The following is a 111444-nucleotide window of genomic DNA, read 5'->3' on the forward strand; positions in this document are numbered from 1 at the left end:
ACTACATCGAGATGTTCTACAACCCGGTTCGTCGGCATGGTTCCGCTGGCGATGTCTCACCGGTAGAGTTCGAAAGGCGCTACGCGCAAAGCGGCCGATGAGTGTCTATGAAAATCTGGGCGGTCCAGTCTGACAGCGGCATGGGTCGCTCTTTCGTCTTAGCCACCGGCTGGTGACGGCGGGAGTCGTGCTTGTCGTCGTGATTGCGACGGATCCAGACTAACGGCTCATGCCCCAAGTCGAATTGATCAAGGCGGAGGCTCAACAACTCCCCGCGTCGCATCCCGGTGTGTCGAAACAGCCCAAAAATGATGGCATTTCGGAGCTGGATGTCCGGGTTCCGGAATGGATTTCGCGGATCGCACTCGGCACCGATCGCCATGAAACGCTCGACTAACTCAGAGGGCGGCGAACTCGGGTCCGAATCCTCGTCCCTCTGCCTTATCACTCCACGTGGTCGGTGCTTGCGGATGGTTTTGCCCATCCGGCCAATTTCCTGCTCCGTCGTGCGTGAGCTCTGGTGCTGGGTGACGACCGACGCCGTGAATTCCAGATAGTCCGCAAAGGTACTCAATCGGTTGAAGTGCTGCTGGGCGCCAACGGCGGCCTGGGCCGAACTTGAGGCAACGTGTGACTCAAGGAAGCCCACTCCGACACGCTTCCTTTGCTTTGCCCCGTCTTTAACGGACTGCACATGTCGCATGTTGAGCTTCGCGAAATCTCGCAGCGAAACTACATCGGCGATAGTGAGAAACCGCCCGCGGCCAAACTCCGCAATCAAGTCCCGGCCATGGATTTGCTCCCAGCGCAGGAGAACGATCAGATCGGCAAGCTTGTTTCGGATGGTGTTGACAGCCGCCCCTGCATTACGTAGCTGCGAGGTGGTAAACAGAGTTGGATAGAACAGCGGTACGCCTTGCTCATCGTGGAGCAATGGAACTCGCTCACCACCTTCGAGCACATGGAGCGACAGGGTGGCCATTGCCTTTCTCAACTTTTTCTAAGTACGCATGACTATATCCGTATTTCTCAACCACGCAAGCACCCTCTAGAAACGGAAAAGCCCCGATCCACGGGGCTTTTCTGCTCTCTTTTCTCAACTGTTTCAACTAAGTGTTGTCTAGAACGGAATTCCATCGTCTCGCTCCAATGCATGCTCGTAGTTCTCGCGGCTCCTGTGCCCGCGGTTGCCATCCTCCGAACGGCTGGAACGCTGGGTGGTGTTCTGCCTGCTGTTGCTGCTACGGCCACCGCCGCTGTTGTTCGAACGGGTGTCGCGACGCTCGTCGTACTGTCGGTCGTCGTCGCTCCGCTCACGGCGTTCGCCGCCAGCCGCGTTGAACATGATCAATTCGTCGGCAACGATGTCCGTGTAGTAGCGATCGCCATCGTCGGTCGAGACCTTCTCGTAACGCAGCTTGCCCTCGATGAACACCTGGGAGCCTTTCTTGAGGTACTCGGCCGCGATCTCAGCGAGCTTCCCGAAGAACACCACACGGTGCCATTCAGTCCTCTCACGGGGATTGCCGTCGTTGTCCTTCCATTGCTCGGACGTCGCGACGCTGATACGGGTAACGGGCTTGTTCGCCTGGGTGTATTTGACGTCGGGATCGTTGCCGAGGTTGCCGATCAATTCGACGAAGTTGCGTGAGCGTGCCATCTGTTTCTCTCTAGTCAGTAAGGGTCTGCATCGGCTCCTGTGCGTCCGACGCGTTGTGTCGCTCAGGTCTGTAGGTGGTCGCTCTCCGGTGTGACTTGCTATCCGTTATAGGCAGGTGCGACGACGTCGAAAGTTACTCCGAAGCCTGCCTTAGCAACTTGGCAACGACCTCAGCCGATTTGTCCTTGGGCACGATGGCGAGGAGCGGAATCCGCCCCCTGGCATGCCGCATGACCGGCATTGCATCGACGTGCTCCCAGTCCTCGCCAACGACCATCCGGTTCGAGGATTCGAGCAGTTTGGACATGACGGTCCAGGCGTCCTCGACCTCGCGCTGCAAGGTGTCGAAATGGTCATCGCGCTGGCCCGCGACCGTATTGGCCGCATCGAGCCACATCGCGCACGCCTCCAGCGCCAACGCCTGCTGGGCACGGGCGGTCGCTGCACTGTCGGCCACGAGCTTCGGGATGCCGAACGGATCACCCGGCTGCACGCGGGTATTCGACCAGCCATGGAACTCGTCGGGCGGCAGGCTCGCCGTGGCGTAACGACCGGCCTGCAGCTGTACCAGGACAATGTCCCAAATGCGTGCAGACGCCTCATCCGGCCCGGTTGCGACACGAGCAAAGGACAGTGCACTGCGGAAGCACGTCAGTACGTCGACCACGGACGCCAGCGCAGCATGACGCGGATCGGTGATGGCCACCAGGCGCGTGCCTTCCGGCAGGCTGTCCACGTCCACGAAGCGATAGGGGGTGATCAGGCTGATCGGCTTGCCGGACTGCCCTGGATCGAACTCGATCTTTCCCCAGCCCGGAACCGGCTCATGAGGACGAACCACGACCGGCATGTCGAGGTAGCTGTCGAACACGAAGTCCGGCGGAAGCGTCTGCGGTGGGTAGTGCTTTGCGCTCTTGCCGTACCCGATGACGGCCGCGTCCTCGATGGACTCCAGCACCTCAGTGGCGTGGGTGTCGATGCGCGGGAGGCGAAGCCTCAGTTCCTTCACCGCTTCCATGCGTCCGAGGTGCCACGCCTCACCGGGGGTGATGACGGGCTGCCGGATTCCATCGTTCTTTCGTTTCATTGCGACTCTGGCGGTAGACCACGATCGATCCTATGCGAGTCCACCCGGCCGCCCCCGGCTCAACATCCACGCAAATCGGGTAGGTTGGCCTTCACAACTGGCCGCGACCGCCCTGGTCTCTCAGACAGGTCCTGCCTGTTCCATGTGCTGCACCTGGACCTCGCATGAGGTTCGGCCCCGGTATGTGTTGGCCGACAGAGTGAACACCACGCGCACCTGATCGCCGGGACGTGGCGACCACCCAATGTCGCCGGGCGAGAACCAGATGCCCTTGATGGTCTCCCCGTTGATCTGCAGCTGGACCTGGAGGTGCTTACCCTCCTCCCCAACCCGACGGTGGGACACCAGCGTGGCGTCTTGAGAGAACACCGGCGCGTCGAACTCACGGCCGTAGGGCTCGAGGACCGCAAGTTCCGCGAGCGTGGACAGGCTCGGCGGTCCGGGCAGCGAGCCGTCCGTCTGGATCTGGGGGCCAACCTCGACACCCTGCTCCAGGGCGACCTGAGCCCATAGGGCCTGGATGCGGGGGATATGTTCCTCGAGAGACGTCAGACCGCCCGCCCCCTCGTGTCCGCCGTATTTGAGAAGGATGCCCGGGGCCTGCGTGTCGATCCAAGCGAAGGCGTCGCGCACATGGAAGCCGGGCACGCCACGGGCAGAAGCGGTCACGACGCCGTGCTCGCCCTGCTTGGGGGAGATGCACATCGCCGGGCGGCCAACAGCGGCGGTCAGCCTGGACGCGACGACGCCGTGGATACCACTGTGCCCCTCCTCGAGCCACACGCAGACACCACGCGCGCCTGCGGCTACCTGGCGCACCGCCTCGTCGAGCGCGACATCACGCATCTTTCCTTCGATGCTCCGGCGCTCGTTGTTGGACGCATGGAGCTTCTCTGCATACACCAGCGCCTCATCGAGCGTGCCAGCGCGAAACAGGTAAAACCCCGGGAGCGCATCGTCCAGTCGTCCGCCTGCGTTGACCATCGGGCCGAACGACCAACCCAACGTCTCGGACGTGATCGGGCCGGTGACACCCCTGACCTGCGACATCGCAGCCCAGCACGGATCGGGCCGCGTGTTGATCAAGTGCAGTCCGTGCTGGACGATCAAACGGTTGTTCCTGCTTCGAGCGAAGCTCACGCAGTCCGCAGTCGTCCCCAGGGCGACGAATGGAAGCAGGAAGCCCAGCTTCGGCGCGTTCTCCGTCAGATGCCCGCAGCGAATCAGCTCACGGCGCACATGCGCCATGACGAGCCACGCGACGTGGCAGCCGGCTATGCACTTGTCGGGGAATTGAGAGTCGTCGCGACACGGATTCACGCACGCCACGGCGCTCGGCGGCCCCGCGCCATCAATGCCGTGGTGGTCGGTTACCACCGTCTGGATACCGGCCGCGGCGAGCCGCCCGATCCTCGGCTCGTCCTGTGACCCCTGGTCGGCGGTGATCATCACGCCGGCGGCGTGGCCATCGGCAAGGATGCGATCGACAACACCATCCGACACGCCGTAGCCCTCGCGCATCCGGTGAGAGCTGTAGCAGTGGATCCTCGCAGGATCGACCCGCATGACGTCCGCCAGTGCGCCGTAGATGACCATGAGGGACGAGAGTCCGTCCGCGTCGTGGTCCACGCAAATGAGGATCGGCTCTTGGCAGATGACCGCCTGTGCGATGCGTCTGGCCGCAATGTCGATGTCAGGAAGAAGATCAGGCGGATCGAGCTGTCGAAGGGAGGGTCGCACGACGTTCTCGAACGACTCGGCCATCGAGTCAGGCAAGCGCCTGGCGATAATCGACGCCTGCAGCGGGGTGTAGCCTCGTGCGAGCGCCGCCGCGTGTACGGCGCAGGACGATGGCCGGACAACGATGCGCCGGGGCTCGACGACGCTCATGGGTGCGCTGGTTGTTTCGCTGCTCATAGACCTATTAAAGCAGTGGCGCCTGGTCCAGATAGTTACGCGCCGTTCGTGGCGCGCGCACAAAAAAACAGCCCCGCCTAGGGGAGCGGGGCTGTCGGCCAGTGGGGGGTCACCGGCTGGGGCGCAGTCGAAGAAGAGACTGCTGGGGCTGTCAGCGAGGGGGCGCCGACGGGAGAAACTTTACCGATCAGCGCGCCTCATGTCCGTTCCCAACCATGGCGAAAATCGCAGAGGTTGCAGCATCGGGATTGAGTCCACTTCAAGCATCAACGATCGCGTCGTCCATCATGGACACGACAACCGCTTCGGGTGGGACGTCGAGCTGTGCGCTCCCAACCTTGACCGTTACGCGCATGTGGTTGCGTCCCAGTTCCGTCACCTCTCCAGCAGCCTGGAACAGGATGTACCCCGACGCGCGGACGATGACCTCGGTGCCCATCGGATGCGGGGAGACAGTGACAACACCCTCCTTGATCATCGGATGTTGCCAGTCACCTTCGCGCAGGCCGAAGCGGGGCGCGACATCCACGGCGACGAGCTGCACGCGGGGCTCATCGAGCACCGCGAAGGGATCCTCCTTGCTGACGTCGGCGACCGGCTTGGCGGACGTGACGTCGGGCTTCGGGACGTTGTTCCAGGCACGCGCCATGGACGATGTGACGGCCTCGCACTCCATCATGTCGAGGTGCCGGCGCGCTCTCGTACATGCGACGTAGAGCAGGTTGCCTTCCTCGGGTGACCACCCGTGCACTTCAGGATTGCCGTCCGGCCCCTTTGGGACAAAGTCGTCGGTCAGCCGCACGCTGCTGAACTCCGCACCTTTCGCCTTGTGGGCAGTGGAGAACACGGTCTTGCACGTCTCGACCTGCAGCTCGTTGCCGCGCAGTTGGCCAAGCCGACCCGACAGTTCCCTCGTGCCGTAGGTGTTCACCAGCTGCACGAGCATGCGCAGGTGCGAATACGCTTCCATGTCGGACGCTGCCACCACGTCGCCCCAGCTGTCGAACTCCGCGAGGTCGGGCACGGCTGTCGAGTCGCCTCGCTGCAGTTGCGCAACACCGTCAACGAGTTCGATCAGTTCCCCCACCCCGCCCATCACCGCGAACCGCTCACCAGCTTTCGCACGGTCCATGCTTCCGAATACCTCGCCGATCAGCGTGGCGTTCTTGCGAGCGAGTACGCAGGCAGGGTCGGGCATTGGGCCGATGGTTCCGGGTTGCTCGAGGTCACCCTCCAGCAGCACCGACGAATTACATTGGTCAATGAGCACTGCGTTCGAGATTGCGGCGATCTCAGGCCCGAACCGGAAGGAGCGCGTGAGATGCGTGCGATGCACCACCGGGAAGCTGTCCATCGCGTTCACAGCATGGCGGAAGCCGTAGATGGCTTGACGTCGGTCGCCTACGATCACCAGCTGCGCGTGCTCCTGCTCCTGCAGCACACGCACGACAACTGGGTTAGCGTCCTGCGCTTCATCATAGAGCACCGTAGAAAAACGCAGGTGCGGCCGACTCAGCGCCCACTCCTTGAGATAGATGTCGTGCGTAACCGGCACTCGCTCTCCGGGCGTCACGGCACGCTGCCACACCTCCGCCGCGAACGCCGCGAGGACGCGTGCCAGCGAACCTGCATTGGCGTGGTCGTTACGGCACAGTCGGATCGCAACGGGTAGCGCGTGATGTAGCTGAACATCGTCATCTGCGCTATGGCAGTACGCGGCCAACGTCTGGATCACTCCGTATGCACCACCCAACACCCGCACGTATGGTGCGAACGTGCTGTCGCCCCAGCCCATCAGGTGTGCAAGTTCGCTTGCCTTGAGCCCGCGCTTGTCGAGCCGGCCTTCGTTGGCATAGCGGGTGCCCACGCCCCATGCAAGGCCGTGATTCGTGGCCACACGACAGGTCTTTGGAAACCGTGCCTTGGCGTCGCTCACTGCCTTCGCGCCGAACGTCGTGTAGAGGATCTTCCCACCGCGCGGCGAACCGCATTCGACGAGCTGTCGCAATGTCGTGGTCTTGCCGGTACCGGCAAGCGCTTCAATGGCCAGGCTCTCGCCCGTACGAAAGCACTCGATGGCCTGCGCCTGCTCAAGCGTCGGAGTGGGTGTTGAACTCAGCATGGGACGACGGATGCTCACCTTCTAAGGATTGCCGATGAGCGGCCGCCCGAAAATTACACGACGCGCAGGATGCGCACTGAACCCTTTCGGCCCCACACCTTGGTCGCTGCGATGTCGTGCAGCCGCTCGTCTCGCGGCACCAGGGCGTCCTCAACGGCCTTGACCAGGTTCGATGTGTCCGGGCGGACGAGGTGTGGCTTACCGTCCATCTCGGACTTCAGTTCCTCGCTCCAGCTGGCCGGCATCGGCAACACGAACTCCAGCCTGTAGCGAGACGGCAGCTTCGCGCCCCTGAGCTGCAGCTCGTCGACGTAGGCCCGGTACCTAAGGACACACGGACGCTTGTTCCATCGGTCCGACCGGGTCATCCGCGGCTTGGGAACGGGAACGATGTCGACATGCTGGACATGTGGAACCGCCAAGTCGGCAGTTGCGACTTCGGCGATCTCGCGAACCCGACGATCAGACCGCTCCGAGACAGTCTCCGGACGAACGACGCGCAGATGGGAAATGTCGGGGCTGGTTGCAGCTACTCGAGTGGGCTGCTGGTCTGCCCACTTCGCCCATGCCCTCCGGCTCACCGCGCCAGCTCCACCCGATTGATGCCGAATTTCTGCTGCGCGTTCGACAGGAGCATGTTGAGCATCACCACCGCGTCCGGCCCGAGCCTGAGCTGCTTGCCAAGACCCCGCAGGTGGTAATCGCTCTGGTCCCGGGCAGCCTCCTCCGAGCTCACGAAATTGGCCGCGAGGATGTTCATAACGTGCTGCTGGTGGGCGGCGATCTGTCTGCCGTCGGCATCGTAGAAGTACTGCCAGGCAGCCCAGCGCACGCCCGGCTTCGCGCCGCGGCCCATCTTCTGGTTGACCATCTCGATTCTCGAGACCGTCCCACCGACCCGCCGGTCGATGAGGTCATAGAGGTCGGCGAGGTCGGGATAGCGTGTGTACTCGAGGCCCGCGATCTGGCGGGCGTCCATGGTGGTGCGCTCAGATGCCTCGTCCGGGGGCGTGAATGCCCAGCCTCCGAGATCGTTGATCTCGCTCAGCGCATGGGCAAGGTCCAGCACGCGATGCGCCTGGTCACCGGTGATGCCGGTGTACTTCTCCATCCGACCCATCGCCAGCTCCCGCTGGCTGGTGCGCGGCGACATGATCAGATGCCGCTCGGCCTGCGCCGGGAAATCGAGGACCAGGTGCCGGCGGCTGGCTCCGTCGCTGGTGACCCTGTAATGCGTCCGGATCGCGTAGACACCCTTCGGCTCGAGGTGGACTTTGAGTTCGGCCAGGATGTCGTGGAGATCGGTCGGTAGAACAGCTTCAGAATCCATGATGGCTCTATCTCGTGGCGACGCCCCCTTCGCGGCGAAGACGGCTGATGCGGCGGTCAATCGCGTTGACGATCAGACCAAGGTACCGCCGCTGATGATGCGCGGTCGGGGAGTGGTAGTGGGCCAGGGCCTTGGTCAGGTCGCGGTGCCTGTTGAGCTCCTGGGCGAAGATCCACGCTGCCACCGACACGTTCATGCACAAGTTGTTGAGCACCATGTCCTCGGTGATTCCCCTCTGCGCCAGCCGGGGAAGCCACCACGAGTTGATCTGCATGGGGCCGATGTCATACGTCCCGTTCGAGTTCGGGGTGGTCTTTCCGACCGTGCCTGCCTCGACATCAAGGATCACCCACAGGGCAAGCTCCGGCACGCTGAAGCGGGCAGCAGCGTCGCGCATGCAGACCGCCGTGGCTTCGCTGTCAGAGGAGAGCCGTGCAGCGTCCACCCCGGACGACGCAACGAGTAGAGCGAGAGTGAGCAGTAGGCGGTACATGCGGCAGGCATCCAGAAGACCGACGCCATTCTCGAATCGCCCCAGGCTCCAACTGCGCCGCAACCGCGGCTCTGGGGCGTCAGGTTGCTACTCGCGTGCGACCATCACCTTGCAACCGTGATCGATCGCCAAGGCGCGCATGTCCTGGATGACCTGCTCATCGGAGGCCGTGCAGACCAGGGCGGTTGCGGCACAGGGCCAGGCGAGCTCGTCCCCCCACGCCGCCAATTCGACCTGGATGCCATTGTCAGCGGCCCAGGAGTAGACGGCGCGGTAGGAATCCGCCGGTCGCTTGAGGATGACGATCCCATCCGGCGGGTGGCGGGACGCGAGCCTGTCGAGGATGGCGTGCACGACGTCGGCAGGAGCTTCGACCGAGGGAACGACGAGGGGCACGAACCCTGGCGCCGCGGCGCTCGGACTGTCCAGAGGTGCGGCTTCCGTTTCGACGGGGCCAATGCTCTCTTCCTCGGACGGCGACTCCAGATCCTCTCCGCCCGGGTCCAAGGCGTCCAGCTCATATCCCAGGTGGCCACCCAACTCCCGAACAAAGGCTGGCAGCTTTTCCATGATCTCTGGCCAGTGCAGCACGGCCGTCCTCGGCTTCATCTTGCAACCGGGAGGACCGATCTTCTTGGCCTCGCCCTTTTCGCTGATCTCGAATACGAGCTCGTCGCGCCAGACCAGGCTCAGGCGCTTGACTCGCTCCCCAGCGTCCAGGTGCTTGCGCACGACCTCTCCCTTGAGGTCCTGGCCAATGATGGTGGTTCGCGATCCATCACTGACTTCAAAGACCACGTCCTCTCCCAAGGCGATGCCGTCCGGCGTCTCTTTGGAGATCCATTCGGTGAGTGTGCCGGCCACTTCAATGCTCGGAGACATCGGAATGCAGACGAAGGACCCCAGCGCATTGCGCACTGACGTCAGCAGCGCCTCCATGCCCAACTTGGTCTGCCCGAACACGTACAGCAGGCTGGTTTTCGCGCAGAAGACGGCGGGTGTTCGAGTTTCCCTGATGGCCGCGTGCGGCAGCATCCGCTGCTCGATTTCGCACCACAGTTTATCGGCGTCGCCACCCGCCGCCGCCCTTTCCGGATTCGCGTTCTTGAACTTGATGACCTCTCGATCGACTGCCTCTGAGGGCAGCATCCGTTCCGCCAGCGATCCCACGAAGGCGTAGTAGTCGTGCATCTGGTCGACGAACAGCTCTTCCTCACCGAGCGGCGTGAAGCCGTACGTCTTGCGTTCCCCGCCCACCGGGTCCACCAGAGGGAATGACGAGAACGCTTTGACCCATTCGGTGGTGTCCGCATTCTCGACGCGAAAGACCGACAAAGCATTGATCCACATGCTCAGGCTCCCGCGACGACGTCGCCGCCCACATGGGCGCTACCGGGCACCCCGGCTTGCGCGCGAATCGCCTGACGCAGTGCCGATACGCTCCCGCTGCGCACGGCGTCAGCAACCGGCGTGTCCGGTTCCTCCGACCAGGCGAACTCACCCTCGATCTCCGCCGCGGACCAGCCCGTCCCCTTCAGGGTCCACACCAGGCGTTGGTGGAAGATTCCGCGGAGGACTTCTGCCAACAGCTCGCGAATGCTGATCTCGGTCATGCCGTCCAGGCGCGTACAGCACAGCATCACCATGCGGCGCAACGCAGCCTCAATGCTTCGACCATGGATGGTCGCCACCACGAGGTGTCCATTTGCAGCCGCCTTGAGTGCTTCGACGGCGGCCGACCCGTCCATGATCTCGCCGATGAAAAGGATCGTGGTGCCGCCCACGACCGGGAATTGGCGCAGGGAATTGAGCATCGCGTGCCCGTAGGAGTCATAGCCCGGCGAGTCGGACATCTCGATTGGCCGCTGGATGCAAAGACCCTTCTGGCCCCAGACACCCTGCAGCGGCAGTTCAATTGGATCCTCGAACGTGTTGGCCATTCCGCCGAAACGGCTCAGGCGACTCGCAACCAGGCTGGATGCCGTCGTGGTCTTCCCTTGTCCTTGGGGCGCGGCGATCAGCAGAAGCCCTCCCCCGAACAAGGTGTCGCTCAGCATCATCCCCCGCCATGTGGCTGGCATCTGCAGCTCGTTGAGCATCGGCACGGAGGCCGGCAGGACGCGGAGCTGGATGTCCCGGCCGGTGGCACTTTGTCCGCACTGGGCGCGGTAGCTGCGGCCGTCGTGTTCGACACGGAATCGGGTCGCGCCCTTCTGCAGTTCAATGTCCACCGCCTCGACCACGCGAAACAGGTGGTCCATGACCTCCCTGCTCTCGGGCACGAACAGGCGGCGTGCGTGCGGTGTACCGGTGAAGGCGATCGCCGCATCCATGCCGATGGCGGCTTTGCCATGCGTGTCTGCGTGCAGTGGCAGGTAGATGTCACGGATCAGCTCGAGCTCGTGGGCACCGATGGGCTTCAGGTTGGCGACGTCTTCCAGCATGGGATCCTCAGAGGTGAGACCGGACACGCGCGAGATAGGCGTTGTGGAGGTGCGGGGTTCTGGAGTGGTAGTTGCCGACCCCGCGCCACACATCCTTGACGCGCTCTATCTCCACGCGGAGGCGGTATGCGGCGACATGGACGTTGAGGCACACGTCGTCGGCGAGCATCTGTTCGCTGATCCCGAACTTCCGCAGCTCGGGTAGGTGGATCGTGTTGATCTGGCCTGGTCCCAGGTCATAGCTTCCGTTCGAGTTGCGCTTCCGGAGCCCTTGCCACCCTCCTTCGGTGCGCAAGACCGCCCGGAAGATCGCGTTTGGAAGCTGGTAGGCACCGGCAGCCGCATCAACGCAAGCCTCGCCCCTCGCATCGAGACGCGGCAATCTCGGGCCTTGCCGCGGTCCGGGGGAAACCGCAACGGTCATCAGGGGTGACCCGCCATGCGACGGTTGAGTGCTTGCGGCGCCCGCTGAGCTCTCACGGAGAGCCTTTGCTTCGACCAGGACTGCAATAGAGGCGCCCAGGCAATCATCCGTGGAGATGGCCTGGCGAACCGTGGACGAGATGCCGGCATCTTCCAGCTCTGCGAGGCTCAGGCTGAATCGGCCGATTGCGCTTGCAGCCGACTTGGCGGAATTCCGGGCCAGGAGCCTGTCAAGCACCAGTTGTGGGTCGACGCTGTAGTGGTTTGCGGCAGTCGCGATGCACGCGACAACGTCGCCGGTGAACTCGGGTGGTAGGTCCATCCGCTGCGGCACAAAAGAAGATGCCGACGAGGTTATCGTCGGCATCGTTGGATCGGATTGCGCAACCTAGCGGCAAATCGTCTGGGTTGGGTCTTATGGGCAAACGATATGGTTCCCGCCTGGACAATGCCATCCACCTGCCGTCGGCGGGCACGGCGGATTGAGCAGCCACGGGTGATCGTCCGGCAGGCCGCAATGGTTCACCGGACTGGGCGCCGGTACTGGCGGCGGAGTGGTCCCGCCACCGGCGGGTGGTGCCGGCTCGGGTGGCTGGGGACATCCCTGCCCCCGCGGGTTTGCATCGCAGAAGTACGGACAGCCAAAGGCGTGGGGGTCAAGCTCACACTTGCTGGGCAAGGTCACGCGGCTCTCGGGAAAATGCACTCCTCCCGATGCCCCACTGAAGGTCGAATCTCGCGCACCTCCACGCGCAGGCGCGACATCCTGCCACTTCTTCGGGTCATCGAGCTCCGCGGTAGGGTCGATGCTCCGGTTCTGAGAGTGAACTTGCCAGGCGGGGATGGCAATCAGTGCAGCGAGCAGCATCGCGACGAGTCCATGCTGGATTTTCATTAGCGCTCCTTGGTTGGTGTTCTTCAGCGGCAACGGCGCATCACGAGGATGCGCGCTGCGCTCGCATTGACGGACTGCAGACTGCGACGCAGGACGATGTCGTTCGCTTGGCGGACCAGGTCGAAGCGCATGCCCTGCACCATCGGACGAACAAGCCAGTAACTGCCCCCGTCCATGACGTCGACACGCGACTCGTAGAGGGCGTCCGCGACGTAGCCGTACTGGTTCGGCGTACCGGTGCTCTGGAGTGCAGCGTAGATCCCGGGGTTGTTGCCGGCCTGGGCGCAGTTCGGCTTCGGGATCTGGTATTCGTTGCCGCCCGAATAGATCTGCGCGTCATAGATGCCTTCGGACGCGTGCTTGCCAATCGACGTCAGCAGTAGCTCGTTGGCCACGACGCCATCCTGGAAATCGGCGATTCCCTGCTTGACCGTGAGGCCGCTGTCGACCTGCACCCGTCCTTCCACCCGCACGTCACCCTGGAAGCGGCCATCGAGCGCGTTGGCTATCGATCGGTTCCCCATGTCCAGGTTGGCCAGCATCTTGTTCGTGCCGTCCGTGCGCAGAAAGATGTCATGGCTTGGTGCGTTGTTCACCACCACGACCACGCGGCCTGAGTTGGCGCCGGGGTCCGAGGTGACCGCCACGTTGTGTGGACTGTTCGCGGTTTCGGGCACGTTCGCGAAGGCGTTGAAGAACGTGCCGTTGTTGGGGTTTGACTGCTGCGACTTGGCCGACTGCACCACGTGCTCAGCGAGCAGGATGGCGCGCTTGTTGGTCGCCCCCGCGCTCCTCGATCCATCGAAGCGAGGCACCACGAAGTGCGTGCGTGCCTCGATCTCGTTGGTGAGTGCGTTGCGGGAGAACGTCGTCCGGTACCCGTTCGTCCCTGTGGCGAACCTGCCCCCGGCAAAGCCACACGGGACGTAGCCTTCCACACGGTTCGTGGGAAGGCCGCCGCAGGTCGGCGCCTTCAGCCAGTTGACGCCATGCTGTGCGCCGGCGGGGAGCAGCGCCGGCTCGGCCTGGGCGTCTGCAATGAGCCCTCGCAGGCCGATGACGAACTGTCCGAGCTGCTCGCCTTCCGCCCTAGCGGTCGACACCATCTGCCGGCGGTCCTCGAAGCGGATGAACCCGATCAGGACTGCGGCGATGATGGCGATCGCGAACGCGGACGCGATCAGCATCGCGCCGCGTTGCGAGCGTGGACCCACCCACCGACGTGCCCTCATGTGGATCAGCGGCCCTGGCCCAGCACGATGCTGCTCACGACGCCGTTGCTACCCGCACAATTCGCGAGGTCGGCCACCGTGATCTCCGGGTCATTTGACCCCGTGCCCATGTTCTTCACGACCGTCGATCCAATGGTCACGCGCGAGAAGTTCGGTGCAACGGCCATCACGAAGTCACCGCAGGACTTCGCCGGGAAGTCGCTGAAGGTGAACGCAAAGCCGTCGTTAGCCACGCCGTTGATGTTCGCCGCGGCCACCGTCATGGGCGTCGAGAAGCCGGTCTCGAGTGTGTTGGCTGCCGTGACCAGTTCTTCCGGCGGAATACCAAGCTGGATGAAGGTCGTGGTCGTGAGTCCCGCGAAGTTGCCCTGCTCGCTGAACTTGGTACGGAGGTCGTTGCCCATCATCGTGGTGGACTGCGCGAGCGAGCTTACCTGCCGCTTTGCGTTGACTGTCCCGACGACCTTGAAGATGCCCCAGAGCACACCTGCTGCAATGGCCAACGAAATCGCCAGCTCGATGAGCCCGATTCCCTTCTGGTTCCTGCGACCGATGCGGCCTCGATTCATGACGACTGCGTTCATTACTGTGTTGCTCCTACGTGGTGGTGGTGTTGCGCGGGGCGCCCATCAGCCCTTTGTGGCGTTCTGGACAGAGGTCTGTGCTTCCATCGCGATCTCGCCGATAGCGAACACGGTGGACAGGATGAAAGCGGCTAGAAGCAGCATGGAAATGACGTTCATGACGTTGGCCATGGTCTTGACGGAATTCAGCACGCTGCGCATTGCGGACTCGGCGATGGCACGCAGGACCTTCTTGAAGTCGTCCTGCATGGCGTAGACGCGCAGTTCGTCCTCGAGCTCCCAGCTGAGCATTCCGATCTGCAGCGATTCCGCATCGGAGTTGCCGTCGTTGAGCCGCCGGAGTGCCCGCTGCGCGTGCGTCTTTAGCCACGGGTCGCTGTTGGACCTGACGCTGTTGAGGGATTCGCGGAACTGTCGTCCCGACTCCAGCATCGCGCTCGCCGACAGCAGCATCGTTGCCGACTGAAGCTTTCCGTACAGCGTGTAGGGCGCGATGCTGTGATCAAGCACCCGGCGAATCCCGTCAGGCCTCCAGCGTGGGAGGCTGACAGCCACGACCACGCCCACGACGACCAGGAACAGCGCGAAGACCGGCCCGTACTGCAGGAACGCGTTGCCGAAGGAGAAGTAGGCCGGTGCGATCATCAGCTTGTCGAAGATGTCGTCGCTGACCAGCCCCTTCACCTCGCTCAGGACAGTCCCGAGGATGTAGGCCATCATCCCGACCAGCACGCCCATGCGTACAAGCAGGCCCAGGACCGCGCTCCAGATGGCCTTGGAGAGGTCAGCCTTGAGCGTCAGGAGGGTGTCGAGCTCGTCGAGGGACGTAACAAGGCGGTCGGTTGCCTCGCCCGTGCGCAGCAGCTCGCCTTCCTCGCGGGGGATCCACCGCGACAGTGCATCGGCGACCTGCTTACCCTCATCCATGTCGGCAAGCGTCTGCTCGAGGATGAAGATGCGTCCCTTGAGCCCGCGCTTGCCCGAGGACAGCACGTTGCTGATCCGGTCGGCGATACCCGGCAGCCCAGGGCGGACCTCGAGGCGCTTCTTGCCCACCTCGACGATCCGGTTGATCGTGCCGTACGGCGGCTGGCCCTGTTTGACGAAGTCTCGGATCTGGCGGTACAGGGTCAGGCGCTTCGGCACGCCAAACGACTTCTTGGCGACAAAGTCCTCGATGGACATGCCACCGAGCACCCGGTCCTGGAGGTCCGTGATGGCCGAGATCGCGTTCATTCCAGGCCCTCGTAGAGAGCCTCATCGAGGTAATGGAATTCGCTCTCGACATCCTCGGGCGACACCAGACCCTGCGACATCTTGGCGAGGGCATGCTCGAACGCCGTGCGGCCCACCATGAGCTGGGGATCATCCTGTCGGATGGTCTTTCGCCACAGCTTCCAGAGGGCGCGGGAGTCACCAGTGGCGACCGCATTGAGCATGTCGGGTGTAGGGCGCAGGATCTCGGCGCAGACGGTCCGGCCCACCGCACCGCGTTGGCGGCAGGCGTCGCACCCCCCCTCGGCCCGGAAGTAGATGCTGTCGAGATTCCCCCGGGTCACGCGGCGCACGCGGTCGATCAGATCGTCGCCCACGCGGGCGCGGCTGTTGTGCACGTTGGCGAACGGTACCCGGCACTCCTGGCACAGGAGAGGGACGAGCTTCTGGTACACCAAGCCCGCGATGAGATTCACCGAGGCGAGGTCCAGGCGGTTGATGCCCATGCCGACCAGGCGGTCGTAGCAGATGGGCGCGCCGTCCGCGTGGATGGTGGACACGCACAGGTGGCCCGAGCGCACTGCCTGGATGGCAAGTTCCGCGGTGTCGCCGTCGCGGATCTCGCCCACCATGATGATGTCCGGATCGGCGCGCATCAGCTGCCGCAGCATGATGAGGAAGTCGCTGCGATCCCCTGAGATGCGGGTGACCGGGTGCTGGTCGACACCTGGAATCACGAACTCCACCGGCTCTTCAACAGAGCGGATCTTCTTACCCGGCCGGTCCTCCGCGACCTTGCGCAGCAGGTTGGCCATCGACGTGGACTTGCCCGACCCCGTCGTACCGGCGAACAGGATCAAGCCGGCGGTCTTTGCGAACATGCGCTCGAGTGCATGCGCCTGGTCAGCCGAATAACCCAGCTGCTCTGGACTCTGACGGCGCGTCGTCACCCCGATGGGGATGATGCGAAGCGTCACCGAAAAGCCGGATGGCGCCTTGGGCATGTTCGAGAAGCGGAAGCGGTACAGACCCTGGCGAAGGGAGCGCTCGATGGAGGCGTCGAGGGGCTTGTTGTGGTTGAAGCCGTCCTTGACCGAGGAAGATTCCGTCAGGGTGTTGTAGATCGAGGCGCACAGCTCGAGGGCGTGCTTCGCGGTGAGTTCGCGGAAATGCTCGAGTTCGCCATCCACGCGCACACGGATGTCGGCGGTGTTTCCGGTCGATGCGATGTGGATGTCCGACGCCTTCAGGTCGATGGCCCGCTCGCAGATCTCGTCGAATTCGGCGTGCAGGTCCGCGGTGTCGCCGCCTGCCCGGTTCGCCGACTTCTTGCCGCGACCGGTCCACTCGCCGTAGGCGTTGGCCACGATCTCGCGTTCGACCGAAATGGTGCCGGCATGGTGGTGACCAGCTGCGAGGACCAGGACCACCGCGGCCGCAACCTCGTGCTGCGGGGCGTCGTGGGCGTGGACAACGAAACAGCGGAGGACGCCGTTTGCGGTCGGCTCCTTGTCATTGGCGATGACCGCTACGCGCTGGGCGCGCATCGAGCAGCCAAGGGGCCCGCCCTCGTCATTGAGGATCGTGGTCCACTCAGGAAGCTCGACGAGGCGGACGACCGGCAACGGGGCGCCATCGAGGATCGCAGCCTCGTGGAGATCCGCCCAACTCACCTTCCCCTTGAGCACCTCGAGCGGGCTGTCGGTCACCCCGGCAACCGTGCGAGCCCACTGGGCCACCTCAGGCGTAATGATCCCGCGCTCGGTGAGCCACGACAGGCCTACGGCGCCCGGAAGGTCGACGTCCACCACGTGTTCGGCGCCTGGCGCCACGGCCTGGGTCATGTCATCAAGGCTCACGACACCGCTCCGTTGATACGGACCCATTCGATCCGCCAGCCCGCGGTCGACTCATCACCCTGGTTCATCAGCAGCGCGACCGGCACGAACCCGGCATCGCCCATCACCTCGACCTGGGCCCCCACGGTGGAGGCGCTGGCACGGTTGCTGTTGTTGGTGACGATCAACTCGCGCGTCATCGGCCGTACCAGGACCGGCCGGGGCCCGACGTCGATTTCGGAAATGCTGAAGCCGGGCTCCACCTTGACCTGAGGCACGCGCACGCGAAGCAGCCCGTGGAGATCCACGAGGTCCATCGGATGCCGGACGGGGTCGAGGATCTCCTCTGCGCTCCAGATGCGCGGGGAACTCTCGCGCTCGATCGAGATGTTCACCTGCTCCTGGCCTTGGACCAGCCTGACGCGATGGGCGCCGAAGCGTTCCTTGAGTCCTTCGAACGAATAGACGCTTGCCTGCTTGGCGATCTCATACACGCCCGTGCACATGGCCGGCTCGCACGCCACCTTCGTCAGCGACCACCCTTCCACCAGGGACGGGAAGTTCGTCTCGGCCATCCGATAGGCGTCCAGAATCCATGCCGGGTCCTGGTCCAGAGCCGGGATGGACGCGGTCACGCTGGAGGCGTACGCCTGGCGCTCCTGCTCAGCCAGCACTGCTGCGGACGATCCCTTGGGCTTCTGGTCCGCGAACGTGGTCCACGCGCCGTAGCCGATCCCGGCGACGACGGCCGCCAGCACCAGGCCACCCACCAGGTTGTTGCTCGCGCTTGAGACGCGCATGCCGGGGAGCTTCCGGCCCTTTGCCGGGAGAACGTCGATCGAAAAGGACTCGTTGCCGACCGCCTCGATGTTCGAGCGGATCGGGACGTTGACGTTGCGCGCGATCTGCGTCGCAGCTGTCGTCGCCCGAGCCGTGGGCAGCACGGATTCCGCCCCTTCCGGGGTCGAGAGCACCTTGCCCTGGTGCACGATGCACAACCACGCGTGCCCGTCATCCAGGTCGTAGAGGTAGACACCGTCCTGCCCGAGAGCCAGTACGGCCGCGACCAAGCTGACCGGGTTCGCGGCTTTCTTCTTGCCCACAAACGGTTCGACATCGGTCGTGTAGCCGACGGGCTGGCGATGGCGCCGCTTGCCCATGGCCTGAAACACACAGCGCTGCGCACCGACCAGGTCGCGCAGGTGTGCCTGCGGGTCACCGCCATCCGTCTCGGTCCACTTCAGACCAAGGACGTAGCTGACCTTGCCGTGGTCGATGATGCGCATCAGGGGTCGAGCCTGTAGGTCTTCACGCGGTCGCGGTCTTGCAGCTCGATCTCGCCGGCCCGGATTGCCTTGATCGTCATGCCGGCGGTGAGCACCTCGCCTTCGCGCACGGTGCGTGCATGCGACCCATGACGAATCTCGGCTCGGAGGGCGCCCGGCGTCCCCCAGGTCGAAAGCAGGCGGATCGAGGGCACATCGCTCGGGGCAGAAGAGGCCTGAACCAGATCGACCGGACGATCCACTTCACGATGAGGCGCCGGCGCATTCGTCTCGGTCAGCTTCGCCTGCCGCTCCGCGACCTCGAGCTCGAGTTCGAGCAGCCGAATCTGCTGGATCAGGGAAGACTCCTTCGATGCGAAGGCGCGCTCTTCGTCCGTCAAACCCCTCACGGCGCGGTCCGCCGCCGGCGGAGACCCATCGCCAAGGACCGGCGCGGGCATGGGGAGCGCTTCGTTGGAATGAGCGACGGGCACGAGCAGTGCTGCGCCCATGACGATGGCAAGGAAAGGGAATTTCATGCGGTCAGATCCTGCTGCGCGCCGCCGAGACGACGGGGGTGATCGCGATCACGAGCAGCTGTTGGCCATTGGCGACCGTGCGCTCGCCACCCAGGCCCCACATGCGGCCGAACGGGCTACTCGTCGTGTTCTGGGTGTCCTGCTGCTGGAAGCCGGTGAGCACCAGCGTCTCGCCCGAGTTGAGCCACGCCTCGTTGGCGAACTCGTTGGCCGAGACCTGTGGGAGCTGGATCGACATCTCCCCGCTCGACTCACGCTCCATGGAATCCAGCGTGGACAGCGAGACCATCACTCGCATCAGCATCCGCTTGCCGTCGTCCTGGACGTGCGGCAGGAGGTACATGTTCAGGCCCGTCTCGACCGACCCTGGGGTCAAGCCTGCACCGGTATTCACCGCTGAGCCGCCGCCGGTCGCGTAGGTCGGGACCGTCTCGGCCAGATAGCTGTTGCGTCGCACGAACTTCACGGGCGCGGCGCGGTTGTTTGTGGTCATCACCCAGGTCGATTGCATGACCGATGTGCGGCCAAGCGTCGACAAGGCATCGAAGAACACCTGCGATCCGCCGTAGCGATTGGGCACGCCATTGCGGTCAACTTCCGGCACGCGGATCACGGCGCTCGAGGCGCGCTCCATGACCACGTCCGGGCGGACGTTGGACCAGCCGATGTTGTACTGCGAGCTGTTGATCAGCCTCTGGAAGACGCCGTCCCACGACACCCCGCGGAAGTCGCGGTCGTTGACGTTCACGCGGTAGAGCGTGACCTCGATATCGACCTGACGGCTCAGCGTGTCGTTGAGCGTGTTGAGGTAGTCGCGCACCACGCGCATGCGGTCCGGCCGATCTCTCACCATGACCATGCCGGCGGCCTGATTGACCTGGAACGCACCGTCAGCACTGACGAGCTTGGCGACGGTCTGCTCGATATCGGCCCACAGCGATTCCGGCGTCTCGTGCGTGGCCTCGGTGTCGGCGAGCTTCAGCGAAGACGCCCCGCCCTCGGAGGTGCTCTGGTTTCCGCCAAGCTCGAACCGGGTCTTGCCGGTGCCCTGGACGGCGGCGATGCGGAAAGCTTCGGACTCGAACCGGTAGAACTCGACGACCGACCCCGCCGGATTCCAGCGCCAGTGCGAATTGGTCTGCTCTGCGACCTGCTCGAACAGGCCTCGGAGCGTTCCGTTGTAGTTGATGCGGAAGGACGGAGCCTGTCCCTGCCCTGCCCCGCCTGGCAGCGTGACTGTCGAATCCAGCATGGGCAGCGAGATGCCGCTCACCATGAGGGGCGAGCCGCTCGGCTGCTGTCCAGGCGCTGCGTAGGTGACGTTGGCCAGCTCTTCCTGGTATCGGACCTTCACACCGGTCATCGACTCGACGCGTTGTGCGAAGACGTGCAGCGACATGTCGCTCGACGCACTGCTGAAGTTCACGACCCGCGAGAACGCGAGTGGATCGCGGCGAGCGACCGGGATCGGGTTGACGTCCACGTACGGGGCGTCGGTGACCACTGGCCCGGCGACCGGCTGGCGGGCCGAGCGATTGCGGATCAGGTCCTGAGCGGACTGATCCTGTTCGGTGAAGTTGCGGCCGGCATCACGACGGATTTCGCCGGACACGCATCCAGTCAGTGCCAGGGTGACGCCCATCGCGAGCGTCATGACAGCCAGTCGATTCATTGAGGATCCCTCACGTCCATCGGCTGGATCGCGACGACGTTGTTGCCTTTGTGGAAGTGCGGCACCGCGCTCTGCATGCCACCGCGGCGCTGGTACGTCTGGACCACCCAGGTGACCGCTTCGATGAGATCCATGGCGGGAATGGGCAGCTCGCTGTCGAGCATGTAGTCCTCATCGATCAGCCAACGCAGCGTCCAGCCGCGCGACATCACGAAGCGCTCCAGCCCTTCCGACAGCCGGACGCCTGCCGGGATGCTGGTGGCTTGGAAGCGCGGTGTTTCGACGGCAGGCGCCGACGGTGAAACCGGTGCCAGCGCGACGGTCGCCGGCGATGGGACCGCAGGTCCGGACGACTTCTCCTGCTGAGGGAGCATCGGAGAGAGAACAACGGCGGCAGGAGCTGACCTGGCAGCGACGGCAGTCGGCGGCGCCATCGTCGGAGCCTGCATTGGCCTCGGTACGGGAGCAGGCGCGACCGGATTCGGTTCGGGGGCACGGGGGGGAGAGGCCACCGGCTCAGGTGCCGGGGGTGCGACCTCTGTTCCAATCTTGGCGATCGCTTCCGGCCCCATCGGACGGATGCTCTGCGCGTGCGCCAAGGGGAGGCACACGATCGCGAGCAGGGTGGTGGAAGAAAGGATCAGCCTCACAGGACTCTCTGATGGCGAGTTGCGGCCATGCTAGGTCCGGGCCATCGCCCATCAGGGGCGCAACCCCTTCGGAAAACTGCGTGGTTGCGGTGTTGCCCGTTCCAGGATCTCAGGGGCCTGCAACGACTTAAGCGGATCACCGTCCACGCTGGGCCTTGCACGGGCGCACGAACACGCAGCTTGCGCACTTGCGGTGGCCCGGCCGCGCGAGTGGTCGCCCCTTTCGATCCCTTAGTGCGTGATAGCGGTCAACCAACCTGTCGATGGCCGCGTCATCGAGAAGGTCATAACGAAAGTAGCGCCCTACCCCGCCGGCGAGTGCAACGCGCAGGTATCCGTGACGGGCGACGGCTGACCCGTACACAGATCGCAGCGCAGTCGCCTGCGCCGACAGCTGCACAACGTCACCTGGCGTGAGGTAGAGGCGGTTTTTGGTCTCGACGGGCACAAGCTGTCCGGCAGTCGTCTGGAAGACCTGGTCGACCTTGGCGTAAAGGGGCTTGGCTCCTCTCCGGCGAAAGGTCGTCTCGCTGATAACCAGGCGGCCTCCCCGGATCTCGGGGGGCATGGCGCTGCGTTCGCTATCGAGACGGCTGAGCGTGAAAGGCGCCTGGATCGGAGGCGAACGGTGCGCCGTTAGCGCCTGCCTCCCGAGTTGGCTCGTTCCTGGGTCGCTCCCCGCTCGGACGGCGGATGGTGGCTGATGACGAACGGACACGTCGGATGTCCTCGCTTCCCGACGAGTTGTGGCCATGACCACGGCAAGACACCTCGCCGTGGTCGGGGCGATCAGAAGGGGCAGCAGAACAAAAATTAGGGCCAGCTCGAGGGGCACAGGAGCGATCTCACGATTTGAGACGTTCCCTTGGGCATAGCACGCGGCGTCGTGGCTGAAAGATAGGGCGTCGGGGTCCAAGCGCAGTGGGGAAATTCCTACAGCCCCTTCCGGAGTTCGCTGATGGCCGGTGGCACCGCATTCGCCCGAATCTTCATGTGCCAGCGCCGCGGCACTTGATGCAGGACACCGGCGGACCACGCGCACCGCTTCCCCGGCAGTGATCCGTCCCCGCCGCCTGCTTCAAAGTCCTCCACCCCGCGGGCGCCACAAGGAGAGTGGCGCCGCTGGCACCCTTCAGTGCGGCGCCTGGACGTAGCCGCGCGTCTTCACCACAGCTTCGAACACCCGGTTCGGTGGCAGTACTCCGCCCCACCCGCTCCTGACGGTGCCTACGCTCACGCCGAACGCGGTGGCAACGGCTTCCACGGAGCCGAAGTAGGCCTCCAGGTGCTCGACGCGGATTTGTTCGCCTTGGTTGGCCCCCGCCCAGCGCGCTGGCTCGCCGATGGCGAGCTCGAGGTCGATCAGCTTCGCGAGGCGGAAGAGGATCCAGCTCTCGTCCACCGCCAGGTCAGTGGGCGCCGGTCGGCGCCCCTCGGCGATCGCACGCAGTTCGGTAGCACCGAGGCGCCCCGAATCTTCTGCCCTACCTTGCCCGCGCTTCGGCGGCCGCGTCTCTGACCCGACGATTCCAAGCCTGTCCTTGAGGGCGTCAATGATCTTGCTGGCCCCTTCGACGGTGATCGGCTCATCGAGCTGCAGCTGCGCCTTCACTTCGCTCAGGGAGGCGCCTGCCCGCCGGGTGAGGCTTTCGATGTAGTCGAGCTGTGCGGCTGTCGGTTCGGACATGACGGTTCCCCCGGTTAGGTGCATTTTCCGGTGCGGATACTCGGGAACGCGGCTTCAACCCCCCGCTACATGCTGCGGGGTTGGAGATTTCGTTGTTAGGATGTTCTAACAATGAAGACTCCCCGTCGCCGCCACCAGGCTATTCCTCGGACCGCTCTTTCGCCGCACGACGTGCTCAATTTGCCGAACGGGCGCACCCCGAACCCCGATGCGGCCTTCCCGCGATGCCTCGTTGTCGACCAGCTGACGCCTGCGACGTTGCTGATAGGCCGCAGCCGGCTGGCTCAGCACCTGCGCTTCTCACCCCAAGCCGCGATCAACTGCTACCGGGTACGACCAGATAGCGAGGACGACCGGGAGGCGATCGCGGCGCTGGATGGGTGGGTGACCCTCGCCGAGTACGGGGAAGGCTTGGCGGCACTTCATCGAAGTGGCATGCCCCTCGAGCAGATGCGTGAAGTCGTCTACGGGGCTGGCCACAAGCCGGACTTGAGCCGGACGATCAAACTCGTCCGAGAGTCGCCCGCCTTGTTCGCGATGGCAGATGGCTCCCGTGGCCGGATCAGGCTCAGCCATATCCTCGCGACACGCTTTGCGCCGCCTGCTGAGCGCGAAGAGCTACTGGGCAGGTGCTTGGCTCGCCGCGTTTCCGTTCGGTCGCTGGAGAACATGGCGCGCTCAGGGGATCGGGGCCAGGTCGACGCCAGTCTGGAGACCCGGCTTTCGTTATCGCTGGGGACGCACGTCGAGGTTCGGCACAACGGATCGGCCGGCGAGGTCACAGTGGACTGGTACAGCGCCGGGGATCTCCAGGGGCTGCTACGCCGACTGGGTGAAGGCACGTCGGAGTCTACGAACACCCGCAGGCGCTCCGTACGGATCGCTTTCGATGACACCGAAGAATTCCAGGCCATCTTCGGGCACATGTTGGGTGATCTCTAAGCGCGCAGCAGCTCCTGCTTTGGGCTCTGCTGTATGTATCAACGGCGCGCAGCGCCAGAGTTACCTAAAGAAGCCTAAGATCTCTAGACCGACGAGTTCCCTGGCTAATTCAATAAGTTACGTGTCCCTATCGTGCTTGGAGTACGAGCTTGCGAGTGCCCGGTACGTGCTCCCTGCATAGGAGTACGTGGTCGCTACGTAGGGTTACGTGCCGACAACGCTCAAGTCCGAGGCTATCCGCTGGAGTACGAGGTTTGACCCTATTGGAGCCACCGGCCTGCGATAAGTGATTGATGTGTAAGGAGCTCAAATCCGGGAGACCGCAAAAGCTCGTACTCCAGCGGATATGGCCTCACGCGAGGGCTGGCGCGTCGGTCTTGACGACCGACACAAGCCCGGCCGCATTTAGCGTCCAAGATGCCAAGAAGCCGGCCTGCATGAGCTCGTCGAGAGCGGTTCGCACAGCATGTGCGGCTTTCGCCTTATCTGCCTGGGAAGGACCAACCTCGAGTCCACAGATCTGGACCAACGTCTCGACCTTCATCGGGTACGGCTTGGCGTGCGACGCGTAGAACACGTGCAGTCGCTTGCTCACCGCGCTGCGGAGGGTGTGCCGGGTGTCCCAGATGATGCGAGTCAACAGATTGGGCGTCAGAAGCGAGCAAAGCTTCGGATCGAACTGGATTACCCACTGCTGGTGTCCACTGCCCTTGGCTTCTTCCCGATAGTACGAAGGGATCAGGTAGCCAGAGTACGTTCGTGACACGCCACCCTGGAAGTTCACCACTAGCTCAAGTTGGGTCTTGTGAAGCCGCTGAAGCCGCTCCTGGATCGATTGGATGTTCTTACCGGCTGGGCTCAGGCCCATCGTCGTTGCCAGTTCAGCCATCGATAGTTGAACCTCATCGCCGATGGGGTAGTTCCGCAGAAGATGCAACGCGGCGAGGAATACGTCCTCGTCTAGATGGTTCAGCGCGGGGCCCGTCTGTCGGACCTGCATGTTCGCTTGGGAGTAGATGACCGCATCGGACAGCTGCGGGCGGGCCTTCCCGCGCCAAGCGTTAGCTGTGAACAGTGCTACACGGGCGAAGTCGGCCGGCAGCGCCCTCTCCGGGTCGGGCCACAGAGCCGTCAGCCTCTTGGGCACCCCATCGACCTTGGGTGTACTTGGGGCCTTCGCGGGCTTCGCCTCACTTGGCGAGCCGACCTTGACCCGAATTGCCGGGTAATCTGAGCAGACCTTCGTCACCGCGTGCCAGCAAGATGTCTTCACTTCATCCTGCACAAATACGTTTGGTGCCCAGAGGGTGATCTCTCGTGAACCACTGACGGAGACCCGCAATGGGGCGATCCACTGCTGAAAGGAGTCCTCAGCGAGATGCTCGCGGATCCGGGCCTTGAAGGTCTGCTCGTCCATTTGGGAAGTGTGCCATGACGCCCGGTTCTGCGTAATAGCATGATGCTAACATCCCCGTTGGGATGCGTTCAGGCAGGACCCACGGACGTCGTCGGCCCCTCCATCTCGTGCCCGGGTCCTCATCCGGGCGTGCGCAAGAACATCCGGCGACCGAAATTGCAAGTTAGACCGGGCTGAGTGGCGCGATTCCGGCGACGGGAATTGCAGATACCACCCGGGGGCGCAGCGCGTATTCCGGCGACCGGAATTTGAGGTGCCCCTGCCAGTGCGGCGCGATTCCGTGGACCGGGATTGCAGCGCGGATCTAGATGAGCCGCGCGATTCCGGCGACCGGAATTGCAGTTCACCCACCCAGGGCACCCGCGTTTCCGGCGACCGGAATTTCAGCTTGGACCCCGCGAGCCCCTGTATTCCGGGGACCGAACTTGCAGATCACCCGCCCAGGGCAGCCGTGATTCCGGCAACCGGAATGGCAGGTGCAATCCGCGTGTGTAGCGCCGATTCCGGCGACCGGAATTGCAGGTGCCGCCCTCGAGCGCAGCGCCGATTGCGGTGACCGGAGTTCCAGGAGCCCCCGTCAGGGCACCGCGATTCCGGCGACCGGAATTGCAGCTTGGACACAGCGAGCCGTGGGATTCCGGCGACCGGACTTGCAGATCACCCGCCTAGAGCAGCCTTGATTCCGGCGACCGGAATGGCGGGTGCAAGCCGCGTGTGGAGCGTCGATTCCTGTGACCGGAATTTCAGGAGCCCCCCCGCCAGGCACGGCGATTCCGGCGACCGGAAGTGCAGGTGCCGCCCTCGAGACCAGCGCCGAATCCGGTGACCGGAATTCCAGGAGCCCCCGTCAGGGCATCGTGATTCCGGCGGCCGGAATTGCAGCGTGGACCCAGCGAGCCGCGGGAATCCGGCGACCGGACTTGCAGGTGACGCCCTCGTGAGCAGCGCGGATGCCGGCGACCGTAATTACAGGTCACCCGCCCAGTGCAGCCGCGATTCCGGCAACCGGAACTGCAGGTGCCGCCCTCCAGATCAGCGCCGATTCCGGCGACCGGAATTGCAGGTCACCCGCCCAAGGCAGCCGCGATTCCGGCAGCCGGAATTGCAGGTGCCGCCCCCGAGAGCAGCGCCGATTCCGGTGACCGGAATTGCAGCTGCCACCCCGCAACTGCAGCGCGGATTCCGGTGGCCGGAATTGCAGGTGCCCCTGCCAGGACAGCGCGATTCCGTCAAACCGGAGTTGCAGCGTGGATCCGGTCCAGACGCGTTATTCCGGCCACCGGAATTGCAGATCCCCGCCCAGCCCACCGCGATTCCGGCAACCGGAATTGCAGATCCAACCCCCCAGGGCAGCCGCGCTATTGCGGCGGAACAGCAGGGTTGGATACGACTGAGCCGGGGGTTCCGGCGACCGGAATTTCAGGTGCCACCCGCAGGCAGCGTGCCCCCGCCGGACGGATCTTGGGCTCGTAAAGACGGGCTATTCCGACGGAATCACGCGGCGCCAACGCCACCCAGCAAAAGTTGAAACTGAATACGTTCAGGTTAGCAGGATATTGACATCGAAATAGCATGGTGTGAGCATCCGCAGTCTATGGGACGCAAGGGCTAGAGGATGCAGATCATCACAGTTGCGCAGAACAAGGGCGGCAGTGGTAAAAGCACCGTATCTAAACTTGTGAGTACAGGATTGGCGAAGAGGGGTAAGCGAGTCTTGGTCCTTGACCTCGATTCCCAGTGCAACCTCTCGTCCCGGTTCATCCAGATGGACATCTCCAACTCCGCGCACCGAAGCAAGGTGCCACCGCTGCATCCAGAGGTCGATGAGATTCTTCTCGAAGATCCAGAGTGGAGCGGGCGGTCGAGTACGGCTGATTTCTTCTACGGACGTGTCATGTATCCGTATGGCACAACGGTTGAGAACCTCGATCTTCTTCCTGGCAGTGGCGACGAGCTTCCACAGGTGGAACTGGTTCGAAGCACCGAGGTGGTCAGCAAGGTGCACGAGCAATTGCGCGTTGGTCTTCGCAACGAAGCGTTCGCTGAAGCCTACGACGTGATCGTCATCGATACGGATCCGTCAAAAGGCCCGCTACCAACAAGTGCTTTGCGCGCGGCGACTCACCTAATCATTCCGACGGGTGTGGACCCGATGGAGCTCGAAGGCCTTCACGGGATGCTCAGCATGTGGAAGGCCGAGAACAATCGTAGAAGCGCGGATGACGTACTTGAGCTGATCGGAATTCTTCCGAACAAGATCCGTAATAGCGTGAGCACCCAGAAGGCGGCACTTGAAGATTTGCAACGAGGCTCACTTACCGGGCCCCTGATGTTTCCAGGCAAGCTTTCGCTGCGCTCGGCGTTCTCAGACTCAGACCATGAGGCGATTCGCTTCGCATCAGTGCTTGATCTCCCGGCGTCTGATCCCGCTCGACAGGAGGCTCAATCAGTGGTCGACCACGTCGTGATGAAGTTGGAGGGCAGCCGTCATGTCTAACGCATCCAGGAGGATCCGCGGGCTGGGCGGGCAGAAGACGTCCCAGATCATGAACCTCGAGGAGACCCTTCAGCCAAACGACGCAGCTTCGCACGTCACCACAATCTTGTTGTCGCAGATCCAACCCGACCTCGAGAACACACGCAAGATCTACCTGAGCTTCGAGAATCCTCGCCAGCTAGACCAGGGATCTCCGGATTACCCGAAAGCAGCTGCGCAGCTGGAGGAGGCAGAGCGCCTGGCAGCATCTATTGCGTCAGAAGGGCTGATCAATCCGATCGACGTTTTCCGAGTTGGTACCGGGTACAAGCTCATCACAGGGCACATGCGAACGATCGCCCATGTGTTGAACGACGCTGATTCGATTGAAGCTCGCGTACGGACCCGCAAGCCTCGCAACGTGGCGCTGCTGCAGTACATCGAAAACTTTAACCGCTCCGACTTGCCGTTTTCCTCCCGGTACCACGCTTTGTCGCGCGCGGTCGCGGAAGAATTCGATGTACGGGACATCAGCGAGCTCGCAGATCGAGAGGCCGACGTCGTCGAAGTGCTCGCGAGCAAAGCCGGGATCAAAAAGACTCAAGCCTACGCTTGGCGTAAAGCGTTGCTCGCGTCATCGGATGTCCGCGAGGCGGTCGAGAGTGGGATCGTCACGACCCTGGCTGAAACGACCGATCTCATAGCTATGACCGTCGAGGAGCGCCAGAGTGTGTATGGGGCATTCGGCAATGCGGGTAAGGAGGGGGACGCGCCAGGGAGCGGCGATCCTTCATCGCCCGATCAAGGTGCCGCCTCGGCGTCGACACGCCACCGTCGTGCTCGGCCCGTGCGATCCGTGCGCGCCAAGCCAATCAAGGATCCTCACGTTGCTGCGGAAGCGATCAAGCGGATCAGCAATGGAAAGGTCGATGTGAGCAAGATCGATCTCAACGACTTCAATCAGCTGTCCGTTGCGCTTAACCACGCTTTCATGGCGTTGCAGAGCGAGCTGGCTAAAGGCGAGACCCGCCGAAAGAGTAGGCCGTAATGAACGAGGATCGTGCGACGGGAATCCGAACAACCTCCGTGTTGATGACGGCTGAAATGCGCATGAAAGTGCGCGAGGCGGCGGTGAAGACCTTTGGGACCAAAGGGATTTCCACTTGGCACAACCGTGCGATTGCCGACTTCCTGTCTCAACCTGACTGGTTCGGCCTGGTTGGATACGCCGAAGGCTCGGAAAAGTTCAATGGCCGGTACTCAGTAAGGCTGTTCCCGACCACGCAGGATGCGATCGCAGAGGCCGTTCAAGCGGTGAGACGCGTCAATCCAATGGAGGAGGGCGTTCACTCCCAGATCGTTCGTGCGGCTTTCCGCCGCGCGCTCGCCAAGGGCGTGAGCCGACAGTCCTTGGAGACGGTTGAAGCGGACGGCACGCCAACTGTGGTTCACGCCGAGACCCCGCTAGTGTTCAACACGCCCAAGCTCAGGACCAAACGTTCAAAGGAAGCCGGGACGCGTTAGCGCCCAGGCTTGTTTTCGATTTCATGCCGGAAGGGTGGCAATGCCGCGAGGATCCGCCGTCCATACGTTTTGTCGACGATCCGTCGATCGAGGATGACCACACGGCCCGTGTCGTCCTCGTGCCTAAGTAGCCGCCCCACGTACTGGGTCAGGGTCCGAATGGCACCGGGGACGGCGATCTCATCAAACGGCCTGCGGCCGCGAGACTCCAGCCATTCGGCGTAGGTCGCATCTACCGGATCGGTCGGCACCTTGAAGGGCAGGGCGGTGATCACGACCGTGGTGCAGAGGTCCCCGGCGAGGTCGATGCCTTCGCCGAGGGTCTGCAGGCCGAACAAGGTGGAGCCCTTGCCCGAACGAACAGCGGTGGTGTGCGCCTCGAGCAGGGCGGCTTTCGCCATCGTGCCCTGCATCCGCACCAGGGACGTCCACGTGGGATCGAGGAGCTGGTGAACCCGGCTCATCTTGGACTTCGAGGTAAAGAGCACCAGGTTGCCGGCCGCGGGGTCCAGGTGATCTTTAATCCAGCGAGCGATTTCCTTAGCGTGCCCTTCGTGATCGCTGGCCGGTGCGGAGATCCACGGCACCTCGATCACGCCCTGGCGTTCGTAGTCGAACGGGGATTGCAGGCTCAGCGTCTCCCCATGACGAGGGAAGCCGAGCTCTCCGGTGACTTTGCGGAAGTCGCCGCCGGCGGAGATGGTGGCCGACGTGACCACCACACCGGCTGCCTGATCGAAGATGCGGTCGCGGATGAACCCGGCGGCCGACACGGGGCTGGCGCAAAGCACCAAGGCCATGTCATTGCCGGCAACGCGCACCCACTTGGCCACCGGCGGCGCGTTGGAAGGGCGCTCATCCTGCGACCACCAGGCCAACAGCTTGGCCACCTCGTCCATGCGTTCGCACATCAGACCGATTTCGCGCGGCAGCACAGCCTTTGCTCCCGCGTCGAGCATTTCGTCTTCCTCGACCAATGCGCGCCGGATACCCCTCGCCACCCGCAGAAGCTCGGAGGCGCTGTCGGAGACGTTCTTAGCGGCGGCCTGCCAGGCAGGGGGCAGCACCCCGAGAGGGGCGCGGTACTGCGCGTAGACCCCGTCAGCGGGGTCAGGTGTCCATGAGGCCTGCACTGCATCAACAAGGACCCTGAGATCGAGTACGAACTGGTCCACGAGGCTCATCGCATCCTCGACGCCGCAGCGACTGATCACCTCGCGCTTCGTTGCCCGGAAGGCTGCCCGAATGAAGCCCTGCCACTTGGGGGCGCGCCTGACGAGGCTGGATGCATGTACCGAGGCACTGCTCGCCTCGACCGCGGTCTTGGCAAGGTGGTGGCCTTCGTCCACCACGAGAAGGACGTCCTGGAGCGGAGGAAGAAGGAAGCCACCGAAGGTCTCATCACCATCCCGAGGAAGCTCGAGGTCGGAAACGAGAAGCGCGTGGTTCGTGATGACGACGCTCGAGTTCTCCAGCGCCTTGCGCGCGATGAAGTACGGGCAGATGCGGTTGAACGCACAGCGGCGCTGCGAGCACCCGCCCGAGGTCGTGGTCAGGAGGGGCTTGAGCGAGTCGTCGATCGGAACCGGTGGGTTGTCGAGATCCCCGTCCCACGTTCCGGCGGAGATGCGCTGGAACAGATCGAGCACTTTCTCAGGTTCGCCCTTCGCCGGGGGGCGCGGCCAGGACCCAGCCTCGGCGAGGTCGTCGTCGATCCCGAATGACATCGTCGACTGGTCGCCGTGCGAGGCGGTGAGCAGGCTCATGTTACGTGGGCACGCGTATCGACCCCGACCCTTGGCGATGGCGAAGCCACCGTCGATCTTGGTGGCGGCCAGGAAGTGGGGGATGTCGCGGTTTGCGAGCTGCTCCTGCAAGGACACGGTCCCGGTCGCGATGACCACCGTGAGCTCGTGCTTGGCCCCCAACGTTGTCGCCGCCGTCAGGTACGCCAGTGACTTTCCGGTCCCGGTCCCGGCTTCGATGATGGCCGCGCCCCCGTCATTGCCCAAGGCGCGCGCGCAGGCGCCGATCATCTCCGACTGCGCCCGGCGAGTGCGGAAGCCTGGTGTCCCGGCACGCAGGGCGGCGTAACTGTCGACGATGGCTTTGCGATCGTCTTCTGACAGCACCCGCGGCCCGTCTGTTTCTACTGTCGACGAGCCAACGGGCTCGAGCTGTGGCGCTTCGTTGAATTGCATGTCGAATCACGTGATGACCCGACGACGACGCTCTCATGTGGCACAGGCGTCGAAAGTTGCGCAGCGCGCCGAAGGCGATGTGCCGGAAGCGATAATTGCCGGCCGTACTGGTCAACGACCAACGCCCAGGACATGGAAGCGCCTGGCGAACCGAACTGGGGGCCGACTGCGATGACACGGAGTGTCCGGCGGGCGATTTGCACGGTCGTTCCGACGAGGCGCGATGTCATGCCCACATGCTAGGCGGGCCCCTTGAACAACCGATGTCGCAAGCACGTGTCCCGGAGCGTGGGTTGCGCCCTCAGGGTGGTGACCGGCGAGGTAGCGTGTGCGGATGGACAGTCTTGAACCCGGTTTCATCATTGCAGCGTCCGCAGTGGCGGGTGCGTTGTTCGGGTCGTATGCGAACGTCGTGGCCTGGCGCCGCGCCGCTCGGGGTTCCTGGCGGGCTCGCATAATCGAGTTGTCCCACCGATCGTCGTGCCCGCGTTGTGGCCACAGGTTGGACTGGCTCGAGCTGACTCCTGTTGTGGGTTGGGTTCTGGTGTCGGGCACGTGCCGGACATGCCGCTCGCCGATCAGCCCTGCATACCCGTTAACCGAATTCACCGTCGCGTTGGTGAGCGGCGTGCTCGCGTTGCTGCTTCCGTTGTGGGCACTGGGGCCCGCGCTGGTTCTGGCGTGGGTGTCCGCTCCTTGGTTGTCCAGAGCCTGTTCCGTGTCTTCCCGGGCCCAACAAAAAACCCCCTGCCGGAGCAGGGGGTCGAGGGTAGAGCGTCAGTTGGAACGTCGGCGAATCAGCTTTAGAACGAGGACAAGCAGGGCCTGCCCGACAACGAGAATCGGCTCGAACACGTCAGCGGGTGAGCTGCCGTGGTCTTGCGAGATGGTCGAGGTGTTCATTTGCTTCGTTACTCCTGGGGCCGGATACCCGGCGCCGTTGATGGCGACCGGTCCGGTCAGCGTTGATTGCGTGCAATCCACTTCTTCACCGCGGGAACCCACGGCACGACCATGCTGGAAACAAACAGCACGTCGACAAGAAGCAGAAGCATGCTCAGTCCTTCCAGCATCCAGGCCATGGCCCGGTGCGTGTCAGAACTCGAAAGCACCTCGCTCAGTTCGCTCGAGACGTAGGACGTCACAAGGATCGTGACGAACACCAGGAACGTGCGAGCGTGCTTGAACGGGAACACCAGGTAGGCATTGAGCTCCTGCCTGAGTACCGCCAGCGTCCGGGGATGGATCCAACTTCGCCCATAGGGGGGCTTTTTCTTCATGCGTTTCTCCTCTGTTGATCCCAAGGAGGCGCATCGACCCCATAGGGACAATGCGTCCCTTGGGGGAAATCTCGGAAAGTGCCGAGTCACTGCTCATACGAGCGAAATCCCATCACGCAGGACGTGATCGGATCTCACCCGTGCAGGACGGCGTGTTCGATGTCGGCGATCAGGTGGGGCAGGCCGCGCCGACGGCCTGGAACGACTGTACCGAGCGGCGCGTGCGGATGGTCAGTCCAACCGCAGGCGTTGTTGATGGGGGTTAGCCTCGTCGGAGTTCCCGGGACTCGACCGCGGCAGCAGCCGGCGGGAGACGGAAGCGGTGACTCTGGGGCTCAGCGTTTGGCGACGAGCTTCGCGAATGCGAGCCGGATTGCGGTCCCCAGGACCATCATGGGCTCGAGCACGACTCGGCAGGATTCTCGCCAGGAAAGCATGGTGGGCATCATCAAGAGCGCATTGGACTCGAGACACAGACTATCGCGTTCTCGAGCGCTGCTGCACGTGATTGCGCGCTGATCCATTCGTCGACGGCGGCTGGATTGCTCACTGCCTTCAGATCTCGCTCCATGCAGTCGAAGCACGTGAGCGTGCGGGCCTTCCTGATCTGGCAGCGATTGCATGTGCGGTGCGGGTAACTACCTGGCAGCCGCAGGTGGAGCCTCATCTGGCTCAGGAGTGTTTCCGCGCTCCAGCCCGATGGCATAGGGTGGCTTGGGGTGCGTGGGGTGCCGTCCATCTTTCCTCCGATGTGAGGCGCCCGGCGTGGACCGGGCGCTCGTGGTGCTCAACCCGCGGGGCTTCCATCCGCAGGCCGTGCCTGCTGCGCCAACTTGCTGAAGCGCGTCTCGAGCGCCTCGATCCGCGAGTGGTGCGCCGGGTGCGCGCTCAGCCAGGTCGCCAAGCCGCCGCCGCTGGCGGTTTGGTCCAGAAGGTCGACCCAGTACTGGATGAGATCGGCTTCAGACAACCCGATGCTGACGGCCAGATCGATGCCGGCCTGGTCCGCGGCCACTTCCTGTGCGGGTGCGCGACGGAAGTTCAACGCATGGCCGGCAGCGCCGCCGAGGTTCGGGCCGCCAATGGCACCAATGAGGTTGCCGGCGATGCCCGTGAGGCGGGACGTTCGGCCACGCTTCTCCTCGTGCTGACCGAGGCGATGTCCGAGGTCGTGCGCAATCTGGGCCTGGAGCATCCACGGCTCAGGGGCGATGTCGCGAATCTGCGGCGTGAACATGGCCATGTTCTGGCGTCGGAGGACAGCTGGGGCCGCACCATCGACGTAGAAGATCTCCAGATGGCAGACCTTGGTCGGTTCGATCTCGACCGTGTGCTCGACGTCGTTGCGGAGAACGGTCCAGCGCTGGGTCTCGTCGGAGGCGAGCAGGTCGGCGCGCATCCCGCCGATCCAGGTCTCGTACGCCTGCATGGGGTCCTGAGCGAAACGATGGCCATCGAGCGCGACGACCCGGTCCTCGACCTCAAGAAGGCCGTGGGCGGGCGAACCTTGGCTGACGTTGCGAACGAAGAACCCCTGGCCAGGAGAAGCCAGCAGCTCGATGCCGGTGTGATAGCTCGGATCCTTGCACTGGTCAGCGGCTGCGACCTGCAGCGGCCATGCGAGGCTCTCGATCTCGCCCCATGCGCGCAGGCGCTCAGTGTCGAAGACCACGGCCTCGTTGGCGTGGGCGCCACTCATGGCGGCGGTGGCTGCGAGCGTTGCTGCGGCGATAGCGAAGGCAGTGCAAAGGGAACGGGCGGTCTTGCGCATAGCGGTGTCTCAGATGGGTATGGGGCGATCTCACCAAGGCAGGGCGTCGCCCAAACTTATCGCTGTGCCGGACGCCATCCGGCGCCGGCGGCTTCGGCCGGCGAGCAGAACCAGCGCTCACCCGCGCGCTCGTTGATCACGACGCGCTCGTAGTCGCGCTGCCCAGGCACGTGAAAGATCCGCTCGCCGCTGGAGCTGACGTTTCCCTTCACGAGGCAGTCCGCGTTGGGCGGCGGCATGGCCGCGTTGCTCGGGGCCTGGCGTGCACGTCCGGTGCGCCGGTGATCGGCAGGCATGACGAACGTGCCTGACCAGATGTGGAGCCGCTCAGCTTTGGCCTGGCGCTCATCCGGCACGTAGGCGGTGCTGAAACTCCGGTACGCGACGGCCCATCCGTTGCGGACCATCCAGCGGTTGAGAGACGCGCCACCGACGAAGCACTCTGCCACCACCCGTCCATAGCGGTCGGTATCGCGCTCCTCGCAGGAAACAGTCCTTCGCCCGATGTGGTCATCGAGAGCGAGGGCCGCCTGCTGGCCACACCGCCACGCGCGGCCGTCCTCCCGCGTGCAGTGCTGGTCGCTCTCCGGGGCGTCGATCCCGTGCAGGCGGATGGATGTCCCACGGATGCGCAGCGTGTCGCCGTCCACGACGGACGCGGTTCCCATGATTGGCGCGGCCGCGACCGGAGATAGAACGGTCAGAAGGGCGAGGGCGAGGGCGAGGAGCGGCGGGGTTCGCATGGGGTCATGCTTCCACGCGCATCCGCGAGGCGGGGCCTGCAACCGGCCCGCTGTCCATGGTGGTTGCGACATTTCTGAGGATCGCGGCGCGGCGAGCTACCTGTTTTCAGCCGAGGCGCTGTGCCAGGCGCCGTCCCAGGCCAGTATGAAGTTGAGCACCTCCATCGGATCGCCGGAGAACCCGCTGGGTAGGCGCGGCTTGGGCTTCGTCGCCGCCGACCAGAGGCAACTGCGAACGCTGTAGTGGTCCGGCTCGTCGATTCTGTGCAAGCCACAGTCCCACGCCAGTCCTGCCAGGAACTCCCGATGCCCCACGGGCATGGTCTCAATATCGGGTCGAACCACCTTCAAGGCTGCCATCGCCGCCCGAGCATGGACCTTGCCGATCTCGCCACTGGCGACCATTCCGCCAGCCCCGGTCGCAAAGATCGCGCCGACCAGAAGCAGCCAGCCACTCGACTGGAGCCACGCTGCAAGGAAGATGCAGGTCGTGATGACGCCAAATGCGACGACGACGGCGAACGGGAACGAGGTGGAAGGCATCGGTGAGCGTGGTCCAAGGGGGAGGGGAGGATACCCAACTGCGTCAGGCAGCTTCGCGTTCGGGCTCATAGCCCATGAACGCCCATGCGGCCGGGTCGATCATCATCGGCGTGGTCCGCATCGGCGCAAGGGTGAACGTTGTGCCGTGGTAGTCGATCCAGCCCTGGCGCAGGAGCGTCCAGAGCATTTCGCCCATGAGGAATGCGACCGCCTGATTCACCGGCCATGACTGCTTCTGCATCGCCTCATGCGCAGAGCAGGACGGTTCGTCGTCATCGTTGGCCGACAGGGCGTCCAGCTCGGGCCACAGGTCGTAGACGTTCGGCAGCCGCAGGCGGCCCCCCGGAACACCGAGGTGGCCGAGGACGACTTGGCCGAGATCGCGGCCATTGCCACCGTCGAGCAGCATGGTGCGGCAGTTGACACCGCGAAAGGTTCGGCACAGCTGCGCTCGGAAGCCCGCGTTGTCCACGCAACTGATGACCAGGTCCGTGCCGTACAGGAGCGTGTGGTAGTCCTCGGTCGGGTCCAGATTGTCCGGTACGCCTTTCCAGTCGAGCGCATACGCCAGATTGATGGAGTTCACCAACACCAGGCTTTTCGCCAACCCGACCGCCGAGGGAGAGAAGTGCTGCCGGCCGCAGTTGTGTGCCTCAACCGTATCGCTGTCGTACACGGTCACGTCGAAGCCCGCGCCACCCAGCGCCACCAGCTGCGTGTGCAGTTTCGCAAGCCGCACCACGAGATCGCTTCCCGTGCCGCCGGCACCGACCACGACGATCCGCATGGGGCCATTTCCGATCCATGACGGCGGAACATTGAACTTGAGTGCGCTCACAGCAGGACTCCGGTCTTGTAGAGGTCAAGCAGGTCGAGTTCGACCAGATGGGGAGGAAGGACGAGGCGGCAGGCAAACGTCGGCGTCCGATCGCATTGGCCGACCACCATTGCCAGATAGGGGCCACGGCGGCTGAGGTCAGAGCGGTCGTCCTGGCCCGAGAAATACGCGGGCAGGCGTCCGTGCGAGTGGAGGTCGATCACAAGGGCGTCGTCGTCCACGCCGGAGTCGTCATAGGTGACATGGCCGGCACTCCTGTCATCGCCGTCTACGCGGATCAGGCGGTAACCAGTGTCGTGAGCGACGATCACTGCCGCGATCTCGCGTTCCTTGTCCGCCACGGCCATGTCCGCAAACTCGCGCAGCAATGCGGTGGAGACCGGGCCGTTGGCCGGCACGATGCACTCGCTGAGGCCTGCATAGGGCAGGGTGGCGGTGGCGATGCGGGTGGTGACGTTGAGCGCAGGCGTTCTTGCGCGCACATAGAGGCCGTCCGCCGCCGCAACGTAGTCCTTGCGGCCGGTCACCACGTCCGGGTTGCCGGCGTGCAGGCTCGCGCGTAGCGGTGCGGCTACAGCAGCTGCAAGGTCGAGCGGGTGCGCGTTCATTCGTCGCTCCCGTCGATGATGGCTTCGAGCCACTCGCCCAGCGTCAGGTTGAGCGGGACCATGTCCGAGGTGGGCATCGGCTTCGTGATGCCATCGCGGTTTCGCCAGTAGTCGGTTGCGCGGTAGTTGTTGACCCGGTCGATTGACCGGCTGCGCGACTTCTTGCCCTTCGCCTTCGTCGGCGCGAGGTTCTGCGCATGGTTGTCGTGGGTGAAGTAGCTCGACGTCACGACGGCACTCCATCCTTCAACATCGAGCACGGTGTTGGTACGGGGCAGGCGTGCCGAGCCGGTACAGACCGAGCCATCCGCATAGACGTTGCCGACCGGGGCGTGAAACACCGGATCGGTGAGCGTGGGGCGCTCCTGGCTTGCCAGAGCGACGATGTGCAGCTTGCGGTTGACGACCAGGCACACCAGGGAAGGCCATCGCACGACAGGCTCCAGAGAGTTCCCATCATGGTCCCGCAGAAACATGGGGCGGTCGGCCGGACGAAGCCACCACACGAGAGAAGCCTCGTCGTGGAACAGCACGTCAGGAGGGGTCAGGAGGATGCGGCCACGACGGTTGCGCGACGAAAGGAGGGATGCGAGGCGGATCTCGTCACTCGGCAGTGCAACGCGGCCTGGGCCGATGTGGGACTGCCCGGCGCGGTCGCGGATGACTTCGTGCGCGGTGACGAGCGCGAGGTTCTGACCCGTGGTGTGGAACAGCAGTGCCATCGACGGTGCGGGCAGCTCCGCGAGCGCGGTCTGGTCGAGGCTTGAGGTTGCAAGAAGTGACGTGGACATGGCGGGGCTGGGTGGCGGGGACACTTGAATTAGGCCACCCGAGGCCATGCTTCAAACTTAGTCGCCGTGCGCTTCCTCGCCCTCATGCACCAGCGCATAGACGGCTTCCGTCACCACCATTTCGGCTACCAGCCGAGCAAGCTGCCGGTCCAGCGTGGACGGCCTGGTCGAGAGGTTGCTGACCGCCGTGGATGGCACTTCCTCCTGACATTCGTTGTCGATGGCGTTTGCGATCTCATCGCCTGCCGGATCGAAGTCGTAGGTAGCAACGAGGCAGGCCGGGAGCGAAAGCGCGTTGGAGTCCAGGTCGGGGCGCGGGGCATTCATGGACGACAGGTGCTCGGCATAACCCAGGATGCGGCGGGCAAGCTCCGACTCCGGGGTGGTGCTCGCGGGTACCGATTCCATCGCCTGCTGCATGCGTCGGTCGAACACCATCTGTGCGATGGCACGTTCCGCGATGTAGTCCGCCCCTTCCGCCTCATATCCGAAGTCCTCGGCGATGCGGGTAATGGCTTCGTGGTCCGTGACTACAGGCTCGTCCGCACCGTCCGGCCAGTGAATATGCTGCCGCACGTCGTCTTGTAGCTCGAACCCGATGGAATACTCGAAGTAGAGTTCGCGCGTCCCAAGCGGGTCGGCGGCGAACAGGTTGAACTGCATGGCCTTGTCCAGCGTGGAAAGGGCACGCAGGACGTCCGGCGCTTGGAGCGTATCCACGTTGACGAACATGCGGCTGACGCTATCCGCCTCGATGACCACCTGCGCGGACTGGAGACTCGTGGCAAACGGCCCCGGCAGCGCACGCAGCACAGGTCGCACGGAGCCGGCACCGGGGGTCCAGTCCATCCACGACGGCACGTAGTCGAGCAGCAGCCGGTTCCACGTCTCAAGGAGCAGCGCCGCGATCTCATGCTGGGCGCTTGTCGGATCAAGCAGGCGTTCGAGGACGCCGAGGTCAGCGACGCCGCGCCTGATGGCGTGCTCGACGAACCACAGTGAGTCCTTCAACAGGTCGGGCGCGCCATGCAAACCCGTGCCGCAGGCGTGCGCAGCCAGCACGGGGGGCGGCGGGAGTTGCGACACAGGGAACAGGCTGGCGATCCCGCTATCCCCCAGGGCCATCGCGCGCATGGCGCGGGTGGCGGAGAGCCCGCCTCGACGCAAGCTACGGCGGACCTTGCGCAGGGCGAAGTCCCGCAGAGCCGGCGTCACGCCGTTCATGCCATCCGCGACGACCCGGCGCGTACCGGCTTGGCTGTCCGCGCCGAAGCGGGGGAGGGCGAGCGGGGTGGTCACAGCATCGGCACCATCATGGCGTCGGCCACCGGCGTCGGACTGCGACGTAGGAGGTTCGACGTGAACATCGCCACCCCATTCCATTGGCGGGCGTTATCCGGGCCGGACTGTGCAGGTGCATTGGCGATCTCGACGGCGCGGGCGAGCGCGTCGCGCTGCGCCTTGGTCAGGCGCTTGAGGGCGCGCCCCTTGGTCTGTGCCTCCGGCTTCTGGATCGGATAGACGAGACGGTCGCCTTCCTCCGTGGGTTCGCCCACCTTGGCCATCGCAAGGAACGGGTAGGCACCGTGATAGTGGGACAGCACCGTTTCCGGGCTGGCGGTGGGGTCCGTGTCAGGGAGTTCGGTCGCACCGAATCGGAACACGCGGGTCAGTCGGACGATCTGGACGGTCATGGCGGGCCTCACTCGAAGATGTTGATCTGGTTGGCGTCGGCAGCAGGGGCAGGGTCCGACGCAGTGGCCGTGGGCGTAGACGGGGTGGTGCTGGCGTCGCCGGCACTGGCCAGGGCCGTGGGCGATGGAAGCGGTGCCGGGGCTGGGGCCTTGGCAGCCGCCTTCTTGGCCTGGGGGGATTTGGTCTGTGCGGCCAGAGCCGCTGCGTTGCGCGCCTCGGCCTGCGCCTCCTGATACGCATCGAGGGCGGACAAGGTGGATTGCCGTGCCTGGGACATGCCATCGAGCGCCTTGCCGATCTCGGCGTCCATGTCCGTGATCGAGGCATCGAAGCGCAACAGCAGCGGCATGGCGAGCGCGACCTGGAGCTTCGCAAGCTCGGGGTCAGCAGTTTCAGCGTCGGGCAGGCGGATGCGAGGCTCGATGCGGACGGAAATGCCGTTGTCGTTCCTGCGCGTGACATGGATGCAGAAGGTGTCGTCGGCCTTGAGCATCGGCACGATCTTGTTGATGAGGCCCATGATTGGCTCCGGTGTTGGGTGACAGGGAAAGTGTCGATCACACGGCCGGCAACCAAAGTTGATGCCGGCGCGTGCGATGCCTCAGATTCGAGCTTCTTTCCGCCACGCCTTGATTGCCAGGGCGAGGCCCGCCGGGACGTAACCGGAGAAGTTGAATCCACTGTCCAACACGGACCGGATGAGGTCGGGCTTCTTTCCGGCCAGCATCGACTTGTACGTCTTGGCCCCACCGTCCAGCGCTTCGACCGCGGCGCGGTAGCCGGACTCGTCCAGTACCACTTCCAGCGCCGGCTTCGTATGGGCTTCGAGGAACGCCTGATCGACACGCACATGGTCAGCCAGCGGCGTGCCGCGCTCTTGCACCAGCCGCGCCATCAGAGGCCGGCGGTGGAGCCTTGCATTGAAGGGACGGTTGTTGAGGTCGGCCGTGTAGAGGAAGTTCCCGATCTCGGTCATCGCGCGGACGAGAGCCGCCTCGTCCAATGCCCACAGCGCGGTCAGGCTTTCGTCACTTCGTGTGGGCAGCCGTTCCGGGGCACCAGGGATCGCCAGCGACGTCCAGACGTCCTGCGCCGAGGTCGCGGTTTCCGATGACACCATGTCGCACAGCGCGATCAGTGCCAGTGCGAGTGCAGGACTCGCCGAGGTGGACAGGGCGCTTTTCGCAGCGCGGGCGACGACCTCCCCGTACTGGTCCGTGACCGAGCGCAGCGGGGCTGCCACCTTGGACGACTTCTTCGCGGCCTTCGTGCTGGTGGCCTTGGCCGGCGTGGTGGTGGTGACCGCGTCCCCGCTCTGCGTAGAGGAAGGCTCAGCGACCGCGGAATCCACTGCGGATGGGGCGATCTCGGCCTGGTAGGCGGCGACCTTCTGCACGTGGCAGGGCCGGTTAAAGCACAGCGGCGACTCCACTGTACCGAGGCGCGCACCGGGGGCGTCATGGATCGCAGCACCACGGAACTGGCAGCTTCGGCACGCATCGAAACCGTCCGGCCCGACGCCTTGCTCCCCGTGCTTGACCAGCGGAATCGACTGCGCGGGGTCTTTCTCCGACACCAGCACCACCACTCCGAAGTCGCTCTTGAGTTCCTCCCGCTTCAATTCCAGCGCCTGGCGTGACTTCTCCTGAAAGCAGGACTTGTTCGTGCAGTTGCCCTCGTTGACGCGTGCCTCGAACAGCGTGCCCTGGCAGGAGGTGTTGAAAGGGCAGTTTGCGCAGCCTGCAAGGTCGAAGATGGCCGTTGCCAACGGGGTGACGAACCCGTTGATCTGCTCGCGCAGGGTTGCCACCGAAATCTGATCGGCCACGATGCGAGGCAGCGCTTTGTCCTGGTTCTCCTTCGGCAGGGACGCAAGCAATTCGCCGTGGCCGAGGGTGATGGTGCCGGCCATCATGGCGTCGAGGACGCCTTCCGAGCAGTGCAGGAGCTTCAAGCGGTGGCGGAGGCGCTGCACAGGCCAGCCGAGGGCCGTCGATGCGGCCGCATGGTCGCCCTCGAAGCTGTCGAGGTAGTCGCGGGCATACATCACTTCCTCGGCGATGGTGAGATCGCGGCGGTCCACGTTCTCTGCCAGCGCCAGCCGGCGATGCTCGCCATCGCTCATTGCTTTCACCGTGACCTGGACCGTGGTCCATCCAAGCACCTTGATGGCCCGCATACGGCGTTCGCCTGCCACCAGCAGGTAGCCGTCGCCGTAGGGATCAGGGCGCACGAGCGGGGGCGACAACCAGCCGCTGTTGCGAATGCGCTCGGCGAACTCCGCAATGTCGGCATCGTCGAACTTCTTGCGCGGGTTGAACTCCGGCGCGATACGGATCATCGCAACGGGGATTTCCTGCGTGTCGGCGTTGGTTGCCTGCTCGGCAGTGACGGCGACCGGAAGCTCGACGGCATCGGGGGTGATCTCGGTCGCGTGGTCGAGTGCGGGATGGGTGAGGTCGTTCATGGCTATGTCCTGATGCGGCGTGGAGGCGTTGAACCAAGAGAAACACGGGCCGAACGCGCACAAAATTGCGCGCCAGCCCGCGAATTCAGGCCGCTTTCCCGAGATCGAGGTGGGTCGTGGCGTTGCGCTCGGCGACGAGCTTCAACTGCTCGCTGCGACACGCGGCGTCGGTCAGGTCCGTGCGGATGCCGAGATAGACGGGCTGATAGAGAGACCCGACCGCGAAGTACAGGTACTGCACCTCGACGACGGCCCCCGGAGCGGGGATGTCCTTGTTGGGCGGCACGGTGACGTAGCCCACCTCGGTCCAGAGACCATTCGCCGCGTCGATGACCTCGACCTGGACGCTGCGCTTGGACGGATGCTTGGCGCGGACGCGCACCGTGGCGCTCTCGACGAACTTCCACTTGCGCATCGGACCACCGCTGTTGGGGCGACCATCGACGTAACGTGCGTCAAGCCGCTTCCACACGACGCCTTCCTCGACGTTCTCGCGCGCCTTGGCAATTAGGTCGGCCTTGTCCTGCGTCGTGGTGGCCGTGCGCGTGTATTCGAGATCGAACAGCCGGTAGGCCACCTTGGCGCGGTAATCCATGCGCCACGAATACGGCATGGTGGTGATATCCGCCCCATCGAACACGATGACGTCGAACACCACAAACCTGTCGCCTATGCACTCGCCATCGAGGACCGTGCGGGAATTGAACGTGTAGGCGAGGGCGGCGTCACGCACAGCGGCGGGAAGGGCGACCTTGAGCTTGCGACGGTTGACGCCGTACGCCTGACCGTCCTCGATCACCAGCAGCATCCGCATCCCGTCGTGCTTGATCTCCGCGCACCACGCCGGATCGGTCACGAGCGAGGTGGCCTCGGACTCGCTGACCGGGTTGAGAAGCATCACCGGAAGATCGACGGGCGTGCCTGCGCCCGGCGTCTGCGTGACCTCGAAATCACCGGCCTCGGGCACGTACTGCTTGGCCAGCTTCTCCTTCACCAGCTTGTCGTAGAGCTTTGCGGCCTTGGCGAACTCGACAGGCGTGGGCGTCTTGGTTTCCTGGATCAGCGTCTTTCCGATTGCGCCGCGCTGGACATCAACACACCAGCCCGAGGCGCGTTGGACCAGCTGGATGCGATATGTCTTGTTCGAGGTGCCGGCGGTGCAGTTGAGGATGATCGAGCGAGGCTGCATGGTGGTGGTGTCTCCGAGTGGTGTATCACCAATCTCGCAGACACATGCGACAGCGAAAGATATGTTCGCGGGTGAAGGTGGAGGTCGCCGGCGTGGATGCGCGTTCGAGGGTAGGCGTGCGCCGATGTCTACACTGGACGCTGGGGAATCGGGGACCGGAAGATGGCGTACGACTGGAACAGGCAGGAGCTGGCGCGCTCGCCGTGGCGCAAAGAGGTCGTCCCGTATATCCCGGGCATCTTGATCCAGCGGGCCAAGGCGGGCCGGGTCATCTCATATGCGGAGCTGGCCGACGAGCTCGAGGCGCGATACGGCCTTGAATCGAAAGCGCGCAAGACGCTCTATGGGCCGCCAGTGGGTGCCGTGGGCTTCGCGGTGCGCGACCTTGCCCAGGAGTGGGGTGAGCGCATTCCGCCGCTGAATCTGATCGTCGTCCAGGCATCGACTGGCTTGCCGGGCGTCGGCGCGGACGAAGTCGCGCACTACTTTTTCGACGACGGCGGTGCGGGCATGGCGCGCAACCGCAGGGCCTACATCGAGGCCGCGGTCCAGGCCGTGTTCGATTACGGGTCCAGGTGGGACCGGGTCGCTCTCGCGCTTGGCGTAGAGGTGCCGACCAGCCCTGCGCCGGGCGATGACGAGGGCCAGGTCATCCCGCTCCCCATCGCCGCCGCTGCATACCGCCCGGAAAGCCACGCCCACAAGGCGTTGAAGGCATGGGCCGCCCAGCACCCCGAGGTGTTCGAGGACTACGGCGCGTTCACAGCCGGCGGCCAGGAACATGGGTTGAGTTCGGGGGACCGTCTGGACGTCTATTTCAGCAACGGCCGCGAGCGCCTTGCGGTCGAGGTGAAGGCGAGCAATGCCAGCAACGATGAACTGGAGCGCGGGATCTACCAGTGCATCAAGTATCGAGCCGTGCTTCGGGCCGAGAGCATCGCACTTCGCAAGCCCGCGCTCGGCGATGCGGTGCTGGTGAGCACGCGCGCCCTGCATCGTGAGGGCAGGGCGCTGGCGAAGCGGCTCTACGTCGACTTCATCAGGGCACCGTCCGAGGCGGAACACTGATCCGACCGCGTCGGGCTCTCGATTTATCCACACTGGAAAACATGATGGCGCGACGATCAGCCACCGGCGATTTCCTCATGCTCCTGGTGCTGGCTGCCATCGCTGGTGCGTTTCTGGGCGACTGGGCGTTCAAGGCGGCCATCGCCCTCGGCATCATTGTGATGCTGGTGGCCACGGTGGGAGGGATTCTCACGAGCTGGGGGATCGACGTGCGTGGGACGGCCCCGGTCTCCGTCCGCAAGAGGCCGGCCGACCCCCCGCCGCGGCTACCCAGATTGGTCGACAGTCGCGTCGAAGATCTGCTGTATGCGGTAAACGCCGGCGATAATGGCTCTATTGAGCGGTATGTCCTGCGCGAAAACCTGAGCCCGTTTGAGAACGGCGAATGGCAGGGCCGGCGAGTGAGTGCTGCGGCCCTGGCGCGCGAGCTTGGGAACGATGAGGCCGGGCGCTTCTTTTCGGAGTGGTCCCGTGTGGGCTCCGCAGCGCGGCTGATCGCGGGTTCCCCGGAGCAAACATAAGCGTCTGGTGAAGAATTGTCCAAGGAGGGCTGGAGGGCGGAGGGATGCCGTTCGCGCCATCAGTCAACCGAGTTATCCACAAGTCCATCAACATCCGGTGTGGACAACCGCAAGAGTCAGACGGCGGGACCTGCGGCGGAGCCCGAAACCTCGACGGCGGCTGCATGTTGAGCCAGCCTGAACGAAAGAGGGGGCCGACTGGCCCCCTCTCCTGCGTGCTTAGAAGCTGATTCGGAGTCCCCCCGTGGCCGTGAGGTTGGTGGCGTCGCCACTCCCGCTCTCGCCGCCAACGCCCAGGTTCCACGTCATGTTCTGCCCGGTGCGGTACTCCAGCCCCAGCACCCCGCGCAGTCCACGGGCCGGCATGCGCTGGCCGTGGATCTCGACGCCAACTTCCGGCGCACCAGCGAAGCTGGCGTAGTAGCTCGGCCGGGTGTCGCCCCCCGTCCAGCGACCGGCCAGCGTGCCGGTGAAGGTCAGACGATCCACCGCGTGGGCGAAACGCACACCGATCTCACCGAAGTGGATCGAGGCGGTGTTGCTGCCCGACACCAGGCCCAGCCCATCGGCACCGCGCTCCACCATCGCTCCCTGCTCGTGCCTGACATATCCACCGGCCAGGAACGGGGTGAAGGCGCCATACGCCGTGCCTGCTTCGATGCGCAGCGCCCACACGTCGTCCTCGCGCTCGCCGTCGATCGCCGACACAGCGCCGCCCAGCAGCACGCCGCGGTGCGCGTCGACGTCGTGCCGGGTGAAGCCAAGGCTCGCGGCGAGGTAGCCCATCGGCAGCGCGGTGCGGCCGTAGACTGACAGGCCGACCTGGTCGCTGTCATAGCGGCCACCCAGGGCATCGAGACTGCCCCAGCCGCGACCATTCGAGAGCGCAGCGCCGACAATCGCATTGCCTACCTGTCGATCAACGCCGACGGCAAGACCACTCTGGCGCACGTCTGCCGATGCGAAGCCGTCACGGTCGAACTCGGCGTCCATGTTGGTCGCCTGCACCCATGCACCGGCGTCGGCCGGGTCGAGCGTCGCGACGCGATCGCCGAACAGCGCAGCATCGGCGGCCGCCATGCTGATTGCCGCCGCGCGTGCCGTGCCGTGCACTTCGCCGGTCAGGCTTGCCAGAGCCAGTTCGGCCTCTGCTGCGGTCTGCGCGCCGGTGAGTCTGCCAGCCGCCGACACCAGCGCGGCGCGGTCGCCGGCAGGCAGCGCGTCGATGAAGCCGAACAGGGCATCCGCCTGTCGCGCACCCTCGATGACCCGCTGCACGGAGCTGGACTGGAGGGCCATCGCCGAAGCGCTCGCACGGGTGAGTGCAGCAGTGACCTCGGAATCCGTATAGGACAGGGTGGCGCTGTAGAAGAAGCCGCTGCCGTACTGGATGCCGTCGAAGGTACCCGCAAGCTCGCCGGCACGCAGCAGAGTCTCGGTGGTGCCGACGGTGTAACCCTCGGCCGGTGCCAGCAGGCGGACGTCGCCGGCCAGTGTGGCGGTGCCAGCAACGTTGAGTGCGTTCCCGAGCGCGATCCCGGTGGTCGCGCCCTCGGTCGCTGAGAAGTCGCCGCCGATCGTGCCGCCTGCGGTGAAGGTGCCACCGTCATGGACCGACACCGAGCCGCCCACGCCGGTCATGGCCACCAGTTCGCCGCCATTGATGACAGTTGCGCCGGTGTAGGTGTTGCTGCCGGCCAGCACGAGAGCGCCAGCACCATCCTTGACGATGCCGCGGTCGCCGCTGATGTCATTGGCGAACGTGTAGCGCCCACTGTCCACGTTGGCAAGGAAGTCGAACGCCTGGAACTGCGCCGGGCCGTGGATGGCTTTGTGAGCGTTGAGCAGGCCCCAGCCGAACACATCGTCAACGCCAGGTGCGCCAATGTCGGTCGCAGTGGTGAGGACCGTCTGCTGGAGGTTGCGCGACGTCATCCAGGGGAACGCCTGTTGGACGAGAGCGGCGACACCGGAAATCTGAGGGGCCACCATGCTGGTGCCATCGCCGCCATACGAGTATTCGGTACCGGGAACCGCAGGGAAAACGTTGAGGCCGGCTGCAGTGAGGCACCACGTTGCCGTGTATCCGCAGACGTTCGAGTAGTCGGACAGTTCCGAAACGTTGCCTTTGTCGTCAACGACTCCGGCGACGCCAATGATCGTGCGCCCGACGAATCGCTCATCGACCGTGGGCATTGCGCCCAGACCGCCTGGCTGCTCCCCGCCGCTATTTCCACCCGATGAGACAAGCAGCGCATCCGCCTGTGCCAACGGGCGGTACCAGTACGCGGTCGCTCGTGCATCAGCGTCGTCGAGCCCGGCACCATAGCTGCCACCGAAGGACGCGTTGAAGATGCGGACACCCTGCGCCGCCATATCAGAAATGGCGGCACCCGCAGCATCAGGGTGGCACCCTGCCGAGTCGCAGACCGCCGCGTGGTAGATCACTGCGTCAGGTGCAACACCCCCGCGGTGCTCGCCAACCTGACGACCGCCGAGCACATAGGTGACGGCGGACCCGTGGCCGGGGTGCGTGGTCGGGTTGGTACGATCAGGCCGGTAGTCGGAGCTCGACGCGATACGACCTTCCAGGCCGTCGTAACCCTGGATCAGCGGGTCATCCAGCACGCCCACCTTGACGCCCTTGCCCGTAAAGCCTGCTTCGTGCGCGCGATCGACGTTTGTCGGGATGATCGTGTTGTCGATGACGCCGTTGTAACGATAGGCGCAAGGCAGGGCGCCACCGACGTTCATCGCGTCCGCGTCCTCGCATACAGGCGCCGGCGGAGGGGAGGTCGGGGGGGGATTAGTCGGGGGAGGGGGCGGGGTGTCCTTGGTGCCACCACCCCCGCCGCCGCCACCACATGCCGCGAGGCTTGCTGCGAGGGCAAGAAACAGGATGGAACGATTGGCGTTGCGAGTGATCATGACGCTCCTGCGTGTTCTGGTAGATGCAGCCAATACATCACGCCCCAGAGGGCGCGAAACTTAGAGATCGGCCGTTTGGCGGCGACCTGAAAGTGTGAGCGGCGAAATCGTGCGCACGGTCTCGCAACCTCTACGCAGGGAATGCAGGTTGGCTGTCCGATGTGGGCGGCGAGGCTGCTAGTAGGCGCAGCGTCTGCACCGCTGGCCCGTGCCTCGGCGGCCTCGAATATCGCAACCTGCACCAATCGCGCCGTGGTTGCGCCCCGAAAACAGGGTGTGCACCGCTGAGACTTCCGTCACGCGAACGGAAGTCTCTGATGCCTACACCAGCCAAACCCCTGCTTTTCAGCCTCATCCTGCTGTCCACAGCGGCCCATGCAAACGAGCTGCGTCCCCTCGCACTCGATGCACAAGAGGTGCTGGGTTTCAGCAGCGTCGTGGCGACCGAACAGGCCGGGTCTGCGGCGACGGCAGGTCCGCGCTTGCAGGAGGCGATCCCCGCACCGGCGCAGGTCCAGGGCTTCCCTGTCGCGCCGCCTCCGTCTGCGCCTGCAGTTGCGAATCCGAACAAGCTCTATGAAGTGCGCGCAGGCGAGATGGCCAGCGAGGTCTTCGGTCGTTGGCTACGCGCCGAGGGCGTGCAGCTGATCTGGGAGACCAGGCGCGACTTCCGCCTCGAGGCCGGGGCTCGCTTCAACGAAGCGAGCGCGCTTGAGGCCGTCCGTTCCGTGGCCGAAGTGCTCGGCCGCACCCACCCCGACTTCGTCGTCCGCGCCTTCTCCAATGGCGTGGTCGTCGTCATGGATCGCAATTGAGGCCTCCCATGCGCATGTTCCTACTCGCAGCCAGCCTGACGCTGGCGCTCGGCGCTTGCGCCAGCCAACCCCGCCCGGTCATGGATGGGCTTGGCGTTGTTGACCACGACGTCGTCCAGGCGCGGGCCGCGCTGCACCAGCGCACGGAGCGCGCGACGGTCGCCTTCGAGTCCATCAACGACATCTGGCTGGGCGCAGTGCCGGTGCAGCGTGGCGAAGCTGAGCCTGCCGTGCTGGCGAGCGAAGTCAAGTTCGTGCGCATCTATCCGGTCACGTTGCATGAGCTGGCCAACTACATCACGCAGAACTTTGACGTGCCGGTATCGGTCAGCGAGGACGCGCTGCAGGCCGCCGTCGCGGCGGCGGGTGAAACGATCTCTCCGATGGCGCTGGGGGGCGGGATGTCCATGCCGGGCGAAGCGGGTCCGATCCCGAGCCCGATGGCCGCAATGGCGGGGCAGGGCGCGCCACAGATGCGTACTGGCATGAACCGCGGTGCCGGCGCCGGCTTGAACATCAACTACACCGGCAGCCTGCGCGGCTTCCTGGACACCATCGCGGCACAGAGCGGCACGTCGTGGCGATATGCCAAGGGCGGCATCGAGATGTTCGCCCTCGACACGCGCGTGTTCCAGGTCGACATCCTTCCGGCGCCGTCGGCGGTGCAGGCCGAGATCAGCAACCAGTCACAGGGCGGCGCGCAGTCCATGGGCGGCGGCAGCGGTGGCGGCATGGGCGGTGAGTCAGGTAGCACCCAGATCGGCGGCAGTTCGTCGACGGCTTCGTCCATCGAGATCGATCCCTTCACCGCTCTCGTCGATGCCGTCACAGGCATGCTCTCCTCGCAGGGCAACGTCACGGCCACCGCACCGCTGGGCCAGATCGTGGTCACCGACCGACCGGCCATCCTGGACCGTGTGTCGTCCTATGTGGACCAGGCCAACAGCATCGCCAAGCGCCAGGTCGCACTCGAGGTCCGGGTCTTCACCGTCGAAGGGAAGCGCAGCAACGGGCATGCCGTGAGCTGGGACCTGGTCTGGAGCAGCCTGTCCTCGCGCGCAGGCGTGAACCTGATCGGCGGCGGCCCGAGCACCGACGGCCCGGGCCTCGGCGTCACCATCCTCGACTCCGACTCCCCGTTCTCTGGCTCCCGTCTGTTCCTGGACGCGCTGGCCGAGCAAGGCAACGCCCGCCAGCTGACCTCCGCGACCGCTCTGACGTTGTCCGGCCGCCCGGTGCCGTTCCAGGTCACCGAGGAGATCGGCTACCTCGAATCGTCCGAGATCTCTCTGGTGCCCGACGTGGGCGTGCAGACCACGATCAACCCGGGTCGGACCACGACGGGCTTCACGATGACGTTGCTGCCGGTGCTGTCGGGCAACGACGTGATGATGCAGGCCACGATCAGCTTGCGTTCGCTGCGCGAAATGCGCCGCCTGGGCTCTGATCAGCAGGGCAACACCTACGAAACACCGCTCACCGACCTGCGTCAGGTGATGCAGCACCTCAACCTGAAGTCCGGTCAGACCGCGATCATGACGGGCTTCGAGCAGGAAACCCTGCGCTCGAATGCGACCGGCGTCGGCTCGCCGCGCTTCCGCCTCCTCGGCGGCTCGAAGCTCGATGAGGAGCGGTCGTCCTCGCTGGTCATCATGATCACGCCGAAGGTCGTGTCGTGACCCAAACGGCTTTCCTGTCGGTTGCCGGAAAGGAGCGCCTGACCGGTGGCCTGTCCTGGCTCCCGCTCGTAGGCGAGGAACGGGGTGCACAGCGCACCGAGTTCCGTCGCTTCCTGCGCGAGCACAAGTCGGCATACGGCGTCCTGCTCCCGTCGGGTGATCAGCAGCGTTATGCGATGGCGGGTGTGGCGGTTGTCGGCAAGGGCATGCGCTACAAGCATGTGGCCGGCACGCCCGCTGCCGCGCATTGGTTTGCAGAGTCCGTGCCTGGGCGTGCGCTCTATGTCGAGCGGCTCGACAACGGCCTCTACTGGGCGCTGATCTCCACCGGTGGTGGGCTGGATCCCCGCACCGATCGCGTACTGCGTCCTGCAGCCCTCGTGGCCCTCGCAGACGAGCTTGACCGGGAGTCCGGTCCGGACAGCCCACTCGCCATCCATTGCTGGCCGGATCTGGAGGCGATGCCTCACGAGCTGGCCATCATGGCTCGCCTCCACCGCACGCCGCTTGTCGAGCTTCTCTCCCTCGACAAGCGGCCGCGGCTGAGGGTGAGCAAGGTCATCGGCCCGCCGACCTGGTTCATGCCGACCGTCGTGGCCATCTGCGCAGTCGGCCTCACCGGCTACCTGGGGCACGGCGCGTATGTGTCGCTCCAGGAGCAGCGTGAAGCGAGCCGCCTGGCTGCCGAACGTGCAGCTGCGGAGGCTGCGGCGCAGCTGCAGTCGCGACTTGCAGAGCAATCCGAGGCAGAGCGCAAGCGATCCTCGATCCACGACGCGCTGTCGAGCCCGGCACCGCACGCACTCATCGACGCCTGCACGGCCGTTGTCGACGATCTCCCCACCAGTCTCGGCGGGTGGTCATTGCGTAGTGCGAGCTGCTCGGCCGGCGCGGAGCTTCGTGCCAAGTACGCACGTGAGTCGGGCCGCGGCCTGGCCACGCACGAGAGCTTCAGCACGGCTGCGAGCGAAGCCGGTCTTTCCTACCAGCTGGACTGGTTCGGTAACGAGGCCAGTGTCCACGCTGGACAGCTCGCCCTCGAGAGCCGCCAGGGCGACATCGAGCGTCTTCCCCATACGGATGCCGCGGGAGAAGCGATGGCCACGCACGCCGTGCGCGTGCAGTCACTCCTGAAGGGTGGCCAGTTCCAGGTCGGGCCTGCGCAGCTTCCCAAGGTGGAGGACGACAACGCCGACCCCGGCTTCCGGATCCACACCGTGCAGATGGCGGGCTCGGGCCTCTGGATGCTCAAGCGGATCGTCCCTGAGCTCGGACACATGAAGCTCGAATCGCTCGACCTGACGCGCGATCGCGCCAGCTGGCGCTGGACCGCCGTCGGCGTCCTCTACACCTCCCCGGAGCAATCGTGATGGTCAAGACCCACCTCGCACTCGCGTGCGCAGCCGCCCTTGGCGCCACCAGTGCCATGGCTGCCGATCCCACATGGCGGCAGCTCGAAGTGCGCGAGCAGCGCATCGCCCTGCTCAACAGCGAAATGGAAGAACTCAGCCTCGAGCGCCAGCTGCAGGAACTCCGGCAGCAGGTCGTCCAAGGTGAGGTTGGCCAAGCACCGGTCCTGATCGGCATCGCCACGGGCCGTGCCGGTTTGTCGGCTGAATTTATGTCGCAGCAGGGCATCCAGAAGGCGGCCGTTGGCGACATGGTGGGCAACGGCTGGTTCGTCCGTGGCATCGACAAGAACCGTGTGGAGTTGGCTCTGCGCACAGGCAACCGTGTGCGCATGTATCACGCCGTGGTGGGCTCCACGCCGACGCCGGTGGGCGCCCCCTGATGAACGCGCAGCTGCGTCCACCACCGATGCCCGAGATCAACCGGGCCGAAGACCTGCCGACCAACCACGGCAACCTCTGCCGCGAGGGTGGTCTGGTGCAGCTGCGTCCGGACGACCGCCGCCTGGTGGCCTTGCTGGACATCGGCGAACGACGTGTCGTTGCCCTGTGGGCCGGCACTGATCGACAGGTGCTCCTGGCCGCACTCCGTCGCGTCGAACTCGCGGGCTATTCCGTGGCCGAGGTTCGTACGGCAAGCGCCGAGGTCATCGAAGTCTGCTCGGAAAGCACCGACAAGGGTGCGGCAGACGATGCGCTCGAGGTCACCGATGCGACCCGCACCTTCGACGAGATGCTCGCCCAGGCGTACGGCATGAACGCGTCCGACCTGCACATCCAGATGGGCCGGACCATCGCCCATGTGCGGGCACGTATCCACGGCGAGCTGACCACGATCCGCCAGCTCGGCCGTGGCGCGGCCGAGTCGATCGCGCGCGCCATGTACTCGCAGGCCGAGGTGGACAGCCGCCGGTCCAGCCCCTCGCTCAATCCGACCATCTACCAGGATGCCGCGCTGTCGCGGTCGGTGACGGTTGGCGGGCGCGTGGAGCAGCTGAAGCTCCGCTGGGCGTCCGGTCCGGCATGGCCTGACGCATTCGACGTCGCCATGCGAATCCTCAATGTCGGGCAGACCAACGAGCGGACCCTGTCCGCGCTGGGCTTTGACGCTGAGCAGGAAGCCGCGCTGATGGACGCGCTCAAGGCGCCCCACGGCGTGATCCTGATGTGCGGTGCCACCGGCGAGGGCAAGTCCACGACGATGGCCACCCTGGCTGAGATCTGGGGTAAGCGCCACGGCGGTCGCCGGATGATCCGCACCATCGAGGATCCGCCGGAATACATCATTCCCAACGCCCGGCACATGCCGGTGTCGCGAAACGATGGCTCGGAGCCGGAAGAAGGTTTCCATCGCGCACTTCGCGCGGCCATGCGAATGGATCCGGACGCCCTGCTGCTGGGTGAGATCCGCGATGCGGTGACGGCGGACCTCCTTGAGCAGGCCACGCTCACCGGCCACAAGGTCTACGCGACCGTCCACGCGGCTTCGGTGTTCGCCGGGCTGTGGCGCCTTGAAGAGCTCGGCATCAAGCGCACCCGCTTGGCAGGCGATGGCTTCATCAACGCGGTGATCCACCAGACGCTCGTGCAGACGCTGTGCCCGAACTGCTCCGCACCACTGGACGCGAGCCGGCTTCCCGTGGATCTACGGAAAGACCTCGAGTCCCGCCTCGACCTCACCGCCGGCAACGTGCGCACGCGCGGCGCGGGGTGCAACACCTGCATCAACGGGATCTCGGGACGACGTGCCCTTGCCTCGATCCTCATCCCCGACGCGAAGCTTCGCGTGCTGCTGCAGAAAGGCGACGAGGCGGCCGCGATCCACCACTGGCGGTCGGGCACCATCCATCGCCACCCCGGCGTGCAGAAGCGCAGCATCGTCGACCAGGCCATCGACCTGGTCGCCGAAGGCCAGCTGTGCCCCGTGGACGCCGAGATGAAGATCGGCACCCTGCGAGGGGACCTCCTTGACTGAGATCTCGCTCCAGCTCGCCGGCGGGTGGATGTCGATCCGCCGCGACCTCGGCAAGTCCGCGTTCCGGAAGCGAACCGCGCGGCTTTCGATGTACCGCCAGATGGCGCGTTTCGCGGAACGCGGGTACGACGTGAAGGTGCCGCTCGAGGTTCTGCACGACCGTGCCCAGGCCAAAGGCCGAGTCGTGGCGCTGATCTATGCTGAGCTGCTGCACGGCATCAGTGCCGGCAAGCGCTTCAGCGATCTGCTCGAGCCCTACGTGCCCAACGCGGAGCGCATCGCGATCTCGTCGGGCGAAGACGCCGGCAAGGTGGGGCAGGGGCTGCGCATGGCGGCCTACGTGGCGGAGTCGACCTCGCAGCTGCGTGGTGCGCTCATCCAGGGGTTGGCTTATCCGACCCTGCTGTTGGGCATGTTCATCGCGCTGCTGGTGTTCGTGGCCTGGTTCCTCCTCCCCGAGATCGAGCAGATGTACCCGGTTGAGCTGTGGCCGACGAGCCCGGCTGCACTCCATTGGATCGCCACCGGTGTGCGCTCCTACGGTGCCTACATCATGGCGATCGCTGTGGCAGCGGGAACCGCGGCGATGGTGTCACTTCCGTACTGGACCGCAGAGATCCGGTACCGCCTGGACCACGCCCTGGCGCCCTGGACGATCTACCGTGAGATCCAGGCAGGGCTACTGCTCGTGTCCCTGTCTGGCGTCGTCACAGCTGGCACTCCCCTCGACGACGCCCTGCGACGCATTCGGGGCAAGGCTTCGAATTGGCTGGCCGTACACATCGACGAGATCGTGCGTCGCATCGCACAGGGCAAGCGGCCGGCGCACGCGATGGACATCGGCCTGATGGGCGAGGCCCTCATGGACGAGCTTCTCGCTTATGACCGCGCAGGCGACCTCGCCGGTGCGATCGAGCACCTCGGCAAAGACGCCGTCGAGCTCGTGATCCAAAGAATTCGCAGCTTCTCTGCCGCGATAGGCGTCGCACTCATGTTTGCAGTGGGCGCTGGACTGATCTGGACGTGGGGCTCGTTCGTCATGGTCTTCATGGCGATGCGCTCGGCGCCCGGAGGTTTTTGATTCACCACCACCACCAAGAGGATTCACCATGACCCGCAAGACCTACGCCCCCCGTCGCCGCAATGTCGGCTTCGGCCTCATCGAACTGATGATCACCCTCGGCATCGGCCTGGCCCTCGTCGCCATCGCCGTCGCAGTGTCGAGTGGCGTGCGCGCCGACAGCAACGCCAGCAAGATGCAGACCCAAGTCCTGCAGATCTCCAGCCAGGCCACCACGATGGCAAACGGCGGCGCTTTCGACGGGATGACCCTGGCCACCCTGATTCGGGCGGAGAAGATCCCGAACAGCTGGATCGTGGACAACGATGGCACCCAGACCGTCCGCAATCCCTTCGGCGGCGATATCACGCTCGACGCAGATGGCGGGCGGTTGGACGTCATCTCGACCAACGTTCCCGCAGGCGTGTGCACCACCGTCGTGAACAACACGATGGGCTCCTTCAGCCAGATCCTGGTCGGCACTGAGCAGATCGAGACCGACGCGACCCCGGCTGAAATCGCCAACGCCTGCGCTGACAGCGGTGCCCCGGTCCAGATGACCTTCCGCACCGGCGTCCAGCCCGCCGCGATGGACTGACGGCATCGGCCCGGGTCGCTAGACCCGGGCCATCCCCTGTCCTTGACGCAGAGACACCCATGAACCGACGAAAGCAGCACGGCATCGGCCTCATCGAGGTCATGATTTCCCTGACGATCGCGTTCGGTCTTCTGGCCGCCGCGGTCGCGCTCTCGCGCGTGGCGCGCGCAGATGCTGATGCGTCCCGTCTGATCCCTGATGTTTCCTCATTGGTGCGTGAGATCCGCACGGTGAGCGGCGGCGCCCTGGGGGCCGGCTATGGCGGTCTGACGGCCGAAACCCTGTACGCACGCTCGAGCGTGCTCTCGGATGCGTACACCGGCAGCGGATCCACCGCCGCATACACGATTCAGCGCGTCGGCGTGCAGCTGGGCGAGTCGGCCTATGCGCTCGACGCTCAGGAGCGTCCGATGACCACCGGGCGTTCCGGCGACAGCTTCTTCATACGGCTCGACGGGCTTTCGCCTTCGTTGTGCCTGAGCGTGCTTGGCGGCCTCGCGCCCGAAGCCACTGCCGCAACCATTCGTGCGTCCACCACCGACACCCCGATTGCCGTGCGCCGTCATTACGACGCTGCAGCCACGGCATCGGCGTGCGGCAGTGCGCGCTCCGCGCGCGTCACCATCCACTTCAACTGAGATTCCCATGCAGATCCGAATCCTCGGCCTCATCGCGGCCTCTTTCCTGCTGGCCGGCTGCGGCAACAAGGCTGACATCACGCCCGAGCGCGATCAGCTGCTCCAGGGGCTCAACGACGAGCTGCCCGCCGGGTTGTCGGTCGACGAGATTCGCGACAGCGTCATCCCTGGTCTCCTGGAAGTCCGCGTCGGCCCGCAGATCTACTACGCCACCGAGGACGGCAAGTACATCGTCAGCGGCGCGATCATCGACCGTGAGGCGGAAGCGAACCTCACGGCACAGAGCCAGGCCGAGGTCGTGCAGGGCATGCTCGCCGCGGTCGATCGGGACAAGACGCACTCATACACCCCGGAAGGCGAGGTCAAGCGCAGCGTCTATGTGTTCACGGACCCGACATGCCCCTACTGCCAGCGCTTCCACAGTGAGATCCCTGCTCTCAATGCAGCTGGCATCGAAGTGGTCTACCTGGGGTTCCCGCGCTCCGGTGTCGGCAGCGACGCCTATCACCAGCTCACGAGCGCGTTTTGCAGCGAGGACAAGGATGCGGCCTTCGACGCCCTGATGCGTGACCCGGCGGCAGAGATCGACTCCGACCGCTGCCTGTCGCCTGTCGATTTCCATTACGACCTGGCCGCTCGCCTCCAGGTGCAGGGCACGCCGGCGGTTTTCGATGACCGTGGCAACCAGATCGGCGGGTATTTGACCTCCGATCAGCTTCTAAGCGCTTTGGAAGGCTGAAAATGAGGCGCGACAGAGGCTTCTCGCTCGTCGAACTACTCATAGTCCTCGGTGTCGCCGTCGTGCTGATCGCGATCGGTGGTCGCTGGCTCGATTCCGAGCGCAAGCGTGTGGCGCGCGGAGATGCCATCTCCGTGCAGGCGACGGAAATGGCCACCCTCGGACGAGCCCTTGGGCAGTATCTCCGTGAACGGACAACAAGCGTCCCAACGGACGACCCCTTGGTCGTCAGCTTTGAGGAACTGCAGGAATCCGGATTCCTTCCGGAGGAGTTCGCCGTCAAGGACCAGTTCGGGACTGCACCCGCATCACCCTTGGGTCAGCAGTACATCCTCTTGGCAAAGAGCATCAGCGGCCAGCCACGCGGCCTCGTGCTCGCAATGGGTGCGCCAGCGGTAGGTGCACTGGCACGTCCCGGGATCCGACCTTCCCAGGAAGACCTGATCCAGCACAACTCTCAGGTCACCAGGGTGATGCGCCAAGTTCATTTCGTGGCCGCCGCGCTCATTCGCGTTGGGTCAGCGGAAGCGGATCGTCAGGTCTCGGGCTTTGCCTTTGATTTTTCGCCGTTTATCGATGCTATGCCCCAGTCAACTGCTGTGGTGCTTACGGGGTATCAGGAATTCTCGTCCACACCCGAGATTACGGTTCGCGTGGAGGGTGGCGGTGGCGCTGGCGGTGGCGATTCCTCGAATTCTTCGGAATGTTCAACCATCAGGGCTGACCAAACATGTCCGTCTGGGACAACCGAGGCGTTCTCTTGGGAGGCCTGTGATAGCAGGGCGCAAAACTCCTCCGGCGGAGTCATGTCTATCAACGGGCCTTTCGGCAACGTGATCTTGACCATGCAGGCCCGTGAGCACATCGAGCTCTCCAACTTCGCAAATATCGGCTCTAACGCATCGGGAAACTGCGCAGGACTGTATGGGGTTGAACCGTATCTTCGTAGATATGGTCAGCACTACAGTTCCTACGATGGCGCGGGAAATTACACCTACTACGGGAATGATCGCGAACGGCAGAGTTTCGGAAATATTTCGAACTTCACAGAGTTCCCGATCGCCGGGTTTCAACATAATAGCTCCAGCAGCTCGACCTTCAGTAGCGGCGTCACGACGCATACGGGGTCGTGCGCCATCAATCTTGGACTACTCAACAACATCAAGCGGTCAAGCCACACCTGTGCCGCTATGACCGAAAGCAATGAGTGGGAGCCGCTTCTGTTCGCAGAGGGGAACTCTGTCCCACTAGGCGTTTCGACCACGGGCAACTACCGGACCGTTTACAACGCCTCGTCTGCGCCGCACGCGATTGGCTGGCGGCGCTCCATGACGGTTTCCTGGAACGGTCAAGAGATTGCCCGGACAAGCGGATGCAGCTATGGGCTGCCGGTGGACCAGCAATCTGGACCGTGGACCTCAGCGTGGTGGCGCTCGGAATTGAATATAGGCAGCCAAGCCATTCAGCCACCGTGCCCGGCGAAGCTCGGTCCTGGGAACGCGGCACCCACGCGTGTATACGCGGCCACGCGCGTGTTCAACGTTAGTCGCGAAGGTGGCGGAAAAATATGCTGCTCGTGACTTCATGTCTAGCTATGCAACGGCGAGCAGCACCCGGGCGGTCGATCTCACGACGATTCAGCGCGGACTCACAGCACTTGCCTAGAGACGACGGCCGTGAAACTAGCTAACTCAGCGCGAGGTTTCAGCCTCATCGAGGTGATGATTGCCCTTGTCATCATCATTTCCGTCTTGGGCGCCGGAGTGGCATGGCTCGCGTCCGAACGATCCCGCGTTGCCCGCGGCGATGCAATCACGACCCAGGCCATCGAGATGGCCACGATCGGCCGCGCTCTCGATCAATATTTGCGCAGCGCCGCCTCTCTACCCCCAGACGGGTCCGTTGTAGAGATCAGCGCTGCTGACCTAACAGCCGCATTGTTGATCCCCGAGAACTACGGGATACGGGATCAGTTCGGCGATTATCCGTCAACTCCACTAGGCCAGCGCTACGTGATGGTGGGTCGTAACACTGCCGGCCAAGCCCGCGGTCTCGTGCTGGCCGTAGGGGAGCCGGATCCAGCAGCCCTCAATCAGGCAGGAATAAAAGCGACGACTGAAGCCATCGAGGACGTCCAAGCAGCCGTGGTTCGGCAAATGCGAAATCAACAGTACGTGGCGTCTGCACTGGTTAGGGCTTTGTCGTCTGTAGCAGATCGGTCTGTTTCAACCTTCGATTTCGACTTCAGTCCCTACTTGGGTGATCCGGTTGTACAGCCCACGGCCATTGCCCTGGTCGGCTTCCCAGAGTTCTCGGCTGCACCAGACATCAGGGTTTCTATTGATCCAGACAGCTTGGCCGGGATCGGCGGGGGCGGTGCGGGGGGCGCTGCACGAAAGGACTACACGGGTTGGTCATGCCATGTACCGGCCGTCAACACGGATTGCCCTTCTGACGCGGAGGAGGTCGCTCGCTATGACATATGCGGAAAGTGGGGAAGCGCTAACGCCGGGATGCCGCTCGCCGAGACCATACAGCTTGGGAATGGGTGGGGCATCTCGGTTACCCGCTCGAGGCAAACACGGTCGAACTCAGTAGGGCTACATCCCAATGTCCAAGCCGATAAATATCTCGTGTTGAGCCCGCATTCGGGCGAATACATGGATACGGTGGTCTCTCGAACAGAGAAATCGGTAAGCGGCATGATCTGCCAAGGCATGGCCATGTATTGGAGCATCGAGGAGGTCATCTCCCGAAAGTACAATTCAGAACAGCTCCCAGACTTTGAATTTACACGCGTAACGGCAAAGCAGAACCGAACATCAAGTGCAACCTACTGGTGCCGGGAGACGCCTGCGTCTCCTAATATCTTCTCCTTGAACCGGGGGATGATGCTTCGCCCCGAAAACATTGCTGCAGTGGCAACGACAGGCGCGGCTTTAACCACGATGGAGGTTGAGGCTCTTCGAGACAATCCCACATATAGCTGGGGAGAGTTGCACAAGGTCGGAGAAATTCAGCAGTGCGACGCCCCACATGCCGTGCCTACGCCGGTCTATGAGCGTATCGGAACATACGGCGCGAATGGCCATGCGCGACTTTTGATGGTGGGTACAGACATAAGCCCGAACCAACATTCATATTTTCAGGAAGAGTGGTTCCAGGAATCCGTGACTTGGCAGGGCATCAACCACGGAACATCCTCAGCTATATGTGAGGAATCATTACTGTCGCAAGACACAGTGGTGAATTTCCCGCGTTCTGCAGCGGCAAGTCGCGCGTGCCCATCACTGGCTCTCCCCGGTGCACGGGCTGTGGGCGGAGGCTCGTACCCCAACCGAATGCAGCTTTATCGATACCGCTCCCCCCCCAGGGTTGTGAAGCTGTGTTGCAGGAATCCGATGTGAATCTCAATAACGGGATGATGGCCGCTATGGGGAGTTCGTCGAAGGAATATCGCTTTCAACTATGTCGGTGTGCTGTGCAGTCGAGTGATGGGCCATCAATGGAGCATGCGCGTGAGCGGTCGCTCTCCCGGCAGAGGGCTGGTCAGGACGGCGTGACCCTCATCGAATTTGTGGTCGTGCTGGCACTCGCGTTGACTGTCGTGGCGACCGGGTTGGCGTGGGCTAACGCTGAGCGGAAGCGCGTTGCTCGGGGCGATGCGATCAGTGTCCAAGCGCTGGAAATGGCCACGATGGGTCGGGCGCTTGATCAGTTCCTGCGTGACACTCCCGCCCTACCTCTGGATGGGAGTCCGCGGGAGATCGCCATTGCCGAGCTCGTGGCGGCACGACTGTTACCGGACAGCTACGCCCATCGCGGCAGCGACGGGGTCGAAGCCGCTTCACCGCTCGGCCAGCGATACACGATGCTTGCGCGCATGGACGGTGGTCTTGCGCGAGGCATCGTCCTGGCCACGGGTGAACCGTCAGTAGCAGCGCTGTCGCAGCTGAACCTGAGGGGGTCCACGAACGCCGTGAGTGACTATCAGGCAGCCGTTGCCCGGCAGATGCGATCACAGCAGTACGTGGCGTCCGCGCTTGTCGATGCGGGGTCGACCACTGCAGATCGGCATGTGTCCGGCTTTGCTTACGATTTCGCGACATTCGTCGGCGACCCGGTTTCCGCCCCGACATCGATCGCCCTCGTTGGGTTCCCTGAATTTTCAGCCGCTCCGGACATCAAGGTCTCGATCGATCCTGATGGGTTGCCGCCCGGTGGCGGTGGTGCCGGCACTGGAGGTGGCGTCAGCACGGAGGGTCGCGCCTGCTACATGGAGAGCTCTGGTGATTCTTGCCGAGCTGGGTACGAGACCGTCTGGGAGTACACCGCATGCGAACGTTGGGGCCCTGGCTTGGAGGATGAGCCGACGACAACGACGATTAATATCGGCGGGCAGGCCATCATCCTCACAAAAACCATAACCGGTGTAGGGTCGAGCACGAATTATACGGTGCCCTATTCGGACACCGATCCGGCGGTGTGGGGTCGGCTGCAGTTCCAGCGTTCGTATAGCAGCAGCATATATCCCTCATGCACCGGCAGCTATGAGGAGTACATCTCGCACTGCCCGGCCGGCGGATATACGCAAAACATGTACTGCACATCTGGATATGCGGGATCTGGAAGCCAAGGATGGTTCGACATTTGGGGCCTGCTCTCGGGGCCCAGTGTCGCCGAGGGAACGGTTTGCGGATACAACAGGGGGCATGACGGATCTACACAATGGCGAAATGGGATTACAGATTCGGCACGGGTGATGGCACTGGCCCCCGGCCTGAAGGATTCGTCGTTCACGATCAATGCCGCTGCAGCCAAAGAGGCTTATATCGTTCGTGAGCTACCCGTGTGTCCGGGTTCGACGCACGCGATCCCCACCCCGGTGCAGCGGATCGACGGATCAAGTAATGGAAGCCAGTGGCGTGAGTTCGTCTCCGCAGCGCCTGGCATGCATTCGACGACGGCCACGTACACGGAAAACATCAAGTGGGCGGAGTTGTCTATCAATCAGAACGTCACCTGCGCAGTCCGTAAGGTCGGTACGTCAGGAACGACAAATGCGAACTGGCTGGCGCCCGGCGTTGCCGCCATCAACGGGTGCCCTAATGTCACAGCGCCGGGGATCAGTCGCCGTCCCGGTGTTCAGCTGTTCGAGTATGTACCGGCACCCGAGACGCGGCCGCGCTTTCGGTACTGCTGCTCAGAGTGAGGCGGTGTAGATGGATACGGTTGAGATATCGCCATCAGACGTGATCGATTTGTACATATACGACCGACGTTCGCTCGGCCCCGGCTGGGCGCCTTCAGACGACGCCTATTTCTACACGGGGTGTCCTACCAGCGTGCCGGTCGCCGGGTCGCCGATAGCGAGCTGGGTGGACAGAGTTGCCACCGCTGCCTTCAGCACCCCTGCCGGCCGGGCGGACTTCCGCCTAGAGCTCGATGGCCTGAGCTTCCGCGGCATGCGTTGTGTGCAGCCATCGCGCCCGACACAGTACGCATTGCGCCAGCTGCCCCAGGTCACACCGCGTCTCCCGGATCTTTCAACGAACCTGCCGCTGATCCATGAGCTCCTCATGTGGGACAAGCTCAATGAGGGCGGGTTGGTCGTCCTCTGCGGGCTGACCGGGCAGGGAAAGACCACGCTCGCATCCGCTACCGTCCGCTCCCGGCTCGAGCGTTTTGGCGGTCGCTGCGTCACTGTGGAGGATATCTGCGAGGCGGCGCTGGAGGGGATCTGGGGCAAGGGCTCGTGCCGCCAGATCGAGGTGGACTACGACACTGCCAACCAGGTGACGCACGGCTTCGCGGGTGCCGTGCGCCGTGCGTACCGGAGTCTACCGGCGACTCGACCGGCCATGCTCTTCATCGGCGAGGTGCGGGACGGAGAGACCGCGGCGGAAGTGGTGAAGGCCGCTTCGAACGGCATGCTGGTGGTCACGACCGTGCATTCGATGGATCCCGCCTCGGCGATCATGCGCATCGCGGACCTCGCACACGCCGAGATGGGCGACTCGGCGCTCTCTGCGCTGGGGCAGGCCGTGCGCCTGGTTGTCCACCAGTCGCTGGATTTGGCGCCGTCGGGATCGGGCTGGTCGCGCGGGACGGTCCGCTGCAACGCGCTGGTCTGTGATGGGCCGTCGCACCCGATCGCCAACATGATCCGCGAGCGGGACTACAAGCACGCTGCCGGCATACAGAGTCGGCAGTCGATCTGGCTGCGCCAGGCCGGGTCGGTGTCGGAACTGCTGCGCGAGATCGGCTCGAGCTGACGGCCGACTCGCGCAGCGGCGCTCAGCCCAAGGTGCTGATGCGCTGCAGCTCCTCGCTGATGGCGACCTCATCGCGGCTGAAGAACGACCACATTTCGCAGGACCAGTTATCCATGTGGGTCGGGGGCTCGACGCCGAGCTGGCGATAGTCGATGCCGACCCACAGCATGGCCGGCCCATCCGACGTTTCAGCACCGCCGTCGGCCGCCGATCGCGTCAAGTCGGGGAAGTCCCGGTTGATCTTGCCGAGCTCCGGATCGCCCCATTGTCCGGCGCCCGCATACGCACGCATGGCCAGAATGCCCAGCATGAGGTCGAGCTCCCTCGGAGTGTCCTCGCGGCACGTGCCGCACCGGGCGCAGCCGCCGCAGGCATCGCAGGTCAGGCAAGCATCGTGCGGTTTCGGAACCGGTTCCTCCTCATCCGCCCGCGCTTCGAACGCAGCTCGCACGGACTCCTCGAGCCAGGTCAAGTCCGGGGTCCGCAGTCCGTCCACGATGACGCAACCACGGGTGTGGCGATTGAGAAGAGATCCGTGGAAAAGTACCGGAAGACGCTTCCGGCTGACCGTGAGCACGAGGAACGGCTCCACTTCGCTGGCGGCTCGGTTGCGAATCATGCTGGCCAGCGCCTCCACGTCGTTCTTCGTCATGACGTTGGCCACATAGGGCGTCCACTTCTGCTTGGTGGCGAAGTCCTTCGCTGCTGCAGCGAGTTCCTGCGCGGTTGCGTGGTCGCCGATGAGCGCAGCAACACTCATGGCGCGGTGCAATCCCACGGACTCGGGGTCTGTGCACTTGCCCGATTTCCAGTCCTTGTGCTCGGCCATGAGTGTTTGCAGGCTCGACGTCAGGGCTTCGACCGGTTTCTTCAGTCCCCCTGTAAACCGCGCACGGAACGCCTCCCCGCCCAACGTGGTCGACGTCAATGCCCTGGCGAAGGACGGATCGAGGTTGACGAACGAGGTCGTGCCCGCCCATGCACGCATGTAGCCGACAAGGCCGGGTGACTTCTTCTTGGACGGATCGGGCTCGAGACCTTCGATCGCCCTCAGGCCCTCCTGCAGCTCGTGACCCAGGAGGGTGGCCATCGCCAGGATGCGCAGCATCCACGTGCCGGGTGGAAGGGTGGTCGAAACGTTGTCGGCCTGGGCCTCGAGAGTCCCCAGGACTTCGGCAAAGGTCCGGCGAAGCATGTGCTCGTTGTGGCCATCACCATCACCGTGGCTGGAATCGCGTGCCCTGGCGCCTTCCAATGACGCGACCTGCAGGGCGGTACTCGAGAGCAGCTGTTTGAGTTCCCTGGCGAGGGGATCCCAGCGTGGCGTGACGTCCGCGCTGGCGTCCTCGCTGGACGGCGTACTGCCATAGCCCGCGACCTGAGCCTCGTGCTTCTGGGTGCGGAAGAGGGAGATCATCGTGCCGTACAGGAACCCGAACTTCTGGTAGTCACTACGGGCCTGGTGGGACAGCAGGTAATCAGGGTCGTTGTGGATGTTGTTCTGCCGGGACGCCTGGAGCGCCGCGACGGCGACCAGTAGCGCCACGAGTGCGCTGGCGCCCACGACGGCCGTGCCCACAACCGCCTGCACCGCGGCCGACGTGGCTTCGATGCCGTTGATGTCGGGCGAGCCGTCCGGGCCGCTGTTCCACACTGAAAGAACCTGGAGGACGACCCACAGGATCGCCATCGAGGACACGAAGGCGATCAGGAAGTACCAGATTGGTCGCGTAGTGAAACGGTCCAGCCACTTCGAGTGACCTGCGTCCATGATTCCCTGCTCCTATGAAAGTGGCGCCTGATGCACAGGCGTCCGGTGGTGTGCCCTTCCGTGTATAGGAAAGGGGCTGGCCAAGCAATTGCGATTCCAGGATGCGCAAGTGGTCGCGCCAGCGCTTCAGCTACAGGCCGCGATCCGGACTACCGCTCGACGGAAAATGTCGTCTTGCGCAAACGACGTCGGGTGGCTCGATGTCCGTTCGGCCTTGGATCGTCCAAAACAGGCCGCCCGGCGCTCGACCGGGCAGGCTGACCATGTTGGCGAACGCCTTAGGCCGTGACGGGTAAGCCAGCAGCGCCGGCGACGGTATCCAGCTGGCGTGCTCGCGCCTTGCTGAGCCGCTTCTGCGACTGGCTCCACTGCTTGAACGCTTCTACCGCGGCCTCGGCGACGTACGCGCCGCGCTCCGCCATCACGTCGTGGAAGGTCTCGAAGAACTCCGGGTCGTGCGCATGGCTTCCGACGTCAGCCTTGTTGTGCACGTATTCGTGGACGAGGACGTTCGCCAGCCTATGGAAGCCACCGAGACCCGCGCGGACGCACTCCTTGGCGAAGGTATCCACCACGGCGATGTAGGTGGAGCCGTCCGTGTAGGCATATGCCTCGGCCGACTGCCCCATGACGATTTCGCGCGGGGCCACGAACGTCGAGTCGAGGACCGCCTCCACCTGCTTGGCCAACGGATACGCCATGGAGCGGATCGCGCGCAGCGTCGCCGCGTCCTCCTTGGACAACTCGGCTTCGGGGATGATGCGCGCCTCAAGCATCCTGAAACCCGGGCACGCTTCGATCGTGTCGAAGACCTCAGCCCGTTCGATGTGGCTGTAGGGGTGACGCCAGCACTGCGTGGTCAGCGTCTGGATGGCTGGATTGGCGCGAAGACGGCGCAGCAGTTCCGCCTTGAACCCGCTGACGTCGCGAACGCCGAATCGGAGCAGCGTTGCCTCGGACAGGGGGATCGCCCGGCCATCACGGTACAGGCGCTCGGCGATGGAGTGGCCACGCGGCGCGGAGGTCAGCACAGCGCCTGCGCCGCACATGGCCTGCATGCGCTGGAGCGTGATGTGCCGTCCGGTGGTCAGGGTGAACATCGCCCCGGCGAAGGCATCCGCGTCGTCAGGGTCCGCCGTGCAGCTGGCCATGAAGTCCCGGTCAGCGTCCGTGACCCGCTGGGTCGGCTCACGCTTGCCGGCCCGCTCCTTGCCGATTTCACGCACGCGGGCATTGATGGTGCGCCACAGGGTGCAGGCGTTGCGCATGATGTCGTTGCGCGCGACGTTGAGCGTCAGGGCATGCCCCCGCTTGGTCACGAGCGTCCCGCCGGCACCGGCGTCGCCGGCGTAGATGTCGCAGACGAACACGCCCATGTTGTAGACCTGCAGGTAGTTGCTGTCCGTGACATTGAGGTAGTAGGTGTCGGTCTCTTCGGTCCACTTCTGCGTCGCTGGCGGACGGTTGCTCACGTCGCCGTTGAGGGTCACCGTGACGTCGAGGTAGCGACACAGCCGCTCGAACTCACGCACGGCGCTCGAGTACTCCATCGCGGTGAGAGGCTCGTAGAAGACGCCCTCGGTGTCCGTGCCCGGCTGGTGAGGCAGGTCGGAGTGCAGGTGCCATTCAAGGCCGCGGGCACGCACGTCGACGTCGAGCATGAAGGCATGCGTGCGCAGCTTGGTCGACGCGAAGTTCCAGATCTGAGCCCGGCCAAGCCCGAAGCGACCGAATTCACGCTGGTGCTCGGCGTGGTCGAATCCGAAGCGGTTGAACACCTCGAGGATGAGGTCGCGGGTCGGCATGCCTTCCCCGTTGTCCACGACACGGAAGCCCGTCTGTCCCAGCGTCACGTCGATGCGCGTGGCGCCGGCATCGACGCTGTTCATCAGCAACTCCAGAAGCCCTTTGCCGAGCGTGCCGGCCTGGCTGCGGATGAAGTGATTGATGATCGCCTTGTCGGTATTGAACTCGTGCTTTTCCATGTGCGTGTGCCTCAGCTGGTGATGTAGCCAAGGCTCACACGCAGGGTTTCTGCCGAAAGTTCTAGCGATCGCTTCTGAGGCCGCGGAACTCGCCTGGGAGGCAGGCCTCGACGGTGTGCCACAGGGCGTCCGTCGTCTCAGGTGGAATGCCATGCCTTTGATGCAGGCGTTCCAAGCCGGACCGCCATGTGCGCAGCACGCCGTTGACGGATTCGGCGTCCGCGCTCACCCACACCGTGCCCAACGCTTCCTTGTAGCGAGAGCCGTCTGCGCCCATGAGCACGAACACTCGCACGAGCGACGGCTCCGGGACGAGGAAGTGCGCCCAATACGGCCACTGCGTCGTCACTGCACCGAAGAACGCGCGGACCTCTGGAATCTCGTGCAGCTCCCTTGGGTCGGCGCTGTAACCTGCGAATTCGAAGGCGCACGACTGGGCCAGGTCACGAACGAGGGCAGCGTCGTCGCTCAGGCTACGCAGGCGCCGGACCACGGCATCCACCGCGCGGGCCTCGACGTCGTGGCGGTGGATCGTGAAGAAGCCATGTGTGCGACGTCCACCCTTCATCGCGCAGGCACCCTGTCGCGGGCGACCACCTTGCCGTAGTTCTGGCCAACCTCCACGGTGACTGTGATGCTCGAATGGTGGGTTTCGACCACGATGGCGGCGTTCGAGTGGAGGCAATTGCTGCTGTGTGCCTCGACGTTCACGTGTTCGAGCTGGGGGAACGCGCCTGCGTAACGGATGGCTGCTGCGAGCCGTGCACCGAACTGCGGATCGGCTTCGATGACGTCGAGGGCGTCGTTCATGACGACGACGGTGGTGTTGTAGCCCATGGATCCTCCAGCGAGTCGCGAGCGGATTGCCCGCAATGAAACGACAGCACTTCGCTGGGGGTCGGAAAGTTGGCCGGCGGTGCCTGATGGCCAGCGGGGCGAGCGTGGTGCGTCGTCCATCGCGGACGCCGATCAGGCGCTGCGCGATGCCTGGTGTCCGGTCTGGACCGGGTCCGCGATCGCGGCAAGGCTGGCCAGCGCGTCGGAGAACGCCTGGTAGGACGAGGGACCGAGGAAGAGGGTGGGGCGGCCACCTTCGATGACGATGGGTTGGTTGTCGGCGGTGACCTTCAGCAGCGCGCTGAGGCGAGCGGAGAGCAGGCGAAGCTCCTGGCTCAGGGTCGGCAGGCGGGTCTCGCGGACGTCGGTCTTGGCCCGCTCGGCGAGCTGGTCGAGGTGCGCCTGGAAGGCTGCAAGCTGATCCGGGGTCATGGGTACTCCTTGAGGGATGGGCGGCGTTCCACCGCCCGGGTGGGATCGGGGTGGCTACGAGAGGCCGCGTGCCGCTGCGATGGCCATGTAGAGCTGTTTGGCCTTGACGGCGGGTGTCAGTCCGCCGGCCGCAAGCTCTCCGAGAGCGTCGGCCGCCTTGTCGGCCGTATCGAGCAGGTGTTCGAGTGTCTGGATCGCCATCGACCCTTCCGCAGCGGCTGCGGCGGCATCGTCGGACGTGTCAGAGGTTCCTCGCGCCACCGCGATGAGGCGCTCCAGGACGTTGCGGATGTTGATGGGGGTGGGCGACATGGGCGTCATGGTGGGCTCGGCAGGAGAAGAGACTTTGCAGGGGCGGCGTCGCGCGATGCGAGACGCCGTGTGGGAGCGGCGGACAGGCTAGGCTTCAGCCGCCTCGCGGACGCACTCGGTCGAGCCGGTGTCGATCCAGTGTTGCCGGCAGCAGCTGTGACCGCACTCCGGCGTGGGCACTGCCGACAAGCGTTGTACGGCCAGGGTCTGCGTTGCAATGTCTGCCAGCAGCTCGTCGGGCTTGCGGTGCAACTCACGCGCGACCCAGCCGTCGGCGAGGTCGGTGATGACGGACGAGCAGTCGCCCAGCAGCTGCACCACGTCGGTGAGCACGTCGCGCCCATGCTCATCCGCCGCGGCAGCGGGAACACCCAGCAGGTCGAACACGTGCGCGACCCGGCGGGCGTCGTGGGTGGCCAGCTGGTGGTGGACCACGGCGTCCTCGTGACCCTCGATGTCGCCAGCATGGTCGAACTGGGGGATCGGCCTCAGAGCATCGCCGTCGTAATCCTCCACATCGTAGTCCACGACCACGAGCTCCATTCCCGGCAGGTCCGCGGACACATCGGTGAGGCAGCCTCCCTCCATGGTGACCACGACACGCGGCGCGGCGACCGGTGCCGCGAGGGCACGCCGCATCCGGGGGAGGAATTCTCCAATCCACTCGACCGCATCGGCGCCGTCGATGTCCTCGTCGTTGTCGAAGCCGGGTCCGAAGCGGCGCTCCAGGTCGAGCAGGAGGCGCTCGGCGGTCGACGGGGTGGTCGGGGTGTTGATCCGCTCGCACAGGGCATCGATGGCCGTCTCGGTGATCCGTGGCAGCTGGCCGGAATTGGTCAGAACGTCATCGACGCCGTTGGGCAGGACGTCGGACTGCTGCAGCAGGCGCAGGCCTGCGAGGACAGCTGCGGTTTCGGTGCTGGTGAGGTGCATGGCGCGACTCCGTGGTTGTTGATGACAGTCTGTTGCGCTCGGAATCGCTTGAAAGTTGCGTGGGCGTGGCGCTCGGGCGCGAGCCATATGGCTGCTGTCCCGTGTCGTCACCTGTGTCCGCAGTGGATGCTGCCGCTGTGCGGCGCGCCCGGGGCCGGACCTTCAAGGCGGGTTGCTTGCTCGCTGTAGTACGCATGTCGCGCACGGCGCTCGGCTTCGGTATGGAAAGGGTTGCGCAAGGCCGTCTCCGCAGCGGTGCGCCACGCCTGCGCAATCCGTCGCGGATCGTCGCGGTACAGGTCGAGCTGGTTGGTGTCTGATCGCATGGCCAAGTCAGTCCGCGGGAACCCCAGGCCCCGTGGTGTTGACGCTCAGGGCCTGGCCATTCTGGTTCTGGCCGGCGTCCGCGTGGGGCTCCAACGTGCCCGCAGTGGGCCGGGGTTGGAGTCCGCCCGTGACGCCGGCGAAGTCGCGAGGTTCGCGTCAGGCCGCGGCGGCAAACAGGAGGTCACGGGTCACTGGGGCGTGCGTGAGTTCGCGTGACCGGATGGATTGCGCCAAGCCGGCGTACTCCCAGCGCCGCTTCGATCCACGCTTCGTCAGGACCAACTTGAGGTACCCGGTCGGCCGTACCTCGGTCACCGTCGCGCTGGAGAAGCGCTCGCCGCCCAGCTCCACGTCGCGCAGCTGCATGCCGGCACGCAGGCCGTGCTGCTGGATGAGGTGCCGGCTCAGGTCCCGCTTCGTGCGTTCTTCTTCTGCCTGCCGCGCCAAGTAGATGTCCATGGACACCATGTCGGCGTGCGCGACGGCGAAGTCCGGCATCGGCGCCGTGGATGCGTTGAATCGCGACGTCTGTACCCGGTAGATGCTCCCGTCCCCGACCGAGATGCTCATCTCCAGCCCGCGCCATTGCCGGCCGTCCTCGCTCACATACGGACGCCCGAAGAACGCCCAGCTGCCGCGCGGAAGGGTCTTCAGTTCGGCTTCGACCTCACTCAGACGCGCCCTGCCCTGCTGAAAGTTTTCCGGGAGCAGTTCGATCCCGTCACCGTCGTCGCGGGTGATCCGGTGGTCGACCGCGGGGCAATCGGCGATCCACGCGTCGCGGCAGTGATCGCGCAAGGCATCCTGGTAGAACACGCCCGCGGCCAGGGCGTCGCCGATGATGTTGAGCTGCGCTGCGGAAAAGGTCCGGCCATCGTGGCTGAAGGGCTCGGTCGCAGGACGGCGGGTGAACGGGATGAATTCGATGTCGGCCATGTCGGGACTCGCTGCTTGGTGTTGAGGCAATTCCACCAAGCGCGAGTGCGCGCGAAAGTTCGGCCTCAGGCGCGCTTGGACAGCGCCTCGTTGACCCGCGCCGTCATTTTGCGGAGGAAGTCCTGCCCCTTGCTGGTTGGGCTCAGCAGGTACCGCTTGCGGTTTTCGGGGTCCTGGACTTGCCGGATAAAGCCGCGTCCAGGCTGGCTCTTGCGATTGAGCAGTGCCCAATCCTGCACGTTTCGCGTGGCCGCTGGGTTAGAGGTGTCCACCACGGTCGGCACATCCATCTGTGCAATACCGGGTTGGAGGTAGACGTGGAGAAGCGTCTGGGCTTTGGACAGGTTCATGTCGCCTTCCACCTCGCGCAGGGCAGTCATCGCCGTCACCAGCGCGGTCAGCAGCTCATCCGACGTCAGGGCTTTGTCGCTCACGGGGGCTCCAGGTCTGGGTCTACGGTGGTGCCAGCGTGCAAGGCTGAAAACGCCGCCAAAGTTACCGGTGCGCGCGTGACTTCCCGATTGGTGCGGGTTGCGAGTCGCGGAGCTCCGGCGAGGCCTGGGGTGCCGTCAGCACATCGCGCGGGGGATGTCGCTCAGTCGCGTGGTGTAGCAGGGCGACAGGTTGCGCTGACGCATCTGCCAGGCCGGCTTCTTCGCCCAACCGGTCGCGCCCAGGCCGGCTGTGCCGCGGCCGAACTTGGCGTTGATGGCGTCCAGGGTGGACATGAGCTTGTCGTTGCCCACGATGGCCGGTGCAAAGAGGTCGCCCTGCAGATGTTCGGGCCGCGCCAGATCCATCAGCACCACGCCGGCCTTCTTGTAGCCGATGCCTTCCTTCAGGCGTCCGCGCATCAGGCGATCGACCATGCCTACGAGAAGCCTCGAGTCCGCCGTTGCCGTGGGCAGGCTCACCGACCGACTGGCGCTGTGCTGCGGCAGCTCGGGCCGGAACACATCGCTGTGTGCGAAGAACCCGACGCCGGCCGCCACCAGGCCTCGCCGGCGCATCTTCTCGGCCGCGCGCACGGTAAAGGTGGCCAGCGCCTGGGCGACAGCCGCATGGTCGGTGACGCGCTCGCCGAATGACCGGCTCACAACGATCTGCTTGCGATCCGGCTCGACCTCCTCGAGCTCAACGCACGGGTGCCCCTGCAGCTCACGCTGCGTGCGCGTGAGCACGACCCCGAACTCCTTGAGCACCAGGTCGGTGGGGGCGTCTCGCAGCTGCGCTGCAGTGTGGATGCCCATGCCGGTGAGGCGCGCAGACCAGCGTGGACCGACGCCCCACACGTCTGCGATCGGGAAGGTCGCAAGGCAGCGGGCCTGGGCCTCTGGTTCCGCGAGATCCACCACGCCAGCGCCCGCCTTCGCGGCCTTGTTGGCGAGCTTGGCCAGCGTCTTGGTTGGCCCGATACCGACGCAGCTCGGGATGCCGGACCAGCGCAGCACCTTGTCGCGCAGATGCCTGGCGAACGCTTCGCGGTCGCGGATGCCCGTGACGTCGCAGAAATTCTCATCGATCGAGTAGACCTCCAGGCGCGGCACTTCCCCACGCAGGATCTCGACGATGCGATGTGAGATGTCGCCATAGAGCGCGAAGTTCGCGCTGCGCACCTGCAGCCCATGGTCGCGAATGAGCGGCTTCAGTTCGTGCAGTGGCTGTCCCATACGGACGCCAAGCGCCTTGGCTTCCTGGCTCCTCGCCACGGCGCAGCCATCGTTGTTTGAGCAGACTACCGTCGGAACGTTGCGGAGCTTGACGGAGAAAACCCTCTCCGCACTCACATAGAAGTTGTTGCCATCGATCAGGGCGAACACGGTCAGAAGCTCAGTGCATGCACAGGCGCTGCGGGATCCAACATGGGCGCTCGGAGGATGCGGTAGGCATCCCGATCGAGGGGCCCGGGCGTGATTCGGATGCGCTTGGCTTTCGCCAGCGTCGGTGCGCTGCCGTGGTATCGCCAGCCAGCCACGACGTGGAACTGCACGAGATCATCTCCACGCTCCTCGAGTGCGACGGCACCGGGGTAGGGCCATGCGGCCACGCGCATCTCGGTCAGCACCAGGCGCAGGCGCTCCTCGTGCTCGGCGCGGTCCTCGCCGCCGTGGCATGCACCGGCACATCGCTTGAGCATCGCGCGAAAGCACGGCCGCCCGCGGGTTCCGCGCTCCAGGCCCAGCAGCGTGTAGCAGAGCCGGTTGTCATCGGCGAGGCGGCGCAGGGTCGACATGGCCGCCTTCGGGCTTGAGAACAGGCCATAGGTGTCCGGCATGGACGTCAGATCCGCCTCTCCCGAATGCAGCACGCTGATCTCGCCGCGGTGCAGGCGCAGGCTGTGCTGGCGCGGGGTCTTGCGCAGCTTCTGGTTGTAGAGCGGGTTCGCGGACTTGATGAGCGAGGCCTCGAGCAGCTGCGCGCCGATGTCGCCGGCGGTGCGCTGATGCGAGATGCGACGCGCCTGGCGCAGCAGCCGGGCTTCTTCAGGGGTGCGCAGGTGATCCATGACGCGGCCACGGATGTCGATGCTCTTTCCGATGTAGAGCGGCAGGCCGCCTTCGCCCTCGCCGTGGAAGACGTAGACGCCGGGCGCGCGGGGCAGGGCGTCCAGCTCGGGTCGCAGATGCTCGGGGTATTCGTAGAGCGCGACTGCCTCGCGCCGGCGCTCGCTGGTCCTAGCCACGGGCGCCACCTCCGCGCTTCATGGTTCGCGCCACGCCCACGATCGCGAACACCTCGACCTCGGTGCCAGGCTCAAGGACGATGGGTGGGATGTCGGGATTGGCCGAGTGCAGCTCGAGATGGTTTTCGGCCAGGCGCAGGATCTTGCAGGCAGGCTGGTTGCCGTCCCACGTCGCCAGGACGACATCGCCGCTGCGCGGCGTTATGGACCTGTCGCAAAGGAGCAAATCGTTATCGAGAATCCCGGCGCCCGCCATGGACCACCCGCTGGCGCGGTAGATGTAGGTCGCCAGCGGGTTGCGCACCAGGATGCGGTTGAGGTCGAGGCCGTCCTCCTCGAAGTCCTCGGCGGGGCTCGGGAATCCGAGTTGTGCCCGCACGGAGCCCACAGGGAGAAGCTCCAGCGGCGGCTCGAGGTCGGGCTGGCCGATCAGAATGGCGGTCGTTTCGTGCATGGCGGGGACTGCTTGGCGTATGGTTAGTAGTATTGCTACTAACCGGACCATCCCGCGAGGGCTGACGCTGATCAGCTACGTCGTCCCCTGTCTATGTCTCAGATGCGAATCACAGAGCGCGCCGGCGGCGCTGAATGGGCTGCCGGCGACGCCGTCGAGGCAGTAGGGCGGGCCTTGGCCGACGCGCGAAAGCGGCGTCGCCTCACGCAAGCACAGCTCGCCGCTCTGGCCGGCGTGTCGCGCCTGACCGTCGTTCGAGCAGAGGCCGGGCACCCAGGCCTTGCGCTATCCGCTTTGCTTAGCCTCGTCTCCGCGCTTGAGGCAGGAATGCTTCGGGAGATCATCGCGGTGCTGGAGTCCGACCCGGCTGGGCGCGAGCTCGAGCAAGCTCGGATCCGCCTTCCCGAGCGCGTTCGAGCGGAACGCGGACGCGGAGCCAAGTGAAGCCGCTCGCGTATATTCCATGCATGACGCGACGACTCCTCACCTGCGCCACCGCGGTCGTGCTCCTCAGCGGGTGCGCCATGTCTCCACAGGGTCTCGAGCGTCCGGAGTTCGCTTCCGTCTTCCTTGTCGACCAGCCGTATCAGCTGACGCTGAAGAACATCGTCGAGTCAGAGCAGTCTTGCCGGCGAGCCCCCTTGGTTCCCTTGGGCGGTGCGATCGATGACGTCCACCATTACCCAGACCTGCGGGAAGCGAAGATCGTCTATGGCGCCGAGGGCTTCGGTAGACAGATCTACCAGGTGACCCATATCAATGAGGTGGACGGTGGGTCCCAGGTGACCGTGTACGCGCGGTCCGCCCTGGACAAGCGCACCAACCTCATGCGCCGATGGGCGGTCAACGACCGGTCGATCTGCCACCCGCACTGAGCTGCTGAGGGGGCGTGCCCTGCGACCGCCGCACCCGATCCACTAACCGATGGTGGCGCAGCGCGGCGAGTCGGAAGGCACCGCCAACCTAGCCCGGAACCGGCAATCGTTGCAACTGACCGCGAATGCTCAGGCCGATGGGGCGGCGCGGACCCGCGCCACGTCGGACAGGCGCACCGGGGTCGCAAGGGTGACCGTGGCCAGGGCGGAGGCCGGACATCCTGGGTTGGCGCTTTCGACGGTGCTGAGGCTACTTGTGGCCCTGGACCCGGCGCTGCTATCCGCCAGGCTGTTCGTGCTCGCCGCTGACGCGCCGGGCGAGTTGCTCGTGCTCGAAAGAGCGCCGCTGCCACGTAGGGTGCGCGGATCGCGGAAGCTGCCAGCCGTAGAAGGTGCTCAGTGCTCCAAAGGAATGGGAGGCGGGGAATGAGGAAGCTCGTACTGGCTGGTCTTGTTGGTGTCTGGGCACTGAGTGCTCAGGGAACCACCAATCTGCCTACGGTGACCGCACACGGGGTCACTTTTGACGGTTGGTCAGTCGCCTGTAGCGGCATAGCCTGCGAGCATATTGTTCTGGGCGCCGGTGGAATTGCAGGTCCGATTCGCATCCGAACGCCGGACATGGGTGATGGCGGCGGGGGTGGCGACATCGCGATGACGAGACAGCAGTTCTGCGATGCCTTGAAGGCTGAGCCGCCTCCGAACTGCAACGTTGCATCGCCCCCACCCTCGCCTGGAATTGCTGTCCCGGGCCAAGCGCCTTGGGAGCCGAACGGCTGCGGAACGGGCGGCATGGCCAATCTCCTGACGACCTTCGCCCTTAATATCATGGCCACCGAGAATTTCTCGGGCAACTTGAACGCGCCTCATGCTGGGGTTGATTTCACACCTGCATGTAACGCCCACGATCAGTGCTGGGGTAGTGCGTCGCCTCGTGGTACCTGTGATGTTCAATTCAGACAAACCATGGATGTTGCTTGCAACGGCAACTCAACGTGCTTGGGGTGGTCGTCTGCGTACCACGGTGCCGTGGCTGTCCCTGACCTCGCGAATAGTAACTACGCGGAATCTGTTTCAGAGAGAACATGTGCACTCTATGCGCGCGACATAAGGAGGAACTGCCCGTGAAGTCGCCACTAGCCCTCCTCTTTCTCATTACTTTGGTTGCAGGCTGTACATCAGAGTCCGCTACGACTTCGAGTCCGGCCTTGACTGCTGATGGGAGCGCATCTCGCTCGGTGTCGGTGCCCGCCTCAAGCCCCGGATCCCCTCCTCCTTCGCTCCCGCGGACCGAACCTGCCGGAGTCGCGTCCGCATCGTCCTGGGGCGAGCGCCTAGCGGGGCTTCCGGGAGAGGAGGCTAGGTATCTGACTGTAAAGAATGACAGTTACTTTGGCGCGCTCGGCTACACGAGTGTCAAAGAGCGTGACCTGCTCAGGCAAATTGGCGTTCCGCTTCCGGACGACTTCCTTGCTGCGCGCCGTCTGACGTCCCAAGAGCTCGCCTCGGCGGCCGAGAATGGTGATGTGCGCGCACGGTTGCTATATATCGACCGCTTGGTCGATGAAGCGCAGGGGAAGTCGACCAGTGACACGGGGATCGCAGGAGAGGAAGCAACGGCACTAGCCGCGCGAGCTTCTTTTGAGATCGGCAAGCTGAAAACGCAGTCAAACAGCGCATTTATCCCGTACTTGGATGCACGCTTGTTCACGACAGGGTCGGATGCCAAGCCTGAGTACGTGACAGGCGCCATGCTGGCAGCCATGGACCGCGGAGACACTCGCGCGCTCGGGCTGCTCGAGTCCTACGCGAGCGAACATCCCACTGTCGATGTCATGGGCGTCGCGTTGTACTTTTCGACGATGAAGGCCAACGATCCGTCACGGCAGTGATGTGAATGTGGGCGTGACGCCTATCCGTAGCGGGTGCTACCTCCGCGCCGGGCTATAGCCGGCGCTGCTGCAGGGTCAGCCCTTCAAGACCGTGTGTTGCGCGAAGTCGACCAGGTCGTCCCGGAGCGCGCGGTAGAGAGGCAAAAGGCCACTGGCCGCGCTGTAGACGCCGATGATGTCGGTCTCGGCCGCGTCATCAGGCGCCTCGACAGTGACGCGCCCCTCCGGGTCCAGGCACACAGCGAGCGGCATCGACGCGTCGGCAATGTGCGCAGCGGCGCGCTCGGCAATCGCCGTCATCGACCGGCTGCGGAGGACCCCGGCCAGAAAGTCTTTCGCCGCCATCTCGCCGGGGCGAACCTCGCGCCACCGAGGGGCACGGCGCTTCGGGCGCAGACGTGGTGCGGGCGCGCGTGCAGTCAGCGACATGGCGCAAGCACCGGATCATCGGGATCAACACCATTGGCGATGGCCATCTCGCGGTAGCTCGCGAACAATTCGTGCCCACCGGCCGTGACGCCACGGTCGAGCTCGCCGCGCATGTGCATCAGGCGCACCGCCAGGTTGTGGGTAGCGCCGGACAGCAGGAAGCCTGCGCACGCCTTCGTGCGTTCGGCGCCGGCGGTGTGGCAAGCAAAGACCCGATCCGACATGTCATAAGCGGTCGGAGCGGAATGGCGGAAGGCCTCGCTCGGAAACTGGCCTACGGCATCCTTCCGCCAGGGGCAGTCCGCGCAGGGCTTCTTGCAGTAGCCCTGCCGGCCGCCCTCGACGGTGATGACCTGATGGTCTGTTCCGGCGGGCCGCACGCGCGTAATGCGGCCGCGAGATTGAACTGGTTGGGCTTTCGGGGTCACTGCTAAGCCTGCCTGGTCACGGGCGCGGGATCGTCCCCGCCTGATAATGAGACCCCAGGCGAGGGCCATCCAAACTTGGTTGGCTCAGTCCTCCGGCTGGAGAACGCCGGGCGTATCCAGCGAAAGGCCTGCCTGATACTCCTCGAGTCGGCACATCGTCTTGTGCACGCTGTACGGATCGCAGCGGTCGCGCACGATCAGCTGGCTTGCGGTGATGAATGCCAGGAGCTTGCGCTCCTCGAAGCTGGCTTCGTGCACGTAGTCCATGCAAGCGAAATGGGTGTGCAGGTAATTGTCGCTGACCATGCCGGTGTCGGGCCACGGGACCAGGCGAACGTCGGCCGAGTTCGGGTTCCAGCACAGCATCACGTCCGTCATGGACACCAGGTCGTCACGGGTGATTCCACCGTTGGCGTCGAGAAGACCGCTGGACGGCGGCTGGCGCGGCATGGGCTCCGCTGCCGCGCGAGGGCGCTCAGGCATCAAGGTCTGTGCCTGGGCAAACGTCACCCGCCGGGCCTCGTTTCTCGCGTCCTCCGCGGCCTGGGCCTCGTCCTGGAGAATGCGCGCGGCTTCGGGGATGCGTTTGAGCCAGTCGCCTTCCAGGCGGTACACCGCTTCAGCCATCGTGTAGTCGGCCCTCTCCAGCAGGTCCGGGCGGTTGAGCACGAATGCGGCGGCCAGCTTCTCGCCAGTTGAGAGCACACCGAAGTGCCCATCCCGAGCTGCGCGGGATTTGTCGACGATCTGCTCAAGGATGTAGTCGGTATTACTCATATGGGGCCCCGTGGCGGACAACGTGTGATGTCTCACGAACATAGCAATTCGTTTCCGATTTACGAAGGAATCCAAGCTGGCCACAGCGGCGCGTGGTTGGCTTCTATCCGAACGACTGATGCTTGTTAGCCTCTCCCGATCGTTGATGAGGGCAATCCATGAAACTCACCCACTGGGCCAAGGCCGGCCGGGACCGGATCTATGTGTCAGGTGCCGCTGCCGGTGGCGACGCCGCCTACGTGGAAGTCCGTCGTGGACGGCTGCACGCCGACGTGGACGGCATGCCCAGCCCGGCGCTGCTGGCAGAGGTGCTGGCCCATTGCGGCATCGAGCGCGGTCAGTCCGATGCCGTCACCTACGAGGCCCTGCGCGCGTGCGCCACGGCACGCTCCCGCGGCGCATCCAGCTCCTCGGCCCGGCCCGCCGTGTCCAACAGCTACACCGGCGCGATGGCCAAGGGCCGGGACCTGGCCTTCGAGAACATCACCAACATCGAGCCAGTCGAGATCGAGGTCGATCACCGTGAGCCCGTCGAGATCGACGCGCTTCTCGCGCGTGCGCCCAACACCCGCGTTACCCGCACCCACCTGGCCCTGGGGGATTACCGGGTCAACGGCCATCTCGTGTTCGAGCGCAAGACCACGCGTGATTTCGCCCTGTCGGTGCAGTCGTCGCACCTGTTCGACCAGGCGCAGCGCATGGGGTTCGAACCGGGGATCCTTGGCGTCGTGATCATCGAGGGCGACGTGTTCGGTGCGCCGACCGGCATGCTGCACTCCCAGATCATCGGGGCCATCTCGTGCCTGGCCAACGTGCAGGGCATGAGTGTGTTCCAGACCACTTCGCTTGAGCACACGGCCTACGTGCTCGCGAAGTTCGCGCAGCACGACCGCAATGGCTTGGGCTACAACCTGACCCTGCGGACGAGAAAGCCCACCGCGGTCCTGGACGCGCAGCGGTACGTGCTTGAGGGGCTACCAGGGATCAACACGGCGATGGCCGACCGGCTTCTGCAGCGTTTCGGCACCGTGCGGGGCGTCCTGAACGCATCCGTCGAGGAACTGCGGCAGGTGCATGGCATGGGGCCGAAGCGGGCCGCTGCGCTGCACGCAATGCTCACGGCACCGGCGGCTGAGACATTGCCTCTTCCGGCCTGATTACTCTGCGGCCTTGCGTTGAGCCCGGCGCTCGGCTTCCTTGATGCGCCGCCCGTTCTGGTAGCCAACCGCCAGGAACGCCAGCAGGGTGAGAAACAGTGCGCCCCCACAAAGAGCGCCGCCATGGCGTAGGCCTGCTGGATCGGTGTCATGGCCCGGATCGTAGGACCCGAACCCCGCCGCGCTTCAAGCCGTGAGCGCGGCACGCGCTTTGGCGTACTTGGCCCGCAGCCTGTTCGCGATGGCCTCGTCCAGGGTGGACAGACGCGCTTCGTCGGCGTTGTCTGCGATGTCCGCCAGCTTCACCCGTAGCGCGAGCGGATCGAGCCGGATGCGCGCGTAGTAGGCATCCGGCGAGACACCGGGACGCCTGGTAAGCGCATCGAGCGCGGTCTGGATCCGCTCGGGGAAGTTCTCCAGCTCGTGGGCATACCCAGGCTGGTCCTCCTCCAGATCATGAAGCATGGCCACTACGACGGCTTCCAGATCATCAGCGACGGCCGAGGCGACACGCTCGAGATGTTCGACGTAGGCGATGCTCGCCTGATCAACTTGATTGGCATGTGCGCGGTAGGCGAGGTCGCGTGCAGCGTCTAGGACTTCATTCATGGTCCATGTGCCCATCGGCTCGAGATGTCTAGTTGAGCACGCGGTCGCAGCCAGCAAATTTGGGCGCTCGGCGGCCTCTGACAATTGCTCCAGCGCCCACCGCCGCGAGAGTTCTGACGCCTCGTGCCGGTCCAGAGAGATTCCCAGAGCCCCGATCCGTTGGGCCACCGCCGCATAGCTGCGGGTCTCACTGAGACCACAAGGCGAGACGAAGAAGCGTTTGTGGATCTCGCGTAGGGGCATGCGTCCTTGGTATTCCCTCAGGAGCGAGTCTTCCGCCCCGGTCCAAGGATTGATTGGGCGCCGCTTGGGAGGCGTACGCCGTCGCGAGATGTCTTGAACCTTCGTTCGCCCGCGCCGATTTTCCTCCCATGCCTCACCGACCAGATCCACCATCTCGGCGTAACTGATCCCCACACCCAGGTGTCGGCATCGTGCGCGGACTTCTCCGTAGGAGCGGTGCTCGATCTGACTATTGAAGACGAAGAACACACGGTGAATAAACTCGGAATCGAGCTCGTTGCCCCACGCCAGAAGGATGTCGTCTTCCTCCTGGGTCCATTCTCGATCGTCCAGGTAGTACGGATTCCGCCGGCCGAAGCCGAGGCGAGCCGCACGTTGAGTCACGGCTTTCACGGTGCGCCCCAGCGATTCGGCGACGTGCTGGAGTGAAGGGCCTTCGGCAAGACGATAGAGCAGTATCAGGTCATCTGCCGGGTGCCATTCCAAGGGGCGACCTCCCCCACGCTTCCGCGTGCGAAGCGGCACCGGCTCCGTCACCGCCGTTATTGCGGGTGCCCGTGGAGCCTCGATCAACGTGCCGTCTTGCCATGCAATTGCCCGGGCGAGCGAGCGCGTCGCGTCCCCCGACGGGTCCGAGAAATCACGCAATTTGCCAGGCGACACGCCGGCATCGCCACAGGCGGATCGCCAGCCATCGGTGATCCTCTTCACCCCCACAGGCACCTCGAGATGGATCTCGCCGACACGAACGAGTCGGTAGCCGATCGGCAGCAGAATGCCGGGGCCAGGACGGCCGTAGTACCAGGCCATCGCTTCCAGATACATGCCCATCGCACCGACGGACTGTGCCTTGAACTCTCGAACGAGACCCGCGTCAGGGTGGCCGGGCGGCGCAGTTACACGCCAACAGCGCGCCATGCGCGTCACTCCCTTCGGAATGGGCCAGGTCTGGCCGTCGATCACGACGGTGCGGTGCGGGGTCCGCGCAGCGGAATGGGGAGGCATCGGGACGTCTGGGGGGGGCGAGGATTCCACCCTAGTCCGGGCCCAGTCCAGTGTGGGCTTCCAACCTGCGCTCTGAGGTCGTACGTTGGCGCAACGCGAGAGTGGTCTCCGTCGTCGCCCCGGAAGGAACGCACATGCTCAGGTTGTTTCTCGTTCTCCTTGCTCTGACATCAGCCGGCTGTGCGGGCGTCTCCGAGATGCGGACCGATGGCCCTTTCGCGACCTTCGCCTCGGGAAAGTCGCCTGATGCCGTTGCGGACTGCGTGGCCGAGGCTTGGACCCTGCAAGAGCGTTTCCCGCTGACACCTGACGTGCGGATCAATCCGATTGCCAACGGCAGGCAGGTGATGATCTATAACCCGCAAAGCATGGCGCCTGATGCGTTCGCGGATGTGACCCGGGATGGGGCAGGGAGCCTGATCACGTACTACTCGAAGCACCGCCAAGGCTTCAAGCAGGCCTTCTCGGATCTGATCCAGCCGTGCCTGTGATCCATAAGCCACCCGCGGTCCAAGTTCGATCGTGCGAATTGGCGGCCGCCGCGTCTTGAGACCTTCACCGGCCTTAGCGCGCGGCGCCGACAATCTCGAGGCTCCCCGCCCGTCGAAAAGGTGGCCTCATGGAAACAGCACAGCCCTCTTCTAAGGACGAACTGATCCGGGTTGCTCGTGCGGCTCTGGAAGCATCCGGAGCAGCCGCAATCTGCGCGCCTCTTGACGAGTCAGGTGACCTGGTGGTTGCAGTGGGGCGCAAGGAGCGCATCGCGCTCGTAGTGGCCATGCTCGACGCCCAGGTTGATGGCAAGGGCGGCTGACTACCGACCCGGAGCGTAACGCCCGTCCTGCACCCGGGCGTTCCCCACAGTCACCAGAGTGCCAAGCACCTCGTGCAGCCGCTTCTTCCAAGGGCCACGCGCTGTAAACCGAGCTGCGACGTCCTCCTCGGACAACCCGATCGGGCTGCTCGCGAGGACGTCTGCAACAGCGCGGACCTGCTCTAGCGCCTGCTTGGGCCATGGGGCCGCCTTCACTGGTGCGACGGCCGGGCTGTCTTCCACGTCCACGAGCTCGCCCTGTTCCGCTGCCGCCGTCGCTGCATGACCACCGGCAGGGTTCTGGTAGTCCGGCCGCAGCCACCGTACATGGCCCCGCGCCTCTTCTGCGGCGCGCTCGGTGTTCAACGCCACCAGGCGCTCCAGCACACGCTCCTCGAAGTCGCGCTTCGCCTCCGTGCGAGCAGATGCGGCGTCACCGACCGTCAGCAGTACCGTGCCGTGCGCGATGCGCAGGGTGTCGGTGAGGTCACCCCACCCGTATGCCTGCAGCACTGCCTCATCCAGCTTGTCGTGCAGCTGGCGCAGCACCGAAACCAGCCCCTGGTCGTGGATGGCGCGCACTCCTTGGCCGTCAGGTCGTCGCCGGTGCGCAACTTGTCCAACACGGGATACATGCCCGTTAGAGTGAGTCCCGGATTCTCGTACTTTGGCGCATGCGATGCAGGTCGAGCGACTCTGCGAGCGTGCGGATGCGACGGGCGAGGTTCTGGGTGAGTGGTGAAGGCTGGGTCTTCGCCCTGCCTCTGCTGTCAGCGACTGTAATGTCAGCCGGGAGGCAGGTGTCGGGAAACGGAAACGTCTCGAAGCACTGCGTCTTGTTGTAACGAGGTCTATTTTCCAACGTGCCCCCTGTCGCTAGGGCCAGGCGCTATGCACCTCGGAAGAGAGGACACCGACGCAAATGGGGCTTCGTGCCACCACTGTCTGAAAGTCGCGAGTCTTCGCGTACCCTATCGACTAAGAACTAAGAAGGGCGATGGATGAGCAAGCTCGATGCGATGCGAACCTACCTGGCTTCGGTAGAGCAGGCCCTTAAGACTGGACAAGCCAGCGAGCATACTCACCGCCCAGCGCTTGAAGGTCTGCTGGAAGCCCTCGGCGGACCAGAAGTGGACGCCATCAATGAGCCGCGCCAGATCAGGTGCGGCGCGCCGGATTTCATCGTTGTTCGAGGCAAGGTGCCCTTGGGCCATGTTGAAGCGAAGGATGTCGGTCTGGATCTCGCCAAACTTGAGCGCGGCGAACAGCTAACCCGCTATCGCGAATCGCTCGGCAACCTCGTCTTTACCGACTACCTATCCTTCCGCTGGTATTTGGACGGCGAACTGCGTCTCACGACTCACTTGCCGCGCCCAGCCGCCAACGGCCGCATCCTTTGGAGCGAAGATGCGGCAGCCGCTACGGTCCAATTACTGGACCAGTTCTTGCTCGCCGACATCCCGCTCAAGTCCACTCCACAGGACCTCGCCACCCGGATGGCGGGACTTGCCAAACTGATTCGCGGCCTGATCGAGCAGACCTTTAAGGCCGAGGGTGATCAGGGCGAGCTGCACGGGCAGTTGCAAGCCTTCCGAAGAGTTCTGATCGAATCCCTCACCGTCGAGCAGTTCGCGGACATGTACGCGCAGACGCTGTGCTATGGACTCTTTGCGGCGCGCTGCAACGCACCCGCAAAAGGATTCACTCGGCAGATCGCCGCAAGCGCGCTGCCGAAAACCAATCCCTTCCTGCGCAAGCTATTCAACTCCATTGCCGGACCGGACCTGGACGAGCGGATCGCGTGGGCCGTGGACCAGCTGGCCGAGTTGCTGGCACGCGCCGATATGACCGCCATCCTGTCCGACTTCGGCAAGCGCACCCGTCAGGAAGACCCGGTAGTTCATTTCTATGAGACCTTCCTGGCTGCCTATGATCCGAGGATGCGCGAAGCACGCGGCGTGTATTACACGCCCGAGCCCGTGGTCGGCTACATCGTTCGCAGCGTTGATGCCGTGCTGAAGCGCGATTTCGGTATGAAGGAAGGCTTGGCCTACGCGAAGAAGATCAAGCTCAGGCGCCGGAAAGCCCAAGGTAAGGGCGAGGAAGCCTACGACACCCATCGCCTGCAGATCCTTGACCCAGCCACAGGCACAGGAACCTTCCTATATGCGGTTATCGCAAAGATCCGTGAGCACTTCGACGGCAATTCGGGTGCGTGGCCTGGGTACGTCGCCGAGCATCTGCTGCCTCGATTATTCGGCTTCGAGTTACTGATGGCGCCATACGCGGTAGCCCATATGAAGCTAGGGTTAGAGTTGGAGCAGTCCGGTTACGACTTTGTCAGCGACCAGCGCCTGGGCGTGTTTCTGACGAACTCTCTAGAGGAGGCGCACGAACTGACCGGTCTACCTCTGTTTACTCAATGGCTCGCTGAGGAGTCACGTGCTGCGGCGAACGTGAAGCGCGACGCACCGGTCATGGTGGTGTTAGGCAATCCTCCGTATTCGGGACATTCGGTCAACAAGGGGCCATGGATCGAGGAGTTGATGACCGAATACAAGAAAAGTCCTGAGTTGAAGAAACCAGCACAGTCGAAATGGTTGTCGGATGATTACGTGAAATTCATCCGCTTCGCGCAGTGGCGAATTGAACAGACCGGCCACGGCATCTTGGCTTTCGTGACAAATCATGGCTATCTCGACAATCCTACCTTCATGGATATGCGGCGCAGCTTGCTGCAAAGCTTCGACGAGCTTTACCTGTTCGACCTCCACGGCAATAGTAAGAAAAAGGAGAAGGCGCCAGACGGCGGCAAGGACGAGAACGTGTTCGACATTCAGCAGGGTGTGGCTATCGGAGTTTTTGTGCGACGTGAGAATCTGCAGCGCAGCTCGCAGCACCTTGGCAGAGTGTTTCGGGCCGACTTGTTCGGCGTTCGCCTGTCAAAGTACGACGCTTTAGATGCCTCCGACCTCCTGTCAACTCAATGGCAAGAACTGAAGCCGGCTGCCCCTGCGTATCTGTTTGTGTCGCAGGATGCTGACCTTTTTATTGAGTACCAAACCGGCTGGTCACTGCGTGACATATTTGCGCCTAACGGTGACCCAGCGCCCGGAATTGTCACTACACACGATGACTTCGCGATCTCGTGGACCGCAGAGGAAGCTGCTGCGAAAGTTGAGCGCCTATTAGCAACCGCTACGGAGGCTGAGGCACGTGAGCACTTCAAGTTATGCTCTCAGGATCAGTGGCGATACGCACGGGCGAAGGAGGAACTTGCCGAGGGTTCGTGGCGAGAGAGGGTGGTTCCGATCTTATACCGACCATTTGATCTCCGCTGGACGGTGTATGACCGCAACGTTGCGGTTCATCGGCGAGAGCGCGCATTCGACCACTTCATCGGCCGCAAGAACATCGGCTTAGCAATGATGCGGCAAGCGTCTGTGGATCAAGGCTATTCGCATATACTCGCTCTCAATACGATTGCTGATAACCGTGCGCAATACAGTAATCGCGGAATCATGGCCGCCAGCCCCTTGTGGCTTTACGCGAGCGCATCGACCGACCTTCTGAACCAGGCTTCAGACGAAAAACGCCCCAATTTAGCTGCAAAATTCTTCGAAGAACTCTCTAGCATAGTCAGTGGCGACCCGTCTCCAGAAGAAACATTTGCTTGGCTCTACGCGGTCCTATATACGCCCTCCTACCGCAATCGGTACGCCGACTTCCTGCGTCGCGATTTCCCGCGTGTGCCGCTCCCTCCTGGACGCGAACTGTTTGATAAGTTCGTCATCATCGGCCACGAGCTGATCGCGCTGCACACGATGGAACAAAAGCAGCCACGGGTGAGTCGCTTCGATATCACCGGCAGTAACGAAGTGGGTAAGGTTCGCTGGGTTAAGGGCAATGATGACATGGGTCGCGTATATATCAACAACTCACAACACTTCGACAACGTGCCACAGTGTGTGTGGGACATACATATGGGTGGCTACCGCGTTGCAGAAAAGTGGCTGAAGGACCGTAAGGGCCGTCAGCTCAGTTTCGAGGACGTCATGCATTACCACGAAGTTGTAGCTGCCCTTTCCCGTACGCTCGAGCTACAGGCAGTCCTCGATGCGCTTGTGGACGCGCGCGGGGGATGGCCCCTGCGCGGGGACTGCTAACGGACTGCGGCTCGGAAGGGCGCAACGAGACCCCGCTTCGCGTTATGCCGTGAGAAGATCCCCCGCACAACGACTGCGCGAGCTGCCACGCCTGCGCCTCGGGTAGGCGATACCTCCCCGAGGCGAGTTTGCGCTGCAGCGCGCCGGTGAATGCACCGAATGGTACCGGGCGCGGACGACGCGCTGGGGACAACGTCCCGGGCAGGTCAGGTGTCCTCCGGCCAATCCAGCGGCCGCCAGTGCGTCACGTCGTGGAGCGTCCACGCTTCGCTGCACTCCGAGCGCCAGCGGGATTCCTCGGACTCCTCGAGGTCGCGGCTATACCTCGCCACGAGCTGCACCCGGCCGCCGTCACGGAGCGTCCGGATGGCGAGCACGGGGTCCGAGACCGCTTCGAAGTCGGTGGTGGCCGGCGGATTGAGCGGTGGGGCAGTGCTGGCACGTTGCCATGTCGTGCATACGGTTGGCGCGGTGGCGGCGCTCATTGTTCCGTGGTCTCGGTCAGGTATTCGTCGAGCGCGGCCTCCTGATCAAGGACCATCTCCCCGAGCATGCCGCGGGTTTCCACGTCGTCCCCAAGACCGAGACGCGCGCAGATCTCGCAGATCGCATTGTCGAACTCCATGCGGACATCGTCAGGGTTCCGGTCACGTAGATCGTCGAGGGTGTCGCCCAGCACCGTGTGCACGTGGTCGCGGATCAACCCGTAGAGGGCTCGGACGACGTCGACGAATGGCACCGGGTCACGGCTCGCCATCGTGGAAGTCGGGCGGGGCGAAAGGGGGTCGGCGGTGGTCATGGTGTGCTCCCGGAGGTCTGAAGACACGGTCCCACGCGCGGCTGCTTGCGAAAGATATTGGCGCGAGCCGTGAGGGCCGTTCGCGCGGCATCACGTGAAGGCGAGCGCGAGCTGCGGGATCGGCTCCAGCGGTGCGGCCGGCGTGCAGTCCGCCGTGGACGGGGCGTGCTTAGGATGGGACGGGTGCGCCGTCGAGAGCGTCCGCGTAAAGAGGCGCTCGTCGTACCAGTCGCGGAGCTGCTGCTCGAAGGTGGCATCGCGGGCCGCGGCCTGCCGCAGGCGGTAGACGAAGGCATCCGAGAGCACGCCATTCTCGAACAACTTGTCCGTGGCACGCTCGCTCAGAGAGCTGTCCTCGCCGCGGAGGTCGCCGAGCCGATTGAGGTGGTCCATGCAGCCGCGGCGCAGGCCCTCGCGGAGGAACTCGATCCCGGCGTCGTGCCAAGCATCGCTGCTCCACGGCGCCCGGCACAGCGCGTCGTGGCGTCGCTCCATCACAAGCGCATCGGCGCGGAGCTGGCGCCCGGCCGCGGCGAGCGCCCGCTCGAGCTCGGCGTCCATCAAGGCTGAAGGGGAAGGGGTGGTCGATGCAGTGGACATGGCGTGGCTCCCGGTCGGTTCGAAGACCAGTAAGCCTTGGGTCCGCGCGGCCGAAAGTTCGCCGCTCGGGACGATCGCGCCTGTGCGCTCAGCCGCCGGCGGTCATGGCGCGGGGTTTGGGCTGCGCCGGCTCCACCGTGCCGTCCGTGAGGTGCACGGCGAAGTCGTCGAGGCATAGCTCCAGCACCAGCCCCGCCAGCAGGGTGGCAAGCTAGGCTTGGTAATCCGCCCAATCAACGCACTGGATCTCCCGATACGCCGCTGAGAGCGCTGCTGGCGACACCAACAGCTTTCCCGTCTGCGCACTGACGCGGAGGTTCCTGTGCAATCCGCGCAGCCTGGCTACATGTGCCAGCGGTTCTGGGCTTCCCAAGGTGATGCTGTGGGCGGGCTGGAAACTTGCGGTTGTGCTGTCGTGCTGGCGCCCGGCATGGATCTCAGCTGTTCCGCGCCACGACAACGGCCTCGAAAAGCCGCTCGGCCATGCTGCGAAGAACATCTTGGTAGTGGAGCGCTTCGAGCCAGGGAGCGGGGATGGCGCCCGCCCCGTAGAAGGCGCCGGCGAGCTGACCGCAGATCGCCGCCGTCGTGTCCGCGTCATCGCCCAGGTTGGCCGCCTGAAGCACGGCCGCCTCGAGGCTCTCCGTGGTCCAGAAGCACCAAAGCGCGGCCTCCAGGCTGTCTACCACGTAGCCTGAACCGGAGATCGTGGCGATGTCTGCGTCCTGGAATCGCCGCTCCCGGATCCTCAGCATCTCGTCCGGCAAATCCAGCGTGGACGCCCAGGCGAGTACCGCATCCTTGTCGGGTGCGCCGGCGAGCGCGGCGTGCAGGGCTGCAACTAGGTAGCGGCAGCTCGCGAGGCAAGTTTCGGCCGCGTGCGTGGTGCGGGAACTGAGTTCCGCGGCAGCCAGTAATTCGCCTGGCCGCGAGTGGAAGTAGAGAGCGATGGGGGCGAGCCGCATCAGGGACCCGTTGCCCGCACTGTTCGGCGCGGACGACCCCGCGAGCGGCTGCCCGGTGCGACGAAACCGTCCGAGTGCCGCGGCGACCGTCTTCCCGAGGCCGAACGCGTGCGGGCGTGTGGAGTGGCGGCCATCATTTGCCCAGCGCCAATAGCGCTGCATCTGGTCCAGGGGATCCACGCCACCACACTCCAAGAGGCTCTCGGCCAGGCACAGCGCCATCGCTGTATCGTCCGTCCACTCCCCGGGCTGCAGCTGAAACTTGCCGCCACCATGCATGCCGGTAACCTCCGGGAACCGGCCGCGCCGATAGAACTCCACCGGCCCTCCAATGGCATCACCGCACGCCAAACCCAGAATGGAGCCGAGGTAGCGCTGTTTCAGGTCGATCATCAGGATGTTGCAGGGTCGAGAGGAGCCGCAAGTCTTGCACTTCCGATCTATGAATGGAGGGTGCGATCCTCCTACACTCAGGGTTCCTTCCTGCAGGGCATGCACATGCGCCAGTGGCCTCCGCACTCGACGATCACTCTGTACAGCCGGGACAAAAGCAAGGTGCTCGCGACGTCGAAGCGCAGTCGGCTCGCCCTGTCGGAGTACGTGCACCTGGACGGACAGGGCGATGCGGCGACCTATCTAATCACCGTCTCCGTGGATGCCGACGACTGGGATCACTGGACGTTAGAGAACGTGGAGAAGATTGAGGGCGTCCTGCGCTACGACCTCACCTCGGTGGGCATTGATGTGGCCGTCGTGCGCAAAAACCGTCCAGGCCGCATGCTCTGCAGAAACGCTTTTGCCTGGGAACTCAAGGTTTGGCTTGAAGACGTACCGGCGGAGCCAGGGCGGTACGCCGGCTTGCGGTTCAAGGCCGCGAAGAAGACGGCATCAGTCAAGACGATCCAGAAGCGGGTCGAGACAGTCTTCGGGCTACCCAGAGGGTCCGTACAGCTCATCACGCCTGGGAAGAAGGCTGCGGCGCCAAAATCGACAGTCGGGGACCTGCGCGAACAGTGGAGCAGGTCCGGGACCTGATGCGGAGCTGACCACCTGCAGTCGGATGCGAACTTACAGTCCTCGAGGCGAACGATGTTCCGGGCATACGAAGACGGCAATCTTCTGACGCAGCACTTCAGCGTGGTGCACTCTCAAGATGCGAAGCGCGCATTCCACTACCTGATGGGATGGGCCTCCACGCTTCCGGACTACGAGTGTCTGCCCGGCCGCCATGGGCACATCCGAGACTTTCGTTTCATGCGCGGGAGCGACTGGGATTTCGCCTTCATTCCGAACAAGGCCTGGCTGCTGTTCTATTTCCGCGCACCCTCCCTGCGCCCGCCCAAGTTTGCCAAGGCCGAGGTCCTTGCTCGGTTTCCCGCGGCGAAGGAGACATCCTCGGGCGAGATCACGATCAGAATCGAGTCGTTGGACGACGCCGTAGAACTCGCACGCTTCATTGACCGGTGACAGCACGGCCGGCTTCACGTTGGATTGCGCGGCGGGGCTGTACGAGAGCAGCTGACTCGCGGAGGCGCCATGAAGAAGACCCGATCCCAGCTGGACCAGGAACTTGATGATCTGGCGGCCCACACGCAGAAGCGGGTGGAGGAAGATCCAGACAGCCCATTCCTGATAGACGAGTTCGCAGGGGTGGCCGACGAGATCCTGGAAGCCGCGAGCGACGAGGACCACGACCACGTCTGGTCTCGGATGCAGTGCATCCTTCGCGACAACGGGCTCATCCCCGGTGATGACGAGCCGTGTGACGACCGATAGCAGCACGCCGCCCGGCTCGGGGCTCCCCGACGGCTTCGAATGGGGGCCTCGCTGGCAGCATGGCAGCGACGAGCAGAAGCTCGAGCTCGAGGGAAAGACTGTAGCGATGCTGCTCAAGACGGTGAGCGGCGGTTGGTTTGCCCGGCTGGAGTGCCACTGGCCGATCAGCGAGCCCTTGGTCGTCCGGCCCTGCAGCAGCTTCGAAGCGGGCAAGGCGGGCTGCGAGGCGTGGGCACGGCGGCATGCGGACCGGCTGCGCCGCGAGATCGCGCAGAAGAAGCGGGAGAAGCCCCTTTCCGATGGGCTTGCTGACGACGAACTCTGACCACATCGGAGTGTGGTGGTTTCAGACACGCGTACGGCCGGCATAGTGTGTGGGCGACCACGGCCCGAGCACGACATGAGCGATACCGAGACGGCACCACCCGAACAGACGACCGGCGATCCAGCATGGACGGTATTCGTCGTCGCTCAACGTCTCGCGACTCAACCGGCTCTGGCCGGTGCTCCAGGCCACGACCTTCTCGACATGGCCACCTACTGGGCACCCCCGTTGTTCGCCCTGCGGCACGCGGCGCCCGAGGTCTGGGAATCGGACAAGCCGACCCGCGTCGTCATAGGCGGCTACGCGAAGGTTCTGACCGATATGGGCGGCCGCGGACTCTCGTTAGTAGCGCGGGCCATGGAATTGCCGCGGTCGGTCAGCCTGACGATCTGGTGCGACGCAGCCCTGCCGCCGGCGCGCAACATCCGACGCGAATTCCTGCTGGTTCCCCCCACCAAGGTGGTGCGCAAGCGTTGGCACCACGCGCTCGATCCGAAGCAGCCCGCGGTCGACGTCCTGATCCTGATGGCCACACCGATCCTTTCTGACATTGCGAGGTTCGTCGACCAACTCGGCCCGGCCCCTGCAGCAGCCACCACCCTCCTGGGCGTCCCGACGCGCCTGCACGCGGTCTTGCTTCGAAAGCGCCTGGTCATGGCGGGATACACCGTGGCCGAGTTGCACGAATTCGGATACGACGGGGGACCGCCGACCACGCATGAGGGGATGCTCTGGTTCAAAGTGTCACTGCGCCGCGAGGATCTCCGGACACTCGGGGACGAGGAGAGGCACGACTGGGACGCGGCTTTCCGGGGGGTCGAGAACGGCTTGCCGGATCTCGATCCCTCTGAGTCCGCCGCCTTTTGCGAGCGCTATGGCCGCATATTCCGGCTGCGGCCCGGCGACGACGAACTGGTCCTGCACACTGGTGCGAACGATGGGGTGAGCCTGAAGACCGGCCAGTATTTCTTTGCGCTCGACGATTATGGTGCCGATGTAGTCAGCGTCGATTTCGAGGATGAGTACCCATTCGATGAGTCGGTGCTGGAAACGCTGCGCGACATCGGGCAGGGCCGCGAGCGGGCCGGAGGTATGTCAGGCCACGAGGCCGCCCACTTCGAAGTGCTGTGTCTGCTCGGGACCATACGCGGCACGGATGAGCTTGATCCCGACATCGAGTTAGGGCAGCAGGACACAGCTGCGCTAGTGACCTCGATCGAGCCTGAGGCTGCGGCCCTGGCCCCGATGCCTACGCCCGCGTTGCTGCCACCGGCGCGACCGGCGCGCCTCAACCGTGCCGCCGGCACAACGGAAGTCCTCGCCCTGGCGGCAATGCTGGGCGGCGCCCATGCGCCAGTGACGCTGGAACAGGCCAGCTCGAGGGTCGTCGATTGGTTGTCCGGAAAAGGCTTCCACGGCCTGGCCACGAACACGAGTGAGCAGGTCAGCACGCCCGATGGCGAGGTGACGGTCGAGACGGACGAAGCCACCGTCTGGGCAGTGCGATTCGACGATCGCCGGCAGATGGCCGAAGGTGCGATCTGGCGGGTCGAGATGACGCTGGTGGCGCTCCCCCAGGCATGCGCTCTGGGCGTTCGCCTGTCGCAGCTGCGCAGCACCGCGTCCGCGCCGGACCCGACAAGCGGGGTGCCAGCGGCGGTGGTCTCCATGAGTCGTGAGTTCGGGCTGTGGGATGGTGGCACTCGCCTTGAGCCCGCCGTCACCGAGATCCGGGGGCATGGGGACTTCAACTGGCTCCAAGCCACGCTGTTCGACCCGGGCCGCGCGCTCGCGATGGTGGTCGTGTCGAACCGATCGGGGGACGCCGACGCGTCTCTGACCAAGCTGGCGTCGCGTCTGTTGGGGCTGGCCCACGTTGTCGTGATCGGGCCGGCGGTCGCGCGGCAGCTGTCCGAGCTTTTACCGGCTCGCTACCCTGTCTACGGCAATGCCATCCGGGTGTACCGACCGCGTCCGGGCCACGGAGACAACCCGCTCGACCATCCCTTGTGGACGTCGTATTCGGGTCTGGCGCTGGCGCCGGCGCTGGCCAACCAGATCGCCGAGGCAGTCTCTGCGATCAGCCTCGAGCACGAGAGCCTCGACGAACGTGCACCTCCTTTCCGGGTGGTGCGGCAGCAGCTCACTGCGTCGCGCCTGGCGACCCTTCAGCAACGCACCAGTCGGCTGGCATCCACCGTCGAAGAGGAACGCGCCCGCCATGAGGCGATCGTGCACCAGCTCGAGAAGAGCCGGTCCGACCAGGCGGCACGGATTGCCGAGCTTGAGGCGGAGGTGCGGGCGCTGCAGGAGGAGATCACCGCGCTGAAGCAGGAGCGCGACGCAGCACTCGACGACGTGCGTGCGATTCGGCACCAGGCGTCCCAGGCCTGGACCGGCTTGCCCCGCGGAGAAGATCAGCACGAGGCGGAGACCGGAAGCGAGCCCGAGATTCCTCACGTCTGGGATGGGCTGGAGGACTGGGTCGAGCGGCACTGCGCCGGTCGCCTGGTGCTGTTGCCAAGCGCGGCCAAGGCCTGCCGGGAATCGCCGTTTGAAGACGTGCCGCTGGCCTACAGGTCACTGCTGCTGCTGGCCAACGAGTACGTGGACATGCGCCGGCGCGGTCCGGACGAGGATGGCCGCAAAGCTGCGTTCGAAGCCGCTCGACTCGAGCTCGGCCTGGACTGCTCACCCGTCGGCAACGCAAAGGACAGCCACCAGTTCAAGGCCGACTACCGCAAGACGTTCGAGGGCAGGCAGATCGTGCTGGATCTGCACCTGAAGCGGGGCAAAGGCTACGACGAGCGCACGATCTTCCGCGTCTACTTCGCCTACGACGAGGAGTCCCAGCGCGTGATCGTCGGGCACATGCCCAGCCACCTGACAAACCGGAAGACCCGCAACGCCTGACGCCGCCGAAGGGTCGGGGGCTCCTTTCGAGGAAAGTCTGGAGGTCGAGCCGTCTTGTGGGCTGCGCTGGCTCCATCACGCAGGGGCGTGCTCACATGGATTGCTACGTGCGTCCAGCACTCTTCGAGCCCGTGGTGGACGCTCAGGCTGCTTGACGATGTTCGTAGTAGGGGTGCTGCCGGTCGTCGAAGATGGCGTACAGCGCCTCCAGGTTGGACGGGTCCGGGTTGAGCCAGGCGTCCAGGTGTTCGGGCTTGATGTTGATGATCGTGCGGTCGTGGCCGGCCGCGGCAACCTCGGGTTCCGGTTCGTCGGTGATCGCGGCGAAGGACAGCAAGTCCGGGTCCTTCCCGCGGGCGTCGGTCCAATGCGACCAGAGGCAGGCCACGTACATGGGCTCTCCGGTGCGAGGTTCGAACTCGAGGACGCGGTTCTCACCGTCGACCTCCACGTGTTCGTAGAAGCGGTCCGCGATCATCACCGCGTGGTGGCGGCCGAACAGACCCGACCAGAAGCCCTCGAGGTTGTCGCGGCGTGCGTTGTAGGTTCCGCGGTACTTGCGGTCGTAGAGCACGGGCTTGCCCGCCGGCCGGCACTGGTAGCGCATGAGCTTGACCACGCGCTTGCCACCTTCCGACACCAGGACCGGGCAGTACACGCCAGGGAAGATCCTGCGGTCCGTGTCGGACGGCTTGCCACCCAGCACGTCGACCCGGCGGCGAGCGGCGCGCATGTTCTTGGCGCCGATGCGGTCATCGTCCTGCGCCTTTTTCGTCACCTTCTTGGCCAGGGCCTGCTGGCCATCGGAGATGCGCTCGATATGCTCAACGATGTCGAGCGCCAGCTGGCCAGCTTCCCAGATGTCCCAGCGCTCGACCAGGTCGGCCAGCTCGGCGGGTCCGTGCTTGAGGATGTCGCGCTCCACGGCACGGGGCACCTTCGGGCGGCGGCGCTTGCCCTCCTGCCACCAGTAGACGCGCATGTAGCTCTCGACATCCATCGTCGCCCCGGTCTCCCGGCGGAACTTCGAGAACTCGGCGTGGATCTGGGCTGAGTAGCACATGGGGCGCAGCCTACTCCCTTGGACGGTGGCCGTTAGCGGCGAGTGCGGAACAGGCGGTCGTAGGTGAAAGGTCGCACGGCTGCGGCCGTCACTTGGCGCGCATCGGCGTGGGCTGCACTGAGGACCACGACCGTTTCTTCAGGGATGATGGCCGACGGCAACTCCAACAGGGCGTGAGCGCCGGCGGTGTACCACGCGGAGCCGATCTCCTGGGACACCATCCCGCTCGGCACGGCGTCCCAGCCCACCCGGAGGTCGTGGGGGGTGAGCACAAGCCGCTTCGCCCAGACGGCGTCGGGAACATCCACCTCGATCACATAGCGGTTCAGAGGCAACCCATGCGCGTCGATATGCGCGGCTGTCTCTAGGACAGCCAAGGCCAGCGTGGTCGCGCAGTAGACGACCTTTTCGCCTGCGCGGTTCCAGCGACCAGGATCGATCGACGCGCCCGCGCCGGACAGGTCATCCGGCTCCCACGTCGGGCCCGTGGTGGCGACGCGGTAGAGCCTCACTGGTAGGCGCCGCTCTGCATGGCTCCCAGGACGCGCATCACCGACGCACGGCCGGAGGGGGTATCCATCAGTTCGGCCGGCGTCATACCGCCGAGGGCCGGCTGGGGACGCTCCACCCATTCGCCTACCCACTTCTCCACGTCGAAATTGGTCGCTTCGGGATTGTCCCTTTGCGCCGCCAGGATGTCCTCGACCTTGTTGATCAACTCAACGAAGCCCACCACGGACTGCCCGGGGGTTCCGGCGAACGCGGACCTCTCGCGCATCTTCTTGCTGAAGGTCGCCTTCGGAATTCCCACGTAGGAGATGAAATCGACGCTGCTCACGCCGATCTTGTCGATCAGCACCTTCACTACGCCCGCGGGAACACCGTCGCGCTCGATCTGAACACGATCCTTGAGCGGCGCGTCCCGCCACTTCTCGCGGAACGTGTAGAGCGCAACGCCATGAACGCCTTTGCGGGCCGCCTTTGCTGGTGGCTCCCTGCGCTTGGGCGCATCTGCTCCGGTTACAGCGCTCCGGCGAGCGGGCTTACCCGCTGGGGTGGTCACGCGACGATTGGCGATATCGGTCATGGGGCACCTCCGGCTACATATGTCCTAAGTATAGCCTACATGTAGCCTCGTGCGCTCACCGCCGGATAACGACGACCCTGCGTCAGGACGTCAGGACGTCTGGGCGTCCAGTGCGGTCACGGTGAGTGTGCCCTGCTCAGCCACGATCGTTGCGAAGTCGCCGCAAGTGTCGAGTTCGGCCATCTGCTGGGGGGTCAGGCCGGGCGGGTAGTTGGCGGGGTCCGCCATGTACTCGAACACGATGGTTGCGCGCATCCGGTGCATCACACTGTCCTCGGTCAGCCGGCCATCGCCGGGGCGGCAGCCGCCTGGACGGCCTTGGCGGCGTGGGCGGCCTGACGGGCGAGGTACTGCTCGACGGCACGAGACATGGGCCACACGTTGGGACGCCAGCAGCGCTCACGGCAGGGGCGGCGAGCCTTGTACTTGGTCGGACGGTTCATGACGATCTCCTGGGAGCGAGGTGGGTTTCGATAGACCCATTACACACCGGGGTGAGGCCGCAGAAAGTTGGCGGCCCGGCGGGCAAGTCAGGCGAACAGTTCGGCCTGCGGCAACGCGAGGTCACGCGTGAACAGACGCTCCCCGAACGCCGCGCGCAGCTCGGCACCGAAGCCCGCATCGGCCTCGGCCTCACGGCGCAGCCGTTGGACGAACAGTTCCGTCTCTCCACCGCTCTCGAACAGCTCGTCGAGCGAGCGCTCGCTCAGGCGAGTGTTCCCACCGTGGATCTCGGCCAGCTCGTTGAGACGGTCGAGGCACTTGTGACGCAGGGCCACGCGGATGAAATGCACGCCCGCATCGAGCCAGGCCTGGATGTCGCGGCCGGCACTCGCGCGGCGCAGGTTGCGATCGACCTCGTGCATGGCGCCGGCGGCGAGGAGGTCGGGGTCGGCCCAGTAGAGGCCGCGGGGGTTGGTCTTGGACATGCCTGCTCTCGCGTGGTTGCTTGGGACCAGTAGGCCACCCGCGGATGCCCCCGAAAGTTCGCAGGCGCTCCCGTGCCGGCGCCAAGGCCCGTCTTCAGGCTGAGCGGACGATGTCCACGCTGGACGCGCAGGCGTAGGGATTCGCAGGAAATCTCATGCGGACCAGGTGGCGCCGCATGCGCGGGTAGTCCGCCCCGGCGCGGTCGAACGTGGCGTTGGCCGCGGCCAGGGTTTCGGAGAGCGTGCCCACAGCCTCGTTGCAATGCGCGGCGTCAACGCCGACGAAGACCTGCCAGCGGGTGACCGACGGGCGCGAGGGCGTGGAACCGGGCTGGTTGTCCAGATTGGTCATGGTGTTGTCCGACGAGGTAGGGGAGGGGCTGCGTCAGCCCTCGGGCGGGTTGCAGTCATCGCAGGCATTGCAGTCCCAGCATTCGATGCAGCCGCACTGGACCCCGCCGCAGGAACAGCAGGTGAGCTCGTCACAGCGGCACGTCGCGGTCATGCGGCCTCCGCAGGCGACAGCGGGGGGGCCAGGAGAGGGTCGGCACCCTGGTACACCGCCACCGGTGCTTCCGGCCATTCGCGACGGCATGCGTCGAACTCTCCATCGTTCCAGAGCCGCAGGAACGCGATGCCGTCCTCGGCGGTGAGCGCGAACTGGAGCGCGGCGACCGCGGCCGCGCCAGTGTCCGGGGCGTCCCCCGTGGCGGTTGCCGGGAGCGCGTGGGGCGATCGGTCGCCGATAAGCCGCGCACATGCAGCGCCGCATGGATGCAGCGAGAGCGGATCGCAACGGCCGCAGTTGGCCGGGCGAACCGGCGGCGCGGGCTCGGCCTCGGCAACGCGCAGGTCAGGCGGGGTGATGTCGTTGAGCGTCAACGTGCGATCGCAACCGCGGCAGTAGTAGGGCGCGTCGAAGTAGCGGGGGTGTTGCGTCTCCCACAGAACCTCGTTGCCGCTGGCGTATTCGGGTTCCACCGTGCCGTCAGCTTCTCGGGTGAGCCCGGCCACCGGCACGAAGGCTTCGACGAGGTCGAGGGCGGCGATGCGCGTTGAGGAGCAGTGCTTGCAGTGGATCGGGATGATCGTGGACATGTTCGGACTCGTGTAGGTCTGATGGCCAGCATGGGTCACGCTGGCCAGGTCGAAAGTTCTGAGGCTGCTCAGCCGGCGGCCAGTGCCGGCCGGCGCCCGTGCGCGAGCGCGGCGGCCTCTTGGAGGCTGGACACCCCGAGGTGCTGGACGATGTCACTCACCATGGCGTCGATCTCGATGCGCGCGTCGGCCACGAGCTGCTCGTTGGTCTCGTCGAGCACCTTGCGGTGGTAGTCGCGGTTGACCTGTCCGTGATCGCGGGCCATGTCCATTTGCGCGGCGAGCGCCTGCTTGACCTTGGCCGGGATCTTCGCGTCGTCCAGGATGGATCGCATGGCGTCGAAGGCGGCGTCCTGCTTGCGCTGCGATTCGTCGAGCATGGCTTGGGCCGCGGAGTCGAGGCGCTCTGCGGACGACTCGGGGGCTGGAAGCCCGGCGACGCTCTGCAGCTCACCGTCGCGGACACGTTCCAGCGTGCACGGCACACCTGTGCCCATGTTGAGCCGCGAGACGAAGCTCGCCCACTGCGCCTCGCTCAGGGCCACCTTGGCGATGGTGCGACGGCCGTCGGAAACGGTCTGCCGGCCACCGGACTCCACCATGCAGGCCTCGGTGAGCTCGATCACCACCGCGCCCTGATGCTCGATGGTTGAGCCGAACAACCGGTGATGGCCCTGTACGCGCGATGCGCGGATCGTGGCGAAGGCCGGGTGGGTCACGGTGACAGCATCACCCCGCGCGCAGGTCGTGGCGGTGCGGGTCGGGTCCTGTTCGTTGCGCATGGTGCGTTCCGGTTGTGGATTCCAGTTCATTAGGCGACATGACGTGCTGCCCCAAAGTTGGCGTGTAGCGGGTCACGTGTCGCGGTTGAACCAGGTGCCGGTGATCTCGCGCTTCCAGATGAGCGCGCACTTGCCGGGGTGGGTGAGCATCAGCCAGATGCACATGAGGGGCATCAGCAGCCAGCAGAAGGCGATGAAGGCGAGCACGCGGGGCTTAGGCACTGCCCGGTCCGCCGTGGACGAGCGACATCGCGGCCCGGATCTCGTCCTGCTCCTGCAGATAGCTGGCGTAGTCGCCGACGACCCGCGGCGTGCCGTAGCTGTGCCAGTACCGGCCGTCCTCCAGACGGCGAGAGGAGTGCAAGACGCCGTGGCAGTTGATACCGCCCACGCGCTCGCCGGCGAGGTTGTGCAGGTGAAATGCGCGACCGGCCGTGCGCCGGTAGTAGCCGGCAACACGTGGGTCAGCAGCGGCTGCCTGGCGCGCGGCGTCGGCCGAGGCGGGAAAGAGCTTGCCGTTGAGCTCGATGGTGGGTCGGGTGGCCATGACGGGCTCCGTGGTGGGATGTCCCGAGACTGGATGGCGAGAGCCAAGCTGAAAGTTGGCCGCATCCCACCGCCATCTCGATGTCACCGAGATGGGGTGGGTGCGACCAGGTGCAGGGTCAGGCAGCGGCCTGCAGTTCGGCGTCCGCGGTGGACGGTGTCATCGGCGGCTCCTTGTCGAAGACCGCGCGATACAGGGCCACGAGTTCGTCGTCAGGGCGGCGGTCGAGCGCGGTGAAGCCGTTCTGGCAGATCCGCTTCAGGCAGTCCGGATCGGTCAGCACGTGCTTGACCGTGTATTCGGTCAACTCGGCCTTGATCGCGGCCAGATCGAAGCCCGGCGGCAGCTCCGGCTCGACGAACTCCGGGTCCGCCTCGCGGAAGAGCTGCTTGATCAGCTCGTCCGGTGTCGCATCGGCATCCTCCACGAGCATCTTGGCGAAGCGCTCGCCGAAGGGCTCGGCGATCTCGTATGAGAAGACGAAGTGCGCGCCGTGTGGCACGACGCCGTCCTCGCCATACCGCCGATCCCATTCGGCATCCAGCAACGGCGCACAGTCCACGAGCCGCTGCATCAGCCCGTCCTCGCCACACAGAGCGTCGTACTCGGTCTCCATACCGTTGGCGATTGCCTGGCGGAGCCCGTAGCCGACGTATGCACAGGTCAGTGGGTCGAACTTGGTCTGGTCATTCATGTCGTGATTCCTTCAGTCGAAGGCGCACACGTAGCCCCTGGCAGGGCATGCGGGTGCCCCTTGGGGTATCTCGGAAAGTGCCGAGTCACTGCTCTTGCGAGCGAAACCCCAGCCGCCGGGTGGTGGCTCGGGTCTCGCGCGCCTGGAGCCAGGCTGACGGAGGTCGGCGAGGAGGACACCGTGGCCGCGCCGGTCGACCACAGTGGACAGCCTAGATCCCGACCTGGGCGGATCAAGGCTTCAACCCGTGCGCGCTCGAGGGGGGTTGCGGGTATTTCCACGCGTGGCACTGCAGACTGGTGCCGAGCGTCCACGACGGAGCCCACATGCAATCTTCCCCTGACATGTCACCCCCATCGGCCGGCCTGGAGGCGCTGCGAGCCCAGCTCGTCGCCTGCGCCCTGGCGTGGGAGAGCGCCTTCGGCAACGCGCCGCAGATCACCGCGGTGCTGTCGGAGTACGACGCCGCGCGCCTGCTCGGATGCAGCGACGGCGACTACTCATGTGCGATGCGTGGCGCGACCGCGGTCCAGCGTGGACACGACTTCATCTACCAGGGCGCGCGGTACCAGGTGAAGGGGAACAGGCCCAGTGGGAAGCGCGGGAGCTTTGTGACCCGTGTGCCCAAACCCACGAACTACGACTGGGACTTTCTCATCTGGATCCTCTACGACCGCACCTATGTCGTGCAGGAAGCCTGGGTCTGGGACGTCGATGCCTACCGTGTGGCGTTCGATTCGATTCAACGATTGTCGCCGGCACATATGCGGCGAGGAAAACCACTCGTCCAGGTGCCGAGTGCCAGCCAGGCGTTAGGATAGGGAAACCCTGCTAACCGGAGATCTCCATGCCCGTTGATGTCAACACGCTTTCCCCGCGCGAACTCGAGGCGCTGATCAAGACCGCCAGCAAGCGGCGCACCCAGCTACGCAAGCGCAAGCCGATCGCGGTCGTCCGGCAGAAAGTCGAGAAGATGCTCAAGGCGGAGGGCTACACGCGCGAGGAGTTGTTTGGTGCGTCGGCGGGATCTGCAGCGGTGCGCACGACTACTGCCGGCCGAAAGTCCACGGCGGGCCGTACGTTGGGCAAGGTGCCACCGAAGTACCGCAACCCGGATAACACGAAGGAGACCTGGACGGGCCGGGGACGCCAGCCGCGCTGGATGGCTGCGCTGGTCGCTGAGGGTAAGAAGCCGGAAGACTTCCTCATCGCCAAGTAAGTCCCGCAAGTTTCCCAGCGCCCGTCTCGACGTAGCTTGAGATCAGGCCGCGACGTGCGGTGAAGAAAGCGGGGGAACGCTGCGATGAATCAACAGACCTGGTATTGCGCCGACTGCGGTGGCCGCGAGATCCACCACGATGCGGCAGTGAAGTGGAACCCGGCCAATCAGGAATACGACGTGGTCACGGTGCACGACGGAACGACCTGCACCACGTGCGCGGGCGCCCCGGACAACTTCAAACCGTACGCCGGCAGCCCGGTGTTCGGTATCCCGCCGGAGCCTGCCGACACCGTCAAGGTCCAGCTTGCCCTCACGGTGGAGTACACCCCCAATGGGTGCTCCACCGAATCGCTCGTAGAGCTGCTGTCGGGCGTTGCGTCCAGCGCGGCGATGGCAGGCCAGCTCACGGGTGAGAGCCCGGCAGAAGTGGCCGAATGGACGTCCACGGTGGCAGTGCTGCAGGCGCAGTGAAATGAAGAAGGGCCGCACGAGGCGGCCCTTTTTCCGTTACGGGTGGCTTGTACAGGGTGCCGCTTGAAGTTGCTGTTGCCGGAGGGCGATTCCACTAGGAGCGCGCTTCGCGCTCGGCCTGGTTTCGCATCTGCTCAAGGACGTGCAGGCGGTTGCGATCGAGCTGATCCTTGGCCTCGCCCTGCAGCTTCTTGATGGCCCACATGAGGGCGTCAACTTGGTCACTCGGGAACATGGGTCGTTCTGGTCCTGTTGGCTTCAGCCGCGAGCGCGATCGAGCATATCCGGCGTGGGCCGGGACGGTCCGCGCGGTTGGTTGTGCTCGACGCGCACTTCGGCGGCCGGGTAGAGGTAGGTGGCGACGGCCATCGAATACGGACCGTCCGTGTGGATCTCGCCGTCGGGGTGATATTCCACCACCGAACAGTCGCCGCTGCTGAGTTGCACGATCACCCGGGTCATGCCTGGCCGGCGCACGGCTGCGTTGGGGCCGGTAATCACCGCGGACGCTCCCAGGGCGGCGGGAGCTGCTCGATCATGCCGTTGCGCGCCTGGAACTCCTCGACCGTCTCGCCCGGTGTGGGCGCTGCCGGCCACGGTCGGCTCCAGGATGTCGATGGTGCGATGACGATCTGCTGGGCTGCGTTGGGCTTGCGGCGCACGCTCGATGCTGTCGTCGGACCTGATGTGGGTCGTTCACCACGCTCTGCCATCTGCCTGGCAACCGCGGCTCCGGTCATGGCTTCGCTCCCAACTTCCACTCCCTGTTGAAGTGGATCGCGCCCTTCTTCCGGAGCGCCTGCAGGCGCTTGTCCAAGACACGCATGGCACCACAACTCGCGTTGAGGGCATTGGCTTCCTGCCAGGCCTGCGTGCTCAGCCCGCTGAGAGTCGAGGGGCGATCCGCTATGGATTGGAGAATGGCGGCATCGACCTTGCTGTAGTCCTTCATGGGTTCCCCTGTGGCATTGCGGATCAGGCGGCGTGGCGGAGCCGCACGCGGGTGCCCAGTGAGGCCGGGCGGAACGTGGGCGGGAAGCGGGAGCCTTCGATGTCGGCGTCGCGTCCGAGATGGACATCGGGCCGGAGGTTGGGCTTGGACTTGCGCTTGGCCCGCACGGAGGCGGCGATGTCGGGGTCTTCGATCCTCGCAAGCTCACGTTCGCCCGCCTGCTGCATGTCGATGCCGATGGCATGGCAGTACGCGGCGAGCGTGACCATCACGCCACCCACTTCCTGCGCCGGCACCCCGGCCTCGCGGCCATAGACGTAATCGGCCATGCGCCCGATCTGGCTGCGGTCGTAGCCGTGGGCCTGCAGCAGCTCCAGCACTTCTTCCAGCAGCCTGTCACCGCGCTCGTTGATGTCGGCGGTAGCAGGTGCGCCGAAGGTGTCGGATACCCAGGCACCGACGCGGTTCTGGAACGGGGTGGGTGGGGTTGTGCTGGTCATATCGGGCCTCTCGAATGGCATGGTCACCGTAGCCGGCGGCTTGGGCCTGGCGGGGGTGCAACCGCGCCTGCGAACAGCGTGGTTGCCTGCGTTCAAGATCACGCATTCCCGGCGCAGAGCCTGAGACCACCGATCTGCCGTGGGCATGTCCATAGGCTCGGCCATCAAGGCGGCCGACAAAGTTATCGAGGTGGCCACCGGTCACTGCCGGAGGGGACGGCAACTACTTTGGGTGCGTGTCCGCGGTGGTGTCATCGAGGCAACACCAACGGATGCGAACACATGGACACCATCCCCGACTCGACGGCGACAGATCGAGCAGCGGCACTGCATTGGCTCTGGGAGCGGGTGCTTGCCCGCGTGGGACAGTTCCAGATCGACGGCACCGGCCGTCGCTACGAGATCGACACCGACGACGTGATGATGCGTGAGGCGTCAGCCGAGGACGCGCTCGGCTGGCTCGATGACTGCGACGCGCGTCTGGGCTGCGACACCGCACATGCCCGCGCTGCCATGATCGACTTCATCGTGGCCCGCGACGGTGTGGACCCGCCGCGTATGCCGGCAGACGTGCTCGGGCCGGCGCTGTGCGAGGCCACGGGGCGCATGCATCTGCATCACCCTGTCGTTCGTGGATTGCTCGCAATGACTGCGGCATGTTCGGCGAGCGGGACCTCATCGGGTGCCTGATCCAGCCCCTCGCCTGGTGCCCAAGAGATGCCTCGTGTTCGCACGCACCCGCGCGTCCGTCCAGAAACACCTGGATACTCGCTGTAGGTCGCTGCGCGCCATTAGGCGTTGTAACCGTGACTTGCCAGCACCTGGGCCATGTGGGAGGCCTCCCAGCTTCCGGGGCGGCTTTCGACCATGCCAGCGTCCTCGGCCAACATGGCAAGCAAGCCGACCACGGTGAGCGGGCCGTGCGTGCAGGCCCCTTCATTGCGCACCTGGTGAGACGTGTTCACCCGATGCAGAAGCGTGCGGATGGTCGCGTGCAAGCTGCGCGGTAGCGGCACGTCCACGATGACGGTTTCCGCATCGCCAGCGACGGGTTCCGGCTCCATGCCCGCATCCTCATTGGCGGTCTCAATGGCACGTTGGCGTGCGGCAATCAGGCGGTTCTTGTCCTTGTCGCGGAGGGTGATCGAGACTGAGTTCGCCTTGGCGCCCTCGCGGGTGCGGCCGTGCTCATCGAAGAACGTCTCATAGGGCGCCTCCTTGCTGGTCAGGAAGCCCGGCGACACCGCCGGCGAGTGGCTGAAGTCGACGGTCAATCCGTCGGGGTCGCCCGCAAAGGTGTTGTCGCTTTCGGCGATGAAGGCCGGGATATCCAAGCTGACAACTGCGTCAGGGTCGCAGTTGGCGAGGATGGTCAGCAGGTCGCGCACTTTCAGCGGCTCTGCAGATTCGGCTGCACTGGACATTGCGTGTTCTCCGGGACATTGACGCCATATTCGACCCATGAATTTACCGCCTGCAGAGGGGCCTGGGAAACGCTGCAGCCGTGTCGTCCTGTTTGGATTGCACAATCCAACGCCGCCAATGGAAAAAGGACCGACGGGCTTCTTCGTCGGTCCTCCTGGGCAGGCGTCAGTCAGGGAGTCGGATCGCTAGATCCGCCAGCCCTCATTGGTCAGCACCGCGAACTTCTCGACCTCAAATGGCTCGCCCGAACCACCGTGCTGTGCGCCCAGGAAGGTGATCAGGCGCTCATCCGTCACCCAGGCCGGGACATCGGCATAGCGCACGCGGTAGGTGACGACCGACTCGTTCGACCCCGCCTCGGGCTCGGTCCAGCGCACCACCTCCTGGAGCTCGAGGCGACCTCCGCACACGACATGGCGCGTCATCGGGCTGCCAAACACGTTCCGCCCCTGCGCCAGCACGATGGCCGACTCCTTCCCCGGTGCGAGCGCGTAGGTCACGACGGTGCGGGTGCCGTAGGCAATCTGGCTCTCCTCATAGCGGGGCTCACTGAAGAACCCGGCGTCGACGAGCGTTTGGACGGCTTCCGACCTCGGGTTCGGTTCAGCCGCCGTGGACGCACCCATGTCGGTGTCGGTCCACGTCACGGTCTTGCTGGCAGGGTCGTAGGACGGCACTTCATGGCAGACGCTCTTACGCTCGACGGGCGCTTCCTCGAGGTACTGGTGGAACGCGGCGGTGAAGTTCGCTTCGCTCGGGGCCTTCGGGTCACTGCAGGCCGTGAGCGTGGCAACGAGCGCTACGGCAATGATGTGCTTGTGGTGCATGGGTGTCCTCCTTGGACGATAAGAAATGAGGTCAGGCCTCTGCACGGGTCGGCTCGATACCGAAAGACTTGAGCGCCATGTCATAGATGCTGTCGGTACCGACGTAGATGACCTCGCCCGCGCCGTTGACTGCTTGCGCCTCGCCGAAGACGTACCGCTGCTTCTCCCAGCCTGCGGACACGAAAACCGCGACTTCGCCTTCGGCCAGATGGGAGCTGACGATGCCCAGGAAGTCGATCGGTTCGTCTTCCTCGTGGTCGTGGTTGGGCCAGCCGCCTTCGTCACCGGTGAGCAGCGAGACGCCCTCGGCACTCGAGTGGATGACCACGTCGAGTTCGCTCAGGGCTTCGCGGAAAGCCGCCTCGTCCTTGACCTTGAACGTGTTGCTGCGACCGTTGACGATGAGATTTGCCATGTGTGTGCTCCGCCTGGTTGATGCGTTCACTGTGCATCTCGTGGCATCGCACGAAAGTTGGCTCTGGCCGTCGAAGCGAAGGCCCCAAACGAAAACGACGCCCGGAGGCGTCGTTCGTTGCAGCTCGACACGTTGTCCTACATGGACGGCTCAGTCGTCGTCACCGTAGATGCTCAGCCCCGACCCGTACGGATTGTTCGGGCTGTCGGCCTTGTAACGGCTGCCCGCACCGTGCGGGTTGTTGATGCTGTCGGGCGAATACTGGCTGCCGTATCGGCCATGCGGATTGGACACGGAATCCGGATCGTAGCGATTGCTGCTGAGGCGGCCGCGGTAGTTGCCCTGGCTGTCGTACAGCTTCGGTGCCTGGGTCGCGTAGGGGTTGTTCGCACTCCGGTTGGAGTACTCACTGCCGTACTGACCGTGCGGGTTGTTGACGCTGTTGGAGTTGTAGCGGCTGCCGGCGCCGTAAGCGTTGCTCGTCGAGTTCTGGTTGTACTGGTTCGAGCTGTAGTTGCCGAGGTACTGCTGGCCATAGGCCGAGCCGCACGCAGCGATTGCGAGCGCGAACACAAGAATCTTGCCCTTCATGGATCCCCCTTCCTTTCCCTGTTTGAGGTGCCAGCATAGGCGACGCGGCGAGACCCCCGTCACACCTCCCTATTCAGCCCGCATCAGCAGCAGGCGATGCCGCGGGGGCGGCGGCACGCGCACAGGCGTCGCCATAGGCGATGGTGAGATGGGTGATGTCGCGCTGGGCATCCCGAAGCAGGGCCAACAATGCGTCCACCGTGGACTGCGCGTACAGGGCGGTCTCGAAGGCCACATCCGATTCGAACCGGCAGAACCCGGTCTCGCCAGGCGCATGGCCGGAGCAGGCGAACGCCGCAGGGCGCACGATGGACTGCAGTCGGCGCTCCAGGCGTGCCTGGGATTTGGCGTGGCGGGTCGATGCAGCATTGGTCATGGTCGTGGTTCCAAGAGGTCCGGCGCGGGCCGTGGGAGGGGAAACAAGGGCAACTACACCTCACCAGGCACGATCGGAAAGTTCGAGGTCAGGCCGCCGCCGCGAGGTCGACATCCAGGCCGAAGCGGCGCAGGAGCCAAGGCTCGAGTCGTCGCTGGATGGAGTTCCAGGACGTGTGCTCGGTGGGATCGTCCAGGCGCGGCCAGGCCGTCACAGCGCCGGCGTTGAGATCACGCACGAGCGCCTGGAGTGCACGGTCCAGCGCGGGTGGCGGCGCTTCGTTGCTCCGGCCGTAGTGCTGGGCAAGCACGATCACGCGCCTGGCGCCGACCTTGCGCTGCACCAGCTCCGCGGTAGTGCGCGCACCCGTCGAGCTGCAGCGGACCGACAGCACGCGGCACCGGCCCACGTAGCAGTCGCCCACATAGGACGCCACACAGTGATCCTGCATCGCCCCCTCATCGACGAGCTGCCCCGGCGAGGTGAGCTCGGTCACGACGATGTCGCCCGGCAGGTGGATGACAGGGGAGGGGAGGGCACCGTCCCAGCCTTCCACCTGGAGCATCCGTGCGGCTTCGGCGCGGGCGAGCTGCGTGACCCGTGCGCTCTCGGCATGCCACTGCGCACTGAATGCAGCCATCTGCTGCACGGTCATCTGCATCAACCGCTCGAGGATCAGTCCGCCTTGCCGACCGAGCGACACGATGGACACCACCGGGTCGTTGAGGTGGCGCAGGCCCTCAATGACCGACAGGTCGCCCAAGGGGGTCTTGATGCCCTGGGTCAACGTGCGCGCGAGGGGCTGCCGGTTGCCGACCAGGTGCCTGGTGTTGGCGAAGGCACTGAACAGGTTGCAGTGAAGGGTAAAAGCCGCCTGCCAGTCGCGCCGGCGCATGGGCCGCAGGTGCGGGGGTAGGTCGAGGATCAGCCGGAGGGCGCCTCGCCCGGGGTTGCGGCCGCACCGCTGCGGGGTCAGCCCTCGGAAGCGACGCACCTCTGCGGGCGTGATCTGGAAATGGTTGGCCAGGGCCGGCACCAGCGGCGCCCGGCTCTGCACGCAGTCCACGATGCCGAGCGGCACGCCCGGGTCGAACGCCCAGTTGATCAGCACCGGGTATGCGCGAATGGCCTGCGTCCACTCCAGGCCGAACCTGCCAGTCACCAACTCGACCAGGCACCCGTGCTGAACGCCGGCGAGCTGCGCGCGGCGAAGTACGGCCAGGGCCTCAGGGGCAATGCAGGAGCAGAATCGCTTCACTGCGCGGGTGGCCAAACCCCGCAGGGCTCGCACCCTGGAGTGGAAGTAGCCGCCACACGTGTCGTCGTGGATCAGCAGATGTCCGGTGCGGGCCTCATAGGCGTCACGGAGTCGTGCACGAAGCTCCTGGTAAGCGAGTTCCGCCAGGGTGCGGGTGTTGCTTGGTGCCAGGACATGCGGCAAGGCAGCAGCGAACTTGCCGTCTCTGGCCAACCGCACCGCACCGTCGGCGTCGATGTGGCCGATCAGGTGCCCGCAGACTGTGAAGTCCACGCCGGACTCCGAGGCGGTGACGCGGAAGGGGTCCTCGAACTCGACCTGCACGAACGCCGCGCGGAAGGCCCGGATGTCACCTGGATCGAAGACGGGGTGAGCGCTGCCCGGCGGTCCGTACGCCCTCGTCGCCAGCGTCGTTGCGAGGCGGGCCAGGTGGAACACCCGCAGACGTGCATCCCGATCCGTCATGGGGCGAAAGCGAAGTCCAGGGTGGCGCCGGCATCGGCAACGCGCAGCACGAGTTCGCGAATGGGCCTGAGCTGCCGGGCAGCCTCCAGGTACGCCTCGATCGCGGCCAGCTCCTCCGGGGTGAGGTCGGCCCCTGCGTCCGTCCGCGAGATGCAGCGCTGGTGGGCGGCGGCGTACAGAGCAGACACGCGCTCCGACATCTCGACGAAGTCCCTGCCCAGCGCGGGCAGGCCGTGCGCGGCGAGGATCCCGGCGGCGTAGTGCGGTGGCTGGTCTGGAATGGACCGCAGGGCTTCGGCCAGCGCGTCGTCGACCATGGACCGCAGCTCCAGGCTCGCAAGCACGGACTCATATGCGGGGTAGGTCTCCACCGGCGTCAGGTGGACCGGACTGCCAACTGCAACGTTCATCGTGGTTCGCCTGTAGATGAAAGACGGCCAAGTGCGCGTCGTGCTGCACGAACGGCCGTGAGGGAGATCAGCCCGCAGTGAGCGGCCGGGCCGTCAGCGGCCGGGACGTAGTCGGGGGCGACGTCCTCGGGCAGCGGGTAGCTCGCCATTGCACGGAGGGCAAGCAGGGCATCGGGATCTCGCACGGAGCTGTCCACCTCGGTGGGTGGCGCTTTCAGTGCGGCCTCGGCCAGTGCGAGGGTGAGGTGGTCGATGGGGGCGCACGATCCTGTCAGGAGCGTGATCCCAGGGGCATGCGGCGGTCCCGAAAGGAAGACGTTGCCGAAGACGTCGCGGGTGATCGTCCAGCCGGCGAGCTGTAGCTGCTGGGCAGGTGCATCCGCCACCACGCTCCCTTCCGTCTCGCCTGATCCACGCATGTCGTCGCAGCTGCCGAGCATCGCGTCGCTCACGCCACCTTGGGCAGTGGCTCGTCGACGAAGGGCACGTCGATGACGTAGGTAGCGACTCCCAGCTCCCGGCTCATCCCGGCCGCGACATCGCGTGCAACGGCATGTGCGCGGTCGGCGTCCAGGAACGCTTCCCAGTGCCACCCCTGGGCGTAGACCTCGAAGCGGCCAGCGCCTACATCCCTGACTTCCACCATCAGCACGTCTCCTTGAGCAATCGTGGGTCGCCGCCGCAGGTCAGACGCAGTTCCGCTGTGCGCAGGCGATCGCCCCACCCGGATGGGCAGGTGGTCACATTCTCAGTGCGGGGTTTCGGGAAGCCGGCGCGCAACCTCAACGGCGTGAGGGTAGGTTGCGATGCACCCAGTCAGTTTTCAGCGGCGGCAGACAGGGTTCCGGGGTTGGAGCGTCCACGCTGGTCAGCCACGTACTGCAGCGCGGCCAGTTCGATGCGGCGTTCCGCAAGCTGGTACCGGGCATCAGGATCACCGTCGAAGGCTGAAGACTCGGCATAGGCCCGGAAGGCGCTGTGCTCGGGGAGCGAGCCGGTCTTCACCCACTCGAGCACCTCGGCACACAGGCGGGCTAGGTCCGCGGGATCGCGAGGGTCGAGATCGCGGTCCGCGGTGGACTGGGGCGCTGCACCGAAGTGCCACACCATGTCCACGCAGTGGATGGCCTCGAGGTTGCGCAACACTTGGAGACGGCGGTCGACGAGTCGCTGCGCCTGCGCCACGTTCAAGACGAACGGGAGGGCGGTGCCGGCGTGCAGCTGCCAGAGGCTGGCCAAGGGGATGCCCTCGGTGCCGGCTTCTCGCAGTGACGCGACGATCGCGTCGTCGAGGCGCTGGTAGCGGGTCGCAGGGTCCTCTGAGGACGGTGCAGTTGAGGCCTTGAGCCCCTGTGGCTCGGAAGGCAGATCGGCGTCGATCGGGTCAGGCTCGGTGGTCATCAGTTCCATCCTCGTGGATGCAATGAGCAGACCGCACCCGGCACGGGCCGAAAGTTCTGCGACGTCAGGGCCGGGCTTGGCGCGCCGGCGTGTGCAGGGCGGTGAGCGTGAAGCCCAGAACGCCGCCGATCGCGCAGATCAGGGCGTACAGGACGAGCAGCGGTAGGCACAGAACAGCCAGGGCCGGGGAAGTCGCTCGTGCAAGCCAACGCGTGAGCACCAGGAACGCGGCCACCGAAGTGAGCATCAGGACGATGCCGGCGGGCGTGTCGCGCAAGGTCCAGCCGAATGCAGCCAGGAGAAAGCTCGCGGCACCCACGACCACTGGCCCACCTGAGATCAGGGAGAACCGGCCGCGCGGGCGCACGTGCCATTCCAGGAGGACCAGGAGGGAGAACACGCCCATGGCACCTGCGGCCCACGGGAGGACGGGGTCCTGGTGCCGGAGCAGGTAGGCGGAGAGTCCACTCAGGGCAACCACGGCCGCGGCTGCGCCGGCGCCATTCACTGAGCCTCCCGCCGTACGTCGGCCCCGCCCAGCGCGGGCAAGGCAGGGTCACGCCTGGTCAGCCCCACCCAGGAGCGCGCGGCGAAGGAGGCCGGCTTCCACGGGATGTGTTGTGGCCACCCGCTCAAGTGCGCGTTCCACTGCTGCGGCCTCGGGCCGGGCAGGGTGGTGGTCCGGCATCACGCAAGGGGGCGGGACGAACAGCTGAGCCATGCGGCGGCGAGGTTGGTTGTGCATGGTGGGAGTCTCCCGCGCCCCAATGTCCTCTCTGGACCGCAACCTGATTGGATTTGTGGGTGGTTGCGACACTGGAGGGCCGGGGAGCCATTCAGACCGCCTTCCCGTTGCGGAAATGCTCCATCAGCTCCTCGGTCTCCGCATGTGCGGTCTCGCCGACCCGCGACCGGAAGGCCCTGTTGGGATCGTGGCGGGTCCGGCCGGTGTTGCGCTCCCAGACCGCACGCGCCTCGCAGCTGACCAGTTCGGCGAGGTCGCTGGAGTTCGGGATGTCGGACCAGGTGCGTGCCTTGATCCTCATCTCAGCGCTCCAGCTTGGACAGCGAGGCCACGATCATCCGCAGCCCGTGGTTGTGCAGCTGCAGGTCGGCGACCTGACGCCTGAGCATGGTGATCAGGGCTCGGTCCTGCGTCCTTGCCGCCATGGCGATGTCGCGTTCGCCACGGGCCGCCTCGAGCGATTCCACGGCCTGAGCGAGTTCGAACCGGAGCACGTCGCG

At 64.8% G+C, this 111444-nt stretch carries 124 protein-coding genes and 1 pseudogene (1 of these 125 only partly in view); 36 read left to right on the plus strand and 89 right to left on the minus strand.

Features of this window, described 5'->3' with window-relative positions; all coding sequences use genetic code 11:
- Positions 1–79: 79 nt before the first annotated feature.
- The 21 genes from LDO11_RS08205 to LDO11_RS08305 form a co-directional block, all read right to left on the minus strand.
- Positions 80–982 carry a site-specific integrase gene (locus tag LDO11_RS08205; protein WP_232141095.1) on the minus strand — a complete coding sequence of 301 codons (903 nt, stop codon included), beginning with the start codon at positions 980–982 and terminating at the stop codon, positions 80–82.
- Between the two features lie 138 nt (positions 983–1120).
- A complete protein-coding gene (gene ssb / locus LDO11_RS08210) occupies positions 1121–1660 on the minus strand; it encodes a single-stranded DNA-binding protein (protein ID WP_232141096.1) in 540 nt (179 codons plus the stop codon).
- A 133-nt stretch (positions 1661–1793) separates the two neighbouring features.
- Positions 1794–2747, minus strand: a complete 954-nt coding sequence (locus LDO11_RS08215) for a hypothetical protein (protein ID WP_232141097.1) — start codon at positions 2745–2747, stop codon at positions 1794–1796.
- 120 nt (positions 2748–2867) lie between these two features.
- On the minus strand, positions 2868–4637 hold the full coding sequence (locus LDO11_RS08220; protein ID WP_232141098.1) for a single-stranded-DNA-specific exonuclease RecJ: 1770 nt from the start codon (positions 4635–4637) through the stop codon (positions 2868–2870).
- A gap of 286 nt (positions 4638–4923) precedes the next feature.
- Complete coding sequence (locus LDO11_RS08225; RefSeq protein WP_232141099.1) at positions 4924–6804, minus strand: UvrD-helicase domain-containing protein; 1881 nt, start codon at positions 6802–6804, stop codon at positions 4924–4926.
- A 35-nt stretch (positions 6805–6839) separates the two neighbouring features.
- The gene (locus tag LDO11_RS08230; protein ID WP_232141100.1) at positions 6840–7154 is read right to left on the minus strand and encodes a RusA family crossover junction endodeoxyribonuclease; all 315 of its coding nucleotides are present in this window, start codon (positions 7152–7154) and stop codon (positions 6840–6842) included.
- Between the two features lie 209 nt (positions 7155–7363).
- Positions 7364–8116 (minus strand): hypothetical protein, encoded by a 753-nt coding sequence (locus tag LDO11_RS08235; protein WP_232141101.1) that lies wholly within the window; start codon positions 8114–8116, stop codon positions 7364–7366.
- Positions 8117–8123: 7 nt separating this feature from the next.
- Positions 8124–8513: a lytic transglycosylase domain-containing protein gene (locus tag LDO11_RS08240; protein ID WP_232141102.1), complete on the minus strand. Its 390-nt coding sequence runs from the start codon at positions 8511–8513 to the stop codon at positions 8124–8126.
- A 183-nt stretch (positions 8514–8696) separates the two neighbouring features.
- Positions 8697–9959: a recombination-associated protein RdgC gene (rdgC, locus tag LDO11_RS08245; RefSeq protein WP_232141103.1), complete on the minus strand. Its 1263-nt coding sequence runs from the start codon at positions 9957–9959 to the stop codon at positions 8697–8699.
- Positions 9960–9961: 2 nt separating this feature from the next.
- On the minus strand, positions 9962–11053 hold the full coding sequence (locus LDO11_RS08250) for an ATPase, T2SS/T4P/T4SS family (protein WP_232141104.1): 1092 nt from the start codon (positions 11051–11053) through the stop codon (positions 9962–9964).
- A 7-nt stretch (positions 11054–11060) separates the two neighbouring features.
- Entirely contained in the window at positions 11061–11843 is a 783-nt protein-coding gene (locus tag LDO11_RS08255) for a lytic transglycosylase domain-containing protein (RefSeq protein ID WP_232141105.1), read from the minus strand.
- A 551-nt stretch (positions 11844–12394) separates the two neighbouring features.
- On the minus strand, positions 12395–13558 hold the full coding sequence (locus LDO11_RS08260) for a hypothetical protein (RefSeq protein ID WP_232141106.1): 1164 nt from the start codon (positions 13556–13558) through the stop codon (positions 12395–12397).
- Between the two features lie 50 nt (positions 13559–13608).
- On the minus strand, positions 13609–14187 hold the full coding sequence (locus LDO11_RS08265) for a type II secretion system protein (RefSeq protein WP_232141107.1): 579 nt from the start codon (positions 14185–14187) through the stop codon (positions 13609–13611).
- Positions 14188–14232: 45 nt separating this feature from the next.
- On the minus strand, positions 14233–15423 hold the full coding sequence (locus LDO11_RS08270) for a type II secretion system F family protein (RefSeq protein ID WP_232141108.1): 1191 nt from the start codon (positions 15421–15423) through the stop codon (positions 14233–14235).
- Positions 15420–17261: a GspE/PulE family protein gene (locus tag LDO11_RS08275; RefSeq protein ID WP_232141109.1), complete on the minus strand. Its 1842-nt coding sequence runs from the start codon at positions 17259–17261 to the stop codon at positions 15420–15422. The genes LDO11_RS08270 and LDO11_RS08275 overlap by 4 nt, the downstream gene beginning before the upstream one ends.
- Entirely contained in the window at positions 17258–18526 is a 1269-nt protein-coding gene (gene pilO2 / locus LDO11_RS08280) for a type 4b pilus protein PilO2 (protein WP_232141110.1), read from the minus strand. Before pilO2 (LDO11_RS08280) ends, LDO11_RS08275 begins: the two co-directional genes overlap by 4 nt.
- Entirely contained in the window at positions 18526–19044 is a 519-nt protein-coding gene (locus tag LDO11_RS08285; protein WP_232141111.1) for a hypothetical protein, read from the minus strand. Before LDO11_RS08285 ends, pilO2 (LDO11_RS08280) begins: the two co-directional genes overlap by 1 nt.
- Positions 19045–19048: 4 nt before the next feature.
- Positions 19049–20716: a secretin GspD/PilQ domain-containing protein gene (locus LDO11_RS08290; protein ID WP_232141112.1), complete on the minus strand. Its 1668-nt coding sequence runs from the start codon at positions 20714–20716 to the stop codon at positions 19049–19051.
- The gene (locus tag LDO11_RS08295) at positions 20713–21150 is read right to left on the minus strand and encodes a TcpQ domain-containing protein (RefSeq protein ID WP_232141113.1); all 438 of its coding nucleotides are present in this window, start codon (positions 21148–21150) and stop codon (positions 20713–20715) included. The genes LDO11_RS08290 and LDO11_RS08295 overlap by 4 nt, the downstream gene beginning before the upstream one ends.
- A 352-nt stretch (positions 21151–21502) precedes the next feature.
- Positions 21503–21934 (minus strand): PD-(D/E)XK nuclease family protein, encoded by a 432-nt coding sequence (locus LDO11_RS08300; protein ID WP_232141114.1) that lies wholly within the window; start codon positions 21932–21934, stop codon positions 21503–21505.
- Between the two features lie 564 nt (positions 21935–22498).
- Positions 22499–23053: a Cro/CI family transcriptional regulator gene (locus LDO11_RS08305; RefSeq protein WP_232141115.1), complete on the minus strand. Its 555-nt coding sequence runs from the start codon at positions 23051–23053 to the stop codon at positions 22499–22501.
- A 111-nt stretch (positions 23054–23164) separates the two neighbouring features.
- Between LDO11_RS08305 and LDO11_RS08310 the strand changes: the two genes are divergently transcribed.
- On the plus strand, positions 23165–23995 hold the full coding sequence (locus LDO11_RS08310) for a hypothetical protein (RefSeq protein ID WP_232141116.1): 831 nt from the start codon (positions 23165–23167) through the stop codon (positions 23993–23995).
- A 352-nt stretch (positions 23996–24347) separates the two neighbouring features.
- Here LDO11_RS08310 and trfA read toward each other — a convergent pair whose 3' ends face one another.
- The gene (trfA, locus tag LDO11_RS08315) at positions 24348–25412 is read right to left on the minus strand and encodes a plasmid replication initiator TrfA (protein WP_232141117.1); all 1065 of its coding nucleotides are present in this window, start codon (positions 25410–25412) and stop codon (positions 24348–24350) included.
- 1615 nt (positions 25413–27027) lie between these two features.
- Between trfA and LDO11_RS08320 the strand changes: the two genes are divergently transcribed.
- Genes LDO11_RS08320 through LDO11_RS08330 form a run of 3 tightly spaced genes read left to right on the plus strand, consistent with a single transcriptional unit; the run spans position 27028 to position 29412 of the window.
- Positions 27028–27909, plus strand: a complete 882-nt coding sequence (locus tag LDO11_RS08320; RefSeq protein ID WP_232141118.1) for a ParA family protein — start codon at positions 27028–27030, stop codon at positions 27907–27909.
- Positions 27910–27958: 49 nt separating this feature from the next.
- The gene (locus LDO11_RS08325) at positions 27959–28936 is read left to right on the plus strand and encodes a ParB/RepB/Spo0J family partition protein (protein WP_232141119.1); all 978 of its coding nucleotides are present in this window, start codon (positions 27959–27961) and stop codon (positions 28934–28936) included.
- On the plus strand, positions 28936–29412 hold the full coding sequence (locus LDO11_RS08330) for a hypothetical protein (RefSeq protein WP_232141120.1): 477 nt from the start codon (positions 28936–28938) through the stop codon (positions 29410–29412). Before LDO11_RS08325 ends, LDO11_RS08330 begins: the two co-directional genes overlap by 1 nt.
- On the opposite strand, the gene dinG is transcribed toward LDO11_RS08330, so the two are convergent.
- Positions 29409–31613: an ATP-dependent DNA helicase DinG gene (dinG, locus tag LDO11_RS08335; protein ID WP_232141121.1), complete on the minus strand. Its 2205-nt coding sequence runs from the start codon at positions 31611–31613 to the stop codon at positions 29409–29411. The genes LDO11_RS08330 and dinG overlap by 4 nt on opposite strands.
- Before the next feature lie 334 nt (positions 31614–31947).
- On the opposite strand from dinG, the pseudogene LDO11_RS15925 reads away from it, so the two are divergent.
- Positions 31948–32241 (plus strand): annotated as a pseudogene (locus LDO11_RS15925) (prepilin peptidase); the annotation flags it as partial.
- Between the two features lie 149 nt (positions 32242–32390).
- On the opposite strand, the gene LDO11_RS15720 reads toward LDO11_RS15925, so the two are convergent.
- From LDO11_RS15720 to LDO11_RS08395, 13 genes are all read right to left on the minus strand, one after another.
- Positions 32391–32516 (minus strand): hypothetical protein, encoded by a 126-nt coding sequence (locus LDO11_RS15720; protein ID WP_255683366.1) that lies wholly within the window; start codon positions 32514–32516, stop codon positions 32391–32393.
- A 56-nt stretch (positions 32517–32572) separates the two neighbouring features.
- Positions 32573–32893 carry a hypothetical protein gene (locus LDO11_RS08340; protein ID WP_232141122.1) on the minus strand — a complete coding sequence of 107 codons (321 nt, stop codon included), beginning with the start codon at positions 32891–32893 and terminating at the stop codon, positions 32573–32575.
- Between the two features lie 787 nt (positions 32894–33680).
- Positions 33681–34664: a M48 family metalloprotease gene (locus LDO11_RS08345; protein WP_232141123.1), complete on the minus strand. Its 984-nt coding sequence runs from the start codon at positions 34662–34664 to the stop codon at positions 33681–33683.
- Positions 34665–34720: 56 nt separating this feature from the next.
- Complete coding sequence (locus tag LDO11_RS08350; protein WP_232141124.1) at positions 34721–35407, minus strand: thermonuclease family protein; 687 nt, start codon at positions 35405–35407, stop codon at positions 34721–34723.
- Between the two features lie 96 nt (positions 35408–35503).
- Entirely contained in the window at positions 35504–35950 is a 447-nt protein-coding gene (locus tag LDO11_RS08355; RefSeq protein ID WP_232141125.1) for a hypothetical protein, read from the minus strand.
- 43 nt (positions 35951–35993) lie between these two features.
- Complete coding sequence (locus tag LDO11_RS08360; RefSeq protein WP_232141126.1) at positions 35994–36788, minus strand: PRTRC system ThiF family protein; 795 nt, start codon at positions 36786–36788, stop codon at positions 35994–35996.
- Entirely contained in the window at positions 36785–37396 is a 612-nt protein-coding gene (locus LDO11_RS08365) for a PRTRC system protein A (RefSeq protein WP_232141127.1), read from the minus strand. The genes LDO11_RS08360 and LDO11_RS08365 overlap by 4 nt, the downstream gene beginning before the upstream one ends.
- Complete coding sequence (locus LDO11_RS08370; protein ID WP_232141128.1) at positions 37393–38187, minus strand: PRTRC system protein B; 795 nt, start codon at positions 38185–38187, stop codon at positions 37393–37395. The genes LDO11_RS08365 and LDO11_RS08370 overlap by 4 nt, the downstream gene beginning before the upstream one ends.
- Before the next feature lie 57 nt (positions 38188–38244).
- On the minus strand, positions 38245–39486 hold the full coding sequence (locus LDO11_RS08375) for a hypothetical protein (RefSeq protein WP_232141129.1): 1242 nt from the start codon (positions 39484–39486) through the stop codon (positions 38245–38247).
- A complete protein-coding gene (locus tag LDO11_RS08380) occupies positions 39483–39881 on the minus strand; it encodes a PRTRC system protein C (RefSeq protein ID WP_232141130.1) in 399 nt (132 codons plus the stop codon). The genes LDO11_RS08375 and LDO11_RS08380 overlap by 4 nt, the downstream gene beginning before the upstream one ends.
- An 8-nt stretch (positions 39882–39889) precedes the next feature.
- Complete coding sequence (locus tag LDO11_RS08385; protein ID WP_232141131.1) at positions 39890–40402, minus strand: hypothetical protein; 513 nt, start codon at positions 40400–40402, stop codon at positions 39890–39892.
- Positions 40403–40483: 81 nt separating this feature from the next.
- Positions 40484–42349 carry a PRTRC system ParB family protein gene (locus LDO11_RS08390; protein ID WP_232141132.1) on the minus strand — a complete coding sequence of 622 codons (1866 nt, stop codon included), beginning with the start codon at positions 42347–42349 and terminating at the stop codon, positions 40484–40486.
- Positions 42350–42434: 85 nt separating this feature from the next.
- A complete protein-coding gene (locus tag LDO11_RS08395; RefSeq protein WP_232141133.1) occupies positions 42435–43538 on the minus strand; it encodes an RNA ligase family protein in 1104 nt (367 codons plus the stop codon).
- A 162-nt stretch (positions 43539–43700) separates the two neighbouring features.
- Here LDO11_RS08395 and LDO11_RS08400 point away from each other — a divergent pair, with 162 nt between their 5' ends.
- Positions 43701–44606, plus strand: coding sequence for a hypothetical protein (locus LDO11_RS08400; protein ID WP_232141134.1), 906 nt, complete (start codon positions 43701–43703; stop codon positions 44604–44606).
- A gap of 44 nt (positions 44607–44650) precedes the next feature.
- Entirely contained in the window at positions 44651–45127 is a 477-nt protein-coding gene (locus LDO11_RS08405; protein WP_232141135.1) for a hypothetical protein, read from the plus strand.
- A gap of 219 nt (positions 45128–45346) precedes the next feature.
- Here LDO11_RS08405 and LDO11_RS08410 read toward each other — a convergent pair whose 3' ends face one another.
- Positions 45347–47881 (minus strand): S8 family serine peptidase, encoded by a 2535-nt coding sequence (locus LDO11_RS08410; RefSeq protein WP_232141136.1) that lies wholly within the window; start codon positions 47879–47881, stop codon positions 45347–45349.
- Positions 47882–48372: 491 nt separating this feature from the next.
- Between LDO11_RS08410 and LDO11_RS08415 the strand changes: the two genes are divergently transcribed.
- The 13 genes from LDO11_RS08415 (at position 48373) to LDO11_RS08475 (ending at position 63243) form a co-directional block, all read left to right on the plus strand.
- The gene (locus LDO11_RS08415) at positions 48373–48870 is read left to right on the plus strand and encodes a TcpQ domain-containing protein (protein ID WP_232141137.1); all 498 of its coding nucleotides are present in this window, start codon (positions 48373–48375) and stop codon (positions 48868–48870) included.
- A gap of 8 nt (positions 48871–48878) precedes the next feature.
- Entirely contained in the window at positions 48879–50549 is a 1671-nt protein-coding gene (pilN, locus tag LDO11_RS08420; RefSeq protein ID WP_232141138.1) for a PilN family type IVB pilus formation outer membrane protein, read from the plus strand.
- Entirely contained in the window at positions 50546–51919 is a 1374-nt protein-coding gene (pilO2, locus tag LDO11_RS08425) for a type 4b pilus protein PilO2 (protein WP_232141139.1), read from the plus strand. Before pilN ends, pilO2 (LDO11_RS08425) begins: the two co-directional genes overlap by 4 nt.
- Complete coding sequence (locus LDO11_RS08430) at positions 51919–52341, plus strand: hypothetical protein (RefSeq protein ID WP_232141140.1); 423 nt, start codon at positions 51919–51921, stop codon at positions 52339–52341. Before pilO2 (LDO11_RS08425) ends, LDO11_RS08430 begins: the two co-directional genes overlap by 1 nt.
- The gene (locus tag LDO11_RS08435) at positions 52341–53933 is read left to right on the plus strand and encodes a GspE/PulE family protein (RefSeq protein WP_232141141.1); all 1593 of its coding nucleotides are present in this window, start codon (positions 52341–52343) and stop codon (positions 53931–53933) included. Before LDO11_RS08430 ends, LDO11_RS08435 begins: the two co-directional genes overlap by 1 nt.
- Positions 53926–55014 (plus strand): type II secretion system F family protein, encoded by a 1089-nt coding sequence (locus LDO11_RS08440; RefSeq protein ID WP_232141142.1) that lies wholly within the window; start codon positions 53926–53928, stop codon positions 55012–55014. The genes LDO11_RS08435 and LDO11_RS08440 overlap by 8 nt, the downstream gene beginning before the upstream one ends.
- Positions 55015–55042: 28 nt before the next feature.
- The gene (locus LDO11_RS08445) at positions 55043–55591 is read left to right on the plus strand and encodes a hypothetical protein (RefSeq protein ID WP_232141143.1); all 549 of its coding nucleotides are present in this window, start codon (positions 55043–55045) and stop codon (positions 55589–55591) included.
- Positions 55592–55650: 59 nt separating this feature from the next.
- Entirely contained in the window at positions 55651–56229 is a 579-nt protein-coding gene (locus LDO11_RS08450; protein ID WP_232141144.1) for a type IV pilus modification PilV family protein, read from the plus strand.
- A gap of 7 nt (positions 56230–56236) precedes the next feature.
- Positions 56237–56968 (plus strand): DsbC family protein, encoded by a 732-nt coding sequence (locus tag LDO11_RS08455; RefSeq protein WP_232141145.1) that lies wholly within the window; start codon positions 56237–56239, stop codon positions 56966–56968.
- Between the two features lie 2 nt (positions 56969–56970).
- The gene (locus LDO11_RS08460; protein WP_255683367.1) at positions 56971–58548 is read left to right on the plus strand and encodes a type II secretion system protein; all 1578 of its coding nucleotides are present in this window, start codon (positions 56971–56973) and stop codon (positions 58546–58548) included.
- Positions 58549–58644: 96 nt separating this feature from the next.
- A complete protein-coding gene (locus LDO11_RS08465; RefSeq protein ID WP_232141147.1) occupies positions 58645–60375 on the plus strand; it encodes a prepilin-type N-terminal cleavage/methylation domain-containing protein in 1731 nt (576 codons plus the stop codon).
- 152 nt (positions 60376–60527) lie between these two features.
- The gene (locus tag LDO11_RS08470; RefSeq protein ID WP_232141148.1) at positions 60528–62180 is read left to right on the plus strand and encodes a type II secretion system protein; all 1653 of its coding nucleotides are present in this window, start codon (positions 60528–60530) and stop codon (positions 62178–62180) included.
- Between the two features lie 10 nt (positions 62181–62190).
- On the plus strand, positions 62191–63243 hold the full coding sequence (locus LDO11_RS08475; protein ID WP_232141149.1) for an ATPase, T2SS/T4P/T4SS family: 1053 nt from the start codon (positions 62191–62193) through the stop codon (positions 63241–63243).
- A gap of 22 nt (positions 63244–63265) precedes the next feature.
- On the opposite strand, the gene LDO11_RS08480 is transcribed toward LDO11_RS08475, so the two are convergent.
- The 13 genes from LDO11_RS08480 to LDO11_RS08540 all read right to left on the minus strand — a co-directional run bounded on the left by LDO11_RS08480 (position 63266) and on the right by LDO11_RS08540 (position 73913).
- Entirely contained in the window at positions 63266–65014 is a 1749-nt protein-coding gene (locus LDO11_RS08480) for a hypothetical protein (protein ID WP_232141150.1), read from the minus strand.
- Positions 65015–65292: 278 nt separating this feature from the next.
- Entirely contained in the window at positions 65293–66999 is a 1707-nt protein-coding gene (locus LDO11_RS08485) for an ATP-binding protein (RefSeq protein ID WP_232141151.1), read from the minus strand.
- Between the two features lie 61 nt (positions 67000–67060).
- The gene (locus LDO11_RS08490) at positions 67061–67567 is read right to left on the minus strand and encodes a hypothetical protein (protein WP_232141152.1); all 507 of its coding nucleotides are present in this window, start codon (positions 67565–67567) and stop codon (positions 67061–67063) included.
- Positions 67564–67836: a hypothetical protein gene (locus tag LDO11_RS08495; protein ID WP_232141153.1), complete on the minus strand. Its 273-nt coding sequence runs from the start codon at positions 67834–67836 to the stop codon at positions 67564–67566. Before LDO11_RS08495 ends, LDO11_RS08490 begins: the two co-directional genes overlap by 4 nt.
- Before the next feature lie 132 nt (positions 67837–67968).
- Positions 67969–68268 (minus strand): hypothetical protein, encoded by a 300-nt coding sequence (locus tag LDO11_RS08500; RefSeq protein WP_232141154.1) that lies wholly within the window; start codon positions 68266–68268, stop codon positions 67969–67971.
- Between the two features lie 54 nt (positions 68269–68322).
- Positions 68323–68589, minus strand: a complete 267-nt coding sequence (locus LDO11_RS08505) for a hypothetical protein (protein WP_232141155.1) — start codon at positions 68587–68589, stop codon at positions 68323–68325.
- Positions 68590–68667: 78 nt separating this feature from the next.
- The gene (locus LDO11_RS08510) at positions 68668–69513 is read right to left on the minus strand and encodes a hypothetical protein (RefSeq protein ID WP_232141156.1); all 846 of its coding nucleotides are present in this window, start codon (positions 69511–69513) and stop codon (positions 68668–68670) included.
- Between the two features lie 107 nt (positions 69514–69620).
- Entirely contained in the window at positions 69621–69839 is a 219-nt protein-coding gene (locus LDO11_RS08515) for a hypothetical protein (protein WP_232141157.1), read from the minus strand.
- A 157-nt stretch (positions 69840–69996) separates the two neighbouring features.
- Positions 69997–70776 (minus strand): hypothetical protein, encoded by a 780-nt coding sequence (locus LDO11_RS08520; protein WP_232141158.1) that lies wholly within the window; start codon positions 70774–70776, stop codon positions 69997–69999.
- A 65-nt stretch (positions 70777–70841) separates the two neighbouring features.
- On the minus strand, positions 70842–71210 hold the full coding sequence (locus LDO11_RS08525; RefSeq protein WP_232141159.1) for a winged helix DNA-binding protein: 369 nt from the start codon (positions 71208–71210) through the stop codon (positions 70842–70844).
- Positions 71211–71345: 135 nt separating this feature from the next.
- Entirely contained in the window at positions 71346–72596 is a 1251-nt protein-coding gene (locus LDO11_RS08530; RefSeq protein ID WP_232141160.1) for a Y-family DNA polymerase, read from the minus strand.
- 2 nt (positions 72597–72598) lie between these two features.
- Positions 72599–73459, minus strand: coding sequence for an excinuclease Cho (gene cho, locus LDO11_RS08535; protein ID WP_343226116.1), 861 nt, complete (start codon positions 73457–73459; stop codon positions 72599–72601).
- The gene (locus LDO11_RS08540; RefSeq protein WP_232141161.1) at positions 73452–73913 is read right to left on the minus strand and encodes a LexA family protein; all 462 of its coding nucleotides are present in this window, start codon (positions 73911–73913) and stop codon (positions 73452–73454) included. The genes cho and LDO11_RS08540 overlap by 8 nt, the downstream gene beginning before the upstream one ends.
- 102 nt (positions 73914–74015) lie before the next feature.
- Here LDO11_RS08540 and LDO11_RS15930 point away from each other — a divergent pair, with 102 nt between their 5' ends.
- From LDO11_RS15930 to LDO11_RS08550, 3 genes are all read left to right on the plus strand, one after another.
- A complete protein-coding gene (locus tag LDO11_RS15930) occupies positions 74016–74357 on the plus strand; it encodes a helix-turn-helix transcriptional regulator (RefSeq protein WP_435574625.1) in 342 nt (113 codons plus the stop codon).
- A gap of 23 nt (positions 74358–74380) precedes the next feature.
- Positions 74381–74788: a hypothetical protein gene (locus LDO11_RS08545; protein ID WP_232141162.1), complete on the plus strand. Its 408-nt coding sequence runs from the start codon at positions 74381–74383 to the stop codon at positions 74786–74788.
- A gap of 1124 nt (positions 74789–75912) precedes the next feature.
- Positions 75913–76680 carry a hypothetical protein gene (locus tag LDO11_RS08550; protein WP_232141163.1) on the plus strand — a complete coding sequence of 256 codons (768 nt, stop codon included), beginning with the start codon at positions 75913–75915 and terminating at the stop codon, positions 76678–76680.
- 75 nt (positions 76681–76755) lie between these two features.
- On the opposite strand, the gene LDO11_RS08555 is transcribed toward LDO11_RS08550, so the two are convergent.
- The 3 genes from LDO11_RS08555 to LDO11_RS08565 form a co-directional block, all read right to left on the minus strand.
- A complete protein-coding gene (locus LDO11_RS08555; protein WP_232141164.1) occupies positions 76756–77109 on the minus strand; it encodes a hypothetical protein in 354 nt (117 codons plus the stop codon).
- Positions 77100–77537 (minus strand): DUF6283 family protein, encoded by a 438-nt coding sequence (locus tag LDO11_RS08560; protein ID WP_232141165.1) that lies wholly within the window; start codon positions 77535–77537, stop codon positions 77100–77102. The genes LDO11_RS08555 and LDO11_RS08560 overlap by 10 nt, the downstream gene beginning before the upstream one ends.
- 84 nt (positions 77538–77621) lie before the next feature.
- Positions 77622–78314, minus strand: coding sequence for a hypothetical protein (locus LDO11_RS08565; RefSeq protein ID WP_232141166.1), 693 nt, complete (start codon positions 78312–78314; stop codon positions 77622–77624).
- 158 nt (positions 78315–78472) lie between these two features.
- Here LDO11_RS08565 and LDO11_RS08570 point away from each other — a divergent pair, with 158 nt between their 5' ends.
- Positions 78473–79471, plus strand: coding sequence for an ERCC4 domain-containing protein (locus tag LDO11_RS08570; protein WP_232141167.1), 999 nt, complete (start codon positions 78473–78475; stop codon positions 79469–79471).
- A 186-nt stretch (positions 79472–79657) separates the two neighbouring features.
- Here LDO11_RS08570 and LDO11_RS08575 read toward each other — a convergent pair whose 3' ends face one another.
- Positions 79658–81286, minus strand: a complete 1629-nt coding sequence (locus LDO11_RS08575; protein ID WP_232141168.1) for an HD domain-containing protein — start codon at positions 81284–81286, stop codon at positions 79658–79660.
- A gap of 176 nt (positions 81287–81462) precedes the next feature.
- Between LDO11_RS08575 and LDO11_RS08580 the strand changes: the two genes are divergently transcribed.
- Both LDO11_RS08580 and LDO11_RS08585 read left to right on the plus strand, forming a co-directional pair.
- A complete protein-coding gene (locus tag LDO11_RS08580) occupies positions 81463–81819 on the plus strand; it encodes a hypothetical protein (RefSeq protein ID WP_232141169.1) in 357 nt (118 codons plus the stop codon).
- Between the two features lie 128 nt (positions 81820–81947).
- A complete protein-coding gene (locus tag LDO11_RS08585) occupies positions 81948–82142 on the plus strand; it encodes a hypothetical protein (protein WP_232141170.1) in 195 nt (64 codons plus the stop codon).
- Here the strand turns inward: LDO11_RS08585 and LDO11_RS08590 are convergent, their stop codons facing one another.
- Positions 82143–82724, minus strand: a complete 582-nt coding sequence (locus LDO11_RS08590) for a hypothetical protein (RefSeq protein ID WP_232141171.1) — start codon at positions 82722–82724, stop codon at positions 82143–82145. It abuts the gene before it with no gap.
- Between the two features lie 419 nt (positions 82725–83143).
- Between LDO11_RS08590 and LDO11_RS08595 the strand changes: the two genes are divergently transcribed.
- Complete coding sequence (locus LDO11_RS08595) at positions 83144–86308, plus strand: type ISP restriction/modification enzyme (RefSeq protein WP_232141172.1); 3165 nt, start codon at positions 83144–83146, stop codon at positions 86306–86308.
- Positions 86309–86514: 206 nt separating this feature from the next.
- On the opposite strand, the gene LDO11_RS08600 is transcribed toward LDO11_RS08595, so the two are convergent.
- The 4 genes from LDO11_RS08600 to LDO11_RS08615 form a co-directional block, all read right to left on the minus strand.
- Positions 86515–86793: a hypothetical protein gene (locus tag LDO11_RS08600; protein ID WP_232141173.1), complete on the minus strand. Its 279-nt coding sequence runs from the start codon at positions 86791–86793 to the stop codon at positions 86515–86517.
- A complete protein-coding gene (locus LDO11_RS08605) occupies positions 86790–87107 on the minus strand; it encodes a hypothetical protein (RefSeq protein ID WP_232141174.1) in 318 nt (105 codons plus the stop codon). The genes LDO11_RS08600 and LDO11_RS08605 overlap by 4 nt, the downstream gene beginning before the upstream one ends.
- A gap of 90 nt (positions 87108–87197) precedes the next feature.
- Complete coding sequence (locus LDO11_RS08610; RefSeq protein ID WP_232141175.1) at positions 87198–87707, minus strand: hypothetical protein; 510 nt, start codon at positions 87705–87707, stop codon at positions 87198–87200.
- A gap of 437 nt (positions 87708–88144) precedes the next feature.
- Positions 88145–89065 carry an ADP-ribosylglycohydrolase family protein gene (locus LDO11_RS08615; RefSeq protein WP_255683371.1) on the minus strand — a complete coding sequence of 307 codons (921 nt, stop codon included), beginning with the start codon at positions 89063–89065 and terminating at the stop codon, positions 88145–88147.
- Between the two features lie 60 nt (positions 89066–89125).
- On the opposite strand from LDO11_RS08615, the gene LDO11_RS08620 reads away from it, so the two are divergent.
- The 5 genes from LDO11_RS08620 to LDO11_RS08640 all read left to right on the plus strand — a co-directional run bounded on the left by LDO11_RS08620 (position 89126) and on the right by LDO11_RS08640 (position 93686).
- A complete protein-coding gene (locus LDO11_RS08620; protein WP_232141306.1) occupies positions 89126–89707 on the plus strand; it encodes a hypothetical protein in 582 nt (193 codons plus the stop codon).
- A gap of 54 nt (positions 89708–89761) precedes the next feature.
- Complete coding sequence (locus LDO11_RS08625) at positions 89762–90139, plus strand: hypothetical protein (RefSeq protein ID WP_232141176.1); 378 nt, start codon at positions 89762–89764, stop codon at positions 90137–90139.
- Positions 90140–90208: 69 nt separating this feature from the next.
- On the plus strand, positions 90209–90448 hold the full coding sequence (locus LDO11_RS08630) for a hypothetical protein (RefSeq protein ID WP_232141177.1): 240 nt from the start codon (positions 90209–90211) through the stop codon (positions 90446–90448).
- Entirely contained in the window at positions 90435–90773 is a 339-nt protein-coding gene (locus LDO11_RS08635) for a hypothetical protein (protein ID WP_232141178.1), read from the plus strand. The genes LDO11_RS08630 and LDO11_RS08635 overlap by 14 nt, the downstream gene beginning before the upstream one ends.
- Before the next feature lie 75 nt (positions 90774–90848).
- Positions 90849–93686, plus strand: coding sequence for a hypothetical protein (locus LDO11_RS08640; RefSeq protein ID WP_232141179.1), 2838 nt, complete (start codon positions 90849–90851; stop codon positions 93684–93686).
- A gap of 142 nt (positions 93687–93828) precedes the next feature.
- On the opposite strand, the gene LDO11_RS08645 is transcribed toward LDO11_RS08640, so the two are convergent.
- The 12 genes from LDO11_RS08645 to LDO11_RS08700 form a co-directional block, all read right to left on the minus strand.
- Positions 93829–94749 (minus strand): SOS response-associated peptidase family protein, encoded by a 921-nt coding sequence (locus LDO11_RS08645; protein WP_232141180.1) that lies wholly within the window; start codon positions 94747–94749, stop codon positions 93829–93831.
- Between the two features lie 32 nt (positions 94750–94781).
- Positions 94782–95261: an RES family NAD+ phosphorylase gene (locus LDO11_RS08650; protein WP_232141181.1), complete on the minus strand. Its 480-nt coding sequence runs from the start codon at positions 95259–95261 to the stop codon at positions 94782–94784.
- Positions 95258–95836, minus strand: coding sequence for an antitoxin Xre/MbcA/ParS toxin-binding domain-containing protein (locus LDO11_RS08655; RefSeq protein WP_232141182.1), 579 nt, complete (start codon positions 95834–95836; stop codon positions 95258–95260). Before LDO11_RS08655 ends, LDO11_RS08650 begins: the two co-directional genes overlap by 4 nt.
- Positions 95837–95926: 90 nt before the next feature.
- On the minus strand, positions 95927–96091 hold the full coding sequence (locus LDO11_RS08660) for a hypothetical protein (protein WP_232141183.1): 165 nt from the start codon (positions 96089–96091) through the stop codon (positions 95927–95929).
- A gap of 23 nt (positions 96092–96114) precedes the next feature.
- Entirely contained in the window at positions 96115–96279 is a 165-nt protein-coding gene (locus LDO11_RS08665) for a hypothetical protein (RefSeq protein WP_232141184.1), read from the minus strand.
- An 87-nt stretch (positions 96280–96366) separates the two neighbouring features.
- Positions 96367–96765, minus strand: a complete 399-nt coding sequence (locus LDO11_RS08670) for a hypothetical protein (protein ID WP_232141185.1) — start codon at positions 96763–96765, stop codon at positions 96367–96369.
- Between the two features lie 94 nt (positions 96766–96859).
- Entirely contained in the window at positions 96860–97117 is a 258-nt protein-coding gene (locus LDO11_RS08675) for a hypothetical protein (protein WP_232141186.1), read from the minus strand.
- 149 nt (positions 97118–97266) lie between these two features.
- Positions 97267–97863 carry a hypothetical protein gene (locus LDO11_RS08680; protein ID WP_232141187.1) on the minus strand — a complete coding sequence of 199 codons (597 nt, stop codon included), beginning with the start codon at positions 97861–97863 and terminating at the stop codon, positions 97267–97269.
- A gap of 68 nt (positions 97864–97931) precedes the next feature.
- Positions 97932–98645 carry a hypothetical protein gene (locus LDO11_RS08685; RefSeq protein WP_232141188.1) on the minus strand — a complete coding sequence of 238 codons (714 nt, stop codon included), beginning with the start codon at positions 98643–98645 and terminating at the stop codon, positions 97932–97934.
- Positions 98646–98717: 72 nt separating this feature from the next.
- Positions 98718–98867 carry a hypothetical protein gene (locus LDO11_RS08690; protein WP_232141189.1) on the minus strand — a complete coding sequence of 50 codons (150 nt, stop codon included), beginning with the start codon at positions 98865–98867 and terminating at the stop codon, positions 98718–98720.
- Entirely contained in the window at positions 98860–99192 is a 333-nt protein-coding gene (locus tag LDO11_RS08695; RefSeq protein ID WP_232141190.1) for a hypothetical protein, read from the minus strand. The genes LDO11_RS08690 and LDO11_RS08695 overlap by 8 nt, the downstream gene beginning before the upstream one ends.
- Positions 99193–99310: 118 nt before the next feature.
- Positions 99311–99886 (minus strand): hypothetical protein, encoded by a 576-nt coding sequence (locus LDO11_RS08700; RefSeq protein WP_232141191.1) that lies wholly within the window; start codon positions 99884–99886, stop codon positions 99311–99313.
- Between the two features lie 326 nt (positions 99887–100212).
- On the opposite strand from LDO11_RS08700, the gene LDO11_RS08705 reads away from it, so the two are divergent.
- The 3 genes from LDO11_RS08705 (at position 100213) to LDO11_RS08715 (ending at position 101579) form a co-directional block, all read left to right on the plus strand.
- On the plus strand, positions 100213–100707 hold the full coding sequence (locus LDO11_RS08705) for a hypothetical protein (RefSeq protein WP_232141192.1): 495 nt from the start codon (positions 100213–100215) through the stop codon (positions 100705–100707).
- A gap of 26 nt (positions 100708–100733) precedes the next feature.
- The gene (locus LDO11_RS08710) at positions 100734–101105 is read left to right on the plus strand and encodes an H-NS histone family protein (protein WP_232141193.1); all 372 of its coding nucleotides are present in this window, start codon (positions 100734–100736) and stop codon (positions 101103–101105) included.
- 84 nt (positions 101106–101189) lie between these two features.
- Positions 101190–101579, plus strand: a complete 390-nt coding sequence (locus tag LDO11_RS08715; RefSeq protein WP_232141194.1) for a hypothetical protein — start codon at positions 101190–101192, stop codon at positions 101577–101579.
- Positions 101580–101673: 94 nt separating this feature from the next.
- On the opposite strand, the gene LDO11_RS08720 is transcribed toward LDO11_RS08715, so the two are convergent.
- From LDO11_RS08720 to LDO11_RS08740, 5 genes are read right to left on the minus strand one after another with little or no spacing between them, the layout of a single operon-like run.
- Positions 101674–101814, minus strand: coding sequence for a hypothetical protein (locus LDO11_RS08720; RefSeq protein WP_232141195.1), 141 nt, complete (start codon positions 101812–101814; stop codon positions 101674–101676).
- Positions 101815–101837: 23 nt separating this feature from the next.
- Positions 101838–102080, minus strand: coding sequence for a hypothetical protein (locus LDO11_RS08725; protein WP_232141196.1), 243 nt, complete (start codon positions 102078–102080; stop codon positions 101838–101840).
- The gene (locus LDO11_RS08730) at positions 102077–102319 is read right to left on the minus strand and encodes a hypothetical protein (protein ID WP_232141197.1); all 243 of its coding nucleotides are present in this window, start codon (positions 102317–102319) and stop codon (positions 102077–102079) included. The genes LDO11_RS08725 and LDO11_RS08730 overlap by 4 nt, the downstream gene beginning before the upstream one ends.
- On the minus strand, positions 102316–102531 hold the full coding sequence (locus LDO11_RS08735; protein WP_232141198.1) for a hypothetical protein: 216 nt from the start codon (positions 102529–102531) through the stop codon (positions 102316–102318). The genes LDO11_RS08730 and LDO11_RS08735 overlap by 4 nt, the downstream gene beginning before the upstream one ends.
- Before the next feature lie 23 nt (positions 102532–102554).
- The gene (locus LDO11_RS08740; RefSeq protein WP_232141199.1) at positions 102555–103031 is read right to left on the minus strand and encodes a hypothetical protein; all 477 of its coding nucleotides are present in this window, start codon (positions 103029–103031) and stop codon (positions 102555–102557) included.
- Positions 103032–103313: 282 nt separating this feature from the next.
- Between LDO11_RS08740 and LDO11_RS08745 the strand changes: the two genes are divergently transcribed.
- Positions 103314–103721 carry a hypothetical protein gene (locus tag LDO11_RS08745; protein WP_232141200.1) on the plus strand — a complete coding sequence of 136 codons (408 nt, stop codon included), beginning with the start codon at positions 103314–103316 and terminating at the stop codon, positions 103719–103721.
- A 101-nt stretch (positions 103722–103822) separates the two neighbouring features.
- Here LDO11_RS08745 and LDO11_RS08750 read toward each other — a convergent pair whose 3' ends face one another.
- The 13 genes from LDO11_RS08750 to LDO11_RS08810 form a co-directional block, all read right to left on the minus strand.
- Positions 103823–104455, minus strand: coding sequence for a hypothetical protein (locus tag LDO11_RS08750; protein ID WP_232141201.1), 633 nt, complete (start codon positions 104453–104455; stop codon positions 103823–103825).
- Between the two features lie 186 nt (positions 104456–104641).
- Positions 104642–105283, minus strand: coding sequence for a hypothetical protein (locus tag LDO11_RS08755; RefSeq protein WP_232141202.1), 642 nt, complete (start codon positions 105281–105283; stop codon positions 104642–104644).
- Between the two features lie 31 nt (positions 105284–105314).
- Positions 105315–105698, minus strand: coding sequence for a hypothetical protein (locus LDO11_RS08760; RefSeq protein WP_232141203.1), 384 nt, complete (start codon positions 105696–105698; stop codon positions 105315–105317).
- Positions 105699–105848: 150 nt separating this feature from the next.
- Positions 105849–106289 carry a hypothetical protein gene (locus tag LDO11_RS08765; protein ID WP_232141204.1) on the minus strand — a complete coding sequence of 147 codons (441 nt, stop codon included), beginning with the start codon at positions 106287–106289 and terminating at the stop codon, positions 105849–105851.
- A gap of 73 nt (positions 106290–106362) precedes the next feature.
- Positions 106363–106665, minus strand: a complete 303-nt coding sequence (locus tag LDO11_RS08770; RefSeq protein WP_232141205.1) for a hypothetical protein — start codon at positions 106663–106665, stop codon at positions 106363–106365.
- Between the two features lie 88 nt (positions 106666–106753).
- Entirely contained in the window at positions 106754–108388 is a 1635-nt protein-coding gene (locus tag LDO11_RS08775; RefSeq protein WP_232141206.1) for a hypothetical protein, read from the minus strand.
- Positions 108385–108798, minus strand: coding sequence for a hypothetical protein (locus LDO11_RS08780; protein ID WP_232141207.1), 414 nt, complete (start codon positions 108796–108798; stop codon positions 108385–108387). The genes LDO11_RS08775 and LDO11_RS08780 overlap by 4 nt, the downstream gene beginning before the upstream one ends.
- A complete protein-coding gene (locus LDO11_RS08785; protein ID WP_232141208.1) occupies positions 108795–109250 on the minus strand; it encodes a hypothetical protein in 456 nt (151 codons plus the stop codon). Before LDO11_RS08785 ends, LDO11_RS08780 begins: the two co-directional genes overlap by 4 nt.
- Positions 109247–109444 carry a hypothetical protein gene (locus LDO11_RS08790; protein ID WP_232141209.1) on the minus strand — a complete coding sequence of 66 codons (198 nt, stop codon included), beginning with the start codon at positions 109442–109444 and terminating at the stop codon, positions 109247–109249. Before LDO11_RS08790 ends, LDO11_RS08785 begins: the two co-directional genes overlap by 4 nt.
- 170 nt (positions 109445–109614) lie before the next feature.
- Complete coding sequence (locus tag LDO11_RS08795) at positions 109615–110199, minus strand: hypothetical protein (RefSeq protein WP_232141210.1); 585 nt, start codon at positions 110197–110199, stop codon at positions 109615–109617.
- A 64-nt stretch (positions 110200–110263) separates the two neighbouring features.
- Positions 110264–110599: a hypothetical protein gene (locus LDO11_RS08800; RefSeq protein ID WP_232141211.1), complete on the minus strand. Its 336-nt coding sequence runs from the start codon at positions 110597–110599 to the stop codon at positions 110264–110266.
- Positions 110600–111035: 436 nt separating this feature from the next.
- On the minus strand, positions 111036–111245 hold the full coding sequence (locus LDO11_RS08805; protein ID WP_232141212.1) for a hypothetical protein: 210 nt from the start codon (positions 111243–111245) through the stop codon (positions 111036–111038).
- A gap of 1 nt (position 111246) precedes the next feature.
- Positions 111247–111444: the 3' portion of a hypothetical protein gene (locus LDO11_RS08810; protein ID WP_232141213.1), read on the minus strand. 126 nt of this gene lie beyond the right edge of the window; 198 of the gene's 324 nt are visible here — the last part of the coding sequence; the start codon falls outside the window, past its right edge — the gene reads right to left on this strand; it ends in the stop codon at positions 111247–111249.

Origin of the sequence: Alterluteimonas muca, from assembly GCF_021191595.1 — a bacterium.
Taxonomy (GTDB): Bacteria; Pseudomonadota; Gammaproteobacteria; order Xanthomonadales; family Xanthomonadaceae; genus Luteimonas; species Luteimonas muca.

Excerpts from the sequence above, each read along its gene's own strand:
- LDO11_RS08205 (WP_232141095.1), bottom strand. The coding sequence starts at position 982 with ATGGCCACCCTGTCGCTCCATGTGCTCGAAGGTGGTGAGCGAGTTCCA.
- ssb (WP_232141096.1), bottom strand. The coding sequence starts at position 1,660 with ATGGCACGCTCACGCAACTTCGTCGAATTGATCGGCAACCTCGGCAAC.
- LDO11_RS08215 (WP_232141097.1), bottom strand. The coding sequence starts at position 2,747 with ATGAAACGAAAGAACGATGGAATCCGGCAGCCCGTCATCACCCCCGGT.
- LDO11_RS08220 (WP_232141098.1), bottom strand. The coding sequence starts at position 4,637 with ATGAGCGTCGTCGAGCCCCGGCGCATCGTTGTCCGGCCATCGTCCTGC.
- LDO11_RS08230 (WP_232141100.1), bottom strand. The coding sequence starts at position 7,154 with ATGACCCGGTCGGACCGATGGAACAAGCGTCCGTGTGTCCTTAGGTAC.
- LDO11_RS08235 (WP_232141101.1), bottom strand. The coding sequence starts at position 8,116 with ATGGATTCTGAAGCTGTTCTACCGACCGATCTCCACGACATCCTGGCC.
- LDO11_RS08240 (WP_232141102.1), bottom strand. The coding sequence starts at position 8,513 with ATGCGCGACGCTGCTGCCCGCTTCAGCGTGCCGGAGCTTGCCCTGTGG.
- rdgC (WP_232141103.1), bottom strand. The coding sequence starts at position 9,959 with ATGTGGATCAATGCTTTGTCGGTCTTTCGCGTCGAGAATGCGGACACC.
- LDO11_RS08250 (WP_232141104.1), bottom strand. The coding sequence starts at position 11,053 with ATGCTGGAAGACGTCGCCAACCTGAAGCCCATCGGTGCCCACGAGCTC.
- LDO11_RS08255 (WP_232141105.1), bottom strand. The coding sequence starts at position 11,843 with ATGCCGACGATAACCTCGTCGGCATCTTCTTTTGTGCCGCAGCGGATG.
- LDO11_RS08260 (WP_232141106.1), bottom strand. The coding sequence starts at position 13,558 with ATGCTGATCGCGTCCGCGTTCGCGATCGCCATCATCGCCGCAGTCCTG.
- LDO11_RS08265 (WP_232141107.1), bottom strand. The coding sequence starts at position 14,187 with ATGAACGCAGTCGTCATGAATCGAGGCCGCATCGGTCGCAGGAACCAG.
- LDO11_RS08270 (WP_232141108.1), bottom strand. The coding sequence starts at position 15,423 with ATGAACGCGATCTCGGCCATCACGGACCTCCAGGACCGGGTGCTCGGT.
- pilO2 (WP_232141110.1), bottom strand. The coding sequence starts at position 18,526 with ATGCGCATCATCGACCACGGCAAGGTCAGCTACGTCCTTGGTCTGAAG.
- LDO11_RS08285 (WP_232141111.1), bottom strand. The coding sequence starts at position 19,044 with ATGAAATTCCCTTTCCTTGCCATCGTCATGGGCGCAGCACTGCTCGTG.
- LDO11_RS08290 (WP_232141112.1), bottom strand. The coding sequence starts at position 20,716 with ATGAATCGACTGGCTGTCATGACGCTCGCGATGGGCGTCACCCTGGCA.
- LDO11_RS08295 (WP_232141113.1), bottom strand. The coding sequence starts at position 21,150 with ATGGCGCCGCCGACTGCCGTCGCTGCCAGGTCAGCTCCTGCCGCCGTT.
- LDO11_RS08300 (WP_232141114.1), bottom strand. The coding sequence starts at position 21,934 with ATGCCCCCCGAGATCCGGGGAGGCCGCCTGGTTATCAGCGAGACGACC.
- LDO11_RS08305 (WP_232141115.1), bottom strand. The coding sequence starts at position 23,053 with ATGTCCGAACCGACAGCCGCACAGCTCGACTACATCGAAAGCCTCACC.
- LDO11_RS08310 (WP_232141116.1), top strand. The coding sequence starts at position 23,165 with ATGAAGACTCCCCGTCGCCGCCACCAGGCTATTCCTCGGACCGCTCTT.
- trfA (WP_232141117.1), bottom strand. The coding sequence starts at position 25,412 with ATGGACGAGCAGACCTTCAAGGCCCGGATCCGCGAGCATCTCGCTGAG.
- LDO11_RS08320 (WP_232141118.1), top strand. The coding sequence starts at position 27,028 with ATGCAGATCATCACAGTTGCGCAGAACAAGGGCGGCAGTGGTAAAAGC.
- LDO11_RS08325 (WP_232141119.1), top strand. The coding sequence starts at position 27,959 with ATGAACCTCGAGGAGACCCTTCAGCCAAACGACGCAGCTTCGCACGTC.
- LDO11_RS08330 (WP_232141120.1), top strand. The coding sequence starts at position 28,936 with ATGAACGAGGATCGTGCGACGGGAATCCGAACAACCTCCGTGTTGATG.
- dinG (WP_232141121.1), bottom strand. The coding sequence starts at position 31,613 with ATGCAATTCAACGAAGCGCCACAGCTCGAGCCCGTTGGCTCGTCGACA.
- LDO11_RS15720 (WP_255683366.1), bottom strand. The coding sequence starts at position 32,516 with ATGAACACCTCGACCATCTCGCAAGACCACGGCAGCTCACCCGCTGAC.
- LDO11_RS08340 (WP_232141122.1), bottom strand. The coding sequence starts at position 32,893 with ATGAAGAAAAAGCCCCCCTATGGGCGAAGTTGGATCCATCCCCGGACG.
- LDO11_RS08345 (WP_232141123.1), bottom strand. The coding sequence starts at position 34,664 with ATGCGCAAGACCGCCCGTTCCCTTTGCACTGCCTTCGCTATCGCCGCA.
- LDO11_RS08350 (WP_232141124.1), bottom strand. The coding sequence starts at position 35,407 with ATGCGAACCCCGCCGCTCCTCGCCCTCGCCCTCGCCCTTCTGACCGTT.
- LDO11_RS08355 (WP_232141125.1), bottom strand. The coding sequence starts at position 35,950 with ATGCCTTCCACCTCGTTCCCGTTCGCCGTCGTCGTCGCATTTGGCGTC.
- LDO11_RS08365 (WP_232141127.1), bottom strand. The coding sequence starts at position 37,396 with ATGAACGCGCACCCGCTCGACCTTGCAGCTGCTGTAGCCGCACCGCTA.
- LDO11_RS08370 (WP_232141128.1), bottom strand. The coding sequence starts at position 38,187 with ATGTCCACGTCACTTCTTGCAACCTCAAGCCTCGACCAGACCGCGCTC.
- LDO11_RS08380 (WP_232141130.1), bottom strand. The coding sequence starts at position 39,881 with ATGACCGTCCAGATCGTCCGACTGACCCGCGTGTTCCGATTCGGTGCG.
- LDO11_RS08385 (WP_232141131.1), bottom strand. The coding sequence starts at position 40,402 with ATGGGCCTCATCAACAAGATCGTGCCGATGCTCAAGGCCGACGACACC.
- LDO11_RS08390 (WP_232141132.1), bottom strand. The coding sequence starts at position 42,349 with ATGAACGACCTCACCCATCCCGCACTCGACCACGCGACCGAGATCACC.
- LDO11_RS08395 (WP_232141133.1), bottom strand. The coding sequence starts at position 43,538 with ATGCAGCCTCGCTCGATCATCCTCAACTGCACCGCCGGCACCTCGAAC.
- LDO11_RS08400 (WP_232141134.1), top strand. The coding sequence starts at position 43,701 with ATGGCGTACGACTGGAACAGGCAGGAGCTGGCGCGCTCGCCGTGGCGC.
- LDO11_RS08405 (WP_232141135.1), top strand. The coding sequence starts at position 44,651 with ATGGCGCGACGATCAGCCACCGGCGATTTCCTCATGCTCCTGGTGCTG.
- LDO11_RS08410 (WP_232141136.1), bottom strand. The coding sequence starts at position 47,881 with ATGAACGTCGGTGGCGCCCTGCCTTGCGCCTATCGTTACAACGGCGTC.
- LDO11_RS08415 (WP_232141137.1), top strand. The coding sequence starts at position 48,373 with ATGCCTACACCAGCCAAACCCCTGCTTTTCAGCCTCATCCTGCTGTCC.
- pilN (WP_232141138.1), top strand. The coding sequence starts at position 48,879 with ATGCGCATGTTCCTACTCGCAGCCAGCCTGACGCTGGCGCTCGGCGCT.
- LDO11_RS08430 (WP_232141140.1), top strand. The coding sequence starts at position 51,919 with ATGGTCAAGACCCACCTCGCACTCGCGTGCGCAGCCGCCCTTGGCGCC.
- LDO11_RS08435 (WP_232141141.1), top strand. The coding sequence starts at position 52,341 with ATGAACGCGCAGCTGCGTCCACCACCGATGCCCGAGATCAACCGGGCC.
- LDO11_RS08445 (WP_232141143.1), top strand. The coding sequence starts at position 55,043 with ATGACCCGCAAGACCTACGCCCCCCGTCGCCGCAATGTCGGCTTCGGC.
- LDO11_RS08450 (WP_232141144.1), top strand. The coding sequence starts at position 55,651 with ATGAACCGACGAAAGCAGCACGGCATCGGCCTCATCGAGGTCATGATT.
- LDO11_RS08455 (WP_232141145.1), top strand. The coding sequence starts at position 56,237 with ATGCAGATCCGAATCCTCGGCCTCATCGCGGCCTCTTTCCTGCTGGCC.
- LDO11_RS08460 (WP_255683367.1), top strand. The coding sequence starts at position 56,971 with ATGAGGCGCGACAGAGGCTTCTCGCTCGTCGAACTACTCATAGTCCTC.
- LDO11_RS08475 (WP_232141149.1), top strand. The coding sequence starts at position 62,191 with ATGGATACGGTTGAGATATCGCCATCAGACGTGATCGATTTGTACATA.
- LDO11_RS08480 (WP_232141150.1), bottom strand. The coding sequence starts at position 65,014 with ATGGACGCAGGTCACTCGAAGTGGCTGGACCGTTTCACTACGCGACCA.
- LDO11_RS08485 (WP_232141151.1), bottom strand. The coding sequence starts at position 66,999 with ATGGAAAAGCACGAGTTCAATACCGACAAGGCGATCATCAATCACTTC.
- LDO11_RS08490 (WP_232141152.1), bottom strand. The coding sequence starts at position 67,567 with ATGAAGGGTGGACGTCGCACACATGGCTTCTTCACGATCCACCGCCAC.
- LDO11_RS08495 (WP_232141153.1), bottom strand. The coding sequence starts at position 67,836 with ATGGGCTACAACACCACCGTCGTCGTCATGAACGACGCCCTCGACGTC.
- LDO11_RS08500 (WP_232141154.1), bottom strand. The coding sequence starts at position 68,268 with ATGACCCCGGATCAGCTTGCAGCCTTCCAGGCGCACCTCGACCAGCTC.
- LDO11_RS08505 (WP_232141155.1), bottom strand. The coding sequence starts at position 68,589 with ATGACGCCCATGTCGCCCACCCCCATCAACATCCGCAACGTCCTGGAG.
- LDO11_RS08510 (WP_232141156.1), bottom strand. The coding sequence starts at position 69,513 with ATGCACCTCACCAGCACCGAAACCGCAGCTGTCCTCGCAGGCCTGCGC.
- LDO11_RS08515 (WP_232141157.1), bottom strand. The coding sequence starts at position 69,839 with ATGCGATCAGACACCAACCAGCTCGACCTGTACCGCGACGATCCGCGA.
- LDO11_RS08520 (WP_232141158.1), bottom strand. The coding sequence starts at position 70,776 with ATGGCCGACATCGAATTCATCCCGTTCACCCGCCGTCCTGCGACCGAG.
- LDO11_RS08540 (WP_232141161.1), bottom strand. The coding sequence starts at position 73,913 with ATGCACGAAACGACCGCCATTCTGATCGGCCAGCCCGACCTCGAGCCG.
- LDO11_RS15930 (WP_435574625.1), top strand. The coding sequence starts at position 74,016 with ATGCGAATCACAGAGCGCGCCGGCGGCGCTGAATGGGCTGCCGGCGAC.
- LDO11_RS08545 (WP_232141162.1), top strand. The coding sequence starts at position 74,381 with ATGACGCGACGACTCCTCACCTGCGCCACCGCGGTCGTGCTCCTCAGC.
- LDO11_RS08555 (WP_232141164.1), bottom strand. The coding sequence starts at position 77,109 with ATGTCGCTGACTGCACGCGCGCCCGCACCACGTCTGCGCCCGAAGCGC.
- LDO11_RS08565 (WP_232141166.1), bottom strand. The coding sequence starts at position 78,314 with ATGAGTAATACCGACTACATCCTTGAGCAGATCGTCGACAAATCCCGC.
- LDO11_RS08570 (WP_232141167.1), top strand. The coding sequence starts at position 78,473 with ATGAAACTCACCCACTGGGCCAAGGCCGGCCGGGACCGGATCTATGTG.
- LDO11_RS08580 (WP_232141169.1), top strand. The coding sequence starts at position 81,463 with ATGCTCAGGTTGTTTCTCGTTCTCCTTGCTCTGACATCAGCCGGCTGT.
- LDO11_RS08585 (WP_232141170.1), top strand. The coding sequence starts at position 81,948 with ATGGAAACAGCACAGCCCTCTTCTAAGGACGAACTGATCCGGGTTGCT.
- LDO11_RS08595 (WP_232141172.1), top strand. The coding sequence starts at position 83,144 with ATGAGCAAGCTCGATGCGATGCGAACCTACCTGGCTTCGGTAGAGCAG.
- LDO11_RS08600 (WP_232141173.1), bottom strand. The coding sequence starts at position 86,793 with ATGAGCGCCGCCACCGCGCCAACCGTATGCACGACATGGCAACGTGCC.
- LDO11_RS08605 (WP_232141174.1), bottom strand. The coding sequence starts at position 87,107 with ATGACCACCGCCGACCCCCTTTCGCCCCGCCCGACTTCCACGATGGCG.
- LDO11_RS08610 (WP_232141175.1), bottom strand. The coding sequence starts at position 87,707 with ATGTCCACTGCATCGACCACCCCTTCCCCTTCAGCCTTGATGGACGCC.
- LDO11_RS08615 (WP_255683371.1), bottom strand. The coding sequence starts at position 89,065 with ATGATCGACCTGAAACAGCGCTACCTCGGCTCCATTCTGGGTTTGGCG.
- LDO11_RS08625 (WP_232141176.1), top strand. The coding sequence starts at position 89,762 with ATGTTCCGGGCATACGAAGACGGCAATCTTCTGACGCAGCACTTCAGC.
- LDO11_RS08630 (WP_232141177.1), top strand. The coding sequence starts at position 90,209 with ATGAAGAAGACCCGATCCCAGCTGGACCAGGAACTTGATGATCTGGCG.
- LDO11_RS08640 (WP_232141179.1), top strand. The coding sequence starts at position 90,849 with ATGAGCGATACCGAGACGGCACCACCCGAACAGACGACCGGCGATCCA.
- LDO11_RS08645 (WP_232141180.1), bottom strand. The coding sequence starts at position 94,749 with ATGTGCTACTCAGCCCAGATCCACGCCGAGTTCTCGAAGTTCCGCCGG.
- LDO11_RS08655 (WP_232141182.1), bottom strand. The coding sequence starts at position 95,836 with ATGACCGATATCGCCAATCGTCGCGTGACCACCCCAGCGGGTAAGCCC.
- LDO11_RS08660 (WP_232141183.1), bottom strand. The coding sequence starts at position 96,091 with ATGCGCGCAACCATCGTGTTCGAGTACATGGCGGACCCCGCCAACTAC.
- LDO11_RS08665 (WP_232141184.1), bottom strand. The coding sequence starts at position 96,279 with ATGAACCGTCCGACCAAGTACAAGGCTCGCCGCCCCTGCCGTGAGCGC.
- LDO11_RS08670 (WP_232141185.1), bottom strand. The coding sequence starts at position 96,765 with ATGTCCAAGACCAACCCCCGCGGCCTCTACTGGGCCGACCCCGACCTC.
- LDO11_RS08675 (WP_232141186.1), bottom strand. The coding sequence starts at position 97,117 with ATGACCAATCTGGACAACCAGCCCGGTTCCACGCCCTCGCGCCCGTCG.
- LDO11_RS08680 (WP_232141187.1), bottom strand. The coding sequence starts at position 97,863 with ATGTCCACGATCATCCCGATCCACTGCAAGCACTGCTCCTCAACGCGC.
- LDO11_RS08685 (WP_232141188.1), bottom strand. The coding sequence starts at position 98,645 with ATGCGCAACGAACAGGACCCGACCCGCACCGCCACGACCTGCGCGCGG.
- LDO11_RS08695 (WP_232141190.1), bottom strand. The coding sequence starts at position 99,192 with ATGGCCACCCGACCCACCATCGAGCTCAACGGCAAGCTCTTTCCCGCC.
- LDO11_RS08700 (WP_232141191.1), bottom strand. The coding sequence starts at position 99,886 with ATGAATGACCAGACCAAGTTCGACCCACTGACCTGTGCATACGTCGGC.
- LDO11_RS08705 (WP_232141192.1), top strand. The coding sequence starts at position 100,213 with ATGCAATCTTCCCCTGACATGTCACCCCCATCGGCCGGCCTGGAGGCG.
- LDO11_RS08710 (WP_232141193.1), top strand. The coding sequence starts at position 100,734 with ATGCCCGTTGATGTCAACACGCTTTCCCCGCGCGAACTCGAGGCGCTG.
- LDO11_RS08715 (WP_232141194.1), top strand. The coding sequence starts at position 101,190 with ATGAATCAACAGACCTGGTATTGCGCCGACTGCGGTGGCCGCGAGATC.
- LDO11_RS08720 (WP_232141195.1), bottom strand. The coding sequence starts at position 101,814 with ATGTTCCCGAGTGACCAAGTTGACGCCCTCATGTGGGCCATCAAGAAG.
- LDO11_RS08730 (WP_232141197.1), bottom strand. The coding sequence starts at position 102,319 with ATGACCGGAGCCGCGGTTGCCAGGCAGATGGCAGAGCGTGGTGAACGA.
- LDO11_RS08735 (WP_232141198.1), bottom strand. The coding sequence starts at position 102,531 with ATGAAGGACTACAGCAAGGTCGATGCCGCCATTCTCCAATCCATAGCG.
- LDO11_RS08740 (WP_232141199.1), bottom strand. The coding sequence starts at position 103,031 with ATGACCAGCACAACCCCACCCACCCCGTTCCAGAACCGCGTCGGTGCC.
- LDO11_RS08745 (WP_232141200.1), top strand. The coding sequence starts at position 103,314 with ATGGACACCATCCCCGACTCGACGGCGACAGATCGAGCAGCGGCACTG.
- LDO11_RS08750 (WP_232141201.1), bottom strand. The coding sequence starts at position 104,455 with ATGTCCAGTGCAGCCGAATCTGCAGAGCCGCTGAAAGTGCGCGACCTG.
- LDO11_RS08755 (WP_232141202.1), bottom strand. The coding sequence starts at position 105,283 with ATGCACCACAAGCACATCATTGCCGTAGCGCTCGTTGCCACGCTCACG.
- LDO11_RS08760 (WP_232141203.1), bottom strand. The coding sequence starts at position 105,698 with ATGGCAAATCTCATCGTCAACGGTCGCAGCAACACGTTCAAGGTCAAG.
- LDO11_RS08765 (WP_232141204.1), bottom strand. The coding sequence starts at position 106,289 with ATGAAGGGCAAGATTCTTGTGTTCGCGCTCGCAATCGCTGCGTGCGGC.
- LDO11_RS08770 (WP_232141205.1), bottom strand. The coding sequence starts at position 106,665 with ATGACCAATGCTGCATCGACCCGCCACGCCAAATCCCAGGCACGCCTG.
- LDO11_RS08775 (WP_232141206.1), bottom strand. The coding sequence starts at position 108,388 with ATGACGGATCGGGATGCACGTCTGCGGGTGTTCCACCTGGCCCGCCTC.
- LDO11_RS08780 (WP_232141207.1), bottom strand. The coding sequence starts at position 108,798 with ATGAACGTTGCAGTTGGCAGTCCGGTCCACCTGACGCCGGTGGAGACC.
- LDO11_RS08790 (WP_232141209.1), bottom strand. The coding sequence starts at position 109,444 with ATGGTGGAAGTCAGGGATGTAGGCGCTGGCCGCTTCGAGGTCTACGCC.
- LDO11_RS08795 (WP_232141210.1), bottom strand. The coding sequence starts at position 110,199 with ATGACCACCGAGCCTGACCCGATCGACGCCGATCTGCCTTCCGAGCCA.
- LDO11_RS08805 (WP_232141212.1), bottom strand. The coding sequence starts at position 111,245 with ATGAGGATCAAGGCACGCACCTGGTCCGACATCCCGAACTCCAGCGAC.